The sequence below is a fragment of the Vandammella animalimorsus genome, assembly GCF_002285265.1.
Lineage (GTDB): Bacteria > Pseudomonadota > Gammaproteobacteria > Burkholderiales > Burkholderiaceae_C > Lampropedia.
Map to the genome: position 1 here is coordinate 227,384 of NZ_NSJB01000001.1, position 109,854 is coordinate 337,237.

Here is a 109,854-nt window from a genome sequence, read left to right on the forward strand (position 1 = left end):
GCCGCCAGCCGCCATCCTGGGTCTTTTTCCATACCGTGTTTGCATCGACGCGAATGTGAAGAAGCTCCAGGCCATCAGGGCCCACTTTGTAGACGCGCTCACGCGGGCCGGGCTCGAACTGGGTGTGCCTGTGCACCGCAGGCTCAGACTGCGCGGCCTTTGCGTCCCAGGCCTTCCAAACCAATGTGTGGCGCTGCAAGCCAAGGCGCGCGAAAGGGGCATGCAAGGCTTGGACTGTGGCCTTGCGCGTGGCGGCATCGACCTTGTCCCCAGCTTGGGGCTTGCAGGCCTGGATGTACGCAGCTTGGGTTTGATGCGGGCTGCAAGGGGCCGGCTCTTTGACTGGCACGGCCCGTGCAGGCTGGGGCGTTGGCATGGGCGCTTGCTGGGTGCTGGCCGGCTCTGGCGCAGGGGCGGTGCCGGGGGCTTGGCCTGCAGTGCAGCCCAGCAAAGTCAGCGCGGCGCCCAGTGCCCAATCAGTACGGAGGGGGCGGATCATCGGTGCGGTGCTCCAAGTCGAGCAAGGCCAAGAGGCCGTGGCAAGAATGGCTTTGCCGATGCGGCGGCAGGGGTCCGCTCATGCCAAGCCAGACGGGCTGCCATTATGGGCGCTATGCAGGCTCTAGCGCAGGCGGCGTGCGCCGGTGCAGCGGATGTGGCCGGCCAGGTCGCGGCGGTGGGCCACTTCGCCATAGCCTGCCTGGGCCAACAGTTGGGCGACTTGCTGGTGCTGCTGCCAGCCGTGCTCCAGCAGCAGCCAGCCGCCGGGCGCCAGCGCGGGCAGGGCGTGGGCGATGATGTGGCGGATGTCGTCCAGCCCGTCGGCGCCGCTGGTCAGTGCCTGGCGCGGCTCGTGGCGCAGCGCGGGCAGGTGCGGGTCGTGCTCGGCGATGTAGGGCGGGTTGCTGACGATCATGTCCCAATCGCCCAGGCCGGCCTGGCGGGCCGGCTCCAGCCAGTGGCCGTGCAGCCAGTGCAGCGCCAGGCCCAGGCGCTGGGCATTGCCCTGGGCCACTTGCAGCGCGGCCAGGCTTTGCTCGCAGGCCCAGACCTGGGCGTCGGGGCGCTGGCTTTTGAGCGCCAGCGCAATGGCGCCGCTGCCGGTGCCCAGATCCAGCAGGCGCGGCTGGCCTTGCTGGGGCAGCAGCTGCAGCGCCCATTCGACCAGGGTTTCGGTGTCCGGGCGCGGGTCGAGCACGGCCGGGGTGACGCGCAGCGGCAGGCCAAAGAATTCGCGCTGCCCGGTCAGGTAGGCCAGCGGCACGCCGTCGGCGCGGGCCTGCAGCAGCTGCGCCCAGTGCGCGGCCTGGGCGGCATCCAGCGGCTGCTCGTCGTGGGCCAGCAGCCAGGCGCGCTGGCTGGCCTGGCGCCCCAGCGCGTGCAGCAGCAGCAGCTGGGCGTCCAGCCGCGCCAGGCCTTGCGCGGCGGCCTGTTGCAGGGCCTGGGCGATGGTGGCGGGGGCGCTCATTGGGGTTGCAGCTGGGCCAGCAGCTCGGCCTCGCGCGTGGCCTGCAGCGCGTCCAGCACCTCCTGCAGATCGCCCTCGATGATGCTGGGCAGCTTGTAGAGCGTCAGGCCGATGCGGTGGTCGGTCAGGCGGCCCTGCGGGAAGTTGTAGGTGCGGATGCGGTCGGAGCGGTCGCCGCTGCCGATCAGGCCCTTGCGCAGCGCGGCGTCCTTGGCGGCCTGGGCGCTGCGCTCTTGCTCCTGCAGGCGCGCGGCCAGCACCTGCAAGGCCTTGGCCTTGTTGCGGTGCTGGCTGCGGTCGTCCTGGCATTCGGCCACCATGCCGGTGGGGATGTGGGTGATGCGCACGGCCGAGTCGGTCTTGTTGACGTGCTGGCCGCCGGCGCCGCTGGCGCGGAAGGTGTCGATGCGCAGCTCGGCCGGGTTGAGCTGCACGGCCACGGCCTCGTCCGGCTCGGGCAGCACGGCCACGGTGCAGGCGCTGGTGTGGATGCGGCCCTGGGTTTCGGTGGCGGGGATGCGCTGCACGCGGTGCCCGCCCGATTCGAAGCGCAGCCGCCCGTAAACGCGCTCGCCCTCGATGCGCAGCACGGCCTCTTTGTAGCCGCCCAGCTCGCTGTCGCTGGCGCTGATGAGCTCGCACTTCCAGCCCTGGCTGTCGGCATAGCGCGTGTACATGCGCAGCAGGTCGCCGGCAAACAGCGCCGATTCGTCGCCGCCGGTGCCGGCGCGGATTTCCAGGAAGGCATTGCGCGCCTCGTCCGGGTCGCGCGGCAGCAGCAGGCGCTGCAGTTCGGCCTCCAGCTGCTGCATCTGCTGCGTGGCGTGGGCGATTTCCTCCTGCGCCAGCGCCAGGGTGTCGGCGTCGCTGTGCGCGTCCTGCAGCAGCTCCTGGGCGGTTTGCAGGTCGGCGGCGTGGGCCTGGTAGCGGCTGTAGCGGCTGGCGATCTGCGTGACCTCGGCGTGCTCGCTGGCGATGCGGCGGTATTGCTGCATGTCGGCCAGGATGTCTTGGCGCGAGAGCAGGAAATCGAGCTCTGCAAGGCGTTGCACGTAGCGTTCGAGCTGGGGGCGGAGGTGGGCTTGCATGGGCCGGGCAGGAAGGTGGGGAAAGTGGGCGATCGGGCCGGGCGATGGCGCGGTGGCGTTTGCGGGGCGCGGCATGGCGCCGGTGGCGCGGGCAATGGCTGGCGGGGAAGGGCAGGGCGTGGGCGTTGTGGGGCCGCCGCGCCCCGGCCGTGCCAGGCGTGCTGGCGTGCGGTGTGGCTGGCCGGCGCTAATGCTGGCGCGGCGGCGCCTCGCCGCGCAGGAACAGGCGCGAGACCATGTGCGCGGTCTGCTGGCGTTCGTCCGCGTCGCCGTGGCCGTTGCGCAGCTCGCTGACGGCGCCGTGCAGCATTTTCTTGCTCAGGTTGTGCGCCAGCGCCTGCAGCACGGCGTCCAGGTCCTCGCCGCGCGCCAGCATCTTGCGCGCGCGCGCCACTTCCTGGGCGTTCCAGCTCTGGGCCTGCTGCTGCAGCTGCTGGATCAGCGGCACCACGGCGCTTTGGCTGCTGCGCATCTCCAGCCAGCGGGCAAAGTGCTGCACGCCGCTGTCGATGATGGCCTCGGCCTGGGCCACGGCGGCCTCGCGCTGGGCCCTGCCGCTTTGCACCACGCTGGCCAGGTCGTCCACGGTGTAGAGGTAGACGTTGTCCTGGGCCTGCACTTCGGGCTCGATGTCGCGCGGCACGGCCAGATCGACCATGAACATGGGGCTGTTGCGGCGGCGCTTGAGCGCGCGCTCGACCGCGCCCAGGCCGATGATGGGCACGCTGCTGGCGGTGCAGGAGACGATGATGTCGAACTCGTGCAGGCGCTCGGGCAGCTCGCCGATGCGCAGCGTCTGCGCGCCCAGGCGTGCGGCCAGCTTCTCGCCGCGCTCAAGCGTGCGGTTGGCAATCACGATGCCCTGTGGGCGCTGCGCGGCAAAGTGCGTGCTGGCCAGCTCGATCATCTCGCCCGCGCCGATGAACAGCACCTTCAGGCGGGCAAAGTCCTCGAACAGCTGGCCGGCCAGGCGCACGGCGGCCGCGGCCATGCTGATGGAGTGCGCGCCGATGGCGGTGCTGCTGCGCACCTCCTTGGCCACGGCAAAGCTGCGCTGGAACAGCTGGTGCAGCGTGCTGCCCAGCGCGCCGGCCTGCTCGGCCGCGCGCACGGCGTTTTTCATCTGGCCGAGGATTTGCGCCTCGCCCAGCACCATGGAGTCCAGCCCGCTGGCCACGCGAAAGGCGTGGCGCGCGGCCAGATCCTGATCGTGCGTGTAGGCGTACTGGGCCAGATCCTGCGCCGTCAGGCCGCCGCTGCGCGCCAGCCAGTCCAGCGTGGCCTGCTGCAGCGCCAGCCGCTGGGGCTGGGGCAGGGCGCTGGGCGCGGCGCAGTAAATCTCGGTGCGGTTGCAGGTCGAGAGAATGGCCGATTCCACCGGCTGCGGCCCATGGCCCTGCAGCAGCGACTGGCGCAGCCCATGCAGCGCCGGGCCGATGTGCTCCAGCGCATAGGCAAAGCGGCCCCGCAGATCCAGCGGGGCAGTGTGGTGGTTGATCCCAAGCGTCCAGACGGCCATAACCGCGCATTATAAAAATTGTTACCAAACCCTGCAGGCCCCGCTGCATCTTGCCTGAGCGGGGGCATCGGAAATCTGTGGACTGTTGCCGGGAGATGCCGTTTCGAGAACGCAAGGGCCGAGCGCAGCGATGGCCCGGACAGAATCCCCTTCTGCCAGCGGCACAGGTCGCCCCGGCGCGCAGCGCCGGGGTCGCGGGCAGTGGGGTCGCCTTCTTTTGCCTCCTTTTCTTGGCGAGACAAGAAAAGGAGGTGCGCTGCCGGGCGCACATCCCGGCCTCGGCAGGCAACAGCGGCGCAATCGGCAGCACTGGCTCGAATCCGTCCCCCCGGCCAGTGCGTTGGGCGGCGCTGCCGGCGCGGAGGTTTCATAATGCGGCCCCATGATTTACGGCATTGGCACCGACATTTGCGACATCCGCCGCATTGAGCAGGCGCTGCAACGCCATGGCGAGCGTTTTGCGCAGAAGGTGCTGGCCGATGGCGAGCTGGCCGCCTGGCGGGCCCGCGCGGCGCGTTCGCCGCAGCGCGGCGTGCGCTTTGTGGCCACGCGCTTTGCCGTCAAGGAGGCCTTCAGCAAGGCCATTGGCCTGGGCATGCGCCAGCCCATGGGCTGGCGCGATTGCGAGGTGGCCAATGGCGCATCGGGCCAGCCGCAGATCATCACACACGGCGCGCTGCGCCAATGGTGCGCGCAACGCGGGCTGCAATTTCACGTCTCGCTCTCCGATGAGCAGGACTACGCCGTGGCCTTTTGCATCGCCCAGATGGGCGCGGCGCCGGGCACAGGCGCTATGGGAGCTACAGGAGGAGGCGGCCATGAGTGATCGAGCAGACCATCTGCCAGCCGGGCAGGCTGCGGCCGATGCAGCGCTGGATGCGGACTTGCAGCACATGAGCGCTGCGCAACTGGCCGACGAGGTGCGCCGCCTGCGCGCCGGCATCCGCGCGCACCGCGACTGCTCCGGCCACGATCTGTGCTGGTACCACCCGCAGCTGTGGCAACTGCTGCCCGAGCAGGTGCAGCCCAGCCCCGAAGTGCCCGACTGGCCGCAATTCATGCGCGGCTGCATCCGCTACCGCCAATCTCTCGACGCGCAATGCCCTCAGGCGCCTCGCACAAAGCAGGAGTTCGATGCGCCGCCCGATGCTCCCAGCCGCTGACGCACAGCCGCGCGGCATCTTTTTCTCTTTCTTTGTCTTCCATGTACGCACACGCCCCTTTGTTCATTGACGTGGCCGGCACCAGCTTGCAGGCCATCGACCGCGAGCGCCTGGCCCACCCGCTGGTGGGCGGCCTGACCCTGTTTGCCCGCAATTGGGAGGACCGCCGCCAGCTCGTGCAGCTGTGCGCGCAGATCAAGGCCGTGCGCAGCGATCTGCTCATCTGTGTGGACCAGGAAGGCGGGCGCGTGCAGCGTTTTCGCAGCGATGGCTTCACGCCGCTGCCGCCCATGCGCGCGCTGGGGGCGATGTGGGAGCAGGACGACCGCCGCGGCCCGCACCGCGGCCTGCCCGGCACGGGCGCGCTGCGGGCGCTGGGCGCGGCCACGGCGCTGGGCCAGGTGCTGGCCAGCGAGCTGCGCGCCTGCGGCGTGGACCTGAGCTTCACCCCCGTGGTCGATCTGGACTGGGGCGGCAGCACCGTGATCGGCGACCGCGCGCTGCACGCCGATGCGCGCGTGGTCAGCCTGCTGGCCAAGGCGCTGATGCAGGGGCTGCTGCAAGGCGGCATGGCCCACTGCGCCAAGCACTTCCCTGGGCATGGCTTCGTGCACGCCGATTCGCACACCGAAATCCCTGTGGATCGGCGCAGCCTGCGCGCCATCTTGCAGGACGATGCCGCCCCCTACGGCTGGCTGCGCTCCAGCCTGGCGGCGGTGATGGTGGCGCACGTGGTCTATGCCCGCGTCGATGCCCGGCCGGCCGGCTACTCGGCGCGCTGGCTGCGCGACATCCTGCGCGGGCAGTTGCAGTTCGACGGCGCCATCTTCAGCGACGACCTGAGCATGGAAGGCGGGCGCCGCCTGGACGGGCGCGCCGTGGACGCCACCGAGGCCGGAGTGGCCGCGCTCAACGCCGGCTGCGACCTGCTGCTGCTGTGCAACCAAAGCCTGGACGGCGGCGCGGCCCTGGATGCCTGGATCGACGGCATGGCCGCCGCCCTCAAGGCCGGCGACTGGCAGTGCGACCCGCACAGCGAACGCCGCCGCCAGGCCCTGCTGCCCACCACGCCGCCGCAGCCCTGGGACATGCTGATGCAAGACCCGGCCTACCTGCAGGCGCTGGAGCAACTGCCATGAACCGGAATCGAGCGACCGCCATGAAAGCCAACACCATGTACCCAGTGACCCACAGAACCATTCAAGTCATCCGCGCCTGCCGCGCCGCCGGGCCAAGCGCCATTTGGTGGCACTGGCGGCACTGGCTGGCCGCGCTGCTGCTGGCCGCCGCCGCCGCGCTGGGCCTGCTGGCCGCGCCCGCGGCCCAGGCCGGCGAGCGGCTTGACCGCATCATGGAAAAAAAGCTGCTGCGCGTGGGCACGCCCGGTGACTACCGGCCCTTTGCCATCAAGACCGAGGGCGGTTACTCCGGCCACGACATCGACCTGATCGAGCTCATCGCCAAGGAGCTGGGCGTGCGCATCGAGTACGTGCCCACGACCTGGAAGAGCCTGCTGCCCGATTTGCAGGCCGACCGCTTCGACATCGCCATCGGCGGCATCACGCGCAACGTCGCGCGCCTGAGCCAGGCCGACATGCTGCCGGGCTACGCGCCGTTCGGCAAAGTGGCGCTGGTGCGCGCCGAGCACAAAGATCGCTTCACCACGCTGCAAAGCCTGAACCAGCCCGATGTGCGCGTCATCAAGAACCCGGGCGGCACCAACGAGCTGTTCGTCGACGCCCACCTGGGCCAGGCCCAGGTGCGCACCCATGAGCACAATGCGCAGATTCCGGCCCTGATCGCCGAAGGCCAGGGCGATGTGATGATCACCGAAACCTACGAGGCGCTGCACTACGCCCGCACAGACCCGCGCCTGCATGCGGCCTTCATCGACCAGCCGTTGACGCCGCGCAACTGGCTGGGCTTTTTGCTGCCGCTGGACGACGCCGACTACCGCCGCGTGATGCACTTCGTCTGGCAGCAAATGCACGAGCGCGGCCAGCTGCGCGAGGCCCAGGCCAAGTGGCTGGCGCCTTGAGCGTTGTCTGCCCCGGCTGAGCCGGCGCGCAGCCGCTGAGCTGCCCCCGGCCAACCCACTGCGCGACCGCCGCGCCCAGCGCCTTGGCCAAGGCGCTGGGTGCGGCCGTGGCGTTTCTTGTTTTCAATCCAAGCCCATGACCCAGATCGCTGCCCCCAATGACCCCAACGCCGCCGACGCGGATGCCAACGCCAGCGCCAGCGCCGGCCCGGCCGACTTCGCCACGTTGGCCCAGTGGCTGGCCTATTGCGAGCGCATCCACCCCCAGCAGATCGAGCTGGGGCTGCAGCGCGTGCGTCAGGTGGCGCAGGCGCTGGATCTGCGCTTTGATTGCCCGCTGATCACCGTGGCCGGCACGAATGGCAAGGGCTCGAGCTGCGCCATGCTCGAAGCCATTGCGCTGCAGGCCGGCTACCGCACCGGGGTCTATACCTCGCCGCACCTGGTGCATTTCGAGGAGCGCTGCCGCATCGGCGGCGAGAACGCCACAGCCGAGCAGCTGCTGCCGCACTTTGCCGCGGTCGAGCAGGCGCGCTGGCGCGCCGGGCAGGGCGGCGAGCCGGTGTCGCTGAGCTATTTCGAGTTCACCACGCTGGCCATTGCCCGCCTGCTCAGCCACAGCCGGCTGGACGTGGCCATCCTGGAGGTCGGCCTGGGTGGGCGGCTGGATGCGACCAACCTGTTCGATGCCGACTGCGCGCTGATCACCAGCGTGGACATCGACCACGTGGACTACCTGGGCCCGGACCGCGAATCCATCGGTCGCGAGAAGGCCGGCATCATGCGCCCCGGCGTGCCGGCCATCGTGGCCGACCCGATGCCGCCGCAATCCCTGCAGGCCCATGCCGAGCGCATCGGCGCAGACCTGTGGCTGGCCGGGCGCGATTTCAATTACGCCGGCGACCGCCAGCAATGGAGCTGGGCCGGGCGCGGCAAGCGCCTGCACGGCCTGGCCTACCCGGCGCTGCGCGGCGCCAATCAGCTGGTCAACGCCTCTGGCGTGCTGGCGGCCCTGCAGGCGCTGCGCCAGCGCCTGCCCGTCACCGCCCAGGCCATCCGCCAGGGCCTGGCCCTGGTGCAGGTGCCAGGGCGCTTTCAGATCGTGCCGGGCCAGCCCACGCTGGTGCTGGACGTGGCGCACAACCCGCACTCGGTGGCGGCGCTGGCGGCCAATCTGGACGCCATGGGCTTCTTCCCCACCACGCACGCAGTCTTTGGCGCCATGCACGACAAGGACCTGAACACTGTGCTGCAGCGCATCGGGCCGCTGGTCGATCGCTGGTACTTCACCGATTTGCCGCTGGCGCGCGCCGAGCAGGCCACGGCGCTTGTGCAGCGCTGGCAGGCCTTGCAGATGGCGGCCCAGCGCCCGCGCCAGGTGCCCGCGCAGGCCTTTGCCAGCCCGCAATTGGCCCTGGATGCCGCCGCGGCGGCGGCGGAGCCGGCTGATAGAATCGTCGTTTTTGGCTCGTTTCACACCGTTGGCGGTGTGCTGGCCCAGGGCGTGCCGCAGCTTGGGGCGCGCCACCTGCAGTAAGTTCTATGGCTTTATTCGACACGCGCGCTGCCGACAGCGGCGCAGACAGCACCGGCCAGCGCGCGCGCGCGCCTGTGAATCTGCTGGAAGACATGCGCCGCCGGGCGCGCCACCGGCTCATCGGGGCCTGTCTGCTGGTGCTGGTGGCGATTGTGGTCTTCCCCATGCTGTTCGACACCGAGCCCAGGCCCGCCGTGGTGGATGCGCGCGTGAGCATCCTGGGCGGCGAGACAGCGCCGGCCGCCGGGGACGATCCGGCCCAGGTGGCGGTGCTCACGCCCTCGGGCCCCAACCGCTTCGGCCTGGCCGATGACGAGGAAGTCATGGACCTGGATGCGCTGACGCCGGCGCGCGCCGGCCGTGGCCAGGCCAGCAGTCCGCAGCCCGCTGCCGGCAACCAGCCGGCAGCCACGCGCAGCAAACCCCAGCCCGCGCAGGAGCCGCGCAGCCTGGCCGCGCAGCGCGCCCAGGAGGCCAAGCAACCCGCGCCCAAACCGCCTGCGGCCAAGCCCGAGAGCAAACCGGCCGAGGCCAAGCCCACCGAGAGCAAACCCGAGAGCAAACCCAAGGGCAAGCCTGAGGCCAAACCTGCTGAGAGCAAGCCTGCGCCCAAGCAAGAGACCAAGCCCAGCGCCAAGCCAGAGGCCAAGCCTGAAGCCAAGCCAGAGAGCAAACCCGAGGCCAAGCCAGCCGAGAGCAAGCCGGCGCGCCCCACCCAAGTGGCCGTGGCCACGCCCCCGCCAGCGCCGGCGGCCGAGCCTGCCGCGGCCCGCGATGAATCTGCGCGCGCGCGCGCCTTGCTCGAAGGCAAACCCGTGGCCACGACCACGCCCGCTGGGCGCTCGGACGAAGGGCGCTTCATCGTGCAGATCGGCGCGTTTTCCGACGACGCCAAGGTGCGTGAGATCCGCCAGAAGCTGCAGGGCCTGGGGCTGCGCACCTACACGCAGGTGGTGCAGACCGGCGCCGGGCGGGCCACGCGCGTGCGCGTCGGGCCATTTGCCAGCCGCGCTGAGGCGGATCGCGCGGCCGAGCGCGTGCGCGGCGCCAGCCTGCCTGCGGCCATCGTCTCCATGTGAGCTGCGCCCCATGCCCAAGCGCGTGCAATCCCTCACGGCCGTGCGGCCGCTGCTGGCTGTGGCCGCCGCAACGCCTGAACAGGGCGGCTTGCGATGACGCTCAACGGCTTCGACCTGGTGTTTCTGATGCTGGCCTTCGTGTCCGTGGCCGTGGGCATCTGGCGCGGCTTCGTGTTCGAAAGCCTGGCTGTGCTCGGCTGGGGCCTGGGCGCGTTTGCGGCCATGCGCCTGGGGCCTGCGCTGGGCATGTGGCTGCCGGGCCAGTCGCTGGGCATGCCGGCGCGGCGCGTGCTGGGCATGCTGGCGCTGTTCATTGCCGCAGTCTTTGGCTCCTCCATCCTGGCCACCATGGCGCGGCGCTCGATCAAGGCCCTGGGCATGCGCGCGGCCGATCGTTTCGTCGGGGCGCTGTTTGGCGCCTTGCGCATTGCGCTGGTTGGCGTGGTGCTGGCAGTGGCCGTGCATGCCCTGCGCTGGCAAACGCAGCCGTGGTGGAGCGGCTCTGCCGTGGGGCCGGTGCTCGATGCCGCCCGGCTGGAGCTGGCCAGGCTGCTGCCCGACTGGACCATTTTGCAAACCCCCGAGCCGCTGGAGCTGCCGGCCGTGCCCATGCTGCCCGCCGGCGCCGCGCTCGATGCCCTGGGCCGCCACCAGGGCAGTGCCGCTGGCGGCAAGCCCTGATGCTGATGGCGTGTGGCGCAATGGGCATGGGCCAGGGCAGTGGGGCGCAGCGCTTGCTTTCGTATCCCTTGAATCCGACTACTAGATAGGACTTACAGCCATGTGTGGAATCGTCGGCGTGGTCAGCCGCCATCCGGTCAACCAATTGATTTATGACGCGCTGCTGCTGTTGCAGCACCGTGGCCAGGATGCGGCGGGCATCGTCACGCAGCTCGATCGCAAATTCTTCATGCACAAGGCCAAGGGCATGGTGCGCGACGTATTCCGCACGCGCAACATGCGCGCGCTGCCGGGCAACGCCGGCCTGGGCCAGGTGCGCTACCCCACGGCCGGCGACGCCAACAGCGAGGAGGAGGCCCAGCCGTTCTACGTCAACGCGCCGTTTGGCATCGTCATGGTGCACAACGGCAACATCACCAACGCCAAGGCGCTGCGCCGCGAGCTGTTCGACACCGACCACCGCCACACCAACACCACCAGCGACTCGGAGGTGCTGCTCAACGTGCTGGCGCATGAGCTGGGCCGAGCCACCGGGGGGCGTCGGCTTTGTGCCGATTGTGTGTTCGAGGCCGTGCGCGCCGTGCACCGGCGCGTGCGCGGCTCGTATGCGGTCATTGCCATGATTGCCGGGCACGGCATGCTGGCCTTTCGCGACCCGCACGGCATCCGCCCGCTGTGCCTGAGCCGCCCCAGCGAGGACGGCGCCGTCATGCTGGCCAGCGAATCCGTGGCGCTGGAGGGCACGGGCTATGCGCTGGAGCGCGACATCCAGCCGGGCGAGGCGGTGTTCATCGGCTTCGATGGCAGCGTCCGCAGTGCGCTGTGCGTCGAGCCTGGGCAGGCCGTGCACGCGCCGTGCATTTTTGAATACATCTATCTGGCGCGGCCCGATTCGGTGCTGGACGGCATTTCCGTGTACCGCGCGCGCCTGAACCTGGGCGAGACCCTGGCCAAGCGCGTGCTCTCGGTGGTGCCGCCCAAGGACATCGACGTGGTCATCCCCATCCCCGAGTCCAGCCGCCCCAGCGCCATGCAGTTGGCCGAGCTGATCGGCAAGCCCTACCGCGAGGGCTTCGTGAAGAACCGCTACGTGGGGCGCACCTTCATCATGCCCGGCCAGAGCGTGCGCAAGAAATCCGTGCGGCAAAAGCTCAATGCCATCGCCAGCGAGTTCGAGGGCCGCAACGTGCTGCTGGTGGACGACTCCATCGTGCGCGGCACGACCTCCAAGGAGATCGTGCAAATGGCGCGCGAGGCCGGGGCGCGCAAGGTCTATCTGGCCAGCGCCGCGCCGCCGGTGCGCTTTCCCAACGTGTACGGCATCGACATGCCCACGCGCGAGGAGCTGGTCGCGCATGGCCGCGACATCGAGCAAATCCGCCAGCTCATCGGCTGCGACGCCTTGATCTACCAGGATGTGCAGGGCATGCGCCGCGCGGTTGGCGCGCTCAGCAGCGCGCTGGACGATTTCGACGCCTCGTGCTTTGACGGGCGCTACATCACCGGCGACGTCACGCCCGATTCCATCGACGCCCTCAACCAGGGCCGAAACTCGGCGCAGGCCCAGGACGAGGAAGCGCCAGTCTCGCGCCTGGCGCTGCCCAATGCGCAGGACGAGTAAGTTGCCCCATCGCGCCCAGGCCGCCGGCGCGGCCGGCGTCTGCGCAGCAAAAAACCGCGCCACGGCGCGGTTTTTTGTTGATGGGGCAAAGCCTTTCCCTGGCAAAAAGCTCAAAGCTGCGCCAGATGCAGGATTTCCTGCCCCATCAGCACGCATTGGCCACCCTTGGTGTAGTAGCTCAGGCGCATGCGGTACTCGCCCTTGTAGACGAAGCCCATGACTTCCAGCACCTCAAAACGCTGCTTGCGGTTGGCGGGGTTGGCGCGCGCGGGCAGGGCCTTGACGCTGCTGGCGTCCACCTCGGCGCGGTCGTCACCGTCGCTGTGAAACGCCAGCAGCTTGCGCGCCTGCGCCACGGCTTCGTCCTGGCAGGCCGGGGCCTTGTCGGTCGCCAGCGCCGGGCTGGCCAGCGCGGCCAGCAGCGCGGGCAGGAAAAGGCGGGAAATGGCGTGTTTCATGGGGTTGCTCCTCCCGATAGGCTCATTCGTCCACGGCCAGCATCACGTTCGAGGCCTTGATGACGCCAAAGGCCTGCGCGCCTTCCTTCAGGCCCAACGCCTCGGCCGAGTGCGTGGTGATGGTCGAGACGATTTGCAGGCCGGGGGCCAGCTCCAGCGTCACCTCGGTGGTGACGGGGCCTTTGTGAATGGCCGCGACCTTGCCAGGCAACACATTGCGAGCGCTGATTTTCATGGTGATGTCCTCTGTAGGAAGTGCTGCAAAAGCGGCCATTGTGCCAGGGCCTTGCCCCCGTCTGGGCAGCAGGACTTTGTTGCGCTCAGCAAGGGGGAGAGTGCTGCGTCGCCAGCCACTGCGCATGGCCGCGGGCGCGCAGCTGGCAGGCCGGGCAGTGGCCGCAGCCATAGCCCCAGCTGTGCAATGTCTGGCGCTGGCCCAGGTAGCAGGTGTGGGAATGCCGCCGGATCAGCTCGACCAGCGCATCGCCGCCCAGTGCGTGCGCCAGGGCCCAGGTCTGGGCCTTGTCGCGCCACATCAGCGGCGTGGCCAGGCTCAAAGGCCGGTCAATGCCCAGGCTGAGCGCCACCTGCAGCGCCTTGAGGGTGTTCTCGCGGCAATCTGGGTAGCCGGAGTAGTCGGTCTCGGAGACGCCGCACACCAGCGCCTGCAGGTCGCGCCGGTAGGCCAGGGCGGCGGCCAGCGTCAGGAACAGCAGATTGCGCCCGGGCACGAAGGTGTTGGGCAGACCATCGGCCTGCATGGCGATGGCCACGTCCTCGGTCATGGCGTTGCTGCCCAGCTGCGCCAGCGCATCGACTTGCAGCAGGTGATCGGGGCCGAGCGCGGCGCGCCAGTCCGGGCGCAGTGCGGCCATGCCCTCGCGCAGCCGCTGGCGGCAGTCGAGTTCGACGCGGTGGCGCTGGCCGTAGTCAAAGCCCAGGGTCTCGACGTGGGCAAAGCGCGCCAGCGCCCAGGCCAGCGTGGTGGCCGAATCCTGCCCGCCCGAGAGCAGCACCAGCGCGCGGCGCTGGGCCTTGACCACGCGATTGCAGGAGGCTGCGCTGGAGTCCGCAGGGGCCGGGCACAAGGCACCCATCATGGCGCAGCGCTGCGGCAGGCGGCGCTGGCGCAGGCCGGCGCAGCAGGCGCGGGCGTTTTGATGCGCCGCACGATGGCCGCCAGCATCAGCCCGTAGGCGGGCACGAACAGCGCCAGGCTCACCAGCAGCTTGATGACGTAATCCACCAGCGCGATCTCGCCCCAGTGCGCGGCCATGAAAGGGTCGCTGCTGCGCCAGAACGCGATGGAGAAGAAGGCGGCCGTATCCAGCGCCTGGCCGAGGATGGAGGAGGCCGTGGGCGCCAGCCACCAGGCGTTGTAGCTGCGGCGCATGCGGTCAAACACCTGAATGTCCAGCAACTGACCCAGCACGTAGGCGGCAAAGCTGGCCACGGCGATGCGGAACACGAAGCCGTTGAACTCGCCCAGCGCCGCCAGGCCATTGAAGCGCCCTTCGTGAAACAGCACCGAGACCACGTAGGAGGCCAGCAGCGCCGGCAGCATGACGCGGGCAATGACGCGCCGCGCCGGCTGCTTGCCGATCAGGCGCACGGTCAGGTCGGTGGCCAGGAAGATGAAGGGGAAGCTGAAGGCCCCCCAGGTGCTGTGAAAGCCCAGCAAATCAATGGGCAGCTGCACCAGATAGTTGCTGGCGATGATGATGGCAATGTGCAGCGCCACCAGCAGGGCCAGCGCTTTGGATACCCGTGGCGACGGGTCGGCAAACGCGGTCATGGCAATCCTTTTTGATGAATGGGGTGAGGGAACCCATTGCGGTGAAAAACCAGGCGCGGCACATGGGCATGTGCCGCGCCTGGGCAACCAGTGATTGTAGCCGCTGGCGACAGTCTTTTTCGAGGCTTCAGCCCAGCGAGTCCGGGCTGCGCCACTGCACCGCCTGACCGCTGGTCAGCAGGCCGACGCGGTTGGCCATGATGCGCGCTTCCTGTTTGTTGTGCGTGACCAGGATGGCCGTGTGCTGGCCCTGGCGCAGGATGTCGCGCACTTCGTGCGCCAGGTGTTCGCGCAGCTCGGTGTCGAGGTTGGAGAACGGCTCGTCGAGCAGCAGCAGCGCTGGCGAGGGCGCCAGCGCCCGCGCCAGCGCCACGCGCTGCTGCTGGCCGCCGGAGAGCTCGTGCGGCCAGGCCTTGGCCGCCTGGCGCAGGCCCACCAGTTCGAGCATTTCGGCCACGCGCGCCTGGCGCTGGGCGCGGCCCAGCGCGCGCAGCCCGAAGGCGATGTTGTGAAACACGTTCAGGTGCGGGAACAGCGCGTAGTCCTGGAACATCATGCCCACTTGGCGCTGCTCGGGCGGCACGCTCAGGCTGGGGGAGGACAGTGGCCGACCGTTCAGGTGGATGCTGCCATCGCGCAGCGGCTCGAAGCCGGCGATGGCGCGCAGGATGGTGGACTTGCCGCAGCCGGAGGCGCCGATCAGGCAGGCGATCTGGCCGCGCGGCAGCTGCAGCGAGAAGTCGCGCACGATCTCGCGCAGGCCCTGGGGCGTGTCGTAGCCCAGGCGCAGCCGGTCGATGGCGAGAAAGGCGGCTTCCGGGCTGCTCTGGGGTGTGGCTTGCTGGGCGGGGAGCGTCGTCTGCGACATAGGTGGCATAGGGCAATTCATGCGATGGCCTGGCGCTGCGCGGCAGCGGGCTGGGGCGGCTTGGGCGTTTGCTGGGGGGCTTGTGGCCGTGTCGGCGGGCCATTGCCGCCCACGGCCAGCTGGGTGCGCGCCAGCACGATCACCGGCAACAGGCCGGCCAGCACGATGGCCAGGGCGGCGATGGCGCCTTCTTCATAGGTGCCGCGCGCGGCCTCGGCATACAACTGCGTGGCCAGTGTTTCGAAGTTCAGCGGGCGCAGCAGCAGCGTGGCGGGCAGCTCTTTCATGGTGTCGACGAACACCAGCAGCGCAGCGGCGGCCAGCGCCGGGCGCAGCAGCGGCAGGTGCACGCGCCAGAGCGTGGCGGCGCTGCCGTGGCCCAGCAGGCGCGCGGCCTGCTCCAGCGAGGGCGGTATGCGCGCCAGCCCGGCCTCAATGCCGCCAATGGCAATGGCCATGAAGCGCAGCACATAGGCCATGACCAGCGCCGCGCTGCTGGCCATCAGCCACAGGCCGGGCTCGCGCAGCAGCGCGGAGATGCCCCGATCCATCAGCGCCAGCGGGCTGAGCAGGCCGATGGCCAGGATGGTGCCCGGAATGGCATAGCCCAGGTGGCCGATGCGGGCGCAGGCCATGGCCCAGAGGCTGCGCCGCCCGTCGATGGCCAGGCGCGCCTGCCAGGCCAACAGCAGGCCGCACAGCAGCGCAATGCCGGTGGCCGCCAGCGCCAGCGACACGGTGTTGTGCAGGCTCGTCCACAGCGCGGAGGAGATGCTGTGCGCCTCGTGCAGGCGCTCGGCTGCGGCGCTGGCCAGATAGGCGGCGGGCACGACAAAGCCCAGCAGCACAGGCAGTGCGCCCAGCAGCAACGCCAGCCAGGCGCGACCGCCGCGCAGTTGGCGCGGCTGCGCCGGGCGCAGGCGCTGGGCGGTGGCAAAGCGTTGGCGCTGGCGGCCGCGCCGCTCCAGCAGGATCAGGGCCACGACCAGCAGCAGCATCAGCAGCGCCAGCTGCGCTGCGCCGCCCAGGTCGGAGCGCGTCACCCAGGTGTTGTAGGTGGCCACGGTCATGGTGCGCACGCCGAGGAACTCGGAGGCGCCGATGTCGTTGAGCGTCTCCAGCAGCGCCAGCGCCACGCCGGTGGCGATGCCAGGGCGCGCCATGGGCAGGGCCACGCGCCAGAACGCGCCGGCGGCCGAGCAGCCCAGGGTGCGCGCCGCCTCCAGCAGGCTGGCGCTCTGGCTCATGAACATGAAGCGCGTGCTCAGGTACACGTAGGGGTAGAGCACCAGCGACAGCAGCGCGATGGCGCCAGGCAGCGAGCGCACATCGGGCAGGCGGAACTCGCGCGGGCTGCTGTAGCCCAGCAGCTCGCGCACCCAGCCTTGCAGCGGGCCGATGGGGTGCAGCACGTCCAGGTAGGCGTAGGCGATCACGTAGCTGGGGATGGCCATGGGCAGCAGCAGCGCCCAGACCAGCAGGCCCCGGCCGGGGAAGCGGTAGGCCGTCACCAGCCAGGCCGCGCCCGTGCCGATGGCCGTGACCAGCAGCCCCACGCCCAGCAGCAGCCACAGCGTATTGCGCGCCGCCACGGGCAGCACGTGTTGGGTCAGGTGCGACCAATGGTCCCATTGCGCATGCTGGGCGTGCCACAGCAGCGCGGCGATGGGCGCCAGCGCCAGCAGCGCCAGCAGGGCGCAGGCCAGGGCGGCGGGCCAGCCCAGGCGGCGCGGGGCGCGCGGCAGCGCGGAAAGGGGCAGGGCGGTGTCGGACAAGGCGGGTCAAAGGCTCCAGGGGCCTGAAGAAAAGCAGCCGGCAGTGGGGGCTGCGCGTCAATGGCAAAACGCCGCCCAGTGCAGGGCGGCGAGGAGAGGGAGCTGCGCGGGCCCGCCATTGACGGCGGGGCGCAGCTGGCAGGGAGGATCTGCGATTGCGATCAGTTGTCGAAGCCGACCTTGTCCACCAGCTCGCTGGCGAGCTTGCGGTGCTTGGCCACTTCCGTCAGCGGCAGGGTGTCGGACTTGAGCGGGCCGAATGATTCGGTCACTGGGTCGAGCTTGACGCCTTCGCGGATCGGGTACTCGTAGTTGGCGTTGGCGTAGAGCTCCTGGGCCGGCACGGACACCAGGTACTCCAGCAGCTTGACGGCGTTGTCCTTGTTGGGTGCGTTCTTGGCCACGGCGCCGCCGGAGATGTTCACGTGCGTGCCGCCATCCTTGCCGAAGGTCGGGCGCACCACCTTGATGGCCTGGCCCCACTTGTAGTCGTCGCTGTCGGGCTTGGCATTTTTCATGCGGCCCACGTAGTAGTTGTTGGCGATGCCGATGTCGCAGATGCCGCCCAGGATGTCGCGCGCCACGTTGCGGTCGCCGCCGGTGGCCTTGCGCGCCAGGTTGGCCTTGACGCCCTTGAGCCACTGCTCGGTGGCTTCGGCGCCGTTGTGCGCGATCATGGCCGAGATCAGCGCCGTGTTGTAGGGGTGCTGGCCGGCGCGGATGCAGACCTTGCCCTTCCACTTCGGGTCGGCCAGGTCTTCATAGGTGAAGCTGGACAGATCCAGATCCTTGTCCACATACAGCACGCGGTCGCGCAGCGACAGCGCAAACCACTCGCCATTGGCGCCGCGCAGGTGTGCTGGCAGCGTGCTGGTCAGCGCCTCGGATTGGATGGGTTGCGTCACGCCGGCGTTGACCAGGTCCAGCAGGTTGCCGATGTCCACCACCATGAACACGTCCGCAGGCGATTGCGCGCCCTCGGCCTTGGCGCGCTCGAGCAGGCCGTCCTTGACGAACACGGTGTTGACCTTGGTGCCGCTGTCCTTCTCGAAGGCCTTGAGCAGCGGCTCGATCAGCGCCGGCTCGCGCGTGGTGTAGAGGTTGACCTCGCCAGCGGCCAGGGCGGCGGGCGAGAAAGCGCCTGCGCCCAGGGCGAGCAGGGCTGCGCACAGGGTGTTGCGCTTGAAGTTGCGAGCGGACATGGAAAAGCCTCCGTCTTGGGGTGGATGAAATACAGCGAAGCCGCCATTGTAGGCTGCGTCTGCGCGTGAGAATCAAAATCAATCACTGCGAGCATGGTTAGGGTCTGGCCCAGCGCCGGGTCGGGCCCCGCTGGCGCTGGGCAATAATCGGCGCGATGGACCCCCTACTGGATCACGACGAAGACGGCGGCAGCTTCGAGGCGTATTTCCGCGCCCCGGCGCTGGCTGCCCAAGCGCCCCTGGCCTGGGCGCTGGGGCAGCGGCTGGATCTGTTGGATGCGCTGCGCAGCCTGTTTTCCGGGCCGCGCCACGTGGTGCAGCTGCGCCTGTGGTGCTTTCTGGAGCTGGCCAGCACGCCCAAGGGGCGCGTGGCGCGCGATGATCTGAATCTGTTGTTTCACGCCCTGCAGCCGCAGGCGCTGGAGAACGCGCTCAAGCGCCTGCGCGAGGCCGGCTTGCTGGTGTGGGACGCCACGCAGCAGGACTATGCCCTGTCTGATTTGGCGCGGCAGGTGCACAGCCTGCTGGCGCCGCTGACACAGGCTGCCAGTGAGGACGATGATCTGGCCGGCCTGCTGGCTCAGGTGGCCGGCGCGCAGGCCCTGGGCCTGGCCGACGCCACGCAGCTCAAGCACCTGCACGCCCAGCTGGCGCGCCTGCACGATGAGTTTGCCGATGCCATTGCCAGCGGCTCCGAGGCGCGGCTGCGCCAGGCCCAGCCGCGCTTTGCGCGCGCGCTGACCCTGGTCGAGCGCGCCGGGCAGGCGCTGACGGCGCTGATCCGCAGCGACAGCGGCGATGTGCGGCTCGAGCGCGAGGCGCGCGCGCTGGGCCACGCCCAGGCGCGGCTGCTGTCCATGGCCAGCCAGTTCAACCGCGCCATGCAGCAGGCCGACCGCCAGCGCGTCACGCTGGGCAGCATCGGCGTGACCAGCTCCGACGTGCGCGACTGGCTGCGCGAACACGCGGCCCTGCCCGCGCTGCTGGACGGCGCGCTGGCGCTGGGCGTGCAGCCCTGGCTGCTCAGCCAGCACGATTTGCTGGACGTGGCCGAGGCCGAGTTCGAGCGCGAGCGGCCCGACCCGCAGCGCAGCAACGCCTTGCCGCCGCCGGCCAATGCCGCAGGCGGCACGCTGGACGTGCCCAGCCTGCCCGAGGAATTGCATGGCCTGATCGAGCTGCTGGCGCAGTGGCAGGCATCGGCCCAGCAGGCCGGGCCGGCCGATGCGCAGGACGACGTGCAGGCCGACGTGCAGCCCGATACCCAGGGCGATGGCCCAGCCGCCGCGCCGCCGCGCCCCCTGCACGAGGCCGTGCTGGGCGGGCGCTTTGCGCAGGCCGCCTACCGCATGCAATTGCTGCCGCTGCTGGGCGATGCCCAGGCGCAAACCCTCAAGGGCCAGACCGGCGAGCTGGCGCGTTCGGGCTGGCGCGCCTCGCTCTCGCCGCGCGTGCTGCCGCTGCAACACCACGCCGTGCAGGCCATGAGCGAAGGCTGCCTGCACCCCGAGCAATCCCCGCCGCCCACCTGGCCGGCCGTGGCGCTGCCGACCGCCCAGGTTGCCCAGGCCGCCCAGGTCACAGCCGCCGGCCCGCGCCGTGGCCGCCCCCCGCGAAAAAATTCTTCCAAACCATGAACAGCACAACCGACGAAGCGGCCCTGCTGGCCGCCGAGCTGCTGGCGCGCCGCTGGCTGCCGCGCCAGCACCCGCGCATCCGCCGCGCCCTGGTCGATGCCGACCTCTGGCAGGCGCTGGAGCAGCGCCTGGCCGGCGTGGGCCTGCGCCTGGTGGACAACATCCACGCCGACCACGTCACGGTGGCGCTGGCGCGCAGCGCCGAGAACGCCGTGCTGGGCGAGACCGGGCTGGCCAGCCACAACAACTTTGAGCTGCCGCGCGATGGCGTCTCGCTGCTGGTGGTGCTGTGGGCGCTGATCGTGCTGCCCAAGCGCGAGCGCCAGGCCGCGCGCGACAACGCCGCCGAAGGCCCCGGCCAGGGCGAGATGTTCGCCAGCGAAAAGCCCATGCCCAAGGCCGCCAGCGTCAGCCCGCTGGTCTCCTACAAAGCGTTGTTGGCCGACTTCGGCGCGCAGCTGGGTAAGAAAACCCGGTTGGACATGAACCTCAAGCGGCTGGAGAACCACGGCTTCATCCTGCGCCGTGGCGACGACATCGCCGAAGGCCCGCTGCTGGACTTGCTGCTGGACTACGACGTGATGGCGCCGCGCATCTTGGAAGGCACGCTGGCCCAGGTGCTCGAACGCGCCCGCGCCACCCAGGCCCAGGCTGGGCCAGAAGCGGCATCGGATGAGGCCGCATCGGAAGAGACCTGGGCAGAGGCTGCGGCTGAAGCTGCGCCTGCGCGCCCATCGGATGCGCCCCCCGCTGGCGCCGACCTTGGCCCCGCCGCCCAGCCGCCCGCAGCCTGAACCGAACCTGCCCCATGTTTCACCTCCAATCCATCGAACTGCTGCACTGGGACTACTGCCAGCGCCTGAGCCTGCCGCTGGACGGCGCCATCATCACCGTGGCCGGGCCCAACGGCTCGGGCAAGACCACGCTGCTGGATGCCATGCGCACCCTGCTGGGCCTGGAATGCTCGGGCGGGCGCAGCTTCAAGACCTACGCGCGCCACGCCAATGCCGATGCCTCCTGGCTGCGCGCCGTGGTGGACAACCGCCCGCGCACGCGGCAAAGCTCCAGCCGCCCCTTTGCGCGCAACCTGCTGTATGCCGACCAGGTCACGCTGGCTTGCCGCATCCAGCGCAACAGCGGCGACTGGCAGCGGCGCTACTACATGGCCGATGGCGACGTGGCCATCGAGCAGCTGCTGGAGTTGCCCGACAAGGACTGGCTGGGCATCGAGCACTGGCGCCGCCGGCTGGAGACGGCCGGCCTCTCGCGCGCCATCGCCCGCGTGTTGGCGCTGGAGCAGGGCCAGACCGACCGCCTGTGCGAATACTCGCCCAAGGAGCTGCTGCGCCTGGTGTTCGACGTGTTCGGCGACCAGGAAGTGCTGGACCGCTACGAGGAAGCGCGCCGCCACCAGCGCGACGTGGCCGACGAAGCCGAGGCCGCCGCCAAGGAGCTGGCCCACGGCCAGGCCCAGCTGGCGCTGGTGGAGGCACGCCTGAACCTCTACCGCCAGTACCAGGCCAAGCTGCGCGAGCGCGAGCGCCTGCACACCGAGGTCATCCCCGTGCTGGAATGGCGCGACGCGCGCGAGGCCATGCTCGCTGAGGCCCGGGAGCTGCACCGCCAGCGCCTGGAGCACGGCAAAAGCCTGGCGCGCCAGCGCCAGGACCGCCAGGCGCTGCTGCAACTGGCGCAGCGGCAAGAGCAACTGGCCGCACAGCTGGCCCAGGCCGACGCCCTGCGCAAGGCCGCGCAAGAGGCCCTGAGCGAAGCGCGCGGGCATGAAACCCCGGTCGAGGCCCTGGTGCGCCAGGCCGACGAGCTGCACGCGCTGGCCCAGGTCGAAGGCGATGCCCAGCAACTGGCCCTGCGCGTGCAGCAACTGCAGCAGCAGCGCCAGGCGCACGAGCGCGACTGGCACACCCGCCAGCAAGAGCGCGAGGCCGCGCAGCGCGCCCTCGAACAGCTGCGCAGCGCCCGCACCGCCCCGCGCCCGGAGGACGCCACGCGCTTTGCCCAGCTGCTGCGCCAGCAGGGCATTGCCCACCACTTCGTGGCCGAGGCCATCGAAATCACCGACGAGCACTGGCGCGCCGCCGCCGAAGGCGTGCTGCGCAGCGCGCGCTGGGTGGTGGTGCTGGACGATCCCGCCGACGAAGCCCGCGCCAGCCAGCTGGCCGAGCAGCAGCGCTACCGCCACTACCTCGTGGCCGACGCCGCGCCCGCGCCCCAGCGCGTGCCGCCGCACAGCCTGCTGGCCGCGCTGCACGTGGCCGCGCCGCTGCCCGCGTGGCTGCTCAGGACGCTGGCGGCCATCCGCTGCGTGCCCGACACTGTCGCCGGCTTTGCCGCCGGGGGCGAGTGGATTACCCCGCAGGCCTACTGGCGCGACGGCCGCGGCGGGCGCAGCGTTTGGGTGCCGCCCAGCCAACACCAGTTCGGCGCCGCTGCGCTGGCCGCGCGGCGCGAATCCATCGAGCAGCGCCTGGCCGAGCTGGACGCGCAGCTGCAGGCCATCGCCCAGCGGCAGCGCGAAGCTGAGCGCCAGCTGCAGGCGGCCAAGGCCGCCGCCGCCGGCCACCGCGCCGCCGAGGAGCTGGCGCGCCGCAGCGAGGAATTTGCCACCGCGCGCAGCCAGCTGGCGCAGCTGCGCCAGGCGCGCATCAGCGCCGGCCAGCGCTACGCCGAGCTGGACCAGCAATACCAGCGCCTGGGCGAGCAGCTGCGCCAGGCGCAAAGCCAGTACCAGCAGACCCAGCAGCGCCTGCAGGGCGACGAATCGGCGGCCAGCCGCTTTGCGCGCGAATGGCAGGGCCGCCGCGATGCGCTGCGCACGCGCAGCGCCCCATCGCGCCGCCAGCGCCGCCAGTTCCCGCCGCGCTGGATTGCGCCCGAGGCCATTGCGCCGCTGCGCGAGCAGTTCACCAACGCCACGCAGGCGCGGCTGCGCGGCCAGGCCGTGGCCCGCGAGCTGGAGGAGGGCGAATGGGAAACCGACCCCAGCATCGAGGAGCGCCACACGCTGATGCTCGCCCAAGTGGCCGGCCAGCAGGCCCAGTTGCAGCAGCGCCAGGCCAGCAATGAATCGGCGCGCATCGCCGTGGACAACGCCCGCGAGCGCTACATCGACGTGCTGCGCGCCACCGTGCGCCGCTACCGCAAGAACATCACCGAGCTGGGCGAGCTCGCCGGCGTGGCCGTGCAGGCCGACACCCCGCACCTGGAAAACGACGACGCCGCGCTGCGCCAGGCCGAGCTGAGGGTGCACTTCAACTTCGACGGCAAGGGCCAGATCGGCCTGAACGACGGCGAGGCCTCGGGCGGGCAGCAGGTCATCAAGTCGCTGATCCTGCTGGTGGGCCTGCTCAAGGACGACGAAGCCTCGGGCGGCTTCGTCTTCATCGACGAGCCCTTTGCGCACCTGGACGTGCGCAACATCCAGCTGGTGGGGCACTTTCTCAAGTCCACGCGCGCGCAGTACGTGCTGACCACGCCGATCACGCACAACGTCGAGGTTTTTGAGCCGGCCGATGTCACCCTGGTCACCGCCAAGAAAAAGCCTGGCGAGCGCTGGGCCCCGCCCATCGGCGTGCTGCAGCGCCGCGCTGCGCCCGCCCAGTATTGAAGAAGGATCGGAACGCCATGCCCAGCGACACGCCGCTGCCCAGCGCCGCCGCCCTGGATGAGCTGCCCGGCCAGCCCTGGTGGCCGCAGCTGACCCCGCCCATGCGCGCCATCGTCACCGGCATGGCGCGCGCCCAGCGCGCGCCGCTGCACACGCTCACGCCCCAGCAGGCGCGGCAGGCCTACCGCAGCGGCGCGCAGGTGCTCGAAGAAGACCGGCCGGCGCAGGTGCAGCACCGCGATGCGCACATCCCGGCGCGCGATGGCCATGCGCTGGCGGTGCGGCTCTACACCCCCCAGGCCCAGAGCGGCCCGGCCGCTGCGCCCTGGCCGGTGCTGCTGTACCTGCACGGCGGGGGCTTTGTCGTGGGCGACCTGGACACGCACGACGTGCTGTGCGCGCGCATCGCCCACAACGCGCAGCTGGCCGTGCTGGCGCTCGATTACCGGCTGGCGCCGCAGTGGCGCTTCCCTACGGCGCTGCACGATGGCTGGGACGCGCTGTGCTGGCTGGCGCGCCACGGCGCGCAGTGGGGGCTGGACGGCCAGCGCCTGGCCGTGGGCGGCGACAGCGCCGGCGGCACGCTGGCGGCGGTGCTGGCGCTGATGGCGCGCGATGAGACCCTGCCGCTGCAGGCGCAGTTGCTGATCCACCCGGGCACCTGCGCCTGGCAGGAGACGGCCTCGCACCAGCGCCATGCCCGCGGCCCGGTGTTGAATGCGGCGCTGCTGCAATGGTTTTTTGCCCACTACATCGACCCGGCGCAGCGCCAGGACTGGCGCTTTGCGCCGCTGCTGGCGCCCGAGGTGCAGGCCGTGGCCCCGGCGCTGTTCGTGCTGGCCGAGTGCGATCCGCTGTGCGACGAGGCCCTGGCCTATGCCGACCGGCTGCGCATGCAGGCCGTGCCAGTGGAGTTGGAGCTCTACCGCGGCGTGGCGCACGAGTTCATCAAGATGGGCCGGCTGCTGCCCGAAGCGGCCTGGGCCCATGCGGCCATCGGCCAGTTCCTGCAGGCGCGCCTGCGGGCCTGAATGGCCTGCAAAACCGCTTATGCTTGCAGGATTTTTCGCAGTCCGGGCAGGGCGCTGCGCATGGCCGGCCGCAATGCGCGCAGCGGCGCGCCAGCGCAGGCGCCGCGCACGGGATGCACTTCAGTTGATGGAGAACACATGCAATTCATTCGTTTCAGCGATTTGTGCGCCCAGGGCCAGGCCCAGGGCAAGCGGGTCTTCATTCGCGCAGACCTGAACGTGCCGCTCGATGAGCAGGGGCAGATCAGCGAGGACACGCGCATCCGCGCCTCGGTGCCGGCCATCCGCATGGCCCTGGATGCCGGCGCGGCCGTGATGGTCACCAGCCACCTGGGCCGCCCCAAGGAGGGGCAGCTGCTGCCGGGCGATTCGCTGGCGCCGGTGGCGCAGCGCCTGAGCGAGCTGCTGGGCCAGGAAGTGCCGCTGGCGCGCGACTGGGTCGATGGCGTGGAGGTGGCGCCCGGCCAGGTGTTGCTGCTGGAGAACTGCCGCGGCAACGTGGGCGAGAAGAAGAACGACGCCGAGCTGGCGCGCAAGATGGCGGCGCTGTGCGACATCTTCGTGCACGACGCCTTCGGCACGGCGCATCGGGCCGAGGCCTCAACCTACGGCATTGCGCAGTACGCGCCCGTGGCCTGCGCCGGCCCGCTGCTGGCCGCCGAGATCGATGCGCTGGGCAAAGCGCTGCGCGAGCCCAAGCGGCCGCTGGTGGCCATCGTGGGCGGCGCCAAGGTCTCGACCAAGCTGACCATTCTGCGCAGCCTGGCCGAGAAGGTCGATGCGCTGATCGTGGGCGGCGGCATTGCCAACACCTTCATGCTGGCCGCCGGGCTGCCCATCGGCAAAAGCCTGGCCGAGCCCGATCTGGTGGACGAGGCCAAGGCCATCATCGACATGATGCGCGCGCGCGGCTGCGCCGTGCCCATCCCGCAGGACGTGGTGGTGGCCCAGCGCTTTGCCGCCGATGCGCCGGCGCAGACCAAGCCTGCCAGCGAAGTCCTGGCCGATGAGTTGATCCTGGACATTGGCCCAAAGACGGCCGCCGAGCTGGCCGCGCAGCTGCAGCAGGCCGGCACCATCGTCTGGAACGGGCCGGTGGGCGTGTTCGAGTTCGACGCCTTCGAGCAGGGCACGCGCACGCTCTCGCAGGCCATTGCCGAGTCGCAGGCCTTCAGCATCGCCGGCGGCGGCGACACCCTGGCGGCCATTGCCAAGTACGGCCTGGAGCCGCGCATCGGCTACATCTCCACCGGCGGCGGGGCCTTCCTGGAAGTGCTGGAGGGCAAGCAACTGCCGGCCTTCGAAATCCTGGCGCAACGGGCGCAGTGAGGATGCAGCAAGGCCGCAGCGGCGGCAAAAACGTGGCTTTCCTGCCAATCACTGCCAATTTTTTGCAAACAATCGAAAAAAATTGCAGATCACTGGTGAGGAATCGCGTATCTTGTTTTCCAATATGACATTAGGTGACTAAACGTTACTTTGTGAATAGGGGCCGCCATTTCCAGCGGCCTGTCAATACTAGGAGAGTCATGATGCATCAACGCGTTTTTCATGCCGCCGCGCTGGCAGTGGCCGTCGCTGGTCTGGTGGGCTGCGGCAGCAGCGCAATCCCCCTGTCGCGCAATTTCGATCAGGCCGACCAGTACAAGGTCCGCTCGGCGCAGCATTGGAGCGTGATCAGCGCCGATGCGGCCAACCGCACCGCCGCCGCGCTGGAGGCCGCAGGCGTTACGCAGGGTTCGCCCATTTACGTGGCCATCCCGGAGAACGCCGGCCAGTTCGAGTGGGCCTTCCGCGACATGCTGATGACGCGCCTGGTCGAGCGCGGTGCGGCCGTGCAGCAGCACCCCGTGGCTGGCCAGTACACCGTGGTTTATCACTCTCAAGTGGTGCGTCACCCCTCCAACCTGTGGGTGGGCGGCCATGGCGGGCGCGATTACTACAACCTGGGCGATGGCGTGAGCGTGCGCTATGGCCGCCACAATGTGCAGACCACGCCGCTGGCGCCCCATTACGACCACGATGGTCCGCTGCGCAGCTATTCCGGCCAGTCCGGCACGGAGCTGGTGCTGACGACTGCCGTGCTGCACAATGAGCGCTTCCTCTCGCGCACGACCGACGTCTACTATCTGGAGAATGTGGATGCCGGCCTGTTCCAAAGCAGCTTCAAGAACATCAATATGAAAGTGGTGAACCAATGAAAGTCCAATTTCTTGCATCTGCGCTGGCTGCGGCCGCACTGGTCGCTGGCTGCGCGAATCACACCAACACCGTCCGTGTCGAGCCCAGCTACCAGGACGCGGCCAGCAACAGCTTTCTGAAAACCAACCAGAACGCCGCGCAGCAGTTGATCAGCGGCTACGACACCACGGCCTTTCAGAACAGCCCGCTGCTGGTGGCCACCATTGTGGACGTCAACGACACGCGCGTGTCCGCCCCGCTGGGCCGCACGCTCTCCGAGCAGTACGCCTCGACCCTGGCCAATGCCGGCTTGAACGTGCGCGAAATCAAGCTGCGCGGCAATGTTTTCGTGCAGGAAGGCACGGGCGAGTTGTTGCTCTCGCGCGAGATCCAGGACATCGCCAAGAGCCAGAACTCCGGCGTGGTGCTGGTGGGCACCTACTCTGCCGCCGCGCGCTTTACCTACGTCAGCCTGAAGCTGGTGCGCACGCAGGACAGCCGCATCATCAGCGCCTACGACTACACCCTGCCCAACAACCGCGACGTGCGCCGCCTGCTGCAGTCGAACTGATGGCTTGTGATGCCTGCGTCGGCGCTGATGGCGCAGGCAGGCGCCCATTGAAAAAATGCCAGCACTCCTTCGGGGCTGCTGGCATTGCTCGTTCTGGGGCCTGTGCTTGTGGGGCCAGTTCAGGGCCTGCACTGGCCCTGCACTACGATGCCCCTGCGCTGGAGTGATTGCCTCAAGGGCCGCTACCAGCCCAGGCCCAGGCGCAGGGGCAGATAGACCAGCATGCCGGTGACGATGGTGCCCAGGATGCCGCGGCGCAGCAAGAAATACAGGCAGGCCGCTGGCGTGGCCCAGAGCCGGGCGTCGCGCCAAGTGTCAATCAGCTGGCCATCGCTCATGAGCAGCTCCGGGATGATGACGGCCGCCAGCGCTGCCAACGGGGCGTACTTCAGGCCGCGGCGCAGCCAATCGGGCAGCGGCAGCTCGCGGCGCGGGATGACGAAAAAGGCCCGCGTGATCAGCGTCACCAGGGCCAGGCCCAGGATGGCTGCCAGGGTGTACCAGTCGTTGCTGTTGTCCATGGGGTGCGGCCTTATTGCGTCTTGGTGGGCGTTTTGGTGGGCGTCTTGGCGGATGTCTGGGCGCTCTGGCGCTCGCGCACGATGCGCTGGGTGTGGTCGAACAGCAAGCCCAGCACCACGGCCGCGCCAATGGCCACCAGGATGTTGAGCCTGAGCGGCAGGCCGTAGGCCGCGATGGCCACGCCGCCGGCGACCAGCGCGGCCAGGGCGGTGTAGCGGTCCACCAGCATGGACAGCGTCACCCCCAGCAAGGCCAGGATGCCGGCAAAGCCCAGGCCCCAGTGCATGGGGATGAAGTTGGCCAGCAAGATGCCCGCCATCGAGGGGATCTGCCAGGCCAGCCAGGTCACGCCCACGCTGCCCCAGAGGTAGGGCTCATGCTCCGGGCTGGGGCTGGGGTCCTCAAAGCGCTTGAAGAACAGCACGAACACCATGTCCGTGGCCAGGTAGGTCATCAGCAGTCGCTTGAAGGGAGGCCAGTGGCCCAGCGGCGTGCGCCACATGCTGCTGAAGATGACAAAGCGCAGGTTGACGCACAGGCCCGTCAGCCAGATCACCCACAGCGGCGATTGCAAGGCCAGCAAGGGCAGCACCGCCAGCTGCGAGCTGCCGGCATAGACCAGCAGCGACATCAGCACCGCCATGGGCACCGACAGCCCGCTTTTCACCATGGCCACGCCCGTGACCAGGCCCCAGGCGCCGATGCCCAGCGCCACTTGCAGCTGGGCGCGCACGCCTTCGCGAAAGGCCGGATGGCGCAGCAAGGCCTGCAGCTTCGTCTGGCCAGGCGGCGCGGACTCAGGGGCGGGCGTGGGCGACAAGGGGGCGGACATGGCGTGGGGCGCTTGGGGTTGGGGCGGGGAGCGGATTCAGCCGCGCGCCTGGGGCGTTGTTGGGGAGCCGGTGGCGGCAAAGCCATCCCCGGCGGCGATGGCAAAGCCGTTGAGAAACTGCTGCACCGGCTGGCGCTTGCCGCCGGCGCGCTGCAACTGCAGCAGGCGCAGCACGCTGCCCTGGCCGCAGGCCACGTCCACGCCGTGGCGATCGACCTGCAGCACGGTGCCTGGCGCAGCCGCTGCGCCGGTGCTGGCATCAGCATCGGCGATTGGGGCCGCAGCCGGCAAGGCCTGGGCCTGCCAGATTTTCAGCGTCTGCGGCGCGCCGCCGGCTGCGGCTTGGAACAGCGCCTGTGCACCGGGGAAGGGGTCGAAGGCGCAGACCTGGCGCGCCAGCTCATGGGCCGGGCGCTGCCAGTCGAGCTGGCTTTGCGCGCGCTCGATCTTGTGCGCATAGCTGATGCCCTGTGCCGGCTGGGGCTGGCTGGGCAGCGGCGCCTGGCTCTGCTGCAGCTGCTGCAGCGCCGCGACGATGCATTGGCCGCCCAGCTGCGCCAGGCGATCGTGCAGTTGCGCCGTGCTTTCGCCGGCATGAATCGGGATGGCCTGGCGAGAGACGATGGCGCCGGTGTCCAGGCCCTCGTCCATCTGCATGATGCTGATGCCCGTTTCGGCGTCACCGGCCTCGATGGCGCGATGGATGGGCGCCGCGCCGCGCCAGCGCGGCAACAGGCTGGCGTGGATGTTCAGGCAGCCATAGCGCGGCATCTCAAGCACCCAGGCCGGCAGAATCAGCCCATAGGCGGCCACGAGCATCACATCCAGCTGCAGCGCGGCCAGCGCCTGCTGGGCGGCGGCGGCATCGGCCGCATATTTGCCATCCAGCCGCAGCCCCTGGGGCTGCAGCACGGCAATGCCTTGCGCCTGGGCCAGTTGCTTGACGGGCGAGGGCTGCAGGCGCAGGCCCCGGCCCGCAGGGCGGTCGGGCTGTGTCAGTACCACGGCGGGGCGAAAGCCCGCCGCCAGCATGGCGGCCAGGGCCTGTTGGGCAAATTCCGGCGTGCCGGCAAAAGCAATGCGCATGAAGGCTCCTGGCGTTGGGCGATGCAGGGTGAATGAAGCGCGCCCGCTGTTGCGGGCGCGTGAGGTCGGGGGCTGTGAGCGGGGCTCAGAGATTTTGGGCAGGCCCTCAGGCCTGGGCGGGGGCCTCGCTCTTGCTGCGCTTGAGCATCTTGGTCTTGATGCGGTTGCGCTTGAGCGGCGAGAGGTAATCGATGAACAGCTTGCCTTTGAGGTGGTCCATCTCGTGCTGGATGCACACGGCCTGCAGGCCTTCGGCCTCGATGGTGCGCCACTGGCCGTGCTCGTCCTGGGCCTTGACGTGTACGCGCGCGTGGCGCTGCACCCCATCGTAAATGCCGGGGATGGACAGGCAGCCCTCCTCGCCGCTGTGCATTTCCTCGCTGGCCCAGACCAGCTCCGGGTTGATCAGCACCTGGGGCTGGTTGCGCTCTTCGGAGACATCCATCACGAACAGGCGCTCGTGCACGTCCACCTGCGTGGCGGCCAGGCCCACGCCGTTGGATTCGTACATGGTCTCGAGCATGTCGGCGGCGATTTGCTGGATGCGCGGCCCCACTTCCTTGACGGGGGCGGCCACCTTGTGCAGGCGCGGGTCTGGGTAGTGAAGAATGGGCAGAAGGGCCATGGCGTGTGTGAAACTCTTTTGTAAACTGTCGTTATTTTCGCCATTTTTGCCATCGATGGCCGCTGGCGCATAAAAAATCATTGATTTGTAAGGGCCATCGAATCAGAATCCATGCAATTTGTCACAAATTGGGACGTTTGTTAGTAAAGCCTGCCGCAGCGCCCATGCAAGGGCCCAGTGCCCTGGCCATGCGCACCAGGCCAGCAGAGGGGGCATTCACTTGTTGTACGACACCATGAATCACATCAGAACAAATCAACGCACTGTCCGTCTTGCAAGCCCGGTGGGGAGGCTGCTGTCCGTGGCGCTGGCCTGTGCGGCGCTGCTGGGCCCTGCGGCGCAGGCGCAGAAATACCCCATCACCCAGCAGCAGCGCGCCATCGCCCAGCAGGTGGCCGCGCGCGGCATCCCGGTGCGCGAGCTCAAGGCCGATGCGCCCAGCACCTACACCGTGCGCCGCGGCGATACGCTGTGGGCCATCTCCGGCATGTACCTGCACCGCCCGTGGCGCTGGCCGGCCCTGTGGGGCATGAACATGGACACGGTGCGCAACCCGCACCTGATCTACCCGGGCCAGGTGCTGCACCTGGACGTGCGCGATGGCTATGCCCGCCTGGGCCTGGCGCCCGGTGGCGGCGGCACGATCAAGCTCTCGCCCACCGTGCGCGCCGAGCCGCTGAGCGCCGCGGCGCTGCCCACCGTGCGGCGCGACCTGATCGAGCCTTTCCTGGTGCGCCCGTTCATCAAGAGCCTGGAAGACCTGAGCGAGCTGCCCGACATCGTGGCCTCGGTGGACGAGCGCCTGGTCATGGGCAATGGCGACCTGATCTACGTGCGCGGCACGGACAGCGTGCCCCTGGCGGTCAAGGATGGCGCGCCGCGCAATCTGGCCATCTTCCGCAAGGCCAAGCCGCTGCAGGATCCGCAGACCAAGGAAATCCTGGGCTACGAGGGCGAATACGTGGGCCAGGCGCGCATCGTGCGCGATGAATACTTCGTCGAGCAGACCGACCGGCGCGGCCGCGTCGTCGAGGAATACCGCCCGGCCACGCTGGAAGTGACCTCGGTGGCCACGGACGTGCGCGTGGGCGACCGGCTGGACCTGATCAACGAGGAGGCCGATTACGACAACTTCGTGCCGCGCCTGCCGGCCAAGGACGTCGAAGGCCGCGTGGTGGCGCTGTACGGCGATCAGGCTGTCAAGAACGCCTCCTCGGGCCAGGTCGTGGCCATCAACCTGGGGCGCGAGGACGCCATCGAGAAAGGCCACGTGCTGCAAATCCTGCGCCAGGGCCGGCTGGCGCGCGACCCCGAGCGCGGGCGCAACGCGCGCATCCGCCTGCCCGATGAGCCCAACGGCGTGCTGCTGATCTTCCGCGTCTTCGATCGCGTCTCCTACGGCCTGATCATGGACACGCACGACCCAGTCTCGGTGGGCGACAAGCTCGTTGTGCCCGAGTGATCCTGCGCTGGAGGCGAGCGACAGCCTGGAAAGACAAGCGGCCTGCGGGCCGCTTGTTTTTTGGCGGAGTCTCGCCGAGATCGTCAGCAGGCGCTCAGGCCTGCAGGCAGGTCACCACCAGGCCCAGCAGCATCAGGCCCATGCCGATTTTCTCGGCGCGGCTGAAGTGTTCGCTCAGCAGGCGGCGCGAGACCAGGTAGCTGAACGCCACTTCCACCATGCCCAGGGTGCGCACGGAGGCGGCCCCTTGCATGGCATAGGCCGTGAACCAGGCCAGCGATGCGGCCGCGCCCATGCTGCCGGCCAGCAGCGAGATGCGCCAGGCGCGCAGCACCGGCGCCAGGCCTTGCGGGGTGCGCCACTGGATCCACAGCCCGGCCCCCAGGGTTTGCAGGGTTTGCGCGATCAACACGCCCCAGGCGCCCGACAGCCAGGGGCTGGGGGCGTTCAAGGCCAGTGCGCCGCCGCGAAAGCCCACCGTGGCGATGGCAAAGCAGCAGCCGCAGGCCAGGCCGTAGAGGGCGCAGCGGTTCATCCAGGCGGGCAGGGACAGCAGCTGATCGCGCGGCGGCAGCGACAGCAGCAGCACGCCGGCGCTGGCCACGGCCATGGCCAGCAAGGCCAGCGGCGTGGGCAGCTCATGCAGGAATACGGCGGCAAACAGCGCCAGCTGCAGCACCTCCGTCTTGCTCAGCGTGACGGCCACGGCGAAGTTGCGCTCCTTCATCGCCAGCAGCAAGGCGGCCGTGCCAGCGAGCTGGAAGACGGCGCCCAGCGCAATCCAGCCCAGGTAGACCAGGCTGATGTCGGGCAGTGCAGGGCGCTGCGCGGGCAGCAGATAGAGCAAGGCCAGCCACAGCGCGGCAAAGGGCAGGCCGTAGAGAAAGCGCACCAGCGTGGCCGGCAGAGTGCCCAGCTCCTGAATCAGGCTGCGCTGGGCCGTGTTGCGCACGGTCTGGGCCAGGGCGGCAAACAGCGTGATGGGGATCCACAGCCAGGCCAGGTGTTGCAGGGATTCGGGCATGGCGTGGTGTGGCAGGTGGCGCGGGAATGGGCCGGATTGTCTTGGAGGCGGCGCGGCGTGAATGGGCGCTCGATTTGACGTTTAGTGGGGTGCTTAGTCCGGCGCTCAAGCGGGCGCTTGCTCGCCGCCCAGGGCTTCGAGCAGTTGCGGGATGAGTTGCGACAGCTCGCCGGTGGTCAGCGCCACGTCGGTGTCGAAGTGGTCGTCGCCGCTGCCCTGGCCTTCAAGGACGGCATCGCTCAGGGCCAGTTTTTTGATCTGCAGGGTATCGGTGAGCACGAACTGGCAGCGATCGCCCCAGCCCAGCGACAAGCGGGTGGGGCGCTTGCCGGCCTGCAGATGGCCCTGGATTTCCTCGATCTCCAGCGCGTGGCGGGCGTAGCGCACGCTGGCGCGGGTTTCGTCCGTGGCCTTGAGCTCGCACTCATCGCCCAGGCTGAAGGCGCCGGGCGCGGCCTGCTCCTGCAGCCAGGCGGCCATGGCCGAGGCCGGGGCCTCTTGCGTTTGCAGCATGCGCGGCACAAAGCCCGGCCATTGCTCGACCAGCGCGGTGAGGATGGCATCGGCGCGCTGCGGGCTGGCAGCGTCGATGACCAGCAGCTGCTGGCGCGGGTCGATCCAGACCCAGTGCCCGTGGGTTTTGGTGAAGGCCAGCGGCAGCAGGCTCAGGCGCGCCTCGTCCTTGAGGTCGCGGCGCTCTTTCTTGCCGGGGCGGCGCCCGGTCTGGGCCTCGATGGCGGCGGCCTTTTGCTCGACCTGGGCATCGACGACCGAGGCGGGCAGGATTTTGCTTTCGGTGACGTGGCGCATGATCCAGTGTCCGCCAATGGATTCGATCATGGGCGCGTGCTCCTGGCCGCGCGGGGGCAGCCAGCCGCTCGATTGCTCCTGCGTGGCGCTGCAGGGGCTGAAGCGCTGCGCCTGCAAGGCCTGGGTGGCGGCGCCCAGCTCGGGCTCCCAGCCCTGGGCGATGCGGTAGATCAACAGGTTTTTGAACATGATTGGCAAGAGAAGGCAAGGGGCAGGCGCTGGCCCAGGGCCTGCGCCCGGCAGGGTCAGCGCGCGGGGGCGGGCGGCTGCGCGGCGGGGCTGAAGGCGTCAACGCGGTCGGTGATGATGCCGTCCGTGCCCATGGCTTGCAGGGCCTGGGCCTGGGCCACGTCGTTGACGGTGTAGCTCAGCGCGCGCAGGCCCAGGCAGTGGGCAGAGGCCAGGCGCTGGCGATCCCACAGCGTGTGCTGGCAGACCAAGGCGGCGCAGCCCAGCGCCTGGGCGGCGGACAAGGCTTCTTCCTGCCATTGCGCCAGCAGCAGGGCGCGCATTTGCTGTGCGTTGACCTGCTGCGCAGCGCGCAGCGCCGCTGGCTGGAAGGAGGACAGCAGCGGCGGGGGCAGATCGGCCGGCCAGAGCGTTTGCACCAGCCGCGCCACGGCCGCGCCGGTGGCCTCTTCGGTGCCGGGGATGGGCTTGATCTCGATGTTCAGCGCGAAGTGGTTGGCGATGCACCAGCGCATCAGCGCCGCCAGCGTGGGCAGGGGCTCGCCCGCCCAGCGCCGCCCGTGCCAGCTGCCGGCGTCGAGCTGGGCCAGCTGCGCCCAACTCCAGTGCACGGCGTCGCCCTGGGCGTTGGTGGTGCGATCGAGTTGGGCGTCGTGCATGAGGTAGAGCACGCCATCGGCGCTGAGCTTGGCATCGCATTCGAACATGCGATAGCCGTACGAGGCGCCGTGGCGAAAGGCCGCCAGGGTGTTCTCGGGCGCCAGCAGGCCGGCGCCGCGGTGGGCGATCCAGAACGGGTAGGGCCAAGCGCTGGGCGCGGCGGTGGTGGCGGAAGGCATGGGTCAAGCAGGGAGTGGGGCATGCGCGGCGCGCCGCGGCATGCCGGCCAGCCGGGGCTGGGCGGGGTTATTGCGGCTTGGCTGGCTCGGGCGCGCTCATGTCGGGCGCATGGCCGGAATCGTCGGCATTGCCGCCATCGTCATCGCTATGGCTGTTGCCGTGGTCATCGTGATCGTCATCGTCCTTTTCCGGCGCGAGCTTGGGCACGGCCAGTTGCAGCATGTTGACGCTGCGCGGCACGTCCTCGCCGCTTTGGCGCGAGCGAAACAGCGCGGCGCGCATCAGGAAGATGGTGGTCACCGGCGCGGTGATGGCAATGAACAGGCCCAGCAGCAGCACGTTCAGCGCCGGGCGGCCGCTTTGTACGGAAAAGTAGGTGATGGTGGCCAGCATCAGGCACCAGATGCCGGCGGTGGTGATCAGCGCCGGGGCGTGTACGCGGGCGAAGAAGGTGGGCAGGCGCAGCACGCCCGAAGCGCCCAGCAGGCCCACCAGGCCGCCGCACAGCGCGAAGAAGGCCACGAGGATTTCCGCCCACAGCGGCAGGTTGAAGGTGGCGGCCTCGCTCATTCGATGACCTCGCCGCGCAGCAGGAACTTGGCCATGGCCGTGGTGCTGACAAAGCCCAGCAGCGCAATCAGCAGCGCGGCCTCGAAGTAGGCGCTGCTGTCGTAGTAGATGGACAGCGTGAGCATGACGTACATGCCCAGCATGTACAGGCAGTCCAGCGCCAGGATGCGGTCCTGGGCGCTGGGGCCGATCAGCAGGCGCACCGTCACCATCAGCATGGACAGCGCGAGCATGGTCAGGGTGATGGGCAGGGCCCAGGCCAGCACGGATCCGTTCATTCGAAAATCTCCATCAGGGGGCGCTCGTAGCGCTGTTTGACGGTCTGGATGACTGTTTGCTCGTCGATGCGGCCATCGAACACGTGCAGCAGCAGCGTGCTGCGGTCCATGGACAGCTCGGCCCAGGCATTGCCGGGGGTGATGGTGACGATGGCCGCCAGCACCGCCAGGCCGTTGGGGTTGCGCATCTCCAGCGGGATGCGGATGAAGATCGAGGTGTCCTGCCGCGTCAGGCTGGGCTGCAGCAGGATGCGAATGACCAGCCAGTTCGAGTGCCAGGCATCGACCATGACGTTCAGGCACAGCCGCAGCACGGTCAGCGGGTGGCGCATGCGCTTGGAGCGCGGCCGCAGGTTGGCGCTGAAGACCGGGATGAGCAGCCCCAGCGCCAGCGCCAGCAGCGCGTTGCCCAGGGTGTAGCTTTGCGTCATCACCAGCCACAGCGCCATCAGCAGCAGCGACAGCAGGGGCGAGGGAAACAGCAGTTGCAACAGTCTGGCGATCATGGCTTGGCCTCCAGCCCCGAAGTGCCGCTGGGCGCCGGCTCGCCAGGCGCGGCCGCTGCGCTGGCGGCGGCCTCATCGGCACTGGCCCCGGCAGAGCCTGCGGCGCTGCCAGTGGCTTGCGTGGGATAGGGCTTGACCTGGGTTTGCAGCACCGATTGGATGTAGTCGTCGGGCGCGTACAGCGCATTGGCGGTGGTTTGCATGTAGCGCATCACGTCGTCGGCCTGCACCGTCATGGTCACGCAGCAGCCCAGCAGCAGCGCCAGCGGAATGCCCTCGCCGATCTTGACCAGCGGCGGATTGCGGTCGTGCGAGGCCCAGAAGTGGCGGATGCCCGCGCGCGAGAGGGCGATCAGCGCCAGCAGGCCCGAGCCGATCAGCAGCGCCAGCAGCAGCCAGCCGTCCCTGCCCAGCTGCTGGCCGGAGGAACCGCCCATGCCCAGCGGATTGAGCAGCGCCGTGAGCATGGTGAACTTGCCGATGAAGCCCGACAGCGGCGGCAGCCCGGCAATCAGCAGGGTGCAGGCCATGAAGCCCAGGCCCAGCAGCGCCACGGCCGCAGGCATGGGCCGGCCCACCAGGGCCTGCTCGCGCTCGTCCAGGTTCAGCGATTGCAGCCGGCCCTGCAGATCGGCGGTGAGAAAGGGCGCCTCGTCCTCGGCCTCGTAGGGGGCGTAGTCCGCGCCGTCGTTGCGCCAGCGGTCCATCAAATCGGCCAGCAGGAAGCAGGCGCTGATGGCCAGCGTGGAGCTGACCAGGTAGTACAGCAGCCCGGCCGTCAGCAGGTTCTGGCCAAAGCCCATGGCCGCCAGCAGCGTGCCCGAGGAGACGATGGCGCTGTAGCCGGCCAGGTTGCCCAGCTTCTGCGAGCTGAGCACGCCGATCGAGCCCACGGCGATGGTGGCCATGCCGGCGTAGGTCAGCCACTGGCCGCCGTACTGGGCCGAGGGGCCGGCGTCGTAGCCCAGCAGCAGCGTCCACAGCCGCAGCACCATGTAGATGCCGACCTTGGTCATGATGGCAAACAGCGCGCCGGCCGGGGCGGTGGCGGCGCTGTAGGCGCGCGTGAGCCAGAAGTTCATCGGCCAGACGGCGGCCTTGATCAGCAGGGCCACGCCCAGCACGCCGACGGCCGCGTGCAGCAGCGAGCGGTCCTCGTCGGCCACGTAGGGGATGATGCTGGCCATGTGCGCCAGGTTCAGCGTGCCGGTGATGCCGTAGAGCATGGAGATGCCGATCAGCAGCAGCGAGGAGGCCAGCAGGTTGATGGCGATGTAATGCAGCCCGGCCTGCACGCGAAAACGCCCCGAGCCGTGCAGCAGCAGCCCGTAGGAGGCGGCCAGCAGGATCTCGATGAACACGAACAGGTTGAACAGATCGCCCGTGAGGAACAGCCCATTGAGGCCCATGAGCTGCAGCTGAAACAGCGCATGGAAATGCACGCCGGCGCGGTGCCAGCGCGCCGAGGCGTAGATGGCCGAGGCCAGCGCCAGCAGCGCCGTGAGCGTGAGCATCAGCGCGGCCAGCCGATCCAGCACCAGCGTGATGCCGAACTGCGCCGGCCAGTTGCTCGTCAGGTACACGCCCATGGTTGCGGCCGAGCTTTGCTGGTGGCTCCACTGCAGCAGGAACACGGCCACGCCCAGCAGGCTCAGGCAGGACATCAGGCTGAGCGTGAGCTTGATGCGCTGGCGCTCCTCGCCCAGCAGCAAAATCAGCGCCGCCACCCCCATGGGCAGCAGCACGGGCGCCAGGATGAGGTGGGGCATCAGGGAGTGCAGCCAGTCTTTCATGAGGCTTCGTTCTTCTCGGCCGAGAGGCGGCCGTCCACGTGGTCGGTGCCGGTCATGCCGCGCAGTGCCAGCAGCACCACCAGAAACAGCGCCGTGGTGGCAAAGCCGATGACGATGGCCGTCAGCACCAGGGCCTGCGGCAGCGGGTCGGCGTAGTGCAGCAAATCCTGGGGCACGCCCGGGCGCAGCACCGGCTCCTTGTCGATGGCCAGCCCCAGGCGGCTCATCGAGAAGATGAACAGGTTGACGGCATAGCCCAGCAGCGCCAGGCCGATGATGACCTGGAAGGTGCGCGGGCGCAGCAGCAGCCAGACGCCGGCGCCGGTGAGCACCCCGATGGCGATGGACAGGACGATTTCCATGCGTGGCCTTTTTCTCAGCGGTTGTGCGGGTTCTGGGGATCGACGTTAAAGCGCGCCACGGCCTCATAGGCGGCCTTGGCGCGCATGTAGTTGACGCGGGCGGCCTCGCGCGCCTCGGCCTCCTCTTCGAGCTTGCGCGCGTGGTAGCGGTGGCCGCGCGTGGATTGGTGCGCCAGCGCGGTGAGGATCAGCAGCGTGGCGCCCACCACCACGGCAAACACGCCCAGGTCGAAGAACATGGCGCTGGCAATGTGGATCTCGCCCAGGTAGGGCAGCTGCAGGTGCGCCGTGTGCGTGGTCATGAAGGGGTAGTCCCAATAGAACGCGCCGGCGCCGGTGGCAATGGCGCAGGCCAGGCCGAAGGCGATCCAGCGGCGCGGGTACAGCGTCAGATTGGCCTCGACCCACTGCGTGCCCGAGACGATGTACTGCAGCAGCAGCCCCAGCGAGAACACCAGCCCGGCCACGAAGCCGCCGCCGGGCTCGTTGTGCCCGCGCATGAAGAAGTACACCGACACCAAGGTGGTGATGGGCAGCAGCAGCCGCACCAGCACGGCCGGCACGGTCAGGTAGCCGATGGCCGTGTCCTTGGCCTGGCGCGGGTTGAACAAGTCGGTGATCAAGTCGCCGGGCAGCACGCGCTGCTGCATGGGCAGGTCCATGGTCTCGCGCGCTGGGCGAAAGCGCCGCAGCAGCGCATACACCGTCAGCGCCACGATGGCCAGCACGACGATCTCGCCAAAAGTGTCGAAGGCGCGGAAGTCCACCAGCATCACGTTCACCACGTTGGTGCCGCCGCCCTCGGTGTAGGCGCGCTCCAGGTAGAAGGTCGAGGCGCTGTCGTCAAACGGGCGGCTGAGCATGGCGTAGGTCAGCAGCGCGATGCCGCAGCCGGCAATCAGCGCAATCACCAAGTCGCGCGCGCGCCGCGCCTGGGCCACGCTCTGGTCAATGGCCCAGCTGGCCGGGCGGATGGATTTGTCGCGCTGGGGCAGCCAGCGCAGCCCCAGCAGCAGCAAGATGGTGGTGGCGATTTCCACCGTCAGCTGCGTCAGCCCCAGGTCCGGCGCGGAGAACCACAGAAAGCTCAGCACCACGCACAGCCCGGTGGCGCCGAGCATCACCATCGAGGCCAGGCGGTGGAACTTGGCCTGCCAGGCCGCAGCGATGGCGCAGACAGCGCCCACGAACCACAGCGCGCCAAAGCCCGGCGAGATCGGCTGCACGGCGCGCTCGCCAATGGTCAGCCCGCCATGCCACAGCGGCAGGCCCACGGCCAGGAAGGTCACCATGACGACCCAGAACATCTGCCACTGCAGGCGGTTGGTGGTCAGGCGCAGGCGCAGCGAGCGGCTGGTGCGCGTGAGCGAGGCCAGCGCGTACTCGAAAATGCGCTGGCCCGTCAGCGTCCAGGTGAAGGCGTAATCGACCAGATAGCCCTTGCCGCGCACGTAGCGCGCCACGAAGAAAAACAGGCCCGTGCCCACCACCAGCGCGATCACGCTCATGATCAGCGGCTTGTTGATGCCGTGCCAGATGGCCAGGCTGTACTCGGGCAGCTGGCCGCCGACCACGGGCGTGGCCGCCGCGGCCAGGAAGCTGCCCACCGTCAGGTTCGGCAGCACGCCCACGGCGCAGCAAATCACCACCAGCAGGCCCACGGGCACGTTCATCCACACAGGCGGGTCGTGCGGCTTCTTGGGCAGGTCCTCGGCCTTGGGGCCGAAGAACACGTCGTAGGCAAAGTGCAGCGAATAAATGGCGCTGAAGATGCCGAAGGTCACCGCCAGCACCGGCAGGCTGGCCTGGATGTAGGCGGGCGCGTGCACCAGCACCGTCTCGGCAAAGAACATCTCCTTGGAGAGAAAGCCGTTGAAGAACGGCACGCCGGCCATGGCCGCCGTGGCCACCAGCGCCAGCACCGTGGTCACCGGCATGAGCTTGCGCAGGCCCGAGAGGCGCCGGATGTCGCGCGTGCCCGCCTCATGATCGACGATGCCCACCACCATGAACAGCGAGGCCTTGAAGGTGGCGTGGTTCATGATGTGAAAGACTGCGGCCACGGCCGCCAGCTCGCGGTTGAGGCCAAACAGCAGCGTGATCAGGCCCAGGTGCGAGATCGTCGAATAGGCCAGCAGGCCCTTGAGATCGTTCTGGAACATGGCCATGAAGGCCGCAAACAGCAGCGTCGTGGCGCCGACGATGCTCACAATCCAGAACCACTCCTGCGTGCCGCTGAGCACCGGCCAGAAGCGCCCGAGCAAAAACACCCCGGCCTTGACCATGGTGGCCGAGTGCAAATAGGCCGACACCGGCGTGGGCGCGGCCATGGCATTGGGCAGCCAGAAGTGGAACGGGAACTGCGCGCTCTTGGTGAACACCCCCAGCAGCACCAGCACCAGCACCGTGGTGTAGGCGCTGTGGTTGCGGATCTGCGAGCCGGCGGCCAGCACATTGTCCAGGTCGTAGCTGCCGACGATGTGCCCCAGCAGCAGCGCGCCGGCAAACAGGCACAGCCCGCCCGCGCCGGTGACCGTCAAGGCCATGCGCGCGCCGCGGCGCGCATCCTTGCGGTGGTGCCAGTAGCCGATCAGCAGGAAGGAAAAGATGCTGGTCAGCTCCCAGAAGAAGGCCAGCTGGATGATGTTGCCCGCCAGCACCACGCCGGCCATCGAGCCCATGAAGGCCTGCAGGAAGGAGAAAAAGCGCGGCACCGGATCCTGCGGCGACATGTAATAGCGCGCATACAGCACCACCAGCGCGCCAATGCCATACACCAGCATGGCAAACATCCAGGCAAAACCGTCCATGCGCATGGACAGGTTCAGGCCATAGCTGGCCAGCCAGAGAAAGTCCTGCTCGTACAGCTCGCCCCGGGCGATGCCCGGAAAGTACAAGGCCAGCTGCACGGCGCAAAACAGCGCGATCAGGCCGGCCATCGTGGACTCGATATTGCGCGCGTTGGAAGGCAGCGCGCTGGCAATCAGGCTGCCAATGAACGGCAAGAGAACAATGGTACTGAGTGCGACGGGCTCCATGATGGGGCCGGATTCTACGGGCTTGCGCTTTGGCGGACTTTCAAAAGCGCTTCAAACCCCCATTGCAGTGGCCCCATCGCGCCAGGCAAGGGCTGCGTGAGCCTGGCCGCTGTTGGGCCGCAGGGTTTTGCAGACTTTCTCACCGCTGCAAAGCGCAAAAACGCGGCCAATGGCACAGGCCATTGGCCGCGTTTTTGCAGCGCCGCAGGCCGCCCGATTCAAGTGGGCGAGTGCGGTGCGAGGATTTTGAGGGTGGCTGCTCAGGGGCGGGCCAGGCGCCAGTTGCCCTCGAGCAGGCCCTCGCCCAGCCTGTCGCCGGGCTGCTTGTCCTTGGCGAAGTAATACAGCGGCATGCCCTTGTAGGCCCATTGCTTGCTGCCGTCGGCGCGCACGATGATGCTGTAGTCGCCCAGCGGCTTGGCCTTGCTGTCCACGCCCAGCGGCGGCCAGTTGACGGCGCACTGGTCATTGCACACCGAGGTGCCGCTGTGCGCCTTGTCCTTGGCGAAGGTGTAGAGCGTCATGCCCTTGGGGCCGATGAGCACGCCGTCGGTGGCCTGGGTCGGGCTGACGGGCACGTTGGCAATCTCCTGCTGCGGCTCGGCCGGCTTGCGGGCGCTGCCGCAGGCAGTCAGGGCGGCTGCCAGGGCAGTCAGGGCAATCAATTGAATGGGTTTCATGGCAAGAGCCTCCTGGGCTGATTAAAAGGAACGGGCAGTGTAAATGATGCCTTAGAGCGTGTTCTGCTCGCACGTTGACAAATCCAAGACCTGGCCGCTGACTGGCATCGCCATCCCGCAGGCCGCGCTCGTCATGCCCGCGCAGGCGGGCATCCAGCGCCACCCTTGCGCACGAGCGGGGGATGGGCCAACGGCAGCGCCGCCCGCCCGCGTCGCGACTGGACACCCGCCTTCGCGGGTGTGACGAAGAACAAGCGGCACTTGCAGGAAATGCCTTCATCAGAATCGAAACCGCTCTAGGCGCAGTTTCTCAACTCGTTCTACCCCGCAAAGTCCAGCCGGGTCGCTGGTGGCAAGTGCCCTGTGGCAGCGTGAGGCCGATGGAAGTTGTCATGATGCATCCAGGGCGCCAGCTCACCGGCACGATGCCAAGGCGGCGCTGCGCCAGATGGGCTTGCAGGGCAGCATCCGCAACGGCGGCAAAGGCCTGGAGATTGGCTGAGTGCGCGCTCAGCCCTTGGCCGGTGCGGCGGCAGGGCGGTGGATGGCGCAGAGCTTGTGGCCGTCGGGGTCGCGCACGTAGGCCAGGTACAGCGGGCCCATGGGGGTGTCGCGCAGGCCGGGCGGGTCTTCGACCGATTGGCCGCCATGGGCCACAGCGGCGTCGTGGAAGGCCTGCACCTGCTCGGGCGATTGGCATTTGAAGCCGATGGTGCCGCCGTTGGCGGCTGTGGCGGGCTGGCCGTTGAGCGGCTCGGTCAAGGCGAAGGTGCTGCCATCGTGGCGGTAGAACAAGCGCCATTGGCCACTGGCTGCCTGGTTGCGCGTGGCCGCAGCCGCGCCAAGCACGCCCAGCACGGCGTCGTAAAAGCGCTGCGAGCGATCGATGTCGTTGGAGCCGAGCATGATGTGGTTGAGCATGGATGTCCTTTCAGGATGGGGGTGGACAGGGCGAGGACGTGGCGCGGCGCTATCACTGCATCACAGCACTTCGATGGCGATGTGCAGGCCGAATTTGTCCCAGGCGGCGGCTTCTTCCTGCAGCAGGTAGAAAGAGCGCGGGTATTGCTGCGCCCAGGCTTGCGGCAGACTCAGGCGCAGTGCGCCGCTTTTGCGCAGCGTCCATTGCAGTGCGTCCAGCTGCGGGCGCTGGCGGGCGTGGCACAGCAGGGCGGCCAGGCGCAGGCACAGCAGCTGGCGGGTGAAGACGGGCTGGTCGCTGATGTCCTGGGCGACTTTCTTGAGCTTGCCGCGGTGCCCGACGATGAGCCGCGCCAGGCGTTCGCGCTCGGAGGGCAGAAAGCCCGGGCAATCGCCGTGGCGCAGGATGTAGGCGCCGTGGTGGTGAAAACGCTCGTAGGCGATGCTGATGCCGATCTCGTGCAGCTGCGCGGCCCATTGCAGCACCTGCAGCTCGTCCTCGCTCCAGTGGCCAGGGTCCAGCGCGGCCCAGATGTGTGCGGCCGCTTCGGCCACGCGCTGGCCTTGCTCGCGGTCGTAGCCGAAGCGTTGCAGCAGGCTGGCCACGGAGTTGTGGCGGATGTCGCGCTGCTTGGCGTCGTGGTCGTCGCGCTGGATCAGATCCAGCAGCGCGCCCTGGCGCAGGGCGCCGTCGGAGGTTTGCATGCGCTCGATGCCCAGCATCTGCATCAGCGCCAGCAGCACGGAGACGCCGCCGCCGATGACGGGCTTGCGGTCTTCGCGCAGGCCCTCGAAACACAGCCGGTCCACGTGCTGGGCTTCGATCAGCCGGGCCTTGAGCTGCTCTACTTGGCTGCGGGTGATGGTCTGTGGCGCGCCGCCGAGCTGGTGCAGGATTTGCGCCACTGCGCCCATGGTGCCCGATGCGCCATAGACGCATTCGCGCGGGTAGCGGGCAAAGCGCGCCAGGTGCTCCTCGATGATGGCGCTGGCGGCCACCTCGGCCTTGGCGAAGGCCTTGGCGCCAAGGCGCCCGTCGCCAAAGAAACGCTGCGACCAGGAGACGCTGCCGAAGGGGAAGGAGACGGTCTCCAGCGGCGTCTGGCCGATGCCGGCGATCAGCTCGGTGGAGCGCCCGCCGATGTCGATCACCAGGCGCTGCTCCCGCACGTTGCGCGGCAGCAAATACGTCACGCCCTGGTAGATCAGGCGCGCTTCCTCTTGGCCGGAGATGACTTCGATCGGGTGGCCCAGCAGCTGCTGGCCGCGTTCGAGAAATTGCGCGCGGTTGCGCGCCTCGCGCAGGGTTTGCGTGGCCAGCGCGCGCACCTGGCTGGGGGCGAAGTCGCGCAGCCGCTCGCCAAAGCGCGCCAGGCATTGCCAGCCGCGCTGCATGGCCGCTTCGTCCAGGCAGCTGTCGGCATCAAGCCCGGCGCCCTGGCGCACGGTTTCCTTCAGATAGTCCACGCGCTGCAGGTGGCCGTTGTGCAGGATGCTGATTTCCAGCCGGAAGCTGTTGGAGCCCAGGTCCACAGCGGCCAGGCGTTCACCGTCTTTCATGTCGTTTCGATGGGGCGTTGCAACAGCGCGCGATTGTAGGCAAGGGCCCGCGCCTGCGTCGGGAGCTAGAGCGGTTTCGATTCTGATGAAGACAGCTCCTGCAAGCGCCGCTGGTTCTCGTCACACCCGCGAAGGCAGGTGTCCAGCCGCGACGCTGACGGGGTGGCGCTGCCGTTTTCCGATCCTCTCGTACGCAAGGGGGGCGCTGGATGCCCGCCTTCGCGGGCATGACGAAAGCGAGCTACCTGCAAGATTGCGATGCCAGTCAGCGGCCAGGTCTTGGATTTGCCAACGTTCGAGAAGAACGCGCTCTTGGCGTTCACATGGACTCTTGCAGCAGCTGCCGGTAGTCCTGCGCGCTGGCTTCGATGGGGTTGGTGGCGTGGCAGTGGTCGCGCAGCGCGCGCTCGATGATCAGGTCGAAGTCGGCCTGCCTGACGCCCATGGCGGCCAGCCCGCTGGGCATGCCCAGCTCCTGATTGCGTGCCTGCACGGCCTGGGCCAGTTGCGCTGCGGCCTGCGCGGCGCTGGCCTGCTCGGGCAGGGCCAGGCCCATGGCCTGGGCCATGCGCTGCATGCGCCGCTCCTGCTGCACGCTGGGGGCCTGGGCGTTGAAACGCAGCACCGCCGGCAGGAAGATGGCGTTGAGCGTGCCGTGGTGCAGTTGCGGATTGATGCCGCCCAGGCTGTGGCTGAGCGAGTGCACGCAGCCCAGGCCTTTCTGAAAGGCCATGGCGCCTTGCATGCTGGCGGCCATGAGATTCAGGCGCGCCTGGCGATCCTGGCCGTGCTGCGTGGCCTGGGCGATGTGGGCCCAGCCGCGCGCCAGGCCATCGAGCGCGATGCCGTCGGCCGGCGGGTTGAAGGCGGCGGCCATGAAGGTTTCCATGCAGTGGGCGATGGCGTCCATGCCGGTGGCGGCGGTCAGCCCAGGGGGCAGGCCCAGCGTCAGCTCCGGGTCGCAGATGGCCGCGCGCGGCACCAGGTGCCAGGAGTGAAAGCCGAGCTTGCGGCCATCGTCAACGATGAGGATGGCGCCGCGCGCCACCTCGCTGCCGGTGCCGCTGGTGGTGGGGATGGCGATCAGCGGCGCGACGGCCTCGCTGATGCGCGGCGAGCCGCCTTCGATGGTGGCGTAGCGCGTCAGCGGGCCCTCGTGCGTGGCGGCGATGGCCACGCCCTTGGCGCAGTCGATGGCCGAGCCGCCGCCCACGGCAATCAGGCCGTCGCAGCGCTGCTGGCGGTAGCGCTGCGCGGCCGCGCGCACGGCCGCCTCGGTGGGGTTGGGCGGCGTGGCGTCGAACACGGCGCAGTCCATGCCCTTGAGCTGGGCCAGCACGCGATCGACGATGCCCGCGGCCTTGACGCCGGCATCGCTGACCAGCAGCGGGCGGGTGATGCCGATGCGCTGGCATTCGCCAGCCAGCAGGGCGATGGCGCCAAAGTCGAACTGGACTTGCGTGACGTAATTGATGAAGGCCATGTGGGTGTCTCCTGATGCTTGTTGTTGCGGGCCGCGCAGAGGTCTTGAACAGGCTCTTAGACGATCAGCTCCTGAATCTGCCGCGCGCTGGCCTCGCAGGTCTGGATGTGGCCGGCCAGCCACTGTGGGTTGTAGTAGGTGGGCAGGTAGCGCTCGCCCGCATCGCACAGCAGCGAGAGGATGGAGCCCTGCTCGCCCTGGGCCTGCATGTGCTGGGCCAGGCGCAGCATGGCCACGAAGTTGGTGCCGGTGGACGGGCCCACGCGCCGCCCCAGCAGTTGCGACAGTGCGTGCATGGCGGCAATGGATTGCGCATCGCTGACCACTTCCATGCGGTCCACCAGCGTGCGCACGAAGCTGGGCTCCACGCGCGGGCGGCCAATGCCCTCGATGCGCGAGCCCGGCGCGCTCAGGCCGGCATCGCCGCAGCGGTGGTAATCGGCAAAGACCGAGCCTTCCGGGTCGGCCACGCACAGCTCAGTGGCGTAGCGCTGGTAGCGCACGTAGCGGCCAATGGTGGCGCTGGTGCCGCCGGTGCCCGCGCCCACGACGATCCAGCGCGGGATGGGGTGGCGCTCGCGCTGCATCTGCGTGAACATGCTTTGCGCGATGTTGTTGTTGCCGCGCCAGTCGGTGGCGCGCTCGGCGTAGGTGAACTGGTCCATGTAGTGGCCGCCGGTCTCGGCGGCGATCTGCCGCGCCGCGTCATACACCTGGCCGGCTTGCTGCACGAAATGGCAGCGCCCGCCGTAGAACTCGATCAGGGCGATCTTCTCGGGCGAGGTGCTGCGCGGCATCACGGCCACAAAGGGCAGGCCCAGCAGGCGCGCGAAATACGCTTCGCTGACGGCGGTGGAGCCGCTGGAGGCCTCGACGATGGTCGATTGCGGGCCGATCCAGCCATTGCACAGCGCATACAGAAACAGCGAGCGCGCCAGCCGGTGCTTGAGGCTGCCGGTGGGGTGGGTGGATTCGTCCTTGAGGTACAGATCAATGCCGACCTGGGCAAAGCGCGGCAGCGGCAGCGGGATCAGGTGCGTGTCGGCGCTGCGCTGGTAATCGGCCTCGATGCGGTCGATGGCTTGGTGCAGCCAGGCGCTGTGGCCGGCCGCCGTGGGGGAGGGGGGCGATGTGTGTTGTGGCATGGGGGCCGATTCTATTGACGGCGCCCGGCTTGCGCGGCCATGCAAAGCGCGGCCACAGGTCACTCATGGCGCGCGAAAGCCTGCAGGGCCTGTAAAGTCACTGAAAAACACGGGAATTCTGAAATGCAACTCGCTTTGCATAAAAATGCTTGGGTCACGTCGGTCGCCGTATTTCTCCGATCATGATTAAAGCCCTGAAGGGTTATTTAGCTGACTTTCTCGATTGGTTTTTTTGAATGAGTTTTTGTTATGTTTTTGAGCAACGTATGTAAAGTTGTGCGGCGCAAAGCTATTCCCTATGTGAATATCGTCCGCTTTGGTGTAGTTGATGGTTTTTTATGCGGGTCGGAGATCACTGATGAGTTGTATGTGGATGGGATGTGTTTTATTGCAAGAAAGTATGTCAAGTCGCTGAAGTTTGACTGCTTTTCAATCAAAATGATGCGCGCTTTCTTTGGCTCTCTTGGCGATGATTTTTCTAATGATTTGATGGGTTGTAAAAGAGAGTTTGGTGTCATCGACAATTTGTATGACTATCTTATTGATAGAGGTGCTATTGTGGGGATTCATCTGGAGCGGGAGTCTGTGTATTCTTTTTATGCTGGCATTGTTGTTGGTTGCAGCTCTAAGTGGATTGAGATGAAGGGGATTGATCCTTTGGGTAATTTTTATGATGGCTTGATTGATATAAAAAAGAGTCGTGTGACGAAAGTGGAATATCAAACCAGATATCTCAGGGCGCTGGGTCTCGTTGCATCTGGCTATGCTGAAAGTCCATCCCAGGCCAAAAATATTGGTGGCTGATAAGAAGGGCGAATAAATAAGATTCTGTAATGGGGCTGAATAGATGGGATTTTCTCGCATCGGTACTTTGATATGCCTGTTATTGACGCGCGCCAGGCCCTGGCTTGCCAGGGCCTGCGCTGGGGTGCTGCGCACTTGTGATGACAGGCGATGCAATCAGGCCTGCGCGCTCACTTTGTCGCTGGCTTTGTTGCTGGCTTTGTCGTTGGAGGGCGCGGGGTTTGCGCTGGCCTTGCTCTGGCCGATCAGGCTGTACCAGTCGATGTGGCGTGTGCCCAGCATCAGCGCGGCCAGTGCGACGAACAGCAGCACGCTGCCCATCAGCAGGGCGTTGTCCTCGGAGCGCAGGATGCCGTAGAGGATGCCGTACAGCGCGGTGATGCCGGCGCCAAAGGCCAGGCCGTGCAGGCGATTGCGCAGCACTGCGCCCAGGTACAGCGTGATCAGGCTCACGCAGGCCAGCGCGGCGATGCCGTAGGAAATCCAGAACGGCAGGTGTTCGGACAGCGCCACCAGCAGCAGGAAGAAGATCGACAGCGCCAGCCCCACCAGCAGGTACTGCAGCGGGTGGATGGCGATGCGCCGCGTGGTCTCGATCAGGAAGAAGGCGGCGAAGGTCAGCACGATGAACAGCAGCCCGTATTTGACGGCGCGCTCGGCCTGCACGTAGATGTTGACCGGGTCGATGAAGCTCACGCCCAGCACTTCGGCCTGCGCTGCGCTGTCATGGCCATAGCGGCCCGATGTGCTGGCGACGGCCTTGCCGGCCTTGAGGGTTTGCTCGAAGTCGCGCGCCAGGTGCGAGATTTGCCAGCTGGCGCTGTAGCCGTCGCTGCGCACTTCGCGCGTGTTGGGCAGAAAGCGCCCCTGGAAGCTCGGGTGCGGCCAGCTCGATTGCAGGTGCACGTTGGTCAGCTCGGCCGTGGGGGCGATGGACAGGTGCTGCGAGCCCATGAGCTGCAGCGCCAGCGTGAAGGGCAGGCTGTGCGGCTGGCTCAGGTCCAGCTCGCCCAGATTGGCGTGGATGGCCGGGGTGGCCAGCACCTCGCGGCTGCCGACCTGGAAGGGCAGCTCGCGCCCGTCGATGTGCAGCAGCGGGTTGTTGGTGATGCCGCGCTGGTCGCTCACGCCCAGCACCAGATAGGCCTGGGCCGAGAGGGTGCGGCCCTGCGGTTGCTGGCCCAGCCAGGCCGGCAGCGTGAACTGGCCGCTGAGCTTCCAGCTCGACTGGAACAGGTTGGCGTGGTAGATGCCGCGCTGGCGGGTTTGCACATCGGCCTGGCCTTGCCAGTCCAGCTGCTGCGCGGGCAGCAAGTGGCGCTGCTGCCGCTGGCGCAGCTGGGTGCTGGTCTGGCCGGTCTGGGCATCGTGCACCTGTTCCTCGAATTCTTCCTGGTATTCGATCAGCAGCACCGGGCCGATCAGGGTTTGCGCGCCAGCGGCCGATTGGGCGATGTCGTTTTGCACCTTGCGGTGCAGGCGTTGGCGATCCTGCACCTGGCCATAGATCATCATCAGTGCCATTTGCAGCACGATGACCAGGGCGCCGATGATGAATATCTTGGTTGCGAGCCGGTATTGCATGAGAGGGCCTTTCTTGTTGATGAGCACAGTGGCCGCAAGTGTGCTCAGCGCTTGAGAAATCCAGGTGAAGCGAAGATGAAGTGGCCGCGCCTGTCATCAAAACCCCCGCCGCGCGCATGACCAGGGCGAAAAAAAGCCACCGGCAAGGCGGTGGCTGGGGGCAATGGCGAGCTGGCGCTTGGGGCAGCTTCTTATTGCAGCGCGGCCTTGGCGGCGGCGTAGTCGGGTTCGTTGGCGATCTCGCCCACCAGCTGGCTGTGCAGCACGCGGTCGTTTTCATCGAGCACCACCACGGCGCGCGCGGTCAGCCCGGCCAGCGGGCCGCTGGCGATGGCCACGCCGTAGTCCTCATGGAAGGCGCGGCCGCGCAGGGTGGAGAGCATGACGACCTTGTCCAGGCCTTCTGCGCCGCAGAAACGCGCCTGGGCAAAGGGCAGGTCGGCCGAGATGCATAGCACGACGGTGTTGGGCAGGGCGCTGGCCTCTTCGTTGAAGCTGCGCACCGATTGCGCGCAGGTCGGGGTGTCGATGCTGGGGAAGATGTTGAGCACTTTGCGCTGGCCTTTGAAGTCGGCCAGGCTGCGCTCGGCCAGGTCCTTGCCCACCAGCGAGAAGGCCGGGGCCTGCTGGCCGGGGGCGGGCAGGCTGCCCTTGAGTTCGACGGGGTTGCCTTTGAGGGTGACTTGGGTCATGAGGAGCTCCAAAAAAAGAGGGCTGGGTGAAACCGCCCTGGCAGCGCCAGAGCGTGGGGGTGAGAGGCAAAGCCCGTGCATTGTCGCACCAGGCCGTGCGGGCGCTTGGCGCTGTCAGAGCCTGTTCAAAATCTCGGCGCGAGTGGGCAAGAAGCGGTTTGGGGTGGGCTGCAAGGCGCAAAACGCAGCCATAGCTGGGGCTATGGCGAGGTTTTGCAACGCAGCAGAGCGCCCAAATCCGCTCTCTTGACCGCCGTGCAAAGATTTTGAACAGGCTCTCAGAACCTCTTACCTGAGCAGGCGCTGGCGGCGCGCTTCGTACAGGCACACGGCGCTGGCCACCGAGACGTTCAGGCTTTCCACCGCGCCTTGCATGGGGATGTGCAGCAGCGCATCGCAGGTCTTGCGTGTGAGCTGGCGCATGCCCGGGCCTTCGGCGCCCAGCACCAGGGCCGTGGGGCCGGTGAGCTCTTGCTGGTAGAGCGATTGCGGCGCGTCGTCGCTGGTGCCCAGCACCCAGATGCCGCGCTCCTTGAGCTCGCCCAGGGTGCGCGCCAGGTTGGTGACCATGAAGTAGGGCACGGTCTCGGCCGCGCCGCTGGCGACCTTGGCGACGGTGGCGTTGATGCCGGCGGCGTGGTCCTTGGGGGCGATGACGGCATGGGCGCCGGCGCCGTCGGCCACGCGCAGGCAGGCGCCCAGGTTGTGCGGGTCGGTCACGCCGTCGAGCACCAGCAGCAGCGGCGGCTCGGCCAGCGCGTCGAGCAGCTCATCGAGGCCGCGCGCGGGCGCCAGGGCCTGCACGCGCGCGGCCACGCCCTGGTGGCCGTGGCTGCCGGCCAGGCGGGCGATGCGCAGCGCATCGGCTTCGATCAGGCGCACACCCGCTTCTTTGGCGCGGGCGATGAACTGGCGCATGCGCGCATCGCGGCGGCTGGGGTCGATCAGCACCTCGATGATGGAATCGGGCGCGGTCTTCAGGCGCACGGTGACGGCGTGAAAGCCGAACAGGACTTTTTTGGGCTCGGACATGGCAGGTTCAGTGGGGGGCGCTGGCGGCAGGGCCAAAGCGGGCGATTATCCCGCGCCTGTGCCCAGGTCTGGCGCGGCGCCGTGCCCGCTCTTGCCGGCCGGCTGGGCCTGATCGAGCAATTGCTGCACGCGCGCCTGCAGCAGCTGTGGCGTGGCGCTGGCGCTGTCCATGGCCGGGCCCACGTGCAGGCCCACGCGGTTGAGCCAGCCGCGGCGCAGCGGCCGCACCATGGCCACGTTCTGGCCGCCGCGCACTTCGATGCGCGAGAAGAACGAGCCCCACAGATTGGACAGCGCCATGGGGATGATGGGCACGTCCAGGCCCTGGGCGCGGGCATCGTCCGTGATTTTGTGGATGCCGCGCTTGAAGCGCTGCAGCTGCCCGTCGCGGGTGATGGCCCCTTCGGGGAAGATGCCCAGCAGATCGCCCTCGCGCAGCACCTGGGCGGCGCGCTCGAAGGCGGCCTCGAAGGCCTGTGGGTTGTCGCGCTGCGAGGCAATGGGGATGGCCTTGGCAAAGCGGAAGATCAGCCCCAGCAGGCGGTTGCGGAAGATGCGCTCGTCCATGATGAAGTAGATCGGGCGCGGGCTGGCGGCCAGCAGCAAGATGGCATCGACGAAGCTGACGTGGTTGCAGGCCAGCACGGCCGGGCCTTCGCTGGGGATGTGCTCGCGCCCCTGGATGTGAAAGCGGTAGATCAGGTGCGTGAGCACCCAGGCCATGAAGCGCAGCAGGTACTCGGGCACCAGCAGGAAGATGTAGGCCGCAACGACGGCATTGCCGATGGCCAGCGCCAGGAAGATCTGCGGCATCGTCAGCCCCAGTTGCAGCAGCGCGGCGGTGAGCACGGCGCTGGCGATCATGAACAGCGCGTTGAGGATGTTGTTGGCGGCGATGATGCGCGCGCGGTGCGTGGGCTGCGAGCGCATTTGCACCAGCGCGTACATGGGCACGCTGTACAGCCCGGTGAACAGGCACAGCAGCAGCAGGTCGATGAGCACGCGCCAGTTGGCCGCCGCGCCCAGGAATTGCGGCACATCCAGCAGCTGGGCGGGCGCGGGCAGGCTGCGGGTGGCGAAGTACAGATCGAGCAGGAACAAGCTCATGCCGATGGCGCCCACGGGCACCAGGCCGATCTCGACCTGCTTGCGCGAGAGCGCCTCGCAAAGCAGCGAGCCGATGCCGATGCCCAGCGCAAACACCGTCAGCAGCAGCGAGGCGACCTGGGCGTTGCCGTGCAGCACCTCCTTGGCGATGACGGGAAACTGGCTCATCAGCACCGAGCCGACGAACCACATCCAGCTGATGCCCAGCACGGAGCGAAACACCACGGCCTGGGCGTGGGCCAGGCGCAGGTTCTGCCAGGTCTCGCGCACGGGGTTCCAGTCGATGCGCAGCGCCGGGTCGGTGGGCGCCGTCTGCGGGATGGCGCGGCTGCTGGCCCAGCCCAGCACGGCCAGCGCCAGGCTGGCCAGCGTCACGTACTTGCGCCCGGGCTCGCCCAGGTCGATGAGCATGCCGCCGGCCAGGCTGCCCAGCACGATGGAGACGAAGGTGCCCATCTCCACCATGCCGTTGCCGCCGGTGAGCTCGGCCGCGTTCAGGTGCTGGGGCAGGTAGGCGTACTTGACCGGGCCGAACAGCGTCGATTGCAGGCCCATGGCGAACACACAGGCCAGCAGCACGGCCACGGCATCGAACCAGAAGGCCAGCGCGGCCACCAGCATGATGGCGATCTCCAGCAGCTTCAGGCGGCGGATCAGCAGCGCGTGGGCGTACTTGTCGGCCAGCTGCCCGGCCGTGGCCGAGAACAGCAGATAGGGCAGGATGAACACCGCACCAATCACCAGCCCGGCCATCTGCGGCTCCAGCCAGGCCACCTGCAGCTGGTAGGTCAGCAGCACCGTGAGGGCGAACTTGAACAGGTTGTCGTTGGCCGCGCCGATGAATTGCGTCCAGAAAAACGGCGCAAAGCGCCGCTGGCCCAGCAGCTTGAACTGGTTGACCTCATCGGCCTTGACGGGGTGGGTAGGGCGGTGTTGGCTCATGCGGCGCTCGGCGTGGATGGGAAAGAGGGCGGGGGGCTGACAGGCATCAAGGGCTCAACGGCGCATGGGAGTGGCGTTATACAGCATGCGGGCAATGGGCCAGCCGGCTGCGGCGGCAAGCACATGCTTGAGGCTGTGGCCCGAGATCAGCCCGGCGCTGGCCTCGAACAGCGCGTGGTCGCCCAGCTCGCACGCCTTGCACAGCAAATACCAGCCGATGATGGCCAGCAACCCCAGCGCCGGCATGCCTGCGCTGCGCGGCAGCCCCAGGCGGGTGCCCAGGCCAATGGCCAGCAGCAGCACCATGCCGCCGCCTTGCAGCACGCTCCAGGGCGTGAAATTGCCCGTGGCATGCCACACGGCCAGGCTGGCGCAGCTGGCGGCAAAGGTCAGCGCCGTGGCCAGCAGCGCGCTGGTATCGCAGGCGATCTGGCGCACCGCCAGGCCAACGATGGCGGCAAACACGATGCCCATGGCCAGGCGATCCCACAGCACGCCGGCATCGTCGGGCTGCAAGTGGTAAATGCCCGAGCCCAGCGCGGTGGCGGCAAAGCCCAGCGCCGCCAGGCCGCACAGGTGCCACCACAGCGGCATGCTGCGCACATGGGCGCGCTGCATGGCGCGGCGGTACTGCCGCATGGCCCGGGCGATGACGATGGCGGCAGCCAGAAAGCACAGATTGGTCAGCACGTCCATGGCGTTGGGCAGGCCCAGCAGGCCGCGCTGGTCGGCAAAATCGTGGTAGTGCGCCAGTTGCTGCACCGGCGGCAACAGCGCCGCCAGCAGCGTCAGCAGCGCGGCAAAGGCCAGCAGGGCCCAGCGCGCCAGCTGCTGCGCCGAGCGCGCCTGCGCCGTGTACTGGCTGCCATCGACCATGGCAAACGAGGGGGAAAAGGATGCGGCAAGCACAAAGGATTTCTTGGCGGGCATGGTGTGGCTCCAAAACAATCGGCAGGTGATGGATGGGGGTGCACATGCACCCAGCGCCGCGAAGTATCGAAACCGGCGGGCCAAAAAGTGCCTTGATTTGCTTTGGATTGCGTATTCAATGCCTTAAAGTAGCTTTTATTGATACCTTTTGCCGCTGGCAGTCCCGATCGGTAGGCCGGCTGCGCAGCACACGAGAAGAGGAGCAAGCCCATGAGCACCACCCAGGACCTGGTGAGCGTCATCAAGCAGGAACTCAAGGCCAACCGCATGACCTACGCCGATCTGGCCCAGGCGCTGGAGATGGCCGAGTCCAGCGTCAAGCGCATGCTCTCGCGCGGCGAGATGCCGCTGTCGCGCATCGACGCCATCTGCCGCGCGCTGGGCACGGACTTTGCCGAGCTGGCGCGGCGCGTGGTCGATCAGCAGCCCGAGCTGGCGCAGCTGAGCGTGGAGCAAGAGCGCGCCGTGGTGGCCGACAAGAAGCTGCTGCTGGTGGCCGTCAACGCCATGAGCCTGTGGTCGGTCGAGCAAATGGTGGCCGCCTACCACCTCAGCGAGGCCGAGTGCGTCAAGTACCTGGCGCAGCTCGACCGCCTGGGCATCCTGGAGCTGCGGCCCATGAACCGCTACCGCCTCAAGCTGGCCAAGACCTTCAAATGGCGCCCCAATGGCCCGGTGATGCAGTTCTTTCGCGAGCACGTGGCGCTGGATTACCTGGGCGGGGCCTTTGCGCACGAGGACGAGGGCCTGTTTCTGGTGCACGGCAGCATCAGCCGCGCGGCCGCGCCCGGCCTGCTCGAGCGCATGCAGCGCCTGGGCCAGGATTTCTCCCAGCAGCACCTGAGCGACCAGAAAGTGCCGCCCGGCGAGCGCGAGGGCTACACCATGATCCTGGCGCTGCGCCGCTGGGAGTACTCGGCCTTCAAGGCCTTGCGCCGCTGAGCGGTTGCGGCCTGTGCGCCGAGCTGTGCGCCGAGTTTTGCGCGGGCCTTTGCGCTGAGCTTTGCGCCGATTACGGCGCTGACTTTGACGCTGACGCCGCGCGCCCCGGCAGCGGGATGGCCGTGCCGCGCTTGGCCTGCGCGGTGGCGAAATAGGCCTTGACGTTGCGCACATTGGCCTGCTGCGTGAACAGCGCGTGCGCCAGCGCCTGGTAGTGCTGCATGTCCAGGGTGTGCACCACCAGAATGAAATCGGGCCCGGCGCTCACGCGCCAGCACTGCTGCACCTCGGGGTGCTGCTGCAGCAGCTGCTCGAAGGCCGCCAGCGCCTGGGCGTCCTGCCGATCCAGGCTGAGCTCGACGATGCAGCACAGCCCCGGCGGCTGGCCGCTGGCGCGCGCCAGCGCCCACGGATCGACCAGCGCCACCTGGGCCGCCAGAATGCCCGCCTCGCGCAGGCGCTGCACGCGCCGCAGGCAGGTGGCAGGCGAGATGCCCACGCGCTCGGCCAGGGCCTGCTGGCTGAGCGAGGCATCGCGCTGCAGCAGTTCCAACAATTGCAGGTCGGTGTCGTCGATGCTTTTCTTCATTTTTGATTGCTGAATGAAATCAAATTTCGTGAAATCCAATCAGTGAAATTTTACTTGAAAAATAGACCAAAAACAAAAGCAAATTTCTTTCGTCCCTGGCTAGCATGCCGCCCATGTGTGGCCCAGGCCGCCCGCCGTTGCGGGGTGGGCCGGGGCGCGTTGCGCAGATTCTTGAGCAAGGTCTGCATCCAAATCACAGGGAGAGTTGCGTATGTGTGGAATCGTCGGCGGGGTCTCGCAGCAGGATGTGGTGCCCGTGTTGCTGCAGGGCCTGCAGCGTCTGGAATACCGGGGCTATGACTCCTGCGGCCTGGCCGTGCATCGCGCCAGCTTTGCGCCCGACTCGGCGCTGGGCATCGAGCGCAGCCGCAGCACGGCGCGGGTGGCGCAGTTGCAGGCCCAGGCGGCCGAGCAGGGCCTGCGGGCCGGCACCGGCATTGCCCACACGCGCTGGGCCACGCACGGCGCGCCGTCGATGGACAACGCCCACCCGCACTTCAGTTTCGGCCCGCAGATCGACCCGGCCGTCGTGCCGCAGGCGGCCGCGCGCGTGGCGCTGGTGCACAACGGCATCATCGAAAACTACGAGGCGCTGCGCCGCGCGCTGGAGGCCAAGGGCTACCGCTTCGGCAGCGACACCGACACCGAGGTCGTGGCGCACCTGATCGACAGCCTCTACGAGGGCGATTTGTTCGAGGCGCTGCGCCAGGCCGTGGCGCAGCTGCAGGGCGCCTATGCGCTGGCGGTGATGCACCGCGACGAACCGCAGCGCCTGGTGGGCGCGCGCGCGGGCTCGCCGCTGGTGCTGGGCATCGTGCCCGGCCAGCCGGCCGCGCACTTTCTGGCCAGCGATGCCATGGCGCTCTCGGGCGTGAGCGACCAGATCGTGTACCTGGAAGAAGGCGATCTGGTGGACCTGCAGGCCGGGCGCTACTGGATCACCGACGCCCAGGGCCGCCCGCTGGATGCGGCGCAGCGCCCGGTGCAGACCGTGCAGGCCTTCGCCGCCGCCGCCGAGCTGGGGCCCTACCAGCACTACATGCAAAAGGAAATCTTCGAGCAGCCGCGCGCGCTGGCCGACACCCTCACGGACGTGCTCTCCATCGGCCCGGAGCTGTTTGGCGATGGCGCCGCAAGCGTCTTCAAGGAGATCGACTCGCTGCTCATCCTGGCCTGCGGCACCAGCTACTACAGCGCGCTGGTGGCCAAATACTGGATCGAGGCCATGGCGCGCATCCCCGTGCAGGTGGAAATCGCCAGCGAATACCGCTACCGCAGCTCGGTGCCCAACCCGCGCGCGCTGGTGGTGGTCATCAGCCAGTCGGGCGAGACCGCCGACACCCTGGCCGCGCTGCGCCACGCCAAGTCGCTGGGCCAGCCGCACACGCTGACCATTTGCAACGTGGGCACCAGCACCATGGTGCGCGAATGCAGCCTGGCCTACATCACCCGCGCCGGGGTGGAGATCGGCGTGGCCTCCACCAAGGCCTTCACCACTCAGCTGGCCGGCCTGTACCTGCTGGCGCTGACGCTGGCGCAGGTCAAGGGCGTGATGGACGAGGCCGAGCTGGCCGCCGAGCTGCAGCAGCTGCGCCACATCCCGGCCGCCGTGCGGGCCGTGCTGGCGCTGGAGCCGCAGATCATCAGCTGGGCGCACGCCTTCACGCGCATGGACAACGCCCTGTTCCTCGGGCGCGGCAAGCACTACCCGATCGCGCTGGAAGGCGCGCTCAAGCTCAAGGAGATCAGCTACATCCACGCCGAGGGCTACCCGGCCGGCGAGCTCAAGCACGGCCCGCTGGCGCTGGTGACCAGCGCCATGCCCGTGGTGGTGGTGGCCCCCAATGATGAGCTGCTGGAAAAGCTCAAGAGCAACATGCAGGAAGTGCGCGCCCGCGGCGGCGTGCTGTACGTGCTGGCCGACGCCAGCACCCACATCGACAGCAGCGAAGGCATCCACGTCATCCGCATGCCCGGCCACTACGGCCGGCTCAGCCCCATCGTGCACGTCATCCCGCTGCAGCTGCTGGCCTACCACACCGCCCTGGGCCGCGGCACCGACGTGGACAAACCGCGCAACCTGGCCAAGAGCGTGACGGTGGAGTAAGCACATTGGCGATTGCACGCCAGTGCAAGGAACACAAGAGCCTGCAAAAACAAGGCGCTGCTGCCACCCGGGAGGATGGCAAGCAGCGCCTTGTGGCGGCTGGTTGGCTGGCGGCTTATCGCAGTTGCAGGCTGCTGTAGTGGTCCAGGCCCAGCGGGCCGACGCCCAGGCGGCTTTCGATGGTGTGCAGGTTGCGCAGGAACTCGGCCATGCTGTTGAAGATGGGCGTGGCCCATTGCTGGCTTGCGGCGATTTCGGGTGCGCGCTCGGGCAGTTGCTCCTGGGCTTTATTCAGATACTCCTCGTATCCCTGCTGCGAGATGCGCAGCAGGCCATCGCCCAGCAGGCTGCCGTAGTAGCGCAGTTGGAACAGCGTGCCCTGTGACTGGGCGGGCTGCTGCATCAGTTGCTTGAGCGCGGGCAGCGCGCTGGGGCCCACGGCCAGGCCGACGCCGCCCTGGCCCAGGCCCAGCCAGGCGGGCAGATGGGGCGCAGCGCTGAACGTGCCCGGCGGCAGTGGGCGCGGCTCGGCGCCCGCTTGCAGGGGCTGGCGGGCCAGCTCTTTGTCGATCAGGCTGGCGTAGGAGTGCAGGGCCTGCGGGTTGTCGCTGAGAAACAGCATGGCCACTTCGATCTCTGGCTGAGGCTGTGATGGGCCCTGGCGCAGCATGCTTTCAAAGTCCATGCCTGTGAGCATGGCGTAAAAGCCATGGATATTGGGGCCGATGGCGTACAGCGGGGCCAGGGCGCGGGGCAGATCGGGCTGGCGCGCCAGTTGCTGCAGCGGCTGCAGCGCCAGGCAGTCGCTGCGGTGGGCGGCCAGGGCGCTGGACTGCTGTTGCAGCCAGCTGGCGAGCTTGTCCAGCCGCAGGCTCAGGCCGATTTCGAGCAGCGGCTTGACGGCGCTTTGGCCGCTTGGGGCTTGTGGCAGTTGGCCGGGCAGGGCGGCCAGGCCCTGGCGCAGGGCCTGCTCCAGCACCACGGTGCTGCGTCGCTCCTTGCGCTTGGCGTCCCAGTGGGTGATGCCGCTGGCCAGCTCGGGCAGTTGGGCGGCCAGCGCGGCGGCGTCGGCGGCGCAGCTGGGCGGCAGCGTGGTGATGCGGCGCTGCTGCGCCAGTTGGGCATCGCTGCCCAGGCCGAACAGGGGCAGCAGGCGCTCGCTGGCCATCCAGGCGGTGACGCCGTAGGGCAGGAAGCCGTGGCGCTGGTTGACTTCGTGCAGGGTCTTGGCCTGGTAGAGGTTTTGCGCGGGCTTTTCCAGCCCGAGCAGCTGGGCCACAGGCAGGGCTGGCGTGTTGCCCGGCTCGATGGCCAGCACCAGGTGCTGGCCGATCAGCCCCAGCAGCAGCTGGGGCTGCAGTTCTTGCAGGGCTTGCTGCACAGCCTGGGCTTGCTCCTGCCCGGCGGGCAGCGGCAGGGGCGGCAGTGGCCGCTCGGACTGCGACTGGCCGGACAGCGGGATGGCCCAGTAGCTGGCGTGCTGACCGAGTTGATGTTCTTGCGGGGTGAGCTCCAGCGCGGCCAGCAGTTGTTCGATCTGCGCGCGGGCGCGCGGTACGTCATGCAAGCTGAGGCGCAGCACTGGGCGCAGCTGCACTTCGTACAGGGCGAACAAGGCATCGGGGGCCAGGCCAAAGCCTTTGAGGCCTTGCTCCTTGGCGGTGCGGTCCACCTCGCGCAGCCATTGCAGCATGCGCTGGGCGCGGGGCGATTCGGTGGTTTTCGGGTCTTCGGACAGCAGTTGCAGCAGGCTGTCCCACATGGGTTGCAGCGGGCGCAGCAGTTGCGCATCGAAGGCTTGCGCGGCCTCGGGCGGGGGTTCGAGGTTGGCCACGGCGTACAGGCTGTGCTGCGGCGCGTATTGCAGCGGGTGCTCGGTGCGCACGCTGCTGCAGGCGCTCAACAGCGCCAGCGCACTGGCGGCCAGGGCGCTGGCCAGCAGGCGCGGGCGGCGCAGGCTGGGGCGGGGGAGAAGGCGGTGGGCTACTGGCATGGGAAGTCCTCCGGGTGGTGGAATAGTTTTTGGGCGTTTCAGAAGTCCAACAGGCTCAGGCTGATCGAGAGCGTGGTGCGCTTGAGGTTGTAGTCGATCAGGCTGTCGCCATAGCCGTGAAACAGGCTGGTGCGCAGGCGCAGGTTGCTTTTGCCGCCCATGAAGCCTTGGCCCAGCGTGCGGTACCACTCCAGCCGCGCCGAGCCGCCGTTTTGTCCGCGCAGCGGGTGGCGCAGCGTCAGCGCCAGGGTGTTGCGCTGGCTGAGCTCCCAGGTTGAGAGCAACTCGGCGCGACCGATGCGGGCGCTGATGCCGGGGTTGTCGTCCTGGCCGGGCTTTTCCTTCAGGCGCTGCCAGAGCCGGGCCTGCAGCGTCCAGTGGGGGCCCAGCTCCATGCCGAGCATGGCGTAGTAGCGGTTCCAGCTGCGCGAGAGCGGGTCGCTCTGGCCGTTGGACTGGTGGTTCAGGCCCAGGCCGGCGTGGCTGAGCTGCGCGCCGCCGGGCAGTTGCCACAGCAGCGGGTAGATGTAGATCAGCTCGGGCTCGTGGTCGGTGTTGCGAAACGGGCGCGAGATCTGGCCGTTGAAGGCCTGCCACTGGGCATTGAGCGTGTAGCCGAACCACAGCGAATCGCGCTTGGTGGGGTGGCCGCGCGTGAGCAGGTGGCTGGCGAGCTTGGTGCGCACCGACAGTTGCAGCTGCGCCTCGTGGTGCTGGTAGGGCTGGCGCGCTGGCGGCGTGTCGGCATGGGCGGGCGAGTGCGGCTGGCGGTTGACGGCGTCGCCGATGGCGATGCCAATGGTCAGCGGCCGATAGCCACGGAAGCGGAAGTTGCCGCAATCGGTGTCGGCGTCCAGCTCCCACATGCGCGCCGTGCGCCCAAAGGCGGGATTGCGGCAGCCGTCGTTGGCGCTGACGACGACGGTGGCTGGCGGCTGCAGCGCCAGCGCATCGGCGCCAGCTGGCGCGCGCAGGCCGTTGCCGCTGGCCTGGGGCTGGGCATCGGCATGGCCGCCGCCGTGGGCCGCTGTCGTCGTTACTGCCGTGGCCGTTGCCGTGGCGGCGCTGGGGGCGGATGTTTCGGGCGCGGCAGGCGCTGTTGCCAGGCCAGGCTGGCGCTGCTGCGCGGCCCATTGGTCGTAGCAGGCCAGGCGCGCGGCATCGCTGTGGCGCAGCTGGTCGCACTGCTGCCAGTGGTGCACGGTGAGGGTGGCCGCGGGCGGCGCGGCCTGCGCCGGCTGTGCCGTGGCCGGGGCGCTGAGCGACAGGCCCAGGCCGGCGGCCAGGGCCCAGGGCAGGGGGCGGGGTGGGCGATGCGGAAGCATGGGGTTGGCAGATGAAAACGCACTTGCCCAGGCAGGGCCTGGGCAAGTGCGGGGCGGATGCAGGGCGGTGGAGGGCTTACCTTTTCACGTCCTGGCCGCCGAGCAGGTCGAGCTGGTAGGTGAACTCCATGCCGCGCTCGGTCATCAGCCATTGCGATTCGAGGTAGTCCACTTCCGCATAGATGCTGCGCAGCGCGCTCATCAGCGGCCAGGTGATGTGGTAGTAGGCCGCCTCCCAGTCCCAGGCGGCCAAGTCCTGCAAGTCCTCCTCGGAGAAGGCTTGCAGCAGCTGGCTGTAGAACGCGCCCGATGCGCCGATGGCCATGAAGGGTGGCACGGCGGGCGTCGGGGCCTGCATCAGGGTTTCGAGCGTGGCCTTGTTCTCATCGCCCAGGGCCAGACCGATGGCGCGCTGGCCCACCATGGCCCACAGGGAATTGCCCAGGCCCAGGTCTTCGATGAGCTCGTCGGGCAACTGCTTGGCCGGGCCGCCGGGCTGCAGGCCGACCTGGCCCAGCTCGGGCATGAAGCCTTGCAGCATGCCCAGCATGGCGCTGGGGTTGGCGCTGGCCAGCAGCAAGGTGCCGCCCAGCTTGGCCAGGTCCGTCTCCTGCGACACGTCGGCATTTTGCAGCAGCAGGCTCAGGTCGCTGAAATCGACCCGGAAGCCATGCCCCCAGCTGGAGCCCGCGTGCAGCATGGCGATGATGGCGCCGGCGTTTGCCGCCAGCTCATTCAATGGCGCCAGGTATTGGCATCGGTAGGGCGAGGCCTGGATGGACTGGGCCTGTTTTTGCAGCAGATTGGCCACGGCGCTGGGGTTGGCGCTGATGCCGAGCGTGTAATTGCCGCGCACCGTGCCCAGGCCGGGCACTGGGGCGGGCAGGGCGCTGAAGTCCTTGGCCAGCTCTGCGTCCATCTCCAGCAGCATGTGGTAGTGCGCTTGCTTGTCGCTGAGCCTCTTGGCGCCGCCGACCAAGCGCGGGGTCTTGCTGACGGCGGCCTGCAGCTCGCTTTGGCAGCTGGCATCCAGGCGCACGCCGAAGTAGTTCAGCAGGCTGTCGCTCAGCCAGGTGGGCTGCGCTGCGGCGCTGGTCGTGCCGTTGCCTGTGCCGGCGGCGTTGGCCCCGCTCAGCAGCGCCACCAGGCGCTGCGCATCGACAAAGCCGGTGACGCCGCCGGGCAGGTATTCGTACTGCTTGTTGATGGCCTGCATGGTGCCCGCGCCGATGAGCGATTGCGCCGGCTTTTGCACGCCCAGCAGCTGCGCCAGCGGCGCCTCGGGGCGCTGCAGGTCGATGGTCAGCACCAGGTGCTTGCCCTGCACCGCAGCCACCAGGCGGGGCTTGAGGTAGGCGTCGGCCTCGGTCTCGGGCTGCAGATACCAGTAGGGCTGGCCATCGACCTCGGCGCTGGAGAGCTTTTCGCCCGCGCGGGCCTCGGCCTCGGCGATGAAGGCCTTGAACTTGTCGGCGTCGGCCAGCTCGATGCGCAGCACGGGCAGGGCCTGCACTTCGTACAGCGCCAGCAGTGCATTGACGTCGATGCCCAGGCTGTCAAAGCCGCCGGGGGCGTGGAGCTTTTCCTGCATCAGGCCCAGCAGCGCCTTGGCGGTCTTCAGTTTGGCCGGGTCGGCGTCCGATTCGGCCAGCACCTGCAGGGCGCGCTCCAGGCTGGGGGCGATGTGCGCGCGCAGCACTTCGAACCAGTGCTGGTTGAGCTGCTCGTAGCCCTTGGGCGCGCGCTCGAGCGAGCCAAAGGCAAAGGCGGTGTCGGCCGGCGCGTAGGCCAGCGGGATGTTCTTGCTGCCGGGGCCGCCGATGCTGGCGCAAGCGGCCAGCGCCAGGGCCAGGGCGGCGCTGAGGGCGAGTCGTTTCATGGGGGAGGTCTCCAAAAAAGGGGGAATGGCCCTGCGGCTGGGGGCAGCCGCAGGGCCGTGGCCGCGTGCTTATTTGAAGGTGATGATCTGATCCAGCTCCAGGCCGCGCTCGGAGAAGTGGTAGCGCACCGAGGCGTAGTCGATGGCTTGATAGATCTGCGCGACGCTTTGCATCAGCGGCACCATGATGTCGTTGGCCTGCTGTGCCCCGGCGGAGTTGGCCTCCAGGCTGTTGAGCATTTGCTCGTTGAACTTGCCCAGGCTCTTGGCATAGGTTTCGCCATCGACGCGGTAGTACAGCAGCGGCTCGGGCGAGAGCGCGCTGGCCTTGAGGGCGCCTTCCAGATCGCCCTTGGCATCGGCGCCGATGCCCAGGCCCAGGCTCTTGTCGGTCATGGCGACCCAGATCGGATCCTGGCCGCCATTGACCATGGCCGTCATCGGCGATTGCAGCTGCTTGGCCGCGCCGTTGGGCTCCAGGCCCAGCTGGGCCAGCTCAGGCATCATGCCCTGGGCCATGCCCAGCAGCGACATGGGGTTGGGCGAGGCCACGACCAGCATGCCACGCACGAGCTGCTGTTCGATGTTGATGTCGTTGAGCACCAGGCGCGCGCCTGTGAGCCAGCCCGAGGCCGCATACAGGCCGGCCAAGCTCTGGTTGAGGCTGGCCATGCCTTCGTTGAGCGGCTGCAGGTGCTCGCACTGGTAGGGGGCGGTCTGCACGGCATTGGCCTGGGCCTGCAGGAAGCCGGCGAGCTGATCGATCTTCAGCCCGAAGCCGAACTCCAGGCCCTTCTTGGCGCTGCCCAGGCCCGGCACGGGGGCGCTGAGCTTTTGCAGCTCGCCAGCCAGGGGCTTGTCCAGCTCCAGCGTGCCGGCCACGCCCACTTTCTTGCCATCGACCTCGGTGGCGCCAACTACCAGACGCGGCGCCTTGGCCGCCAGGGCGGCAAATTCGCTGCGGCAGGCCTCGCTCCAGTTCGCCGGCGGCGGGTAAATGGACTGGCCCTCGGTGAACAGCGCCAGCACGCGGCGCGTGTCCACCAGCATGTTGCCGCCATAGGGCTTGTAGCCATAGGCTTTCTGCAGCTCGGTCAAGGTGCCGGCCTGCAATATGGACTGGGCCGGGCGCTCCAGGCCCAGCAGTTGGGCCAGCGGCGCGGCGCTGTGCTGCGGATCGAGCGCCAGCACCAAGTGCTGGCCGACGATGGCCGTCACCAGGCGCGCGCGCTCCAGCGGCTGGGCGCTGGCCGCATCGGCGCCAGCGGCTTGGGCGGGCTGGGCCGCTTGCTCGCCCAGCGGCATGAACCAGTAGGCCTGGCCGTTGAGCTCGCCAGTCTCCAGCTTCTGGCCGGCGCGGGTTTCCACCTCGGCGATGAAGGCCCTGAACTTGTCCGCATCCTGCAGCTCCATGCGCAGCACCGGCGCGCCGCCGATTTCGTAGACGGCCCCCAGGCTCTTGAGGCTCATGCCCAGGCTGGCCAGGGTGTCGGGCTGCTGCAGGCGCTCCTTGAGCAAGTCCATCACGGCATTGGCGCGCGCGGTCTGCTCGTTTTGCTCCTCCTGGGCCAGCGCCTGGCGGGCGCGCTCCAGGCTTTGCAGCATGCCGACCTTGAATTGCTGCGCCATGCCATTGATGGTGTCGATGTAAGCCTGCGGCGCGGGCTCCATGGCCCCGGCCACGAAGGCGGTGGCGCTGGGGGCGAAGGCCAGCGGGATGTCGGCCTTGGCAGGAGCGGCGGGCTGGGCCTGCTGCTTGCCGACCTCTGGGCTGTCCTCATTCTTGGAGCAGGCGCTCAGGGCAACGGCCAGGGCGATGGCCAGGGTGGTTTTTTTCATGGTTCCTCCAGTGGAAAGTGGCATGTATGTGTTGGCTGATCGGGCAGCGGCCGTGATCCAGGTGTGCGTCTACAGGGTAATTGCTTACATGTGATGGTAGGCGCTGCTGCGTGACGTGTGAGGTCTCGGGCCGTTGGAGATGGGGCGCAGCGCCTGGGGCATGGGTGGGCCAGGAACGCAAGTGGCGCGGCGTCCGAAGCCCTTGGCAATGGCCTTTGGCTTGGCTTGGTGGTGGTTGCAGGTTGTTGTCGGGGCGCAATGATAGCGGAGCGCCATTGCGCCGCTGGGGCTGAGGATGAGCGCATGGCGAAAAGGAGTGCAAGCTGAGGCAATCATGCGTAACAAGAGTTGTCAATGCTTGCGCAAAGCTTGCATGACTGGGGTTTGCCCGCAGTGGGCCCGGACTCGCCGGCAGGCTGGCGCGATGCTCTTACAATGCCACGGCCCCAACACGATCTCCTTGCATAGTGTGAACAGGCCCTAGGCATGACTTCCTCCGCTCTCGTCCCCACGCAAACCAGCGATCCTGGCGATCGCATTGCCGAAGTCAATCGCAATACGGCGGAGACCCGCATCCACGTGCGCATCAACCTCGATGGCCGGGGCGTGTCCAATCTGCGCACTGGCATTGGCTTTTTCGATCACATGCTCGACCAGGTGGCCCGCCACGGCATGCTGGATCTGGACGTGCACTGCGAGGGCGATCTGCACATCGACGGCCACCACACGGTCGAGGACGTGGGCATTGCGCTGGGCCAGGCGCTGGCGCTGGCCGTGGGCGACAAAAAAGGCCTGCGCCGCTATGGCCATGCCTACGTGCCGCTGGACGAGGCGCTCAGCCGCGTGGTGATCGATCTCTCCGGCCGCCCGGGGCTGTTCTTCCACATCCCCTTCACCAGCGCGATGATCGGCCAGTTCGACACCCAGCTGGCCTGCGAATTCTTCCAGGGCTTTGCCAACCACGCCCAGGCCACGCTGCACGTGGACAACCTCAAGGGCATCAACGCCCACCACCAGGCCGAAACGGCCTTCAAGGCCTTTGGCCGGGCGCTGCGCCAGGCTGTTGAGCGCGATGCGCGCATGGCCGGCATCATGCCCTCGACCAAGGGGGTGCTGTGATGGCCGCCTGCGGCCTGGCCCAGCTGGCGTGAAGGCGCAGCCGATCAGTCTGTGGCCCCAGCCATGAACAAACGCTTGCTTCTTCTTGCCTGGCTGGCCGGCTGCGCCTGCCCCGGCCTGGCGGCATGGGATTTGCCCGCCGGCTGGAGCCGCCAGTCGCAGCAGCCGGGCATCGTCAGCTACAGCCCGGCCGGGCTGGGCGGGCGCATCTTCATGGTCGTGGCGCTCGATCCGCTGCCCATGCAGGGGCAGACGCCCCAGCAGTGGACGCAGAGCATGGCCGAGCAGCTCTCGCAAGGCTACGGCAAGATCGCCGCGCGCGAGGCGCTGCAGCACAAGGCGCCGCTGTGGAGCGCCACGCACCGCATCGACGCCCAGGGCCGGACGCTGGTGGCCACGTACACGGCCCTGCCGCTGGACGACGGGCGCGCCAGGCTGGTCTTTTTGGTCAGCGAGCAGTCCGAGGCCTTGCTGGCCCAGCACGGCCAGCAAGGCGCGCAGGTGCTGGCTGCCGCATTGGCCGAGAGCCAGCCCAGCCAGGGCGAGGCAGCCAGCCCGCTCGCGCCGCCCGCATCCCCGGCCGAACCCGTCAGCTCGGGCAAGCCCGAGCGCACGCCAGAGCACACACGGGATCGCAGCTATGCCGGCCTGGCCGCCGACGGCGCCACCATTGGCGGCGCGTTCACCTTTGGCCAATACCTCTGCCAGGTCGAAAACGGCCGCCACCCCTACGAAGTGACGTTGGAGCTGTACCCGAACAAAGAGCTGCGCAGCAGCATGAGCCGCCTGAAGACGGGCCGCTTCAGCTACCACCCGGACAAGGGCACGGTGAACATCGACGAGAAAATCCACCTGCTGAATTTCGAATACCGCGGCCAGGTGCAAATGGTGTCGGTGTACTTCAAGGACCGCCAGGGGCGGGCCTACATCCGGGGCGAGGATCTGGACGAGGGCCAGGGCACGACCTGCCGCCACGTCGGCCCCAGCGCCTCGCCTTCGCCCAGCGAGGAGGAGGCCGCCCAGGCTGAGGCGCGGCGCTTCAAATGGGTCACGCCGCCCGGGCAAGGCGTGCAGCTCGGCCAGATCGAGGCCATCCTGCACAGCGCCGAGTTCGTCAACGACAGCCTGGGCATGCGCCTGGAGGAGGAGCACCTGCTGCTGCTCAAGGACGGCTGGGCCTATACCGGACTGCGCGTGCCGCCGGCCGATCTGGACGTGCGCGCCTCGCGCGCCAACGAGCCGGGGAAGTGGCGGCGCTGGCGCAAGCAACGCGGGCAGTATCAGCTGGAGAAGGTGGACGCCTGGGAAGATGCGCCGGGCACCCCGGCGCGCCCGGCCCGCGCCGATCAACGGCTGCACGGGGCCTACACCGCTTCCAGCTATCACGGCAACATCTACACCAGCGGCTACGCCTTCAAGGACACGCTGTATTTCAAGCGCGACGGCACGCTGGGCAGCAGCTCCAGCATGCGCGGCGGTACCACGGCGATGAACAGCGGCACCTTCAGCGCCAACGTCGCCTCCGACCGCAGCGACGAGCGCCCGGTGCGCTACCGCCTGGACGGCTACACCCTGGAGCGCCGCTACCCCGACGGCCAGAGCACGCGCAGCCTGTTCTTCTTCTGGGGCGAGGGCGAGCAGCACATCACCATCAATGGCACGACCTACAGTCAGTAATCCCTCTCACAGCCCGCTTGCGTCGGCCATGGGCCGGCGTCTGCCAGGCATCACAACAGCGTTTCGAGCACCATGAAACCCAGCCACACCCTGGCCGTCGTCGATTACGGCAGCGGCAACCTGCGCTCGGTCTGGCAGGCGGCCTGCCATGCCGCGGCCGACACCGATTGGCGCGTCGTGCTCACGCGCGATCCGGCCGTGGTCGCGCAGGCCGCTCGCATCGTTCTGCCGGGGCAGGGCGCCATGGCCGACTGCATGCGCCAGCTGCACGAATCGGGCCTGCATGAGGCCGTGTTGCAGGCCGCGCGCAGCAAGCCGCTGTTTGGCGTCTGCGTGGGCATGCAAATGCTGCTGGAGCACAGCGAGGAGGGCGGCGGCACGCCGGCGCTGGGCCTGCTGCCCGGGTGCGTGCGGCGCTTTGCCCTGGATGGCCAGCGCCAGCCCGACGGCAGCCGCTTCAAGATCCCGCAAATGGGCTGGAACCGCGTGTACCGCCCACAAGAGCACGCCGAGCACCCGATGTGGGCCGGCATTGCCGATGGCAGCTGGTACTACTTCGTGCACAGCTACTACGCCCAGCTGCAGCAGCCCGAGCACTGCGCCGGCCAGGCCGACTACGGCGGCTGGTTCACCGCCGCCGTTGCGCACGAGAACCTGTTTGCCACCCAGTTCCACCCGGAGAAAAGCGCGGATCAGGGCATTGCCCTGTACCGCAACTTTCTGCACTGGCAGCCGTGAGCAGCCCTTTGCCTTTTCCCCTTTCTTTTCCCCCTTCCCTCAACCCCGTGCGCCAGGCGCACACATCGCTTTTTTTCTGATCTGCCATGCTGTTGATCCCAGCCATTGACCTCAAAGACGGGCATTGCGTGCGCCTTGTGCAGGGCGACATGGACCAATCGACCACCTTTGGCGAGCAGCCCCAGCTCGTGGCCCAGCGCTGGCTGGACGCGGGCGCGCGCCGCCTGCATCTGGTGGACCTCAACGGCGCCTTTGCCGGCAAGCCCAAGAACCTGGCGGCCATCAAGGCCATCCTCCAGGAAGTGGACGGCCAGGTGCCGGTGCAGCTGGGCGGCGGCATCCGCGATCTGGACACCATTGAGCAGTACATCGACGCGGGCATCCAATACGTCATCATCGGCACGGCGGCGGTGAAGAACCCCGGCTTTTTGCGCGATGCCTGCAGCGCCTTTGGCGGCCACATCATCGTCGGCCTGGACGCCAAGGACGGCAAAGTCGCCACCGATGGCTGGAGCAAGGTCACCGGCGTGGACGTGATTGAGCTGGCCCGCAAGTTCGAGGACTACGGCGTGGAGTCCATCATCTACACCGACATTGGCCGCGACGGCATGCTCACCGGCATCAACATCGACGCCACCGTGCGCCTGGCCCAGGCCGTGGACATCCCCATCATCGCCAGCGGCGGCCTCAAGGGCATGGACGACATCGAGCGGCTGCTGCAGGTGCAGGACGAAGGCATCGAAGGCGTGATCTGCGGCCGCGCCATCTACACCGGGGATCTGGACTTCGCCAGCGCCCAGGCGCGCGTGGACGAATTCGAGGACGGCGAGGGCGATCCGGCCGAGTAAGGCCGATTCAGGCCGAGCACATTGAACCGACAGGAACCCAGCCATGCTGGCCAAACGCATCATCCCCTGCCTGGACGTGACCGGCGGGCGCGTCGTCAAAGGCGTGAACTTCGTCGAGCTGCGCGACGCGGGCGATCCCGTGGAGATCGCCGCGCGCTACAACGAGCAAGGCGCCGACGAACTGACCTTTCTGGACATCACCGCCACCAGCGATGGGCGCGATTTGATCTTGCCCATCATCGAGGCCGTGGCCTCGCAGGTCTTCATCCCGCTGACCGTGGGCGGCGGCGTGCGCAGCGTGGCCGACGTGCGCCGCCTGCTGGGTGCCGGGGCCGACAAGGTCAGCTTCAACTCTGCGGCCATCGCCACGCCCGAAGTCATCGATCAGGCCTCGGACAAATACGGCGCGCAATGCATCGTCGTGGCCATCGACGCCAAGCGCCGCAGCGCCGAGGCTGAACAGGCCCTGGGCGCAGACGGCCAGCCGCTGGGGCCGGGCTGGAACGTCTACAGCCACGGCGGCCGCAAGGACACCGGCCTGGACGCGCTGGCCTGGGCGCGCGAGATGGCCCGGCGCGGCGCGGGCGAAATCCTGCTCACCAGCATGGACCGCGACGGCACGCAAAGCGGCTTCGACCTCGAACTCACCCGCGCCGTGGCCGACGCCGTGCCCGTGCCCGTCATCGCCAGCGGCGGCGTGGGCACGCTCGAACACCTGGCCGAGGGCATCACCGCCGGCGGCGCCGACGCCGTGCTGGCCGCCAGCATCTTCCACTTCGGCACCTACACCATCGAGCAGGCCAAGCGCCACATGGCCGCGCGCGGCATCCCTGTGCGGCTGTGAGGGCGGCGGCCGCCAATCCATGATCGAGAAAGTCAACGAATGAGCGCCAGCAACGCCCCGGATGAAGCCACAACCGCCCCTGCCAGCGACGACGCCTGGCTGGACGCCATCGCCTGGGACGCCAACGGCCTGGTGCCGGCCATCGCGCAGGAGAAAGACACGGGCGACATCCTCATGCTCGCCTGGATGAACCGCGAAGCCCTGCGCCAGACGGCGCAAAAAGGCCAGGCCGTTTACTACAGCCGCTCGCGCGGCAAGCTCTGGCACAAGGGCGAGGAATCGGGCCACTTCCAGACCGTGCACGCCATCCGCACCGACTGCGACAACGACGTCATCTTGCTGACCATCACCCAGCACGGCCACCAGCCCTCCATCGCCTGCCACACCGGGCGCCACAGCTGCTTTTACCAGCGGCTGGAAAACTCCGCCTCGCCCGCCCCGCAGTGGCAGGCCGCCGAGCCTGTGCTGAAAGACCCGCAGCGCATTTACAAGCCATAGGCCACACCATGACCGACACCCCATCCGCAGACGCTTTGTTTGCCCATCTGGCCGAAGTGTTCCAATCGCGCAAACCCCAGCGCGGCGGCGACCCCGAGCGCAGCTACGTCGCGCGCCTGCTGGCCGAAGGCAAGGCGCCCGACGCCTTTCTGAAAAAAATCGGTGAGGAGGCCGCCGAGGTCGTCATGGCCGCCAAGGATGTGGCCAGCGGCGCCAAGCCGCAGCAGGCGCTGGTCTACGAAGTGGCCGACCTGTGGTTCCACACCCTGGTGGCGCTGGCGCACTTCGATCTGGACGCCAGCGACGTATTGCGCGAGCTGGCGCGGCGCGAAGGCCTCAGCGGCCTGGCCGAGAAGGCCGCCCGCGCGCAGGGCTGAAACAGCGCTGAAACAGGGCCGAAGCAGTGCGCCTGCGCCCCATTGACTTTTTCCAAGGAAGCAACTCACATGGCATCCATCTTGCTCTTCAACGCCAGCAACAGCTCCCAATCCATTCACGACAAGGTGCTCGATGCCGTGCAGCAATTGCTGCAGGCCCAGGGCCAGCAGCCCATCGAGCGCCAAAGCATGCGCGACTACGAGCTGCCCCTGCTGAGCCTGGACCGCGAGCGCGAACAAGGCTACCCCGAGCCGGCCCAGGCCTTCTACGCGCTGTTGGCAGCGCACGAGGCGCTGGCCATTGCCTGCCCGGAGCACAACGGCTCCGTGCCGGCGGCGTTCAAGAACCTGCTGGACTGGACTTCGCGCTACGCCCGCCACCAGCCCAACAAGATGTTCGAGGGCAGGCAGGTGCTGCTGCTGAGCACCTCGGGCGGCGCAAACGGCGGCGCCAGCAACCTGGCCCATCTGGCCAAGCTGCTGCCCTGGCAGGGCGCTGCCAAGGTCGTTACCTGCAGCCTGGGCGGCTTTTACGAGCGCTTCCCCGATGGCCAGCCCAATGAGGCCACGCGCGAGGAGCTGCAGCAGGCCGTGCAGCAATGGCTGGCATGACGTCACTGGCGCGGCTTTGCCGCTGCCAATAAGAAGGGCCCGGGGCAAGGCCGGCACGCATTGCGGCGCCGCCGCGTGCATCTGCGGATTCGGGCGTTCTGCGCCGCCCCTCGCAAATCCCGCCCCGATCCGCAGCGCACACCGGATTTCTGGGCCATGCAAGCCTTCCCCAGCCCAGCACTCGGCATCTGCCCTTCGCAGCCTGTGCCCGCCCATAATGGCCCTGGGAAAGTCTGCACAAGACGGCAGCGCCTACAGGGCCGCTGGCTTCTGTGCAAACCTTTGCCCCCTGGCGGGCCGCGCTGCCGTGGCGCGGCCCGTGTTGCTGTGTTTTTTTGACAGAAAGGTCATGCCATGCCAGCCATGATGAAAGCCGCCGTGTTCGTCGAGCCCGGGCGCATCGAAGTGGTCGATAAACCCATCCCGGACGTGGGCCCCAACGATGCCCTGATCCGCATCACGACCACCACCATCTGCGGCACCGATGTGCACATCCTCAAGGGCGAATACCCGGTCGAGAAGGGCCTGACCGTCGGCCACGAGCCGGTGGGCGTGATCGAAAAGCTCGGCAGCGCCGTCAAGGGCTACCGCGAAGGCCAGCGCGTCATCGCCGGCGCCATCTGCCCGAACTTCAACTCCTACGCCGCGCAGGATGGCGTGCCCTCGCAGGATGGCAGCTACCTCGCAGCTAGCGGCCGCTGCGGCTGCCACGGCTACAAGCTCACCGCCGGTTGGCGTTTTGGCAATTTGATCGACGGCACCCAAGCCGAATACGTGCTGGTGCCCGATGCCGAGGGCAACCTCGCGCCCGTGCCCGACGGCCTGAGCGACGAGCAGGTGCTGATGTGCCCGGACATCATGTCCACCGGCTTTGTCGGCGCCGAGAACGCCAACATCCGCATTGGCGACACCGTGGCCGTGATCGCCCAGGGCCCCATCGGCCTGTGCGCCACGGCTGGCGCGCGCCTGAAGGGCGCCACGACCATCATCGCCATCGACGGCAACGACGAGCGCCTGGCCGTGGCCAAGCGCATGGGCGCGGACGTGACGCTGAACTTCCGCAAACTGGACGTGGTGGAAGAGGTGCTCAAGCTCACTGGCGGGCGCGGCGTGGATTCGGCCATCGAGGCGCTAGGCCTGCAAACCACCTTCGAGCAGGCGCTGCGCATGCTCAAGCCCGGCGGCACGCTCTCCAGCCTGGGCGTGTACTCCGAAGACCTGCGCATTCCATTGGGGCCATTCGGCGCCGGCTTGGGCGACCACAAGATCAACACCGCCCTGTGCCCTGGCGGCAAGGAGCGCATGCGCCGCCTGATGGCGGTGATCGAATCGGGCCGCGTGGATCTCAGCCCGCTGGTGACGCACACGCGCAAGCTCGAAGACATCGCCGAGGCTTACGATCTGTTCATGCACCAGCGCGATGGTGTGCTGAAGATCGCCATCAAGCCCTGACGTCAGCCAGTCAGCAAGTTTGGACGCGCGCTTTGCGGCGCGCGGCGCACAACCAGCAAAGGGCCCGATTCGGGCCCTTTTGGCATGGCAGGCGTGGTGTGAACCTGTGCTTTTGCGCGGGCTTTCAGAGCCTGTTCAAAATCTCGGCGCGAGTGGGCAAGAAGCGGTTTGGGGTGGGCTGCAAGGCGCAAAACGCAGCCATAGCTGGGGCTATGGCGAGGCTTTGCGGGCGCAGCAGAGCGCCCAAATCCGCGCTCTTGACTGCCGTGCAAAGATTTTGAACAGGCTCTCAGAACTCCAGCAGCCGCGCCAGGGCGTGGCGCATGGCGGCCTGGCGGATGGCAGGGCGGTCGCCTTCGAACTGGCAGCGCTGGGCCTGCAAGGTCTGGCCGTTGCCCCAGGCGAACCAGACCGTGCCCACGGGCTTGCCGGGGCTGCCGCCATCGGGGCCGGCGATGCCGGTGATGGCCACGCTCAGCTGGGCCGGGGCATGGGTCAGCGCGCCGTGCGCCATGGCCAGGGCGACGGCCTGGCTGACTGCGCCTTCGCGCTCGATCAAGGCCGCAGGCACGCCCAGCAGTTGCTGCTTGGCGGCGTTGGAGTAGGTCACCAAGCCGCGCTCGAACCAGCGGCTGGAGCCGGGCAGCTCGGTACAGGCCGCGGCCAGCAGGCCGCCGGTGCAGCTCTCGGCCGTGACCAGCATGCGGCCGCTGCGCAGCAGGTGCTCGGCCAGGGCCTGCAGTTGCTCGTGCAAGGTGGGGGCGGTGGCGTCCATGGCGTCGGGCTCGGCTCAGAAGTCAAAACATCAGGGGGCAAAGCCAGCGTCAAACCAGCGTCAAAACCAGTGCACGCCCAGCGCCAGCACCAGCAGGGTGCAGAAGGCGGCGACCAGATCGTCCCACAGGATGCCCCAGGCGCCGCGCCAGCCCTGGCCCTTGAAAGCCCGGTCGGCCCAGCGCACGGGATGGGGCTTGACGATGTCGAAGAAGCGAAACAGCCCGAAGGCCAGCAGTTGCAGCCAGAAGCTGCTGGGGCCCAGCACCCAGAGCACCAGCCAGAAGGCCAGGACTTCGTCCCAGACGATGCAGCCCGGGTCCTCGCTGCCGAGCATGCGGGCGGTGCGCTCGCAGGCCCACCAGCCGATGAGCAGGGCCGCCACGAAGAACCAGGCCAGCAGGGCATCGGGCGCACGCGAGAGCAGCAGCGCATAACTCAGCCAGGCCGCCAACGTGCCCATGGTGCCTGGTGAGATGGGGATGCGCCCGCAGCCCAGGCCCAGCGCAATGGCGCGCGCCAGGCGCGAGTTCAGCTTGTCGCCAAGGGGAAACGAGGAGGCGGTGCGGGACGTGGAAGGCATGACAATAGGCGCCGGAATGTACAGGCCACCGATGGTAGCGGCAAATGCTGCCCGGACTATGTTGCCCGGGCTGCTGGTGCACCATGCGGGCATGGCCCTCTGGCTATGATTTACCGTGTCTCCCCGCCTTGCGGCGCAGGGTGCAGGGAGCGCAGCCACAACAATGATGAAAGGAGTCACAGCAATGAACCAGCACCAGCGCCCTTGGTTGGATGCCTACCCCCCTGGCGTGCCCGCCGAGATTGACCCGGATCAGTACCAGTCGCTCAATCAGCTCATCGACGAGAGCATGCAGAACTTCCGCGACAAGGCCTGCTACAGCTACATGGGCAAGGAGTTCAGCTTTGCCCAGATTGATGCCCAAAGCGCGGCCTTTGCCGCCTACTTGCAGGGCCTGGGGCTGAAAAAGGGCGACCGCGTGGCGGTGATGATGCCCAATGTGGTGCAGTACCCGGTGGCGGTGATCGGCGTGCTGCGCGCCGGGCTGGTGCTGGTCAACGTCAACCCGTTGTACACGGCGCGCGAGCTGGAGCACCAGCTCAATGACTCGGGTGCGACGGCCATCGTCATCATCGAAAACTTCGCGCAAACCCTGCAGCAGTGTCTGACCAAGACGCCCGTCAAGCACATCGTGCTCACCAGCATGGGCGACAGCCTGGGCCTGCTCAAGGGTGCGCTGGTCAATTACGTGGTGCGCAACGTCAAAAAGCTGGTGCCGGCTTTCGATCTGCCCGGTGCGGTGCGCTTCAACGAGGCGTTGCGCATCGGTCAGGGCCGCACGCTGGCGCCGGTGGCCGTGCAGTCCAGCGACATCGCCGTGCTGCAGTACACCGGCGGCACCACTGGCGTGAGCAAAGGCGCCGTGCTCACGCACCGCAACATCATTGCCAACATCCTGCAATCGGCCGTTTGGAACGAGCCGGTCATGGGGCTGATCCCCAAGGAGCAGCAACCCACCCTGGTGTGCGCGCTGCCGCTCTACCACATCTTCGCCTTCACGGTGAACATGATGCTGGGCCTGCGCAACGGTTCGAAGAACATCCTGCTGCCCAACCCGCGCGATCTGGACAGCGTGCTCAAGGAGCTGGCCAAGCACACCTTCCACTCCTTCCCGGCCGTCAACACCTTGTTCAACGGCCTGCTGCACCACCCGGGCTTCAACACCGTGGACTGGAGCAATCTGAAGATGTCCCTGGGCGGCGGCATGGCTGTGCAGGGTGCGGTGGCCAAACTCTGGCTGGAGAAGACCGGCAGCCCGATCTGCGAGGGCTATGGCCTCTCGGAGACCAGCCCCTGCGCGACCTGCAATCCGGTGACCAACCGCGAGTTCAACGGCACCATCGGCCTGCCGCTGCCCAGCACCGAGATCAAGTGCCTGGACGATGAGGGCAATGAAGTGCCGCTGGGCACGCCCGGCGAGATCGCCATCAAGGGCCCGCAGGTCATGCAAGGCTATTGGCAGCGCCCGGACGAGACTGCCAAGGTCATGACCGCCGATGGGTTCTTTCGCTCCGGCGACATCGGCGTCATGAACGAGCAAGGCTATGTGCGCATCGTCGATCGCAAGAAGGACATGGTGTTGGTCAGCGGCTTCAACGTCTTCCCCAACGAGGTCGAGGACGTGATCGCCATGATGCCTGGCGTGCTCGAATGCGCCGTGGTCGGCGTGCCCGACGAGAAAACCGGCGAGGCCATCAAGCTGGTCATCGTCAAGCGCGAGCCCGGCCTGAGCGAGGAGGCTGTGCGCGACTACGCCAAGCACAACCTCACCAACTACAAGCGCCCCAAGCACGTGGAGTTTCGCGATTCTTTGCCCAAGACCCCGGTGGGCAAGATCCTGCGCCGCGAGCTGCGCGACTGACAGCTGCCGCCCGGCGCGGCGATTGCGCAGCCGCCGGGCGTGGCGCGCGGGGGCGGAAAGTGCATAACACGTTCTATGATCGCGCTTTCTTTGTGTCTTTGTGACTTGCACGCGTGACCATGCCCAACCGCACTGCTTATTTCGTCTCCGATGGCACAGGCATTACTGCCGAGGCCTTTGGCAATGCCATCCTGGCGCAGTTCGACCTGAATGTGCGCAAGCAGCGCCTGCCATTCGTCGATACGGTGGACAAGGCCCACCAGGCCATCCGGCAGATCAACCACAGCCTGGAGTTGGAGAACAAAAAGCCCATCGTCTTCACGACGCTGGTCAACCCCGATGTGCAGGCGGTGTTCGCGCAGCACTGCAAGGGCATGGTGATGGACATGTTCGGCAGCTTCGTGCAGCCGCTCGAAGATGAGCTGGGCGCCAAGTCGCACCACCGCGTAGGGCGCTTTACCGACATCAGCAAGAGCAAGGAATACTCCGACCGCATGGAGGCCATCAACTACACGCTGGCGCACGACGATGGCCAGTCCAACATGGACTTGCAAAGCGCTGACGTGATCCTGGTGGGCGTCAGCCGCAGCGGCAAAACGCCTACCAGCCTGTACCTGGCCATGCAGTATGGGCTGAAGGTGGCCAACTACCCGCTGATCCCGGAGGACTTCGAGCGCCAGCAACTGCCGCCGGCGCTGGTGCCGCTGAAGAAGAAGCTCTTTGGCCTGACCATCCAGCCCGAGCGCCTGAGCGAGATCCGCAACGAGCGCCGCCCAGGCTCGCGCTATGCCAGCCTGGCCAATTGCCGCATGGAAGTCAGCGAGGCCGAGAGCATGATGCGCCGCGCCGGCGTGGCCTGGCTTTCGACCACGACCAAATCCATCGAGGAAATCTCCACGACCATCTTGCAGGAGCTGATGCCCGAGCGCCTGGCCGGGCGCTGATGCCCACGGCGCTGCGCTGGCAAGAAAGCCTCAATGCACGGGCGCTTGGGCCTGGCGCCACACAGTCTTGCCGTCGCTGTCCTTGTCGATGCCTTGCAGCACGGCCTCGTGCTCGGCCAGCTCGCGCTCGCTGGCGTTGAGCACCAGCAGCTGCAACTGGCTGAAATCCACGCGCACCTGGCTGTCTTGCTCCGGGCTGTCCTGCTCTTGCACGGTATCTTCGGTCAGCAGCGCGTTCTGCCCGCGCGTGAGATGCAGATAAACCTGGGCCAGCAGCTCCGAATCCAGCAGCGCGCCGTGCAGCGTGCGGTTGGATTTGTCGATCTCGAAGCGGTCGCACAGCGCATCAAGCGAATTGCGCTTGCCGGGGAAGGCTTCGCGCGCCAGCAGCAGGCTGTCGGTGATGGCGCTGACGTAAGTGCTCAGCGCGGGCTTGCCCAGCAGCTTGAGCTCGTTGTCCAGAAAGCCCACGTCGAACGCAGCGTTGTGGATGATGATCTCCGCATCGCGCACGAAGTCCAGGAACTGCTCGACGCATTCGTCAAAGCGCGGTTTGTCGCTGAGGAATTCGCGCGTGATGCCGTGCACGCGCAGCGCATCGGGGTGGCTGTCGCGATCGACCTTGAAGTAATAGTGCAAATGCCGCCCGGTGAGCTGGCGGTTTTGCAGTTCCACGCAGGCCAGTTCGATGACCCGGTCGCCCTCGGCCACCGACAGGCCGGTGGTTTCGGTGTCCATGATGATTTGACGCATAGGCACAATCGCGGCAAAAACCGCCAGCGTAGCACCATCTGCCGCCCCATCGGCGGCAAAATGCGGCGCTTGTGCCATTTCTCTCATCTGCCTTGCCATGACCACAGCTGCCCCTGCCTTGACCGATCCCGCCGCTTTGGCGCACGAATCATCGCTGCACGGCAAACACCTGCTGCTGGGCCTGACGGGCGGGGTGGCCTGCTACAAGGCCGCCGAGCTGTGCCGCTTGCTCATCAAGGCCGGGGCCAGCGTGCAGGTGGTGATGACCGAGGCCGCCTGCGAGTTCATCACCCCCGTGACCATGCAGGCGCTGTCGGGCCGGGCGGTGTATTGCTCGCAGTGGGATGCGCGCCAGCCCAACAACATGGCGCACATCAACCTCAGCCGCGAGGCCGATGCCATGCTGCTGGCGCCGTGCAGCGCCGATTTCATCGCCCGCCTGGCGCAGGGCCGCGCCGATGAATTGCTCAGCCTGATGTGCCTGGCGCGCCCGATCGAGCGGGTGCCGCTGCTGGTGGCCCCGGCGATGAACCGCGAGATGTGGCTGCACCCCAGCACCCAGCGCAATCTGGCGCAGATCGCCCAGGACGGCGCGCTGCTGCTGGGCGTGGGCCACGGCGAGCAGGCCTGCGGTGAGTACGGTGAGGGCCGGATGCTCGAGCCCTGGCAGCTGCTGCAGGAGCTCGCAGCCCACTTCACCCCCAAGGCGCTGGCCGGGCGGCGCGTGCTGGTCACGGCTGGGCCAACGTTTGAGGCCATCGACCCGGTGCGCGGCCTGACCAACCGCTCCAGTGGCAAGATGGGCTACGCCATCGCCCAGGCCGCCTGGGAGGCCGGCGCGCAGGTGACGTTGGTCAGCGGCCCGGTGGCGCTTCAGACGCCCCATGGCGTCTCGCGCATCGACGTGCAATCGGCGCGGCAAATGCTCGATGCCGCCGCCGCCCAGGCGCAAACGGCCGATGTGTTCATCGCCACGGCGGCCGTGGCCGATTGGCGGCCTGCCGAGGTGGCCGAGCAGAAGATCAAAAAGCGCGCCGATGGCGCCATGCCGGCGCTGCAGTTCACCGAGAACCCGGACATCCTCGCCACCATCGCGCGCAGCGACCGCGCGCGCCAGGGCCTGCTGTATTGCGTGGGCTTTGCCGCCGAGAGCGAAGACCTGTTGGCCTACGCCAGCGCCAAGCGCCAGCGCAAGGGCGTGCCCCTGCTGGTGGGCAACATTGGCCCCAATACTTTTGGTCAGGACGACAACACCATCACCCTGTTCGACGAACACGGCCACCAGCGCTTGCCGACGGCCAGTAAGCGCGTGCTGGCGCGGCAGTTGGTGCAGGAAATTGCTCGTCGCCTGCCGCGGGCCATCCAGTGAATTGAATGGCGTGGCGCCTGCCCATGCCCAATGGTGGTCTGCCATGGCCGCTATTGGGCATGGGCAGGCGCTCGGCCACGGCCAGCACACCACGATGAATGCAACGTCCCAGCTCGTAAAGACAGATGTTTTTGAAGCACGTGGACTTTCCCGGACGCACAGGCTTTTCGCTGGCAAAGCCTTGCGCCTTTTTTGCGATGAATGGTTTTTGATATGGAGATTTTGACGACGCGGGCGCAAGTTGTGCCAGGCCTGGAGCCCGGTAGCCCGGCGACCCGCTGGTGGATCGTGGCGCTGTGCTGCGCCATCATGATGGTGGAGGGCTTTGACCTGCTGATCTACAGCAATGCCATCCCGGCGCTGCTGGCCGACGCAGCCATGGGCATGGACAAGGCCCTGGCAGGGCAAGTCGGCAGCATGGTGTTCGTGGGCATGCTGCTGGGCGGCGTGTGCGCCGGCCGCCTGAATCAGGCGCTGGGCCAGAGGCGCGTCATCGCGCTGGGTTTCATCGGCTTTACGCTGACCACGGCCCTGGCGGCCTGGGCCGGCAATGCCTGGCAACTGGGGGCGTTGCGCTTGCTGGCCGGCCTGGGCCTGGGCGTGGTGCTGCCCGCAGCGCTGGCGCTGGCGCGCGCACACAGCCTGCCGCAGCACAGCGCCTTGACGATCAGCATCGTCATGTCGGGCATTGCCCTGGGCGGCATGGCCGCCTCGCTGGCGGCCATGCCCATCGTCGCCCATTGGGGCTGGCGGCCGCTGTTCCTGGCTGGCGGCGCACTGGGCCTGCTGGTGCTGCTGGCGCTCGTGCCCTTGCTGGCGCGGGCCGAGCGCCTGCAACCCACGCCGCAGGCCGGGGCCGCGCCGCAGTCGGCACAACAGCCGGCACAACCATCTGCACCACAGCCGGCGCAGGCGCAGGCCCAGTCCTGGCGCCGCATTCTGGGCGGGGCCAGCCTGGCGGTGCTGGCGCTGGGGACTTTGGCCACGCTGGCCGATTTGCTCACCTGGTACGGCATCACCGTCTGGCTGACGCAGCTGATGCGTGAGTTCGACATGCCATTCAATGGCGCGCTGCAGATGATGTTCACGCTCAACATCGGGGCCATCCTGGGCTCGCTGGGCACGGCCAGCCTGGCCATGCGCCTGGGCACGCGCCCGGTGGCCATGGCGGCAGGCGCACTGGCGGCGCTGTGCCTGCTGGCCATTGCCTCGCGCCAGTTCTCCGGCCAGGCGCTGCTGATCATCGTCGCGCTGCTGGGCATGAGTGCCATCAGCGCCCAGAACCTGGTCAATGCCCTGGTCAGCGATGCCTTTCCTGTGGCCTACCGGGCCGCCGCCATCGGCATGACGCTGGGCCTGGGCCGCCTGGGGGCGGTGATCGCGCCATCGCTGGGCGGCCACATCCTGGCCGCCGGCCATGGGCCCGAGCGCGTGCTGCAGGCGTTTGCGCTGGCCGCTGGCCTGGGCGTGCTGGTGCTGGTGTTTTTCACCCCGGCGCTGTCGCAGCGCAGCGTGGCGCGGCTGCAGTCGCCTGAAGGGCATTGACGTGTGCCCCCGGGCCTGCGGCCGGCCCGAGCAGGCGGCCAGCGCCGATAGAATCCTGTGCATTGCACAATCAATGGAGCCCAGCGCGCATGGCGACCCGCAAGAAATCATCCACCGAGACCGCAGGGCATGGCGACGTGCAGGGGCGCATCGTCAAGAAATACCCCAACCGCCGCCTGTACGACTTGGCGACCTCCACCTACATCACGCTGGCGGACGTCAAGCAACTGGTGATGCAGCGCGAGCCGCTGGTCGTGGTGGACGCCAAGACGGGTGAGAACCTCACGCGCAGCATCCTGCTGCAGATCATCCTGGAGGAAGAAATCGGCGGCAGCCCGATCTTCAGCGAGACCGTGCTGGCGCAGCTGATCCGCTTCTACGGCCATGCCATGCAGGGCTTCATGGGCGCCTACATCGAGAAAACCATTCTGAGCATGGCCGAGATGCAGGCCCAGTGGATGGAGCAAAGCCGCCAGCTCCCGCCCGAGTTCTGGCGGCAATGGCAGGCCTGGGGCCAGCCCGTCATGCCCGGCGTGGTGGAAAACTACACCGAGCAATCGCGCCAGGCCTTTGCGCGCGCGCAGGAGCAAATGCAGGAAAACGTGCGCCAGCAGACGGCGCAGTTCTGGCAGCTCTTTGGCCTCAAGAGCGGTTGAGCGCGGCCCGGCCTGGGTGCGGATGGCTGTCAGCAAAAAGCCAGCGCCCCGGCAGCAGCGCCCAAGACAAAGCGCCCTGGTGGGCGCTTTGTTGGTTTGGGGCGCAAGGGCTGCCGTGCTGTCAGCGCGCGCTGGCCACCTGGGTGCTGGTCAGTGCAATGCGCCGCGCGCCATTGAAGCGCGACTGCCAATAGGCCTTTTCCATGCTCTCCACCCGGATGCGCGAGCCGGCGCGCGGCGAGTGGATGAAGCGCCCCTCGCCAATGTAAATGCCCACGTGGCTGAACTGGCGGCGCATGGTGTTGAAGAACACCAGATCGCCCGGGCGCAGCTCCTTCTTGGCAATGGCCTGGGTGGCGCGGGCCTGCTCGGCAGCCGTGCGCGGCAGGGTATGGCCCAGGGTGCGCTGGAACAGCGACAGCACAAAGCCGCTGCAGTCAAAGCCGCCTTGCAGCGAGCTTTGCCCATACGAATAGGGCTTGCCCAGATAACCCATGGCGGTGACGACCACGTCCGACATCATCAGCGTGTGCGTGTCGATGCGCGGCGCGGCGCTGGCCTGTGGCGCAGGCTGGCCCGGCCACGGAGCGGCAGGGCTGGGGCTGCGGGCCAGCTGGGCCTGGCGCTTGGTGGCGGCCTTGTGGCGCGCAGCGGCCACGCGCTCGCCAAAGCCGCGCGCCAATGGCTTGCTGCGGGCCTGCTGGCCCAGCAGGAACTGGCCCAGAACATCTTGTCTGGGGGCCAAATCGGCGTGGGCAGCCAAGGGGCTGAACAAGGCAGCCAGCAACAAGGCGGCAGGCAGTGGGCGATGGCGGAAAATCATGGTCGTAAGCCTAGCATCAGTTCACAGAAAATCATGAGAAAATTCTTGTAACTTCATGATTTCATGCAAGATTGCAATATTTGACATTGGCGTATCAGAAACAGGGCTTGCATTTGAACACAAATTGTTCCATTTTCAAATAGTGCCCTGGCTTTGCCCCAGCAACCGGCCTTGGCATCTGCGACACCTCTTGCGCAGCGTTGTTTGCCCCGGCGCTGCAGACCCGCGATTGAGCAAAACCGCGCAAGCACGCACAATCGCCGCCCAGGTCGCCAAGCCCTGGCCTGCGCGCCGCTGCATGGCACTGGCTGGCAGGGCCGAGCGAGCGCAACTCACCGACCGCAATACAGATAGGAAAACCACATGCTGATGGACGCACAACAAGCGCAGCTGGTGCTGGTGGACTACCAGACCAAACTCATGCCCGTCATCTTCGAGGCCGAGCAGGTGCTGCAACGGGCCATTCTGCTGGGGCGCCTGGCGGCCTTGTTCGACGTGCCTTGCTGGGGCACGGAGCAAAACCCCCGGCGCCTGGGCCCCAACGATGCGGCCATCCAGAGCCTGTGCCAGAAGACCATCTCGAAGATGCACTTTGGCGCCTGTGCCGAGCCCGATCTGCTGCAACTGCTGCGCCCGCCAGCGCCTGCGGGCAATGCGCGCAGCCTGCCCAAGCACCTGCAAAAAGCGCGCCCCAGCGCGCCGAATCCGCGCGAGCAAATCGTCATTGCCGGCTGCGAAGCCCACGTTTGCCTGCTGCAAACGGCGCTGGGCCTGCTGGAGCAGGACTTCGAGGTCTGGGTCGTCACCGATGCCTGCAGCTCACGCACGGAGCGCAACCGCGATGCAGCCTTCGACCGCCTGGCCGCCGCCGGCGCCGAGCTGGTAAGCGCCGAGATGGTGGCCTTCGAGTGGTGCGGCTCGGCCGAGCATCCCAAGTTCAAGGAGATGCTGGCCCTGGTCAAGTGATGGCCATGGGCCATTGGGGCAGATTTGCGGCAGCCGCTGCAGCGCGGGGCGCAACACTTCTCAAGCCACGTAGCTGGCCAGGCCCTGGTCTGCCGGCCAGGGCTGCCACAGGCCCTCGGGGCTGACTTCGCCGTAGCAGCGCGCCTGCAGGTCGTAGCCCAGGCAGTGGCCCTGGAAGTCGTCGCCCAGCAGCAGCTTGCCGCTGAGGGCGGCCTCGGGGCCGTAGATCTCGTGCGCGGGCACCGGGGCGCTGTAGATCATGCAGCCGCTGGCGCTTTCGCCCCAGCCGGTATCGCGCAGATAGGCCAGGTAATCGGCCGCCAGCCCGGGGTAGGCGCTGGCAATGACGCGCAGCGCGGCTTCGTCCAGACGCACGGTGGGGCTGCTGGGCTGTTCCATGGTGTCAGTACTTGTTCGCGGTTTTTGGCGATCCCCTTAGAGCGTGTTCTGCTCGAACGTTGACAAATCCAAGACCTGGGCGCTGACTGGCATCTCAATCTCGCAGGCGGCTCTCGTCATGCCCGCGAAGGCGGGCATCCAGCGCCGCCCTTGCGCACGAGAGGAGGGGATTGGCCAACGGCAGCGCCGCCCCGTCAGCGTCGCCCCTGTCAGCGTCGCAACTGGACACCCGCCTTCGCGGGTGTGACGAGAACCAGCGGCGCTTGCAGGAAATGTCTTCATCAGAATCGAAAGCGCTTTAGGGTTTGAAAAAAGCGCGGCTTGGGCCTGCCTGCAAGGCGCAGATGGCCCAAGCCGCGCTTTGGGGCTCTCGCAGAGGCTCAGGCCTGCTTTTGCAGCATCTTGATGATGCTGGAGAAATCCTCGCCGCCGTGGCCGCCGATGCTGTGGGCGGCGTAGATGCTGCGGGCCATGGCGCCCAGCGGGGTGCTGGCCTTGGCGGTGACGGCGTTCTCCAGCGCCAGGCCCAGGTCCTTGAGCATCAAGTCGGTGCCGAAGCCGCCGGTGTAGCCGCGTGTGGCGGCCGATGCCTCTTGCACGCCGGGCACGGGGTTGTAGACCTCCAGCGTCCAGTTGCCGCCGGAGCTGCGGCGCATGATTTCAGAGAGCACTTTCGGATCCAGCCCGTTGGCCATGCCCAGCGCCAGCGCCTCGCTGGTGCCGATCATCAAGATGCCCAGCAGCATGTTGTTGCAGATCTTGGCGGTCTGGCCTGCGCCCACGTCGCCGGCGTGGAAGATGTTTTTGCCCATTTTCTCCAGCAGCGGGCGGGCGCGCTCCAGCGCGGCATCGCTGCCGCCGACCATGAAGGTCAGCGTGCCCGCGGCCGCGCCTGCGGTACCGCCGGAGACGGGCGCATCGATGAAATCCACGCCCTTGGCCGCAGCGGCCTTGCCCACTTTGCGGGCGGTGTCGGCGGCGATGGTGCTGCTGTCGATGATGAGCGTGCCCGCAGGCATGTCGGCCAGCAGGCCGGGCTGCTCGGCGGTGCCGATGAACATGCCTTCGACGTGCTGGCTGGCCGGCAGCATGGTGATGACGACCTCGGCGCCTGCGGCGGCTTCTTTCGCGCTGCCTGCGACGCGGATGCCTTGCTCGGCGTGGAACTTCTTGGCCGCTTCGGACAGGTCAAAGCCGCTGACTTCGTGGCCTGCCTTGTGCAGGTTCAAAGCCATGCCGCTGCCCATGTTGCCCAGGCCGATGAATGCGATTTTCATGAGAGTCTCCTTGGAAAGGGTTGTTGAGGGTTGAAGGGAAAAAAAGTGAAATAGCGTCAATGCCGCAATGCGGCTGCGCCGCCGCCAGCCCACAGCCCGGCGGCCACGGCCAGCAGGCCCAGGCCCACGCTGGCCAGCACATAGCCCAAGGCCAGCGCCCACTGACGCTGGAGCAGCAGCGTCAGCGCCTCCAGCCCGAAAGCGGAAAAGGTGGTGAAGCCGCCCAGCACGCCGGTGAACAGAAACAGCCGCAGCGCGGGGCCCAGCCAATCGCCGCGCAGCGCCAGGCCCGCCAGCAGGCCGATGGCCAAACAGCCCAGCAGATTGACTGCCAGCGTGCCCCAGGGCAGCGGCGCCAGCCCTGCCGAGGGCGCGGTGGCGGCGCTCAGGCGCAGGCTCAGGGCGTAGCGGGCGATAGCGCCCAGCAGGCCGCCCAGGCCGACCCACATCCAATAGGGCAGGGCGGCACTGGAGGCGGTGTGCAGCGGCGTGCTCATGCGCGCAGTCCTTTTGTCCGCTGACCCGCCTGTTGCCGTGCTCGCCGACGGGGCGCTGCCTTGGCCAGCGGGTTGTAAGCCAGGGCCTGCTCGATCCAGGTCTGAAACTGTGCCTTGGTTTGCAAGCTGGTCCACTCCACGAACACATAGCCGCGCATGACGCGCTGGCCGTGGCGCATTTCGCGCGTGCCGGGGCGCTCCAGCGCGGCGTCGTGTTGCTCGGGGTGGATGCGGCACAGCAGCTCGTCCTCGCCCACGCCCAGGCACAGCTTGCCGTTGACCATGAAGGCGTAGCCGCCGAACAGGGGTTTTTCTTCCACTTCGGCGCTGGGCGCGCAGGCCAGCAAGGCATCGCGCACGGCGTCGATGCGTTGCAGGGTGTGCGGGTCGATGGGGCGGGCGGCCATGCGGCGGGGCAGCGGCTGCGTTGGCTCAGCGGATCACATCCGGCGCGTCGCCGTCGAGCATGCGGCGGGCGATGATGACGCGCATGATTTCGTTCGTGCCTTCCAGAATCTGGTGCACGCGCGCGTCGCGCAGCAGGCGCTCGAGCGGGTATTCGCGGATGTAGCCGTAGCCACCGTGCAGTTGCAGCGCCTCGTTGATGACTTTGAAGCCAAAGTCCGTGGCAAAGCGCTTGGCCATGGCGCAGTAGGTGGTGGCGTTGGGGTCCTGGCGGTCGAGCTTGCTGGCGGCCAGGCGCACCATTTGGCGTGCGGCCACCAGTTCGGTGGCCATGTCGGCCAGCTTGAATTGCAGCGCCTGGAAGGTGGAGATGGCCTTGCCGAACTGCTGGCGCTCCTGGATGTAGCGCTGCGCCTGGGCCAGCGCGCCCTGCGCGCCGCCGACGGAGCAGGTGGCGATGTTGATGCGCCCACCATCCAGCCCCTTCATGGCGATCTTGAAGCCTTCGCCCTCGTTGCCCAGCAGGTTGTGCGCGGGGATGCGCACGTTGTCGAAGCTGATGGTGCGCGTGGGCTGGCTGTTCCAGCCCATTTTTTGCTCTTTTTTGCCGTAGCTGATGCCCTCGGCGTTGGCAGGCACGGCAAAGGCCGAAACGCCCGATGCCCCGGGGCCGCCGCTGCGCGCCATGAGCACCAGCACGTCGGTGCTGCCCGCGCCGGAGATGAAGGCCTTGCTGCCGTTGATGACGTATTCGTTGCCCACCAGCTCGGCGCGGGTCTTGAGCGAGGCGGCGTCAGAGCCTGCGCCCGGCTCGGTCAGGCAGTAGCTGGCGAGCTTTTGCCCGCTGGTGAGCTGCTCGCCCCATTCCTTGCGCACTTCGTCGCCGCCCCAGGTGCCCAGCATCCAGGTGGCCATGTTGTGGATGGTGATGAAGGCGGTGGTGGAGGGATCGACCGCGGCCATTTCTTCAAACACGAAGGTGGCATCCAGCCGCGGCAGGGCCAGGCCGCCGATGGATTCGGGCGCGTACAGGCCGCAAAAGCCCAGCTCGCCGGACTTGGCAATGGTTTCCTTTGGGAAGTGGCTTTCCTCGTCCCATTGCGCGGCGTAGGGGGCCAGCTCGGCCTGGGCGAAGGCGCGCGCGGTTTCGGCAAAGGCCATTTGGTCTTCGGTGGGTTCAAAGTGCATGGAGTGTCTCCTTGGGTTGTTGTGGTTTGAGGGATGCGTTGGTTTTTCAGTCGCTGCGGCTGGCCCGGTCTCTCCAGCCTACCGGCTTACCATTTGCCTATGACAACGGCCAGCATGCCCGCCGCAATCAGCGGGCCGACGGGCACGCCTTTGAAAAAGGCTACGCCGATGACGGTGCCCACCATCAGGCCAGGCACCAGGCCGGGGTGCTCCATCATCAGCGGCAGGCCGCGCCCGCCCAGCCAGGCCACCAGCACGCCCACCGCCACGGCCAGCAGCGATTGCCAGTGGGTGAAGCTGCGCAGCACATCGGCCAGAGCGATTTTGCCGCTGGCAATGGGCGCCATGACGCCGATGAACAAAATGGTGATGCCCAGATTCAGGCCGTGCTTTTGGATCCAGGGAAAGTACTGCTGCAAGGGCGTCATGCGCACCAGCAGCAGGGCCAGCATGGCGTAGGTGATGCTGTGGTTCTGGCTGACGATGCCCAGGGCGGCGATGGCCAGCAACAACAGCAAAACGGGGTCGAAGGCGGGCATGGGCGCAAAAAATCTTCATCGCAACGGGCATCGCGTGCGCTCATTCCACGCTGTAGCCGTGCATCAGCCAGTGGCGCAGGGCCTGGCGGCGCAGGGCGTGCTGCTCGATCATGCAGGCGTGGTGTGCGCTGGCTGCGGGCGCGTGCAGGTCTGGCCCGGCAGGGGCTGCTTGCTGGCAATGCTGGCGCGCGGTGCGCCGCCATTCGTTCTGGTTGCCGCGCAGGGCGGGGCGCTCATGGGCCGAGAGCACCAGCAGCACGTCGCCATACAGGGTTTCCGTGGCATCGCGCACGGCCTCGAAGTCTTGCAGCGTGCAGGTGGCGGCGGTGCAAGCGGGCGTGGCCGGGGCCAGCGCTTGCGCCTGGGCTTGTGGCGCAGCGGCGCTCAAGGCCAGGGCGGCGATGGCGACAAAAAACAGGGGCGGGCGCAGGCGCATGGCGGTTGGGCGATTGGGCTCAGTCGGTGCGGATCTCGCCGCGCTCGTTGTCCACCATCACAGGGCTGTCGAACCAGGCAATTTGTGGCTCGCTGCCGTATTTGCTGCGCACAAAGGCCTTCCATTCGTCGGTGTACAGTGCCTGGGCGTGGGCTTTGCTCTGCCAGGTGTAGATGCCGCCAGCGGTGCGTCCATCCTCACTGACGATGTAGCGCTTGTGCACCAACCCGGCCACGCTTTGGTATTTGGGCGCGGTGCTCTCGAAAATGCGCTGGGCCTCCTGCCGCGTGACGGGCTGGGGCAGGGCGAAAGTGGTGACGGTGACGAACATCGGCAAATCCTGCGGGCATGGCAATGCGGGGCATGCATGGATGGCAAATGCGGTGGATGCGGGCGCCAGGGCGCGCCGCGCATCCACCGCAAATGGCCAGCAACTTTTGGGTTGCTGGCCGCTGCAGCCCGTGCTTACTTCAGGCTGATGGTGGTGTTCAGGCCGCCGGTGGACTGGTCGTCAAACCAGCGCGCCGTCACCGTCTTGGTCTGGGTGTAGAACAGGATGACCTGCTTGCCGTATGGGCCCAGATCGCCCAGCTTGGATGCGCGCGAGCCGCTGAACGAGAACAGGGGCACGGGCACGGGGATGGGCACGTTGATGCCGACCTGGCCGACGTCGATGTCCTCCTGGAACTTGTGCGCCGCCGCGCCCGATTGCGTGAAGATGGCCGTGCCGTTGCCGTTGGGGTTGGCGTTGATGAACTCGATGGCCTCTTCCAGCGTGGCGGCTTCGACCACGCACAGCACGGGGCCGAAGATTTCCTGGTCGTAAATGGCCATGCCGGGCTTGACGCCGCTGAAGATGGTGGGGCCAACGAAGTTGCCTTTCTCAAAGCCGGGCACGTTGGGCTTGCGGCCGTCGAGCTCCAGCTTGGCGCCATCGGCCACGCCGCGCTCGATCAGCCCTTCGATGCGCGAGAGCGCCGAGCAGGAGATCACGGGGCCCAGATCGGCGCCTTGCTCGGTGCCGGCGCTGACCTTGAGCGTCTTGGCCTTTTCCACCAGCTCGGGCAGCCACTTTTGCGCCTCGCCCACCAGCACGACCACCGGCAGGGCCATGCAGCGCTGGCCTGCGGCGCCGAACGATGCGCCGGCGATGGCGTTGAGGGTTTGCTCCTTGTTCGCATCGGGCAGCACGATGGCGTGGTTCTTCGCGCCCATCATGCACTGCACGCGCTTGCCGGCCAGGCTGGCGCGGTTGTATACGTGCGTGCCGACCTTGGTGGAGCCCACGAAAGACACGGCCTTGATGTCGGGGTGATCGCAAATGGCGTTGACGGCCATCTCACCGCCGTGGATGACGTTGAGCACGCCAGCGGGGATGCCCGCTTCCAGCGCCAGCTCGCACAGGCGCATGGTCACCATCGGGTCTTGCTCGGAGGGCTTGAGCACGAAGGTGTTGCCCGTGGCAATGGCCATGGGGAACATCCACAGCGGGATCATGGCCGGGAAGTTGAACGGCGTGATGCCCGCGCACACGCCCAGCGGTTGCAGCAGGGTGTAGGTGTCCACACCGTTGGCCACGTTGTTGGCCAGCTCGCCCAGTTGCAGGTTGCCCACGGAGGCGGCGTGCTCCACCACTTCCAGGCCGCGGAACACATCGCCCTCGGCGTCGGGCAGGGTCTTGCCTTGCTCGGCGGTGAGCAGGGCGGCCAGCTCCTTCATGTTGGCGCGGATCAGCTCCTGGTATTTCAGGAAGATGCGTGCGCGTGCGCCGATGGGGGTTTTGCGCCAGGTCTTGAAGGCCTCCTTGGCGGCGGCCACGGCCTGGTTGATTTCATCCTGCGTGGCGAAGGGCACGCGGGCCAGCACCTCTTGCGTGGCGGGGTTGATGACTTCGCGCCATTCGGTGGTCTTGGATTCGACAAACTGGCCGTTGATGAGCAGTTTGACGGCGGGGGCCTTCAGGCCTTGTTCGCTGATAGCGTTCATGCGTTGTCTCCTGGATCGAAAGAGGGGGGATGGAAGCGGGGCACATGCGGCCATCGGCCATGGCCTGCGGGGCAGGCGCTTGGGCAAGCGATGGCGCGGCACACGCCGTGCAGCACGCATCTTACTGTGCAAATTTGTTGTATCAATAGCAGAGGCTGCAGTTTATCTCTGCAAATTTGCAAATAGGGGCGATGCGACGGGCAAAGAAAAAGCGCGATGCCCATGCGGGCATCGCGCTGCGTGGCGTGGCATTGGCCGGCCGGAGCCTCAGGGCACGTCGCGGCGGGGCGAGCCGGTGTAGAGCTGGCGCGGGCGGCCGATCTTGTACTCGGGATCGGCAATCATCTCGTTGAGCTGGGCGATCCAGCCCACGGTGCGCGCCAGCGCGAAGATGCCGGTGAACAGGTTGACCGGGATGCCGATGGCGCGCTGCACGATGCCCGAGTAGAAGTCCACGTTGGGATAGAGCTTGCGCTGCACGAAGTAGTCGTCTTCCAGCGCGATTTGCTCCAGCTTCTTGGCCAGCGCGAACAGCGGGTCGTTTTCCAGGCCCAGCTCGGCAAGCACCTCGTTGCAGGTTTCCTGCATGAGCTTGGCGCGCGGGTCGTAGTTCTTGTAGACGCGGTGGCCAAAGCCCATCAGGCGCACGCCGGAGTTCTTGTCCTTGACCTTTTCCATGAACTCGCCGACCTTGGCCACGCCGCCCATCTTCTGGATGTCTTCGAGCATGTTCAGGCAGGCCTCGTTGGCGCCGCCGTGGGCCGGGCCCCACAGGCAGGCCACGCCCGCGGCGATGGCGGCAAACGGGTTGGTGCCCGAGGAGCCGCACAGGCGCACGGTGGAGGTGGAGGCGTTTTGCTCGTGGTCGGCGTGCAGGATGAAGATGCGGTCCAGCGCCTTTTCAATGACGGGGTTGACCTTGTACTCCTCGCACGGGGTGCCGAACATCATGCGCATGAAGTTGCCGGCGTAGCTGAGGTTGTTCTGCGGGTACATGTACGGCTCGCCCTTGCCGTACTTGTAGGCCATGGCCACCAGCGTGGGCATCTTGGCGATGAGCTGGATGGCGGCGCGGTCGCGGTGCTCGGGGTTATGGATGTCGGTGTTCTCGTGATAGAAGGCCGACATGCCGCCCACCAGGCCGGTGAGCACGGCCATGGGGTGCGCGTCGCGGCGGAAGCCCCGCAGGAAGAACTGCATCTGCTCGTTGACCATGGTGTGCTTGAGCACGAGCTGGTGGAAGTCTTCGCGCTGCTGGGCGTTGGGCAGCTCGCCCTTGAGCAGCAGGTAGCAGGTGTCGAGGTAGTCGCATTTTTCGGCCAGCTGCTCGATGGGGTAGCCGCGATAGAGCAGCTCGCCCTTGTCGCCGTCGATGTAGGTGATGGCCGACTGGCAGGCCGCGGTGGACAGAAAACCGGGGTCGTAGGTGAACATGCCGGTCTGGCCGTAGAGCTTGCGGATGTCGATCACGTCCGGGCCGATGGTGCCTTCGTAAACGGGCAGCTCGACCGATGCCTTGCCATTGCTGAATGAGAGGGTGGCTTTGTTGTCGGACAACTTCATGGTTCTCTTCCTTTGGTGGGGCCAGGGCGGCAGTGCGGCTTGCGCGGTGCAGCGCATGGGGCCATGCCTGGCGGGAGGGTTTCGAAAAGGCGGTTGCAGGGGAGGGTGTGCCGGGCGGCTGCGCGTTGGCTGCGGCAGGCCTGGGGCGAGGGGGCCTCAGGCCATCGAGGGGGGCTTGGCGGGGCGCATCAGCTCCAGCACGGCTCGGATCGCGGGGGTATCAGTCTCTCCTTCAGGCTCCTTGCGACGCAGCAGCAGATCCAGCAGGTCGTTGTCGGCCAGGTTCATCAGCGCCGTGACAGCCATGCCTTGCTCGACCGTCAGGGCGTTGCCGTGGGCCTTGAAGAAGCGCTCGATCAGCAAATCGTTTTCCAGCAGGCCGCGGCGGCTGCGCCAGTGCAGCTGGCGCAGCTCCAGCTCGCTGAGCAGCCGCTGGGCGGGCTGCCCGGCAGCGGCACTGCAAGTGGCGGTGGGGGCGGTGGGCTCGGTCATAAACGCTGGCGGGGCCAAGGGGCTCAGATGGCGCGGCGCACCATCAATTCCTTGATCTTGCCGATGGCGCGCGTGGGGTTCAGACCTTTGGGGCAGACGTCCACGCAGTTCATGATGGTGTGGCAGCGGAACAGGCGGTAGGGGTCTTCCAGATTGTCCAGGCGCGCGCCGGTGGCGGTGTCGCGACTGTCGGCGATGAAGCGGTAGGCCTGCAGCAGGCCGGCGGGGCCGACGAACTTGTCCGGATTCCACCAGAAGCTCGGGCAGCTGGTGGAGCAGCTGGCGCACAGAATGCACTCGTACAGGCCGTTGAGCTCTTCGCGCTCCTCGGGCGATTGCAGGCGCTCCTTCTCGGCCGAGGCGTAGATGTCGCTTTGCAGATAGGGCTTGATGCTGTGGTACTGCTTGAAGAACTGCGTCATGTCCACGATCAGGTCGCGGATCACCGGCAGGCCCGGCAGCGGCTTGAGCACGATGGTGCCCTGCAGCGTGTTCATGTTGGTCAGGCAGGCCAGGCCGTTCTTGCCGTTGATGTTCATGGCGTCCGAGCCGCACACGCCCTCGCGGCAGGAGCGGCGAAAGGCGATGGACGGGTCCTTGGCCTTGAGCTTGACCAGCGCGTCGAGCAGCATGCGCTCATGCCCGTCGAGCTCGACCTCGACTTCCTGCATGTAGGGCTTGGCGTCCTTGTCGGGGTCGTAGCGGTAGATCTGGAATTTGCGGATTGTCATGGTGTCTAGGCTCTCGTGAGGCTCTGCGGTGGCCGGTGGATGATTAGAAGGTGCGCACTTTGGGCGGAACGCTCTCGACCGTCAGCGGCTTGAGGTTCACGGGCTTGTAGTCCAGGCGGTTGCCATCGCTGTACCACAGCGTGTGCTTCATCCATTCCTTGTCGTTGCGGCCCAGCGGCGCCTCCGGGTCATCGGCAGGGCGCTCGTAATCGTAGACGGTGTGCGCGCCGCGGCATTCCTTGCGCGCTGCGGCCGAGGTCATGGTGGCCTGGGCGACTTCGATCAGGTTGTCCACCTCCAGCGCTTCCATGCGGGCGGTGTTCCAGACCTTGGACTTGTCCTGCAGCGTGACGCTGCCGACCTTGTCGCGGATGGCGTTGATTTTGACCACGCCCTCGTCCATGCCCTTTTGGGTGCGGAACACGCCGGCGTGCTGTTGCATGGTCTGGCGGATTTCGTTGGCGATGTCCTGCGAGTAGATGCCCGAGCTCGAAGCCTGCAGGCGGTTCAGGCGCGCCAGCGTGCGATCGGCCGCATCGGCTGGCAGCGGCTTGTGCGCGGCCTGGGCCTTGACGGTTTGCACGATGTGCCGGCCGGCGGACTTGCCGAACACCAGCAGGTCCAGCAGGGAGTTCGTGCCCAGGCGGTTGGCGCCATGCACCGAGACGCAGGAGCACTCGCCCACGGCATACAGGCCGCCGACGACTTCGGCATTGTTGGTCTGCGTCTTGATGACCACCTGGCCATTGATGTTGGTGGGGATGCCGCCCATCTGGTAGTGGATGGTGGGCACCACGGGAATGGGCACCTTGGTGATGTCCACGTTGGCGAAGTTGTGGCCGATCTCCTCCACCGAGGGCAGGCGCTTGCGGATGGTCTCCGCGCCCAGGTGGGTCATGTCCATCAGGATGTAGTCCTTGTTCGGGCCACAGCCGCGGCCTTCCTTGATCTCCTGGTCCATGGAGCGCGAGACGAAGTCGCGCGGCGCCAAGTCCTTGAGCGTGGGGGCGTAGCGCTCCATGAAGCGCTCGCCCTCGCTGTTTCGCAGGATGGCGCCCTCACCGCGGCAGCCTTCGGTCAGCAGCACGCCCGCGCCGGCCACGCCGGTGGGGTGGAACTGCCAGAACTCCATGTCCTGCAGCGGGATGCCCGCGCGTGCGGCCATGCCCAGGCCATCGCCGGTGTTGATGAAGGCGTTGGTCGAGGCGGCAAAGATGCGGCCTGCGCCGCCGGTGGCCAGCAGCACGACCTTGGACTGCAGGATGTAGAGATCGCCGGTCTCCAGCTCCAGCGCGGTCACGCCGACCACGTCGCCGTCCTGATCGCGGATCAAATCCAGCGCCATCCACTCGACGAAGAAGTTGGTCTTTTCCTTGACGTTTTGCTGGTAGAGCGTGTGCAGCATGGCGTGGCCGGTGCGGTCGGCGGCGGCGCAGGCGCGCTGCACGGGCTTTTCGCCGTAGTTGGCGGTGTGGCCGCCAAAGGGGCGCTGGTAGATGGTGCCGTCGGGGTTGCGGTCAAACGGCATGCCGAAGTGTTCCAGCTCGATGACGACGTTGGGCGCCTCACGGCACATGAACTCGATGGCGTCCTGGTCGCCCAGCCAGTCGCTGCCCTTGATGGTGTCGTAGAAGTGGTAGTGCCAGTTGTCCTCGCTCATGTTGCCCAGCGAGGCGGACACGCCACCCTGGGCCGCCACGGTGTGCGAGCGGGTCGGGAAGACCTTGGACAGCGAGGCCACGGACAGGCCCGCGCGCGAGAGCTCCAGCGCGGCGCGCAGACCGGAGCCGCCCGCGCCGACGATGACGGCGTCGAACTTGCGGGTGATGATGTTTTCTTTGGAGTAGCTCATGGTGTTGGGAAATCGTGGTGTCTCAAAGCGGGGCGGGGATCGTTGTCTTTGCGGGGCCGGCGCTGGCCGCTTGTTGCGACTTCAGGCGCCTGGCCCGGCAAGCGCGGCTGCGGCCAGGGTGGTCAGGGCGGTCAGAGGCGCCACAGGATCTGGAAGACCCAGCCGGCGCAGCCCACCAGCCAGACGATGGTCAGCACATCCATGAACAGGCGCAGGCCCGCTGCGGGGACATAGTCCATCCAGATGTCGCGCACGCCGACCCAGGCGTGCCAGAGCACGGCCACGGCGGTGACGAAGGCGAACAGGCGCATCCACTGCGCATCGAAGATGGCGCGCCAGGCGGCGTAGTCGATCGGGCCCTTGGTAAAGCACACCTGGGCCATGAGCACCAGGGCAAACAGGGCGATCAGGATGGCGGTGATGCGCTGGCTGAGCCAGTCGCGCAGGCCGTAGTGGGCGCCGACCACAAGGCGCTTGGAACCGTAGTTGATGGACATGGGAAAGAACTCCTAGGATGGGATGCGGGCGGGCGCGGTGCCGTGGGCTTGGGGGCTCAGTACAGGCCGAAGACCTTGGCGCCAAACACCACGGTCAGGCCCAGGCTGATGGCAAACGAGGCCAGCGCCGACTTGCGGCCGAACTCCTTGGTGACGCTGTGGTGGTCCACGTCCATCCACAGGTGGCGGATGCCGGCGCAGAGGTGGTGCAGGAAGGCCCAGACCAGCACCAGCACGCCCAGGCGCACCAGAAAGCCGGGGAAGATCCACAGGCCCGTGCGGAAGATGCTGGTGGCCTTTGCGAAGGTTTCTGGCGAGCGCAGCGACATGTCCAGCAGCCACAGCAGCACGGGCAGCAGCAGGAACATGATCGCGCCGCTGACCCGGTGCAGGATCGACAGCACCCCTGCTGGCGGCAGGCGGTAGGTGCGCACATCGTGAAACAGGTTGATGTTGCGAAATTCAGGCCTTTTCTTTGCGACTTCATTCATGGGCGTATGTCTTTCTGTGCAGGGGGGCGGGGCGATGCGTTGAAACAGCGGTCGACTCAAGCAGGCTGCAGCGCAGCAGGCAGCGATGGGCCTGTTTCAGGCAAAACGGCAGGATTTTAGACCCAACCATTCCGGCTGGCCGACAACTGCGGCCATTTGTGACAACAATGTAAAACGCATGGGCGCGCCGGAGCGGGGCGCCGTGTTCAGTTCAGCTCATTCAAATAGTGGTGGGTATCGGTGCGGTACAGACCGTGGCGCACCTCCATCGGCACATCGTTGTAGGTGTAGGCCAGGCGCTCGACGGCTAGCAGCGGCGAGCCCGGCGGCACCTGCAGCAGCGCGGCGGTCTGGGCATCGGGCGCGGCAATGGCCTTGAGCTTCTCGACCGCGCGCACCATGCGCACGCCGAACTCCTTTTCCAGCAGCGCATAGGTCGGGCCAGGGTAGCTGGCGATTTGTTCGGTGCTGATGCCCTTGAAGGTGTTGCCAGGCAGCCAGATGTCCTCCAGCACCGAGGGCACGCCCTGCATCGACAGCGTGCGGCGGATGTGCACCACGGCATCACTGCTGCGCAGGCCCAGCTGCGCGGCCAGCTCGGCACTGGCGCGGCTGCGCTTGCACTGCAGGATGTGGCGCTGCGCGGCGCCTTCCTCGTCCAGATCGCCGGCGTCGGGGCGCAGGCGCAGAAAGCGGTATTGCACCTGCTGCTCGGAGTGCGTGGCCACGAACGTGCCCTTGCCCTGGCGGCGCACCAGCAGGTTCTCGGCGGCCAGCTCGTCGATGGCCTTGCGCACCGTGCCCTGGCTGACGCGCAACTGCTGCGACAGCTCCATCTCGCTGGGGATGGCCTGCCCGGGCTGCCATTGCCCGGCCTGCAGCTTTTGCAGCAGCAAATCCTTGATCTGGCGATACAGCGGGCTGAATGAAGGGGGGGGCAGGGTGCCAGCTGCGCCATGACTGGCCTTGGCTGCCCCGTGAAGCTCGGTCATGTGTGGGGGCGACGCGGCGCTTGCGGCGCGTCGGAAACGAAAGCACAGCTGTGCAGAACAACAAAACGCCGCCTTGCGGCAGCGTGCGCGATTCTACCGCCGGCCGGCCCGGCGCATCAATATCTTATATAAGACATAGGATTGCCTGGATGCGCCTCTGACGCGCTTGGGCCTGGCTCGGGGCGGCTGACCATGTACTGCTGTACGAACTGGGCAAAACCGGCCGAGACCTCGACGTGGCCGTAACGCAGTTGCCGGGCATAGGTTGGCCATTCGGCATGCCGGCGGGCGATGGTGATGGGGCATTCGCGGCGGATGGCGAGGTAATCCACATCACGGCGCCAGGGGATGGAAGTCTTCAGCCATTGGGAAGCGGTAAGCGTGCGCGCCGGTGATTTGGCCCACGGCAGTGAAGGCCTGGTATTTCTGCGCCTCGCCCAAGCGCCGGGTGGGGCTGTAGTACAGCAGCCAGTCGCCCGGCTGCATGCGTTGAAGCGGCGCGGCCTTGCCATGGCAGAGCTGGCAAAAGCCACCAGCCACGCCGCGCAGCACATGCGCGCGGCTGACGACGCCGAGCCAATACCTCATGGCTTCTCCTTGCGGCGGCGGGGCTATCAGTTGGGGATTGATTGACATCGGAGGCACCTGTGTTTGCCAATCCATCGCCTCATTTCTGTTGCCGTGGGTGGATGGTTGCTTGTTTTATGCGATGTCTGCATAGACGTACATGTCCACATCGATTTGCGTGCCGGTCAGGTAACAGAACTCAATGACCTCGCTATCCAAATAAAGCGCCGGTGTGCTTGCTTCGGGATACATGGTGGGCACGACGGTGATCCAAAACTGCACTGCATATTGCTGCCGCAGCGCATTGAGCGCATGGATTTTGTCGTGCAGTTGCAAGGCAATGCGTTGGCATTGCAGGCCTGCATCGAAGACAGGTTCCTGTTGCAGGCAAGCACTCCAATTGGAGGTGCGATAGGGCTTGCCCAGAGGATTTCTATCCCCTTGCCGCCACGCCCGGTGCGGCTGAATGCCCAGCAGGGCGGTGATCGCTGCAGGATCAAAATTTCCGTTTTCGACCGCGACATGCGACAGCGGGTCTGTGCCAGTACGAAGCGTCTGGGTTTGTGAGGAGATGCTGAAGTAGCTGTAGCACTGGACTTGAGGCATGGGGCTATGGCATTCAGGAGTGGGCGTTTCAGTCTGTCAAAACTATGGCAGTTTGGCGGCAGGCTTCATCAAGGCTCTATCCAGAGCCTGGCCCAGGCCGACCCTGCAGGTGCCTGCGCTGGGTTCGTGCGGAGTACCCCTGAGTGGCGCGGCCTTGCCATGGCAGAGCTGGCAAAAGCCACCAGCCACGCCGCGCAGCACACGCTCACGGTTGACGATGCAGAGCCAATACCTTATGGCTTTTGCTTGCGGCGGCGCGGCGGCGCGGCGGGGCGGCGCTCAGCTCCTGGTTGTGGCGCAGCGCCAGCGCCAGCAGGTCTTCCAGCATGGGAAAGGCGGTTTCGTCCAGGTCGATATAGCCGCGGTATTCGCGGCCTTTCATTACCGTGGTGCGCACGCCTTCGTGCGCCAGCGCGGCGTCGTGCTGGGCCTTGCCGATGCGCAGCATCACCTCGCAGTCGCGGCCACTGATGCCGACGCACAGCTTGCCGCGCACCATGAAGGCCAAGCCGCCGAACATCTTTTTCTCGGTGATGTCGCTCAGCGCCACGCCATCGGGCAGGCGCTTGACCAGCAGACGGCGGACTTGGGCGGCGAGGTCGGAGTCGAAGGCCATGGCTTGTTCTGGCTTAAATCTGGCCTGCCCAAGGGTTGAACAGGCGCGCGCCGGTTCGTTCGAAATCCTGGGTATTGCGGGTGACCAGCGTCATGCCATGCGCCAGCGCGGTGGCCGCGATCATGGAATCACGCCGCGCTTTGGGATCGGGCACATGCATGGGGGCGCACAGCAGGGCCTCGCGCTCGCCAAAGGGCAGGATGCGCCCGGCAAAGGCCTGGTGCACTGCGGTGGCCCAGCGCCGCAGGGCTTGTCCTGCGGCAGGGTCGCGCCGCTCCACGCGCAGCACGCCTTCTTCCTGCTCCAAGATGGTGATGGCCGAGAGATAAAACAGGCTTTGCGTCACGGTGGCCGCCCATTGCCGCACCTGCGGCGAGGGTTGGGGTTTGCCGGGGCGCAGCTCGGCCAATACGTTGCTGTCGAGCAGATACATGGCCTTACTCGCTGTGCAGCTCAAGCCCGATGGGGGTGATCTCGAAATCGCCCGCCTCGGAGGAGTCGGGCAGGCTGTCCATCAGATCCAGCAGCGATTGCGCTGGCTGTGCGCCGGTGATGGCGCGGTATTGCTCGATGTTCATCAGCACAAAAGCAGGCTCGCCCCGATCGGTGATGAACACCGGCCCTTGCTTGGCCAGGCTTTTGGCGCTGCTGACGTTGTGGCCGAACTCGCGGCTGCTGAGGGTATGGATCATGGCGCGTTTCCTTTGGACGGCTGTCAGATACAGTCAGATTGTGGCTACGTAGCTACAACTGTCAAGCCGGGGACGCCGAACCCTTTTGCTCGGCGATGCCGCTCACCGCCACGCCATCGGGCAGGCGCTTGAGCAGCAGGCGGCGGACGTGGGCGGCGAGGTCGGGGTTGATCGGCATGGGCTGCTCCTGTCTGGGCGGTTTGGAGATGGCGGCCTGTATGCGCAGCAGGCGGGCGTTGCGCCTTGGGCTGGGCGCGGGCTATAGCCTCGCTATGACTTCCATGGCGCTTTTTTCCTTGCCGGATAACGCCTTCAAGGTTTGCGAGGCTTGAGCGATGTATTGGAAGTCCTGGCTTTCGCCTGCCTTTTCAAACAACTCGGCCACCTGCTGCCAGAGGCTGGCAATTTCCACAAAGGCTTCATGCCCGGTCTTCAGTGGCTCAAGCGGCAGCAGCCGGTGGCTTTCGAGCAAAAAATCCCGATAGATGTTTCTGAACAAGGCGCCGCCGGTTCCGGCGCGCTCCATCAGCATGGCCGCCGTTTTGAATTCATGCTCGATGTTGTGGCTGGTCTTGAACCATTTTTGGATTTCTGCGCTGGCTTTTGAAATTCCTTTGTAGCCAATATTGGTAATGGGCGGGTTCAGGTATTCGCGGGCGTTGTTGCGGATGGCCGCCGGGATGGCTTTTTCAAGCTCGAAATGCTTGCCGGAAGGCCGGAGCGTGTAATACAGGTGTTTGGATGCCATGAAGCCTTTTTCAGCTCTGGCCCGCGCCAGGCTGTCCAGGCTGGTTTTGACCTGCACGCCTTGTGGCTCGGTATCAATCAGGAAGGCATTTTCAGTGTCATAGCCATAGATGGCGACATAATGCCCTGCAAAATGCGCAGCGTTTTTGAAGTATTCAAGATGAAAGCAATCGAGCTTCAGTCCCACGACATGCCCATCGTCCAGAAGCTGTTTGACATGGCTCCAGGCTTTTTGCGGGGATGAAGTCTCTTTTTCAATCAGTTCAAGCTGGAGGTTTCTGGCAATGTTTTGCGTCAGGATGCCGGGTTTGACCCGGCCGCCGATGAAGGGGGCGGGCATGGACTTCATCTGCCAGAAAATAAAACCCAGCCCTTCGCCCAGCCCAAAAAGCATGGGCTCGGACAGCTCAATCCCCAGTTGCCGCAGCAGGGTGCCGGTGGCGGTGGTTTCGCAGTGTTGGCCAATAAAGGGCTGGACGTTTTCTATCTTCATGGTCTTTCCTCCATCGATCTCAATCAGGCGCTCATCTGCTCGGCGCGGGCGAAGGCGGGGCGGGCCAGGTGGCGCTGCATGTAGGCCAGCAGCAGCGGGTCGGCGGGGATGGCCTGGGCGCGGTGGATCAAGAAGGCCAAAAGGCCGCTGTAATACACGTCCAGCGCGCTGAACTGCTGGCCGACGATGTAGTCACGGCCTTGCAGATGGTTTTTCAGCGTGGCGAGCAGGGTGTCGAAATCGCCATAGCCGATGGCGATGCGCTGCTCGGGCGTGTTGTGCACGCCGCGCCAGCGGTCGAAGGCGGCGTATTCCAGATGCAGGGCCAGGCACAGCCAGCGGTAATAGGCGCCGCGCTCGGGCGTGCCAGCGGCGGGAATCAGCTGCTTGTGCGGGTGCAGCTCGGCCAGGTAGCTGAGGATGGCGACGGTTTCGGTAATCACCGCCTCGCCGTGCTTGAGCGCGGGCACCTTGCCCATCGGGTTGATGGCAAGAAATTCGGGCGTTTTCAGCGCCGCGCCGAGGGCGAGCGGCACCACTTCATAGCGGGCCTCGCATTCTTCCAGCATCCACAGCACGTTGTTGCCGCGGGAAGGAAAGGCGGTGTAGAGGGTGAGTTGGGCGGACATGCGCGATCTCCAAAAGGTGGATGGGGGTTGGGCAAGTCAGGCGGCTTGCCCAGCCTGCACCACTGTAGAGCGGGCGGCTGTCAGTTTCTGTCAGCAGTGTGCGGGCGCGACCGGAGGTAACGCAGCAGCGGTCTGCAAGCCCCGCTGCCGGGCTACCCAAACGGGCATGGCGCTTGCGCCGCAGTCAAGGCTCGGCCAGCAAGGCGTTGTCGATGTCGTCGGCGCGCAAGCCGGCGGGGCGCTGGCTGTGCGCCTCGACAAAGGCGGTGAAGGCCGGGCGCGGCTCCAGCAGTTTGAATTGCAGATACCAGCCCACATAGGCGGCCACCATCAGGTCGGCGGCGGTGAAAGTCTCGCCCGCAAGATGGGTGCGGCCTTGCAGTGCGGCCTCCAGGGTGTCGAGCAGGTCTTGCTCAGTGCCGAAACCGGCCGATTCCGGCCTGGGCAGGTTGCCGCCGCTGGCTTTGGCCATCATCAACTGCTCCAGCGGCGCCATAAAGCTGATCCAGCGGTAATAGCTGCCACGCTCAAAGCTGCCCACCGGCGGGGCAAGTTTTTTCTCGGGCACAAGATCGGCCAGATACAGGCAAATCGCCGCCACTTCGGTGACCACGGTGTCGCCGTGCTTAAGCGCGGGCACCTTGCCCATGGGGTTGATGGCGCGGTATTCGGGCGCTTTCATGCTGCCGCCGTATTCCAGCAGCACGGTGTCGTAGGGCAGGCCGGTTTCCTCCAGCATCCAGCGCACGGTGCGCCCGCGCGACATGGGGTGGGTGTAGAAGGTGAGCTGGGCAGACATGGGCGATCTCCAGAAAGTGAACAGGATGGGGCTGGGCAAGTCAGGCGGCTTGCCCGGCCTGCGCCACTGTAGAGCGGGCGGCTGTCAGTTTCTGTCAGCAGTGTGAGGGGGGCGAGCAACATGCCTGCCGTGGGCCGCTTGCGGCCAAAAATGCAGCCAATCCGCAGGTTTTTCATTGTCCGTGGGCACATCGCTGTACAACGCGCCCAACAACGCCCACCTGGCCGGGCAATGCCTGGCACGCGCCGGCCAAACAGAAGACAGGCAGGAGGCCACAATGGATGTGCTGAGCGCCTTGGTGCATGGGGCCGAAGGGTTTGCCGGCATGGGCGGTGTGCTGGCGCCGGCCAGTGCTGCGCGCAGCGGGCCAAAAACTGCCATCCCAACCCCAAGTGGTTGATACATCTACCTTTCGTCAAGTTGGTGGAGCCACAGGCGTCAATGCTGGGCAAGCAGCGGATGCGGCATATGAGGCGATTCGCGCGAGTAAGATTGATGTAATTCAAATTTCTCGCAACACCGGCCTTAAAATAGAAAACATTCAAAAATAAAGAGCCGCCTGTTTTGTGAAAAGCACTTGCTTGATCGTTATGAAAAACTGGGTATTAGGGCGGAAATGAGGAGATTTGATTCCAGTGAAGAAATAGCAAATGCATGGGGCAGATTGGTTAAGGGTGATTGTGCTCATAAAGATATTCAACTTTTGAAGCATGAGATTGCAGAGGCATGGCATATGAGGCATCACGGTCCAATTTATAATAATGCGCATAATGCGGCCTCCAAAAATTTTCCTTCCCCGTTGGAGTGAATTATGAATTTCGTCAATGATGAAGGTATTTATAAGGTCTCTCGAATCAGTGGTCCATTGCATAACTACCTTGGATTGTTTTTTTCTGACGTGCCTGTAGCAGATGTGGATGTGGTGGCTATCAAACTGGATGCAAAAGAACCTGCGCGGCTGCGGAGCAAGGAAGTGCTCAAACAGGTGCTGGCCGCTGCGGAACACAGCAGTCGCGTACTGTCCAGGCCCTATAACATCAAGAAGGTGGAGTTTGTCAGCGGCGACTCATTGCCTGAGGAAATATATTTCCATTTGACCCAAGCCATTATCGAGCGTCTGCACACAGAAGGGGAAAATTTTTAGCCGCAGAAGCGCAACCGCCCCGGCCAACAGCCTGGGGCAGAAAATGGTCAATGGCCGGCTGGGCTGGATTTTTAACCGGATGGGAATCATGGCAAACAAACAACGTTCATCTGATAAAAAGAAGCGCCTTCACTCCAGAGACATGGAAGAGATCGCGCGCCTGGCGACGCGGGAGGCGCTTAAAGATTACGTGTGGCCGCTGACGCCGGAAGACGAAAAAAATCTGACATTAGGCGTTTTTGGATCTCCTGATGACCGAGATCACCAAACATTCATGCTGTATATATCAGCCGATCCGCCTGAGAATGCCATCGTCCTGACGCAAGCCAAGGTCAACGCCCTCACGGGCGAAGTGCAGGTCAAGGTTTTTCTGCCGCGCCGCCCCGATGCGCCGCCGCTTTCGGATCCCTCCGTCCAGCAGCTGGCGCCGGGGGATACGTGGAAGACTTGGCTCAGCGAAAGAGGCGACAAAGCATAAGGTGCTGAAGGCGGCGGGTGGCCCGGTAGGGCTGTTCACAGACGGGGGCGTGGCTGACCCAAAAACAGAACCATCATCTTGGATGAATGCTCTGCGTGTCGTGAAAATGCGCTGGGTGATGTCTGCTTTCATGCGCCCCTTTACCTGCCAACAACCGCCATGCTGTTTGACGAAGATTGCCCGCCCACGCCCGCCTCGCAAGCCCTGCGAGCTTGGCACGCCACGCTGATTGAGGCCGCACGCAACGGCGTGCGGCCCGACCAGGGCGTGTTCACCCAAGCCATGCCCCCGCTGGCGGCCAGCGCACGCGTGCATGACTTCCGCGCGGCAGAGTGGAAGATTTTCGACACTGCCGGAGAGATTCACGCCCGGGAACAGGACCACTGGAGCGCCTGGGCGTTCTTCTCGCCTGAGCAGGCCCATTGCGCGCTGCTGTTTGCGGGCCCCGATGCGTGGGAAGGTGGCGCAGTGGTGTGGGTGGATGGCGAATCGGTGCCCGTGCCGCGCGCGGTGGATGGCAGTAGCCGCCTGGATGACTGGGGCTGGTGGCTGAGCGAACGCTATTTTGCGGCGTGGCTGGGGGGCTTTCACCAGCACCCGCATGCCCGCATCTGTATTGATGCCTTTGGCTTGGGCAATATCCGTGGCCACTGGGTCTATGACGTGCAGACCCGCACGGCGCAGTGCATCATTCCAGATGATGCGCAGGCTTGGGAGACGCCCAGGTTACAAATCGTGGGCAACGATTTGGTGATCTATGCCGACTTGGAAGACATGCGTGCAGGCCGCGAGGCCCGCCGGGTGCGGCTTTGAGCCGCGGCGCACTTGGGTGGCTGCGGCGCCGGGCGGCTGCCCCGCTTGCGGTGGCTGAAGATGCCCTGGGGGCGATGCCTTTTCAGTTGGTCAAGCCTCACGCCAGCGCGCCCTCCAGCCGCAGCAAAAAGGTCTTGACCGGCAGGCCGCCGCCGAAGCCGACCAGCGAGCCGTTAGCGCCGATCACGCGGTGGCAGGGCACGACGATGGACAGCGGGTTGCGGCCATTGGCGGCGCCGACGGCGCGCATCGCCTTGGGTTGGCCGATGGCGGTGGCCAGTTGCGCATAGCTGCGGGTTTGCCCATAGGGGATGGCGCGCAGCGCCTGCCAGACGCGCTGCTGGAAATCCGTGCCCTGCGGCGCCAGCGGCAAATCGAACACGCGGCGCTGGCCGGCGAAGTATTCGCCGAGCTGCCGGGCGGCTTCGCTCAGCAACGGGTGCGGGCTTTCCTGCCAATGGGTATCGCGTTTGACCGGGTGGCGGCCTTGCGGGAACTCGATGGCGTGCAGGCCCTCGTCACTGGCGGCGATCAGCAGGCGGCCAACCGGGCTGTCGATGGTTTGGTGAAAGATGGTCATGGCAGGTCGCGCTTAGGGCTGCTGGAATGGGGCGTGGCTATCGTGTCATCCTTGTTATCACACCGTTTTGCCGTTTTCCAGCTATCCAAAGAGAACGTGATGCCACTTGTCATGCGCAAATTCAGCGCGGCCGACTTTGCCGATTACTTCCGCCTGGTGGGCAATGCCCAGGTGATGGCGATGATTACCGAGCGTGCCTTGCCCGAGGATGAGGCGCGCGCCGAATACGCCAAACTGCTGGAAAACAATGGCTGGCACCCGGCGTTTGGTCATTTCAAGCTGTTTGATGAAAACGGGGCGTTTCTGGGGCTGGGCAAATTGGCGCTGGAACGCCCCGATGGCCGTGCGGCGGAGCTGGGCTACATGCTGCTGCCCGAATACTGGGGGCAAGGTATTGGCAACCGCGTGGCTGCGCAGTTGCTGGCCGTGGCGAACGCACAGGCGCCCCGGCTTGAACGCCTGTTCGCCATCATCGACCCGGCCAACATCGCCTCGCGCAAGATTCTCCTCAGGCATGGCTTTGTCCATCAGGCGTTTCAAGACTTCGACGGTCTGCCGGGCGAGGTGCTGCAACGGACGCTGGGCTAGCCGGTGGCTGCCCTGGCCGCGAGCCGTTCCGATGTCCGCGGCAGATTCAATCCAGTGCAATGCCCTGCTCAATGCTCCAGCGGCGCAGCAGGCTGGGGCGGCGTTCGGGGTAGCGCTGGCCGGTGTCGGCAAGATGCTGCACGCGGTCGGCGCGGAAGTGGCGAAAGTCCTGTCGCAGCTCGCACCAGGCGGCAATCAGCCGGGTTTCATTGAAAAAGGCCATGGCGAACGGCCAGATGCGGCGCTGGCTGGGGGCATCTTCGGCATCGCGGTAGTCCAGTTGCAGGATGTGCTCGTGGCGAATCGCCTGGCGCAGCGTCGGCAGCCACGGTTCAGTCAATGGTGCGTCGCAGCGGCCGGGGACGAACAGGCCGCTGGTTTCCACTTGCAGCCGCAGCTCGCTGGGCAGCACGCCGGTGATGCGCCGCAGCGCCTGGTCGGCGGCCTCGGCCAGCGCCGGATCGGCGGATTGGCTGGCCACCCAGCGCGCGCCCAGCACCAGGGCTTCCAGCTCGTCGGCGCTGAACATCAGCGGCGGCAGGGTGAAGCCCGGGCGCAGCAGGTAGCCGATGCCGGGCTCGCCCTCAATGGCTGCGCCTTCGCCGCGCAGGCTGGCGATGTCGCGGTACAGCGTGCGCAGGCTGATGCCGAGCGCCTCGGCCAGCTGCTGGCCGGGCATCGGCGTGCGGCGGGCGCGCAGCAGTTCCAGCAATTGCAGCAGGCGGTGGGCGCGGGTGGTCATGGTGTGTGTCTTGTCTCGGGATGGTGGGCCCGCACCGCTGCGGCACAATGGCCGGTTTTTGGCGTTGGCGCGCTGTGTGCTGCTGGCGCGGTCTGGATGCGGGTGGCTTTGAATGAATGACGACCAGTTGCTGCGCTATGCGCGGCACATTCTGCTCGATGAGATCGACATCGCGGGCCAGCAGCGCCTGCTGCAGGCCACGGCGCTGGTGGTGGGCTGCGGTGGCCTGGGCCATGCAGCGGCGGCGTATCTGGCAGCGGCGGGGGTTGGGCGGCTGTGGCTGGCCGATGACGATGTGGTGGAGGCCTCGAACCTGCAGCGCCAAGTGTTTTTCACGCCGGGCGACTTGGGCCAGCCCAAGGCGCAGGTGCTGGCGCAGCGCCTGGCGGCGCAGAACCCGGACATTGCCGTGCGCGCGCTGGTGCAGCGGCTCGATGGGCCGCAGTTGCAGCAGCTGCTGGGCGATTGCGATGTGGTGCTCGATTGCAGCGACAACTTTGCCACGCGCCATGCCATCAACCAGGCCAGCGTGGCCACGCGCACGCCGCTGGTGCTGGGGGCGGCCACGCGCTTTGAAGGGCAGCTCAGTGTGTTCGACCCGCGCCGCGCAGATTCGCCGTGCTATGCCTGCCTGTTCCCGCCGGGGCAGGCGGGCGACGGGGCCTGTGCGGTGTTTGGCGTGTTTGCGCCGCTGGTGGGCATGGTGGGCACGGCGCAGGCCAGCGAGGCGCTGAAGCTGTTGCTGGGCCTGGGCGGCGCGCCGTGCGGGCAGCTGCTGCTGTTCAATGCGCTGGCGCCAGCGCCGCAAGCCTGGGCCTTGGCGCGCGACCCGCATTGCGCCGTGTGTGGCGCGGCACAGGGCAATGACAGGCCCTGAATGACAGGCGCTCAGTCTTTGGCCGGGCGCTGCCAGGGCCCGCTTTTGCCGCCCTCCTTGCTGAGCAGGCCGATGTGCTCGATTTCCATGCCCTTGTCCAGGGCCTTGAGCATGTCGTAGATGGTCAGCAGGCCGATGGCTGCGCCGGTCAGCGCTTCCATTTCCACGCCGGTTGGGCCCCGCGTCTGTGCGCAGACTTCGATGTGCACGCGCAGCGCGGCGGCATCGAGGCGGAAGTCCACGCGCAGGTGGCTCAGCGGCAGTGGGTGGCACAGCGGGATCAGGCCGCTGGTTTGCTTGGCGCCCTGGATGGCGGCGATGCGGGCCACGCCCAGCACGTCGCCCTTGGGGCTGCGCCCGGCGGCGGGGTCTTGCAATGCGGCAAAGCCAGCGGCCGAGAGGCGGATGCTGCCGCAGGCCACGGCCTTGCGCTGCGTGGCGGGCTTGGCGCCCACGTCCACCATCCAGGCCTGGCCCTGGGCGTCGAAGTGGCTGAGGGCGGCGGCGCTGGCCGGGCTGTCGTTGTGGGGCTGTTCGGGGCGATGGGGCATGGGGCCGCATGGTAGCGGCAAATGAGAGGGAAATGAGCGGCAAATGGGCTGCGGCGTGGGCGGCGTTTGCCCTGCAGTCGCTATATCTTTGTGTATATTTCGCGGCTTGCGCCAGCCGCCGCAGTCCGCAGGGCAGATGCGGCGGGCAGGGGCGCGCAGTTTCACTTCACGATGGGAGCATTGCCATGCACAAGCGGTTTTCTGTTTTTCTGCGGCCCCTGGCCGCTGCGGTTTTGGCGCTGGGCGCACACGCGGCCTGGGCCGAGACGATCACGGTCTCGGCCGCGGCCAGCCTGGCCGATGCCTTCAAGGTCATCGCCCAGCAGTACGAGCAGCGCCATCCGGGCGACAAGGTGGAGCTGAACTTCGCCGGCTCGGGCGCGCTGCTGCAGCAAATCGACAAGGGCGCGCCGGTGGACGTGTTCGCCAGCGCCGATCAGAAGACCATGCAGATGGCCGAGGAAAAGGGCCTGGTCGAGCAGGGCAAGAGCCAGGCGTTTGCGCGCAACAGCCTGGTGCTGCTCCAACCCAAGGACAGCAGCGTGGCGCTGGCCGATGTGGATGGCCTGCGCGCCCAGGGCATTGCGCGCATCGCCATCGGCAACCCCGAGAGCGTGCCCGTGGGCCGCTACACCAAGGCCACGCTGGAGGCCGGCGGCCAGTGGCAGGCGCTGCAGCCCAAGCTGATTCTGGCGCAGAACGTGCGCCAGGCGCTGGACTACGTGGCGCGCGCCGAGGTCGATGCCGGCTTCGTCTATGGCACGGATGCGGCGCTGATGGCCGACAAAGTCAAGGTGGCCTATACGGTGCCTACGCAAAAGCCGGTGGTCTATCCCATTGCCGTGCTGAAGAAGGCGCCGCAGCCCGAGGCGGCGCAGCGCTTCATGGCCCTGGTGCTCTCGCCCGATGGGCAAAAGGTGCTGGCGCAGTTTGGCTTCCTGCCGCCGGCCGAGTAAGCGCAACGCCATGGATGGCAAGGGCTGCCGCTCGCCCGGGCCGGGGAGGGCGCGATGACGCAGGGGCTGGACGCCGCAGCGGTCATCGTGCCGCTGCTGCTGTCGCTGAAGGTGGCGTTCTGGGCCACCTGCGTCAGCGGCCTGCTGGGCATCGTCGTCGGCCTGTACCTGGCGCGCAGCCGCTGCTGGCTGCGCAATGTGCTGGACACCGTGTTCACGCTGCCCATGGTGTTGCCGCCCACGGTGATGGGCTATTACCTGCTGGTGTTGTTTGGCAGCAAGGGCTGGCTGGGCGCCTGGCTCAAGGACAGCCTGGGCATCAGCCTGATTTTCAGCTGGCAGGGCGCAGTCGTGGCTGCGGCCGTGGTCAGCTTTCCGCTGGTGTTCAAGCCTGCGCGCGCGGCATTCGAATCCGTTGATCCGCAACTGGAGCAGGCCGGGCGCGTGCTGGGCGTGAGCGAATGGGGCATCGTGCTGCGCATCAGCCTGCCGCTGGCCTGGCGCGGCATCATGGCCGGCATGATGCTGGGCTTTGCGCGCGCGCTGGGCGAGTTTGGCGCCACGCTGATGATTGCCGGCAGCATCCCGGGCAAGACTCAAACTCTGTCGATCGCCATTTACGAGGCCGTGCAGGCCGGGCGCGATGGCACGGCCACGCTGCTGGCGTTGGTGATCTCCAGCGTGTGCGTGGGCATGCTGCTGCTGGCCACCTGGATCACCCCCAAGCGGCAGGAGGCCCGCGGAGCATGAACAGCCTGAGCTTTCCACAGGCCGTCAGCGGTGCCAGCGCCGCCGGTGCCGCCGCGTCGCAGGCTGCAGCAGGGCAGGGCGCCCAGCCCTGGTGCGACATCGACGTGCGCAAGCGCCTGCAATCGGCCGAGCGTGTTTTCGAGCTGGACGTGCAATTGCGCGCCAGCCACCCGCGCATCGTGCTGATGGGCCCCTCGGGCATCGGCAAAACCTTGGTGCTGCAGGCCATGGCCGGCCTGCTGCACCCCGATGCCGGGCACGTGCGCATCGGCGGCCAGACCTTCTACGACGGCGAAAGCGGTCTGCACGTGGCGCCGCAGCAGCGCCGCATGGGTTTCCTGTTCCAGAACTACGCGCTGCTGCCGCATCTGACGGCGCTGGGCAACGTCGGCTTTGGCCTGCGCCGCGGCGCCTGGGGGTTTTTGTCGCGCGCGCACAGGGACGAGGCCATGCACTGGCTGGAGCGCTTCCAGGTCGCGCACCTGGCCGGGCAGTATCCGCACACGCTCTCGGGCGGCCAGCAGCAGCGCGTGGCGTTGGCGCGGCTGGCCATTCTCAAGCCGCGGGCGCTGCTGCTCGATGAGCCGTTCTCGGCGCTCGACCCGCAGCTGCGC

The 109,854-nt window shown here is 67.2% G+C and carries 112 protein-coding genes and 1 pseudogene (2 of these 113 only partly in view); 42 read left to right on the plus strand and 71 right to left on the minus strand.

What is annotated here, in order from left to right; all coding sequences use genetic code 11:
• The 4 genes from CK625_RS13840 to hemA all read right to left on the minus strand — a co-directional run.
• A protein-coding gene (locus tag CK625_RS13840; RefSeq protein ID WP_095538392.1) for a hypothetical protein crosses the window boundary here: on the minus strand, positions 1-499 show its 5' portion. 281 nt of this gene lie to the left of the window's left edge; 499 of the gene's 780 nt are visible here — the first part of the coding sequence; its start codon is at positions 497-499; the stop codon falls past the left edge of the window.
• A 123-nt stretch (positions 500-622) separates the two neighbouring features.
• Entirely contained in the window at positions 623-1,468 is an 846-nt protein-coding gene (gene prmC / locus CK625_RS00920) for a peptide chain release factor N(5)-glutamine methyltransferase (RefSeq protein WP_095538393.1), read from the minus strand.
• Complete coding sequence (prfA, locus tag CK625_RS00925; RefSeq protein ID WP_095538394.1) at positions 1,465-2,556, minus strand: peptide chain release factor 1; 1,092 nt, start codon at positions 2,554-2,556, stop codon at positions 1,465-1,467. Before prfA ends, prmC begins: the two co-directional genes overlap by 4 nt.
• 187 nt (positions 2,557-2,743) lie before the next feature.
• Complete coding sequence (gene hemA / locus CK625_RS00930) at positions 2,744-4,075, minus strand: glutamyl-tRNA reductase (RefSeq protein ID WP_095538395.1); 1,332 nt, start codon at positions 4,073-4,075, stop codon at positions 2,744-2,746.
• Positions 4,076-4,457: 382 nt separating this feature from the next.
• Here hemA and acpS point away from each other — a divergent pair, with 382 nt between their 5' ends.
• The 8 genes from acpS (at position 4,458) to purF (ending at position 12,194) form a co-directional block, all read left to right on the plus strand.
• A complete protein-coding gene (acpS, locus tag CK625_RS00935; protein WP_095538396.1) occupies positions 4,458-4,901 on the plus strand; it encodes a holo-ACP synthase in 444 nt (147 codons plus the stop codon).
• A complete protein-coding gene (locus tag CK625_RS00940; RefSeq protein WP_238945440.1) occupies positions 4,894-5,238 on the plus strand; it encodes a hypothetical protein in 345 nt (114 codons plus the stop codon). Before acpS ends, CK625_RS00940 begins: the two co-directional genes overlap by 8 nt.
• A gap of 41 nt (positions 5,239-5,279) precedes the next feature.
• A complete protein-coding gene (gene nagZ, locus CK625_RS00945) occupies positions 5,280-6,377 on the plus strand; it encodes a beta-N-acetylhexosaminidase (protein WP_095538397.1) in 1,098 nt (365 codons plus the stop codon).
• The gene (locus CK625_RS00950; RefSeq protein ID WP_238945441.1) at positions 6,374-7,276 is read left to right on the plus strand and encodes a transporter substrate-binding domain-containing protein; all 903 of its coding nucleotides are present in this window, start codon (positions 6,374-6,376) and stop codon (positions 7,274-7,276) included. Before nagZ ends, CK625_RS00950 begins: the two co-directional genes overlap by 4 nt.
• Before the next feature lie 136 nt (positions 7,277-7,412).
• Positions 7,413-8,813, plus strand: a complete 1,401-nt coding sequence (folC, locus tag CK625_RS00955; protein WP_095538398.1) for a bifunctional tetrahydrofolate synthase/dihydrofolate synthase — start codon at positions 7,413-7,415, stop codon at positions 8,811-8,813.
• A gap of 5 nt (positions 8,814-8,818) precedes the next feature.
• Positions 8,819-9,892: an SPOR domain-containing protein gene (locus CK625_RS14205; RefSeq protein ID WP_275250193.1), complete on the plus strand. Its 1,074-nt coding sequence runs from the start codon at positions 8,819-8,821 to the stop codon at positions 9,890-9,892.
• A gap of 93 nt (positions 9,893-9,985) precedes the next feature.
• On the plus strand, positions 9,986-10,573 hold the full coding sequence (locus CK625_RS00965; RefSeq protein WP_095538399.1) for a CvpA family protein: 588 nt from the start codon (positions 9,986-9,988) through the stop codon (positions 10,571-10,573).
• Between the two features lie 100 nt (positions 10,574-10,673).
• Entirely contained in the window at positions 10,674-12,194 is a 1,521-nt protein-coding gene (gene purF, locus CK625_RS00970; protein ID WP_095538400.1) for an amidophosphoribosyltransferase, read from the plus strand.
• Between the two features lie 110 nt (positions 12,195-12,304).
• On the opposite strand, the gene CK625_RS00975 is transcribed toward purF, so the two are convergent.
• From CK625_RS00975 to CK625_RS01005, 7 genes and pseudogenes are all read right to left on the minus strand, one after another.
• On the minus strand, positions 12,305-12,652 hold the full coding sequence (locus CK625_RS00975) for a hypothetical protein (protein ID WP_095538401.1): 348 nt from the start codon (positions 12,650-12,652) through the stop codon (positions 12,305-12,307).
• Between the two features lie 22 nt (positions 12,653-12,674).
• Positions 12,675-12,887: a TOBE domain-containing protein gene (locus CK625_RS00980; RefSeq protein WP_095538402.1), complete on the minus strand. Its 213-nt coding sequence runs from the start codon at positions 12,885-12,887 to the stop codon at positions 12,675-12,677.
• Positions 12,888-12,972: 85 nt separating this feature from the next.
• Positions 12,973-13,695, minus strand: coding sequence for a 7-cyano-7-deazaguanine synthase QueC (gene queC / locus CK625_RS00985; protein WP_429001292.1), 723 nt, complete (start codon positions 13,693-13,695; stop codon positions 12,973-12,975).
• Between the two features lie 53 nt (positions 13,696-13,748).
• Complete coding sequence (locus tag CK625_RS00990) at positions 13,749-14,447, minus strand: 7-cyano-7-deazaguanine/7-aminomethyl-7-deazaguanine transporter (protein WP_095538404.1); 699 nt, start codon at positions 14,445-14,447, stop codon at positions 13,749-13,751.
• A gap of 133 nt (positions 14,448-14,580) precedes the next feature.
• Positions 14,581-15,315, minus strand: a pseudogene (locus CK625_RS00995) (ABC transporter ATP-binding protein); the annotation flags it as partial.
• 17 nt (positions 15,316-15,332) lie between these two features.
• On the minus strand, positions 15,333-17,090 hold the full coding sequence (locus CK625_RS01000) for an ABC transporter permease (protein WP_429001284.1): 1,758 nt from the start codon (positions 17,088-17,090) through the stop codon (positions 15,333-15,335).
• Between the two features lie 161 nt (positions 17,091-17,251).
• Positions 17,252-18,292: a Fe(3+) ABC transporter substrate-binding protein gene (locus CK625_RS01005; RefSeq protein ID WP_095538406.1), complete on the minus strand. Its 1,041-nt coding sequence runs from the start codon at positions 18,290-18,292 to the stop codon at positions 17,252-17,254.
• A 155-nt stretch (positions 18,293-18,447) separates the two neighbouring features.
• On the opposite strand from CK625_RS01005, the gene CK625_RS01010 reads away from it, so the two are divergent.
• From CK625_RS01010 to CK625_RS01040, 7 genes are all read left to right on the plus strand, one after another.
• Positions 18,448-19,929, plus strand: coding sequence for a hypothetical protein (locus CK625_RS01010; RefSeq protein ID WP_143326131.1), 1,482 nt, complete (start codon positions 18,448-18,450; stop codon positions 19,927-19,929).
• Positions 19,926-20,723, plus strand: a complete 798-nt coding sequence (locus CK625_RS01015; RefSeq protein WP_095538407.1) for a hypothetical protein — start codon at positions 19,926-19,928, stop codon at positions 20,721-20,723. The genes CK625_RS01010 and CK625_RS01015 overlap by 4 nt, the downstream gene beginning before the upstream one ends.
• Before the next feature lie 14 nt (positions 20,724-20,737).
• Entirely contained in the window at positions 20,738-23,554 is a 2,817-nt protein-coding gene (locus CK625_RS01020; protein WP_095538408.1) for an ATP-binding protein, read from the plus strand.
• A gap of 17 nt (positions 23,555-23,571) precedes the next feature.
• Positions 23,572-24,585 (plus strand): alpha/beta hydrolase fold domain-containing protein, encoded by a 1,014-nt coding sequence (locus CK625_RS01025; RefSeq protein WP_429001285.1) that lies wholly within the window; start codon positions 23,572-23,574, stop codon positions 24,583-24,585.
• A 138-nt stretch (positions 24,586-24,723) separates the two neighbouring features.
• Positions 24,724-25,914, plus strand: a complete 1,191-nt coding sequence (locus CK625_RS01030) for a phosphoglycerate kinase (protein ID WP_095539007.1) — start codon at positions 24,724-24,726, stop codon at positions 25,912-25,914.
• Positions 25,915-26,117: 203 nt separating this feature from the next.
• The gene (locus tag CK625_RS01035) at positions 26,118-26,786 is read left to right on the plus strand and encodes a hypothetical protein (RefSeq protein ID WP_238944807.1); all 669 of its coding nucleotides are present in this window, start codon (positions 26,118-26,120) and stop codon (positions 26,784-26,786) included.
• On the plus strand, positions 26,783-27,337 hold the full coding sequence (locus CK625_RS01040) for a FlgO family outer membrane protein (protein ID WP_095538410.1): 555 nt from the start codon (positions 26,783-26,785) through the stop codon (positions 27,335-27,337). Before CK625_RS01035 ends, CK625_RS01040 begins: the two co-directional genes overlap by 4 nt.
• Before the next feature lie 182 nt (positions 27,338-27,519).
• Here the strand turns inward: CK625_RS01040 and CK625_RS01045 are convergent, their stop codons facing one another.
• The 4 genes from CK625_RS01045 to def all read right to left on the minus strand — a co-directional run bounded on the left by CK625_RS01045 (position 27,520) and on the right by def (position 30,402).
• Entirely contained in the window at positions 27,520-27,858 is a 339-nt protein-coding gene (locus tag CK625_RS01045) for an AzlD domain-containing protein (protein WP_095538411.1), read from the minus strand.
• An 11-nt stretch (positions 27,859-27,869) separates the two neighbouring features.
• Positions 27,870-28,691 (minus strand): AzlC family ABC transporter permease, encoded by an 822-nt coding sequence (locus CK625_RS01050; protein WP_095538412.1) that lies wholly within the window; start codon positions 28,689-28,691, stop codon positions 27,870-27,872.
• A gap of 36 nt (positions 28,692-28,727) precedes the next feature.
• Positions 28,728-29,777 carry a methionyl-tRNA formyltransferase gene (gene fmt / locus CK625_RS01055; RefSeq protein WP_095538413.1) on the minus strand — a complete coding sequence of 350 codons (1,050 nt, stop codon included), beginning with the start codon at positions 29,775-29,777 and terminating at the stop codon, positions 28,728-28,730.
• 106 nt (positions 29,778-29,883) lie between these two features.
• Positions 29,884-30,402, minus strand: a complete 519-nt coding sequence (def, locus tag CK625_RS01060; RefSeq protein WP_095539009.1) for a peptide deformylase — start codon at positions 30,400-30,402, stop codon at positions 29,884-29,886.
• 235 nt (positions 30,403-30,637) lie between these two features.
• On the opposite strand from def, the gene CK625_RS01065 reads away from it, so the two are divergent.
• The gene (locus tag CK625_RS01065; RefSeq protein ID WP_095539010.1) at positions 30,638-31,864 is read left to right on the plus strand and encodes a LysM peptidoglycan-binding domain-containing protein; all 1,227 of its coding nucleotides are present in this window, start codon (positions 30,638-30,640) and stop codon (positions 31,862-31,864) included.
• Positions 31,865-31,958: 94 nt separating this feature from the next.
• Here CK625_RS01065 and CK625_RS01070 read toward each other — a convergent pair whose 3' ends face one another.
• The 14 genes from CK625_RS01070 to CK625_RS01140 form a co-directional block, all read right to left on the minus strand.
• Complete coding sequence (locus tag CK625_RS01070) at positions 31,959-32,888, minus strand: hypothetical protein (protein ID WP_095538414.1); 930 nt, start codon at positions 32,886-32,888, stop codon at positions 31,959-31,961.
• Between the two features lie 105 nt (positions 32,889-32,993).
• The gene (locus CK625_RS01075; protein WP_095538415.1) at positions 32,994-33,887 is read right to left on the minus strand and encodes a recombination-associated protein RdgC; all 894 of its coding nucleotides are present in this window, start codon (positions 33,885-33,887) and stop codon (positions 32,994-32,996) included.
• A gap of 56 nt (positions 33,888-33,943) precedes the next feature.
• Positions 33,944-34,726, minus strand: coding sequence for a glycerophosphodiester phosphodiesterase (gene ugpQ, locus CK625_RS01080; protein WP_095538416.1), 783 nt, complete (start codon positions 34,724-34,726; stop codon positions 33,944-33,946).
• Positions 34,727-34,793: 67 nt separating this feature from the next.
• Entirely contained in the window at positions 34,794-35,297 is a 504-nt protein-coding gene (locus tag CK625_RS01085) for a monovalent cation/H(+) antiporter subunit G (RefSeq protein ID WP_095538417.1), read from the minus strand.
• Positions 35,294-35,575 (minus strand): K+/H+ antiporter subunit F, encoded by a 282-nt coding sequence (locus tag CK625_RS01090; protein WP_095538418.1) that lies wholly within the window; start codon positions 35,573-35,575, stop codon positions 35,294-35,296. Before CK625_RS01090 ends, CK625_RS01085 begins: the two co-directional genes overlap by 4 nt.
• The gene (locus CK625_RS01095; protein WP_238945442.1) at positions 35,572-36,081 is read right to left on the minus strand and encodes a Na+/H+ antiporter subunit E; all 510 of its coding nucleotides are present in this window, start codon (positions 36,079-36,081) and stop codon (positions 35,572-35,574) included. Before CK625_RS01095 ends, CK625_RS01090 begins: the two co-directional genes overlap by 4 nt.
• Entirely contained in the window at positions 36,078-37,874 is a 1,797-nt protein-coding gene (locus tag CK625_RS01100) for a monovalent cation/H+ antiporter subunit D (RefSeq protein WP_095538419.1), read from the minus strand. Before CK625_RS01100 ends, CK625_RS01095 begins: the two co-directional genes overlap by 4 nt.
• A complete protein-coding gene (locus CK625_RS01105; RefSeq protein ID WP_095538420.1) occupies positions 37,871-38,236 on the minus strand; it encodes a Na+/H+ antiporter subunit C in 366 nt (121 codons plus the stop codon). Before CK625_RS01105 ends, CK625_RS01100 begins: the two co-directional genes overlap by 4 nt.
• Positions 38,237-38,250: 14 nt before the next feature.
• Positions 38,251-41,274, minus strand: coding sequence for a monovalent cation/H+ antiporter subunit A (locus CK625_RS01110; RefSeq protein WP_095538421.1), 3,024 nt, complete (start codon positions 41,272-41,274; stop codon positions 38,251-38,253).
• A gap of 260 nt (positions 41,275-41,534) precedes the next feature.
• Positions 41,535-41,954, minus strand: coding sequence for a COG4315 family predicted lipoprotein (locus CK625_RS01115; RefSeq protein ID WP_172424885.1), 420 nt, complete (start codon positions 41,952-41,954; stop codon positions 41,535-41,537).
• A 510-nt stretch (positions 41,955-42,464) separates the two neighbouring features.
• Positions 42,465-42,875 (minus strand): VOC family protein, encoded by a 411-nt coding sequence (locus tag CK625_RS01125; protein WP_095538422.1) that lies wholly within the window; start codon positions 42,873-42,875, stop codon positions 42,465-42,467.
• Between the two features lie 60 nt (positions 42,876-42,935).
• Positions 42,936-44,435 (minus strand): Ppx/GppA phosphatase family protein, encoded by a 1,500-nt coding sequence (locus CK625_RS01130; RefSeq protein ID WP_095538423.1) that lies wholly within the window; start codon positions 44,433-44,435, stop codon positions 42,936-42,938.
• 319 nt (positions 44,436-44,754) lie between these two features.
• A complete protein-coding gene (locus tag CK625_RS01135; RefSeq protein ID WP_095538424.1) occupies positions 44,755-45,918 on the minus strand; it encodes an iron-containing alcohol dehydrogenase in 1,164 nt (387 codons plus the stop codon).
• A 56-nt stretch (positions 45,919-45,974) separates the two neighbouring features.
• Positions 45,975-47,063 (minus strand): PLP-dependent cysteine synthase family protein, encoded by a 1,089-nt coding sequence (locus CK625_RS01140; RefSeq protein ID WP_095538425.1) that lies wholly within the window; start codon positions 47,061-47,063, stop codon positions 45,975-45,977.
• A 249-nt stretch (positions 47,064-47,312) separates the two neighbouring features.
• Here CK625_RS01140 and CK625_RS13490 point away from each other — a divergent pair, with 249 nt between their 5' ends.
• Positions 47,313-47,867, plus strand: a complete 555-nt coding sequence (locus CK625_RS13490) for a hypothetical protein (protein ID WP_143326132.1) — start codon at positions 47,313-47,315, stop codon at positions 47,865-47,867.
• A gap of 156 nt (positions 47,868-48,023) precedes the next feature.
• Here the strand turns inward: CK625_RS13490 and creD are convergent, their stop codons facing one another.
• From creD to CK625_RS01165, 5 genes are all read right to left on the minus strand, one after another.
• Positions 48,024-49,451 (minus strand): cell envelope integrity protein CreD, encoded by a 1,428-nt coding sequence (gene creD, locus CK625_RS01145; protein WP_095539013.1) that lies wholly within the window; start codon positions 49,449-49,451, stop codon positions 48,024-48,026.
• Between the two features lie 191 nt (positions 49,452-49,642).
• Positions 49,643-50,143, minus strand: coding sequence for a thiol peroxidase (gene tpx / locus CK625_RS01150; RefSeq protein ID WP_095538426.1), 501 nt, complete (start codon positions 50,141-50,143; stop codon positions 49,643-49,645).
• 288 nt (positions 50,144-50,431) lie between these two features.
• Positions 50,432-51,175 (minus strand): 23S rRNA (guanosine(2251)-2'-O)-methyltransferase RlmB, encoded by a 744-nt coding sequence (rlmB, locus tag CK625_RS01155; RefSeq protein WP_095538427.1) that lies wholly within the window; start codon positions 51,173-51,175, stop codon positions 50,432-50,434.
• Positions 51,176-51,220: 45 nt separating this feature from the next.
• The gene (locus tag CK625_RS01160) at positions 51,221-53,224 is read right to left on the minus strand and encodes an MFS transporter (RefSeq protein ID WP_095538428.1); all 2,004 of its coding nucleotides are present in this window, start codon (positions 53,222-53,224) and stop codon (positions 51,221-51,223) included.
• 54 nt (positions 53,225-53,278) lie between these two features.
• The gene (locus CK625_RS01165) at positions 53,279-54,154 is read right to left on the minus strand and encodes a hypothetical protein (RefSeq protein WP_095538429.1); all 876 of its coding nucleotides are present in this window, start codon (positions 54,152-54,154) and stop codon (positions 53,279-53,281) included.
• Between the two features lie 210 nt (positions 54,155-54,364).
• Between CK625_RS01165 and CK625_RS01170 the strand changes: the two genes are divergently transcribed.
• Positions 54,365-55,096 carry a helix-turn-helix domain-containing protein gene (locus tag CK625_RS01170; RefSeq protein ID WP_095538430.1) on the plus strand — a complete coding sequence of 244 codons (732 nt, stop codon included), beginning with the start codon at positions 54,365-54,367 and terminating at the stop codon, positions 55,094-55,096.
• A 70-nt stretch (positions 55,097-55,166) separates the two neighbouring features.
• On the opposite strand, the gene CK625_RS01175 is transcribed toward CK625_RS01170, so the two are convergent.
• Entirely contained in the window at positions 55,167-55,685 is a 519-nt protein-coding gene (locus tag CK625_RS01175) for an Lrp/AsnC family transcriptional regulator (protein ID WP_095539014.1), read from the minus strand.
• A gap of 211 nt (positions 55,686-55,896) precedes the next feature.
• Here CK625_RS01175 and glmS point away from each other — a divergent pair, with 211 nt between their 5' ends.
• Positions 55,897-57,792, plus strand: coding sequence for a glutamine--fructose-6-phosphate transaminase (isomerizing) (gene glmS / locus CK625_RS01180; RefSeq protein ID WP_095538431.1), 1,896 nt, complete (start codon positions 55,897-55,899; stop codon positions 57,790-57,792).
• A 115-nt stretch (positions 57,793-57,907) separates the two neighbouring features.
• Here glmS and CK625_RS01185 read toward each other — a convergent pair whose 3' ends face one another.
• The 4 genes from CK625_RS01185 to CK625_RS01200 form a co-directional block, all read right to left on the minus strand.
• Positions 57,908-59,785, minus strand: a complete 1,878-nt coding sequence (locus tag CK625_RS01185) for a hypothetical protein (protein ID WP_095538432.1) — start codon at positions 59,783-59,785, stop codon at positions 57,908-57,910.
• Between the two features lie 38 nt (positions 59,786-59,823).
• Complete coding sequence (locus tag CK625_RS01190) at positions 59,824-61,110, minus strand: phospholipase A (RefSeq protein WP_095538433.1); 1,287 nt, start codon at positions 61,108-61,110, stop codon at positions 59,824-59,826.
• Positions 61,111-61,186: 76 nt separating this feature from the next.
• Entirely contained in the window at positions 61,187-62,989 is a 1,803-nt protein-coding gene (locus CK625_RS01195) for a hypothetical protein (protein WP_095538434.1), read from the minus strand.
• Between the two features lie 69 nt (positions 62,990-63,058).
• On the minus strand, positions 63,059-64,828 hold the full coding sequence (locus tag CK625_RS01200) for a hypothetical protein (protein WP_095538435.1): 1,770 nt from the start codon (positions 64,826-64,828) through the stop codon (positions 63,059-63,061).
• A 486-nt stretch (positions 64,829-65,314) separates the two neighbouring features.
• Between CK625_RS01200 and hisB the strand changes: the two genes are divergently transcribed.
• The 9 genes from hisB (at position 65,315) to CK625_RS01245 (ending at position 72,993) form a co-directional block, all read left to right on the plus strand.
• Positions 65,315-65,947, plus strand: a complete 633-nt coding sequence (hisB, locus tag CK625_RS01205) for an imidazoleglycerol-phosphate dehydratase HisB (protein WP_095538436.1) — start codon at positions 65,315-65,317, stop codon at positions 65,945-65,947.
• Between the two features lie 63 nt (positions 65,948-66,010).
• Positions 66,011-67,624: a hypothetical protein gene (locus CK625_RS01210; protein WP_095538437.1), complete on the plus strand. Its 1,614-nt coding sequence runs from the start codon at positions 66,011-66,013 to the stop codon at positions 67,622-67,624.
• Positions 67,625-67,696: 72 nt separating this feature from the next.
• Positions 67,697-68,362 (plus strand): imidazole glycerol phosphate synthase subunit HisH, encoded by a 666-nt coding sequence (hisH, locus tag CK625_RS01215; protein WP_095538438.1) that lies wholly within the window; start codon positions 67,697-67,699, stop codon positions 68,360-68,362.
• Between the two features lie 86 nt (positions 68,363-68,448).
• Positions 68,449-69,210, plus strand: coding sequence for a 1-(5-phosphoribosyl)-5-[(5-phosphoribosylamino)methylideneamino]imidazole-4-carboxamide isomerase (gene hisA, locus CK625_RS01220; RefSeq protein WP_095538439.1), 762 nt, complete (start codon positions 68,449-68,451; stop codon positions 69,208-69,210).
• Between the two features lie 43 nt (positions 69,211-69,253).
• On the plus strand, positions 69,254-70,054 hold the full coding sequence (hisF, locus tag CK625_RS01225) for an imidazole glycerol phosphate synthase subunit HisF (protein WP_095538440.1): 801 nt from the start codon (positions 69,254-69,256) through the stop codon (positions 70,052-70,054).
• Positions 70,055-70,093: 39 nt separating this feature from the next.
• Positions 70,094-70,552, plus strand: coding sequence for a phosphoribosyl-AMP cyclohydrolase (gene hisI, locus CK625_RS01230; RefSeq protein ID WP_095538441.1), 459 nt, complete (start codon positions 70,094-70,096; stop codon positions 70,550-70,552).
• 8 nt (positions 70,553-70,560) lie between these two features.
• A complete protein-coding gene (locus tag CK625_RS01235; protein ID WP_095538442.1) occupies positions 70,561-70,929 on the plus strand; it encodes a phosphoribosyl-ATP diphosphatase in 369 nt (122 codons plus the stop codon).
• A gap of 69 nt (positions 70,930-70,998) precedes the next feature.
• Positions 70,999-71,541 (plus strand): NAD(P)H-dependent oxidoreductase, encoded by a 543-nt coding sequence (locus CK625_RS01240; RefSeq protein WP_095538443.1) that lies wholly within the window; start codon positions 70,999-71,001, stop codon positions 71,539-71,541.
• A 354-nt stretch (positions 71,542-71,895) separates the two neighbouring features.
• Positions 71,896-72,993 (plus strand): NAD(P)-dependent alcohol dehydrogenase, encoded by a 1,098-nt coding sequence (locus CK625_RS01245; RefSeq protein WP_095538444.1) that lies wholly within the window; start codon positions 71,896-71,898, stop codon positions 72,991-72,993.
• Positions 72,994-73,282: 289 nt separating this feature from the next.
• Here the strand turns inward: CK625_RS01245 and CK625_RS01250 are convergent, their stop codons facing one another.
• Positions 73,283-73,768 (minus strand): CinA family protein, encoded by a 486-nt coding sequence (locus CK625_RS01250; protein ID WP_095538445.1) that lies wholly within the window; start codon positions 73,766-73,768, stop codon positions 73,283-73,285.
• Positions 73,769-73,828: 60 nt separating this feature from the next.
• A complete protein-coding gene (locus tag CK625_RS01255; protein WP_095538446.1) occupies positions 73,829-74,350 on the minus strand; it encodes a phosphatidylglycerophosphatase A family protein in 522 nt (173 codons plus the stop codon).
• 184 nt (positions 74,351-74,534) lie between these two features.
• Between CK625_RS01255 and CK625_RS01260 the strand changes: the two genes are divergently transcribed.
• Together CK625_RS01260 and ppsR are read left to right on the plus strand one after the other, a co-directional pair.
• On the plus strand, positions 74,535-76,211 hold the full coding sequence (locus tag CK625_RS01260) for a long-chain-fatty-acid--CoA ligase (protein WP_095538447.1): 1,677 nt from the start codon (positions 74,535-74,537) through the stop codon (positions 76,209-76,211).
• Between the two features lie 119 nt (positions 76,212-76,330).
• Complete coding sequence (ppsR, locus tag CK625_RS01265) at positions 76,331-77,155, plus strand: posphoenolpyruvate synthetase regulatory kinase/phosphorylase PpsR (RefSeq protein ID WP_095538448.1); 825 nt, start codon at positions 76,331-76,333, stop codon at positions 77,153-77,155.
• Between the two features lie 30 nt (positions 77,156-77,185).
• On the opposite strand, the gene dnaQ is transcribed toward ppsR, so the two are convergent.
• The gene (gene dnaQ / locus CK625_RS01270; protein ID WP_095538449.1) at positions 77,186-77,908 is read right to left on the minus strand and encodes a DNA polymerase III subunit epsilon; all 723 of its coding nucleotides are present in this window, start codon (positions 77,906-77,908) and stop codon (positions 77,186-77,188) included.
• A 97-nt stretch (positions 77,909-78,005) separates the two neighbouring features.
• Here dnaQ and coaBC point away from each other — a divergent pair, with 97 nt between their 5' ends.
• The 3 genes from coaBC to phaR all read left to right on the plus strand — a co-directional run bounded on the left by coaBC (position 78,006) and on the right by phaR (position 81,478).
• Entirely contained in the window at positions 78,006-79,277 is a 1,272-nt protein-coding gene (gene coaBC / locus CK625_RS01275; protein WP_095538450.1) for a bifunctional phosphopantothenoylcysteine decarboxylase/phosphopantothenate--cysteine ligase CoaBC, read from the plus strand.
• Between the two features lie 213 nt (positions 79,278-79,490).
• Positions 79,491-80,822, plus strand: a complete 1,332-nt coding sequence (locus tag CK625_RS01280; RefSeq protein ID WP_172425049.1) for an MFS transporter — start codon at positions 79,491-79,493, stop codon at positions 80,820-80,822.
• 89 nt (positions 80,823-80,911) lie between these two features.
• Positions 80,912-81,478, plus strand: a complete 567-nt coding sequence (gene phaR, locus CK625_RS01285; RefSeq protein WP_095538452.1) for a polyhydroxyalkanoate synthesis repressor PhaR — start codon at positions 80,912-80,914, stop codon at positions 81,476-81,478.
• A gap of 121 nt (positions 81,479-81,599) precedes the next feature.
• Here the strand turns inward: phaR and CK625_RS14255 are convergent, their stop codons facing one another.
• Positions 81,600-82,019 carry a C40 family peptidase gene (locus CK625_RS14255; protein WP_429001293.1) on the minus strand — a complete coding sequence of 140 codons (420 nt, stop codon included), beginning with the start codon at positions 82,017-82,019 and terminating at the stop codon, positions 81,600-81,602.
• Positions 82,020-82,664: 645 nt separating this feature from the next.
• Here CK625_RS14255 and CK625_RS01295 point away from each other — a divergent pair.
• Positions 82,665-83,267, plus strand: a complete 603-nt coding sequence (locus CK625_RS01295) for an isochorismatase family protein (RefSeq protein ID WP_095538453.1) — start codon at positions 82,665-82,667, stop codon at positions 83,265-83,267.
• Between the two features lie 60 nt (positions 83,268-83,327).
• Here CK625_RS01295 and CK625_RS01300 read toward each other — a convergent pair whose 3' ends face one another.
• From CK625_RS01300 to CK625_RS01420, 25 genes are all read right to left on the minus strand, one after another.
• Positions 83,328-83,666, minus strand: coding sequence for a hypothetical protein (locus CK625_RS01300; RefSeq protein WP_095538454.1), 339 nt, complete (start codon positions 83,664-83,666; stop codon positions 83,328-83,330).
• Positions 83,667-84,046: 380 nt separating this feature from the next.
• Positions 84,047-84,943: a 3-hydroxyisobutyrate dehydrogenase gene (mmsB, locus tag CK625_RS01305; RefSeq protein ID WP_095538455.1), complete on the minus strand. Its 897-nt coding sequence runs from the start codon at positions 84,941-84,943 to the stop codon at positions 84,047-84,049.
• Positions 84,944-84,999: 56 nt separating this feature from the next.
• The gene (crcB, locus tag CK625_RS01310) at positions 85,000-85,440 is read right to left on the minus strand and encodes a fluoride efflux transporter CrcB (RefSeq protein ID WP_095538456.1); all 441 of its coding nucleotides are present in this window, start codon (positions 85,438-85,440) and stop codon (positions 85,000-85,002) included.
• A complete protein-coding gene (locus CK625_RS01315; RefSeq protein WP_095538457.1) occupies positions 85,437-85,847 on the minus strand; it encodes a TfoX/Sxy family protein in 411 nt (136 codons plus the stop codon). The genes crcB and CK625_RS01315 overlap by 4 nt, the downstream gene beginning before the upstream one ends.
• 25 nt (positions 85,848-85,872) lie before the next feature.
• Complete coding sequence (locus tag CK625_RS01320; protein ID WP_095538458.1) at positions 85,873-87,033, minus strand: acyl-CoA dehydrogenase family protein; 1,161 nt, start codon at positions 87,031-87,033, stop codon at positions 85,873-85,875.
• 86 nt (positions 87,034-87,119) lie between these two features.
• The gene (locus tag CK625_RS01325; RefSeq protein ID WP_095538459.1) at positions 87,120-87,572 is read right to left on the minus strand and encodes a DUF441 domain-containing protein; all 453 of its coding nucleotides are present in this window, start codon (positions 87,570-87,572) and stop codon (positions 87,120-87,122) included.
• Between the two features lie 40 nt (positions 87,573-87,612).
• The gene (locus CK625_RS01330; RefSeq protein ID WP_095538460.1) at positions 87,613-88,008 is read right to left on the minus strand and encodes a lysozyme inhibitor LprI family protein; all 396 of its coding nucleotides are present in this window, start codon (positions 88,006-88,008) and stop codon (positions 87,613-87,615) included.
• 19 nt (positions 88,009-88,027) lie between these two features.
• Complete coding sequence (locus CK625_RS01335) at positions 88,028-88,339, minus strand: monooxygenase (protein ID WP_095538461.1); 312 nt, start codon at positions 88,337-88,339, stop codon at positions 88,028-88,030.
• A 134-nt stretch (positions 88,340-88,473) separates the two neighbouring features.
• Positions 88,474-89,994, minus strand: coding sequence for a CoA-acylating methylmalonate-semialdehyde dehydrogenase (locus CK625_RS01340; protein ID WP_095538462.1), 1,521 nt, complete (start codon positions 89,992-89,994; stop codon positions 88,474-88,476).
• 267 nt (positions 89,995-90,261) lie between these two features.
• Entirely contained in the window at positions 90,262-91,557 is a 1,296-nt protein-coding gene (locus tag CK625_RS01345; protein WP_095538463.1) for a citrate synthase, read from the minus strand.
• Positions 91,558-91,713: 156 nt separating this feature from the next.
• Positions 91,714-92,049, minus strand: coding sequence for a succinate dehydrogenase assembly factor 2 (locus CK625_RS01350; RefSeq protein WP_095538464.1), 336 nt, complete (start codon positions 92,047-92,049; stop codon positions 91,714-91,716).
• 23 nt (positions 92,050-92,072) lie between these two features.
• Positions 92,073-92,780, minus strand: coding sequence for a succinate dehydrogenase iron-sulfur subunit (locus CK625_RS01355; protein ID WP_095538465.1), 708 nt, complete (start codon positions 92,778-92,780; stop codon positions 92,073-92,075).
• A 43-nt stretch (positions 92,781-92,823) separates the two neighbouring features.
• Complete coding sequence (gene sdhA, locus CK625_RS01360) at positions 92,824-94,632, minus strand: succinate dehydrogenase flavoprotein subunit (protein WP_095538466.1); 1,809 nt, start codon at positions 94,630-94,632, stop codon at positions 92,824-92,826.
• Between the two features lie 131 nt (positions 94,633-94,763).
• Complete coding sequence (sdhD, locus tag CK625_RS01365) at positions 94,764-95,129, minus strand: succinate dehydrogenase, hydrophobic membrane anchor protein (protein WP_095538467.1); 366 nt, start codon at positions 95,127-95,129, stop codon at positions 94,764-94,766.
• Positions 95,130-95,185: 56 nt separating this feature from the next.
• Positions 95,186-95,620: a succinate dehydrogenase, cytochrome b556 subunit gene (sdhC, locus tag CK625_RS01370; protein WP_095538468.1), complete on the minus strand. Its 435-nt coding sequence runs from the start codon at positions 95,618-95,620 to the stop codon at positions 95,186-95,188.
• 206 nt (positions 95,621-95,826) lie between these two features.
• Positions 95,827-96,612 carry a GntR family transcriptional regulator gene (locus tag CK625_RS01375; RefSeq protein ID WP_095538469.1) on the minus strand — a complete coding sequence of 262 codons (786 nt, stop codon included), beginning with the start codon at positions 96,610-96,612 and terminating at the stop codon, positions 95,827-95,829.
• Between the two features lie 116 nt (positions 96,613-96,728).
• Positions 96,729-96,944 carry a hypothetical protein gene (locus CK625_RS14015; protein ID WP_238945444.1) on the minus strand — a complete coding sequence of 72 codons (216 nt, stop codon included), beginning with the start codon at positions 96,942-96,944 and terminating at the stop codon, positions 96,729-96,731.
• 1 nt (position 96,945) lies between these two features.
• Complete coding sequence (locus tag CK625_RS14020) at positions 96,946-97,200, minus strand: EVE domain-containing protein (RefSeq protein WP_238945445.1); 255 nt, start codon at positions 97,198-97,200, stop codon at positions 96,946-96,948.
• Between the two features lie 114 nt (positions 97,201-97,314).
• Positions 97,315-97,785: a DUF4279 domain-containing protein gene (locus CK625_RS01385; RefSeq protein WP_095538470.1), complete on the minus strand. Its 471-nt coding sequence runs from the start codon at positions 97,783-97,785 to the stop codon at positions 97,315-97,317.
• A 205-nt stretch (positions 97,786-97,990) separates the two neighbouring features.
• A complete protein-coding gene (locus CK625_RS01395) occupies positions 97,991-98,401 on the minus strand; it encodes a TfoX/Sxy family protein (protein WP_095538471.1) in 411 nt (136 codons plus the stop codon).
• Between the two features lie 13 nt (positions 98,402-98,414).
• Positions 98,415-98,834: a type II toxin-antitoxin system VapC family toxin gene (locus CK625_RS01400; protein ID WP_095538472.1), complete on the minus strand. Its 420-nt coding sequence runs from the start codon at positions 98,832-98,834 to the stop codon at positions 98,415-98,417.
• Positions 98,835-98,838: 4 nt separating this feature from the next.
• Positions 98,839-99,093, minus strand: coding sequence for a type II toxin-antitoxin system prevent-host-death family antitoxin (locus tag CK625_RS01405; protein ID WP_095538473.1), 255 nt, complete (start codon positions 99,091-99,093; stop codon positions 98,839-98,841).
• Between the two features lie 259 nt (positions 99,094-99,352).
• Positions 99,353-100,333: a BtrH N-terminal domain-containing protein gene (locus CK625_RS01410; RefSeq protein WP_095538474.1), complete on the minus strand. Its 981-nt coding sequence runs from the start codon at positions 100,331-100,333 to the stop codon at positions 99,353-99,355.
• A gap of 23 nt (positions 100,334-100,356) precedes the next feature.
• Positions 100,357-100,962, minus strand: coding sequence for a glutathione S-transferase family protein (locus CK625_RS01415; RefSeq protein ID WP_095538475.1), 606 nt, complete (start codon positions 100,960-100,962; stop codon positions 100,357-100,359).
• Between the two features lie 184 nt (positions 100,963-101,146).
• Positions 101,147-101,761, minus strand: coding sequence for a glutathione S-transferase family protein (locus CK625_RS01420; RefSeq protein WP_095538476.1), 615 nt, complete (start codon positions 101,759-101,761; stop codon positions 101,147-101,149).
• A gap of 811 nt (positions 101,762-102,572) precedes the next feature.
• Between CK625_RS01420 and CK625_RS01430 the strand changes: the two genes are divergently transcribed.
• From CK625_RS01430 to CK625_RS01440, 3 genes are all read left to right on the plus strand, one after another.
• Positions 102,573-102,905 (plus strand): hypothetical protein, encoded by a 333-nt coding sequence (locus tag CK625_RS01430; protein ID WP_143326133.1) that lies wholly within the window; start codon positions 102,573-102,575, stop codon positions 102,903-102,905.
• A 43-nt stretch (positions 102,906-102,948) separates the two neighbouring features.
• A complete protein-coding gene (locus tag CK625_RS14025) occupies positions 102,949-103,383 on the plus strand; it encodes a hypothetical protein (protein WP_238945446.1) in 435 nt (144 codons plus the stop codon).
• Between the two features lie 159 nt (positions 103,384-103,542).
• On the plus strand, positions 103,543-104,196 hold the full coding sequence (locus CK625_RS01440) for a hypothetical protein (RefSeq protein ID WP_095538479.1): 654 nt from the start codon (positions 103,543-103,545) through the stop codon (positions 104,194-104,196).
• Positions 104,197-104,293: 97 nt separating this feature from the next.
• Here the strand turns inward: CK625_RS01440 and CK625_RS01445 are convergent, their stop codons facing one another.
• A complete protein-coding gene (locus CK625_RS01445; RefSeq protein ID WP_095538480.1) occupies positions 104,294-104,776 on the minus strand; it encodes a methylated-DNA--[protein]-cysteine S-methyltransferase in 483 nt (160 codons plus the stop codon).
• A gap of 33 nt (positions 104,777-104,809) precedes the next feature.
• Between CK625_RS01445 and CK625_RS01450 the strand changes: the two genes are divergently transcribed.
• Positions 104,810-105,364, plus strand: coding sequence for a GNAT family N-acetyltransferase (locus CK625_RS01450; protein ID WP_238945447.1), 555 nt, complete (start codon positions 104,810-104,812; stop codon positions 105,362-105,364).
• 46 nt (positions 105,365-105,410) lie between these two features.
• Here CK625_RS01450 and CK625_RS01455 read toward each other — a convergent pair whose 3' ends face one another.
• Positions 105,411-106,106: a helix-turn-helix transcriptional regulator gene (locus tag CK625_RS01455; RefSeq protein WP_095538482.1), complete on the minus strand. Its 696-nt coding sequence runs from the start codon at positions 106,104-106,106 to the stop codon at positions 105,411-105,413.
• Between the two features lie 112 nt (positions 106,107-106,218).
• Between CK625_RS01455 and CK625_RS01460 the strand changes: the two genes are divergently transcribed.
• Positions 106,219-106,983, plus strand: coding sequence for a HesA/MoeB/ThiF family protein (locus CK625_RS01460; protein WP_095538483.1), 765 nt, complete (start codon positions 106,219-106,221; stop codon positions 106,981-106,983).
• 11 nt (positions 106,984-106,994) lie between these two features.
• On the opposite strand, the gene moaC is transcribed toward CK625_RS01460, so the two are convergent.
• Positions 106,995-107,534: a cyclic pyranopterin monophosphate synthase MoaC gene (gene moaC / locus CK625_RS01465; protein ID WP_095538484.1), complete on the minus strand. Its 540-nt coding sequence runs from the start codon at positions 107,532-107,534 to the stop codon at positions 106,995-106,997.
• Between the two features lie 185 nt (positions 107,535-107,719).
• Here moaC and modA point away from each other — a divergent pair, with 185 nt between their 5' ends.
• The 3 genes in view from modA to CK625_RS01480 are tightly spaced (at most 54 nt apart) and all read left to right on the plus strand, a layout consistent with a single transcriptional unit that may run on beyond the window.
• A complete protein-coding gene (gene modA, locus CK625_RS01470) occupies positions 107,720-108,490 on the plus strand; it encodes a molybdate ABC transporter substrate-binding protein (RefSeq protein WP_095538485.1) in 771 nt (256 codons plus the stop codon).
• 54 nt (positions 108,491-108,544) lie between these two features.
• Positions 108,545-109,240: a molybdate ABC transporter permease subunit gene (modB, locus tag CK625_RS01475; protein WP_095538486.1), complete on the plus strand. Its 696-nt coding sequence runs from the start codon at positions 108,545-108,547 to the stop codon at positions 109,238-109,240.
• A protein-coding gene (locus tag CK625_RS01480; RefSeq protein ID WP_095538487.1) for an ABC transporter ATP-binding protein crosses the window boundary here: on the plus strand, positions 109,237-109,854 show its 5' portion. 165 nt of this gene lie beyond the right edge of the window; the window shows 618 of its 783 coding nt (coding positions 1-618); the start codon lies at positions 109,237-109,239; the stop codon falls past the right edge of the window. Before modB ends, CK625_RS01480 begins: the two co-directional genes overlap by 4 nt.

Coding starts and splice junctions, on each gene's coding strand:
- prmC (WP_095538393.1), bottom strand. CDS start 1,468: ATGAGCGCCCCCGCCACCATCGCCCAGGCCCTGCAACAGGCCGCCGCG.
- prfA (WP_095538394.1), bottom strand. CDS start 2,556: ATGCAAGCCCACCTCCGCCCCCAGCTCGAACGCTACGTGCAACGCCTT.
- hemA (WP_095538395.1), bottom strand. CDS start 4,075: ATGGCCGTCTGGACGCTTGGGATCAACCACCACACTGCCCCGCTGGAT.
- acpS (WP_095538396.1), top strand. CDS start 4,458: ATGATTTACGGCATTGGCACCGACATTTGCGACATCCGCCGCATTGAG.
- CK625_RS00940 (WP_238945440.1), top strand. CDS start 4,894: ATGAGTGATCGAGCAGACCATCTGCCAGCCGGGCAGGCTGCGGCCGAT.
- nagZ (WP_095538397.1), top strand. CDS start 5,280: ATGTACGCACACGCCCCTTTGTTCATTGACGTGGCCGGCACCAGCTTG.
- CK625_RS00950 (WP_238945441.1), top strand. CDS start 6,374: ATGAACCGGAATCGAGCGACCGCCATGAAAGCCAACACCATGTACCCA.
- folC (WP_095538398.1), top strand. CDS start 7,413: ATGACCCAGATCGCTGCCCCCAATGACCCCAACGCCGCCGACGCGGAT.
- CK625_RS14205 (WP_275250193.1), top strand. CDS start 8,819: ATGGCTTTATTCGACACGCGCGCTGCCGACAGCGGCGCAGACAGCACC.
- CK625_RS00965 (WP_095538399.1), top strand. CDS start 9,986: ATGACGCTCAACGGCTTCGACCTGGTGTTTCTGATGCTGGCCTTCGTG.
- purF (WP_095538400.1), top strand. CDS start 10,674: ATGTGTGGAATCGTCGGCGTGGTCAGCCGCCATCCGGTCAACCAATTG.
- CK625_RS00975 (WP_095538401.1), bottom strand. CDS start 12,652: ATGAAACACGCCATTTCCCGCCTTTTCCTGCCCGCGCTGCTGGCCGCG.
- CK625_RS00980 (WP_095538402.1), bottom strand. CDS start 12,887: ATGAAAATCAGCGCTCGCAATGTGTTGCCTGGCAAGGTCGCGGCCATT.
- CK625_RS00990 (WP_095538404.1), bottom strand. CDS start 14,447: ATGACCGCGTTTGCCGACCCGTCGCCACGGGTATCCAAAGCGCTGGCC.
- CK625_RS01005 (WP_095538406.1), bottom strand. CDS start 18,292: ATGTCCGCTCGCAACTTCAAGCGCAACACCCTGTGCGCAGCCCTGCTC.
- CK625_RS01010 (WP_143326131.1), top strand. CDS start 18,448: ATGGACCCCCTACTGGATCACGACGAAGACGGCGGCAGCTTCGAGGCG.
- CK625_RS01015 (WP_095538407.1), top strand. CDS start 19,926: ATGAACAGCACAACCGACGAAGCGGCCCTGCTGGCCGCCGAGCTGCTG.
- CK625_RS01020 (WP_095538408.1), top strand. CDS start 20,738: ATGTTTCACCTCCAATCCATCGAACTGCTGCACTGGGACTACTGCCAG.
- CK625_RS01025 (WP_429001285.1), top strand. CDS start 23,572: ATGCCCAGCGACACGCCGCTGCCCAGCGCCGCCGCCCTGGATGAGCTG.
- CK625_RS01030 (WP_095539007.1), top strand. CDS start 24,724: ATGCAATTCATTCGTTTCAGCGATTTGTGCGCCCAGGGCCAGGCCCAG.
- CK625_RS01035 (WP_238944807.1), top strand. CDS start 26,118: ATGCATCAACGCGTTTTTCATGCCGCCGCGCTGGCAGTGGCCGTCGCT.
- CK625_RS01040 (WP_095538410.1), top strand. CDS start 26,783: ATGAAAGTCCAATTTCTTGCATCTGCGCTGGCTGCGGCCGCACTGGTC.
- CK625_RS01045 (WP_095538411.1), bottom strand. CDS start 27,858: ATGGACAACAGCAACGACTGGTACACCCTGGCAGCCATCCTGGGCCTG.
- CK625_RS01050 (WP_095538412.1), bottom strand. CDS start 28,691: ATGTCCGCCCCCTTGTCGCCCACGCCCGCCCCTGAGTCCGCGCCGCCT.
- fmt (WP_095538413.1), bottom strand. CDS start 29,777: ATGCGCATTGCTTTTGCCGGCACGCCGGAATTTGCCCAACAGGCCCTG.
- def (WP_095539009.1), bottom strand. CDS start 30,402: ATGGCCCTTCTGCCCATTCTTCACTACCCAGACCCGCGCCTGCACAAG.
- CK625_RS01065 (WP_095539010.1), top strand. CDS start 30,638: ATGAATCACATCAGAACAAATCAACGCACTGTCCGTCTTGCAAGCCCG.
- CK625_RS01070 (WP_095538414.1), bottom strand. CDS start 32,888: ATGCCCGAATCCCTGCAACACCTGGCCTGGCTGTGGATCCCCATCACG.
- CK625_RS01075 (WP_095538415.1), bottom strand. CDS start 33,887: ATGTTCAAAAACCTGTTGATCTACCGCATCGCCCAGGGCTGGGAGCCC.
- ugpQ (WP_095538416.1), bottom strand. CDS start 34,726: ATGCCTTCCGCCACCACCGCCGCGCCCAGCGCTTGGCCCTACCCGTTC.
- CK625_RS01085 (WP_095538417.1), bottom strand. CDS start 35,297: ATGAGCGAGGCCGCCACCTTCAACCTGCCGCTGTGGGCGGAAATCCTC.
- CK625_RS01090 (WP_095538418.1), bottom strand. CDS start 35,575: ATGAACGGATCCGTGCTGGCCTGGGCCCTGCCCATCACCCTGACCATG.
- CK625_RS01095 (WP_238945442.1), bottom strand. CDS start 36,081: ATGATCGCCAGACTGTTGCAACTGCTGTTTCCCTCGCCCCTGCTGTCG.
- CK625_RS01100 (WP_095538419.1), bottom strand. CDS start 37,874: ATGAAAGACTGGCTGCACTCCCTGATGCCCCACCTCATCCTGGCGCCC.
- CK625_RS01105 (WP_095538420.1), bottom strand. CDS start 38,236: ATGGAAATCGTCCTGTCCATCGCCATCGGGGTGCTCACCGGCGCCGGC.
- CK625_RS01110 (WP_095538421.1), bottom strand. CDS start 41,274: ATGGAGCCCGTCGCACTCAGTACCATTGTTCTCTTGCCGTTCATTGGC.
- CK625_RS01115 (WP_172424885.1), bottom strand. CDS start 41,954: ATGAAACCCATTCAATTGATTGCCCTGACTGCCCTGGCAGCCGCCCTG.
- CK625_RS01125 (WP_095538422.1), bottom strand. CDS start 42,875: ATGCTCAACCACATCATGCTCGGCTCCAACGACATCGATCGCTCGCAG.
- CK625_RS01130 (WP_095538423.1), bottom strand. CDS start 44,435: ATGAAAGACGGTGAACGCCTGGCCGCTGTGGACCTGGGCTCCAACAGC.
- CK625_RS01135 (WP_095538424.1), bottom strand. CDS start 45,918: ATGGCCTTCATCAATTACGTCACGCAAGTCCAGTTCGACTTTGGCGCC.
- CK625_RS01140 (WP_095538425.1), bottom strand. CDS start 47,063: ATGCCACAACACACATCGCCCCCCTCCCCCACGGCGGCCGGCCACAGC.
- CK625_RS13490 (WP_143326132.1), top strand. CDS start 47,313: ATGTTTTTGAGCAACGTATGTAAAGTTGTGCGGCGCAAAGCTATTCCC.
- creD (WP_095539013.1), bottom strand. CDS start 49,451: ATGCAATACCGGCTCGCAACCAAGATATTCATCATCGGCGCCCTGGTC.
- tpx (WP_095538426.1), bottom strand. CDS start 50,143: ATGACCCAAGTCACCCTCAAAGGCAACCCCGTCGAACTCAAGGGCAGC.
- rlmB (WP_095538427.1), bottom strand. CDS start 51,175: ATGTCCGAGCCCAAAAAAGTCCTGTTCGGCTTTCACGCCGTCACCGTG.
- CK625_RS01160 (WP_095538428.1), bottom strand. CDS start 53,224: ATGAGCCAACACCGCCCTACCCACCCCGTCAAGGCCGATGAGGTCAAC.
- CK625_RS01165 (WP_095538429.1), bottom strand. CDS start 54,154: ATGCCCGCCAAGAAATCCTTTGTGCTTGCCGCATCCTTTTCCCCCTCG.
- CK625_RS01170 (WP_095538430.1), top strand. CDS start 54,365: ATGAGCACCACCCAGGACCTGGTGAGCGTCATCAAGCAGGAACTCAAG.
- CK625_RS01175 (WP_095539014.1), bottom strand. CDS start 55,685: ATGAAGAAAAGCATCGACGACACCGACCTGCAATTGTTGGAACTGCTG.
- glmS (WP_095538431.1), top strand. CDS start 55,897: ATGTGTGGAATCGTCGGCGGGGTCTCGCAGCAGGATGTGGTGCCCGTG.
- CK625_RS01185 (WP_095538432.1), bottom strand. CDS start 59,785: ATGCCAGTAGCCCACCGCCTTCTCCCCCGCCCCAGCCTGCGCCGCCCG.
- CK625_RS01190 (WP_095538433.1), bottom strand. CDS start 61,110: ATGCTTCCGCATCGCCCACCCCGCCCCCTGCCCTGGGCCCTGGCCGCC.
- CK625_RS01195 (WP_095538434.1), bottom strand. CDS start 62,989: ATGAAACGACTCGCCCTCAGCGCCGCCCTGGCCCTGGCGCTGGCCGCT.
- CK625_RS01200 (WP_095538435.1), bottom strand. CDS start 64,828: ATGAAAAAAACCACCCTGGCCATCGCCCTGGCCGTTGCCCTGAGCGCC.
- hisB (WP_095538436.1), top strand. CDS start 65,315: ATGACTTCCTCCGCTCTCGTCCCCACGCAAACCAGCGATCCTGGCGAT.
- CK625_RS01210 (WP_095538437.1), top strand. CDS start 66,011: ATGAACAAACGCTTGCTTCTTCTTGCCTGGCTGGCCGGCTGCGCCTGC.
- hisH (WP_095538438.1), top strand. CDS start 67,697: ATGAAACCCAGCCACACCCTGGCCGTCGTCGATTACGGCAGCGGCAAC.
- hisA (WP_095538439.1), top strand. CDS start 68,449: ATGCTGTTGATCCCAGCCATTGACCTCAAAGACGGGCATTGCGTGCGC.
- hisF (WP_095538440.1), top strand. CDS start 69,254: ATGCTGGCCAAACGCATCATCCCCTGCCTGGACGTGACCGGCGGGCGC.
- hisI (WP_095538441.1), top strand. CDS start 70,094: ATGAGCGCCAGCAACGCCCCGGATGAAGCCACAACCGCCCCTGCCAGC.
- CK625_RS01235 (WP_095538442.1), top strand. CDS start 70,561: ATGACCGACACCCCATCCGCAGACGCTTTGTTTGCCCATCTGGCCGAA.
- CK625_RS01240 (WP_095538443.1), top strand. CDS start 70,999: ATGGCATCCATCTTGCTCTTCAACGCCAGCAACAGCTCCCAATCCATT.
- CK625_RS01245 (WP_095538444.1), top strand. CDS start 71,896: ATGCCAGCCATGATGAAAGCCGCCGTGTTCGTCGAGCCCGGGCGCATC.
- CK625_RS01250 (WP_095538445.1), bottom strand. CDS start 73,768: ATGGACGCCACCGCCCCCACCTTGCACGAGCAACTGCAGGCCCTGGCC.
- CK625_RS01255 (WP_095538446.1), bottom strand. CDS start 74,350: ATGCCTTCCACGTCCCGCACCGCCTCCTCGTTTCCCCTTGGCGACAAG.
- CK625_RS01260 (WP_095538447.1), top strand. CDS start 74,535: ATGAACCAGCACCAGCGCCCTTGGTTGGATGCCTACCCCCCTGGCGTG.
- ppsR (WP_095538448.1), top strand. CDS start 76,331: ATGCCCAACCGCACTGCTTATTTCGTCTCCGATGGCACAGGCATTACT.
- dnaQ (WP_095538449.1), bottom strand. CDS start 77,908: ATGCGTCAAATCATCATGGACACCGAAACCACCGGCCTGTCGGTGGCC.
- coaBC (WP_095538450.1), top strand. CDS start 78,006: ATGACCACAGCTGCCCCTGCCTTGACCGATCCCGCCGCTTTGGCGCAC.
- CK625_RS01280 (WP_172425049.1), top strand. CDS start 79,491: ATGGAGATTTTGACGACGCGGGCGCAAGTTGTGCCAGGCCTGGAGCCC.
- phaR (WP_095538452.1), top strand. CDS start 80,912: ATGGCGACCCGCAAGAAATCATCCACCGAGACCGCAGGGCATGGCGAC.
- CK625_RS01295 (WP_095538453.1), top strand. CDS start 82,665: ATGCTGATGGACGCACAACAAGCGCAGCTGGTGCTGGTGGACTACCAG.
- CK625_RS01300 (WP_095538454.1), bottom strand. CDS start 83,666: ATGGAACAGCCCAGCAGCCCCACCGTGCGTCTGGACGAAGCCGCGCTG.
- mmsB (WP_095538455.1), bottom strand. CDS start 84,943: ATGAAAATCGCATTCATCGGCCTGGGCAACATGGGCAGCGGCATGGCT.
- crcB (WP_095538456.1), bottom strand. CDS start 85,440: ATGAGCACGCCGCTGCACACCGCCTCCAGTGCCGCCCTGCCCTATTGG.
- CK625_RS01315 (WP_095538457.1), bottom strand. CDS start 85,847: ATGGCCGCCCGCCCCATCGACCCGCACACCCTGCAACGCATCGACGCC.
- CK625_RS01320 (WP_095538458.1), bottom strand. CDS start 87,033: ATGCACTTTGAACCCACCGAAGACCAAATGGCCTTTGCCGAAACCGCG.
- CK625_RS01325 (WP_095538459.1), bottom strand. CDS start 87,572: ATGCCCGCCTTCGACCCCGTTTTGCTGTTGTTGCTGGCCATCGCCGCC.
- CK625_RS01330 (WP_095538460.1), bottom strand. CDS start 88,008: ATGCGCCTGCGCCCGCCCCTGTTTTTTGTCGCCATCGCCGCCCTGGCC.
- CK625_RS01335 (WP_095538461.1), bottom strand. CDS start 88,339: ATGTTCGTCACCGTCACCACTTTCGCCCTGCCCCAGCCCGTCACGCGG.
- CK625_RS01340 (WP_095538462.1), bottom strand. CDS start 89,994: ATGAACGCTATCAGCGAACAAGGCCTGAAGGCCCCCGCCGTCAAACTG.
- CK625_RS01345 (WP_095538463.1), bottom strand. CDS start 91,557: ATGAAGTTGTCCGACAACAAAGCCACCCTCTCATTCAGCAATGGCAAG.
- CK625_RS01350 (WP_095538464.1), bottom strand. CDS start 92,049: ATGACCGAGCCCACCGCCCCCACCGCCACTTGCAGTGCCGCTGCCGGG.
- CK625_RS01355 (WP_095538465.1), bottom strand. CDS start 92,780: ATGACAATCCGCAAATTCCAGATCTACCGCTACGACCCCGACAAGGAC.
- sdhA (WP_095538466.1), bottom strand. CDS start 94,632: ATGAGCTACTCCAAAGAAAACATCATCACCCGCAAGTTCGACGCCGTC.
- sdhD (WP_095538467.1), bottom strand. CDS start 95,129: ATGTCCATCAACTACGGTTCCAAGCGCCTTGTGGTCGGCGCCCACTAC.
- sdhC (WP_095538468.1), bottom strand. CDS start 95,620: ATGAATGAAGTCGCAAAGAAAAGGCCTGAATTTCGCAACATCAACCTG.
- CK625_RS01375 (WP_095538469.1), bottom strand. CDS start 96,612: ATGACCGAGCTTCACGGGGCAGCCAAGGCCAGTCATGGCGCAGCTGGC.
- CK625_RS14020 (WP_238945445.1), bottom strand. CDS start 97,200: ATGAGGTATTGGCTCGGCGTCGTCAGCCGCGCGCATGTGCTGCGCGGC.
- CK625_RS01385 (WP_095538470.1), bottom strand. CDS start 97,785: ATGCCTCAAGTCCAGTGCTACAGCTACTTCAGCATCTCCTCACAAACC.
- CK625_RS01395 (WP_095538471.1), bottom strand. CDS start 98,401: ATGGCCTTCGACTCCGACCTCGCCGCCCAAGTCCGCCGTCTGCTGGTC.
- CK625_RS01400 (WP_095538472.1), bottom strand. CDS start 98,834: ATGTATCTGCTCGACAGCAACGTATTGGCCGAGCTGCGCCCCGGCAAA.
- CK625_RS01405 (WP_095538473.1), bottom strand. CDS start 99,093: ATGATCCATACCCTCAGCAGCCGCGAGTTCGGCCACAACGTCAGCAGC.
- CK625_RS01410 (WP_095538474.1), bottom strand. CDS start 100,333: ATGAAGATAGAAAACGTCCAGCCCTTTATTGGCCAACACTGCGAAACC.
- CK625_RS01415 (WP_095538475.1), bottom strand. CDS start 100,962: ATGTCCGCCCAACTCACCCTCTACACCGCCTTTCCTTCCCGCGGCAAC.
- CK625_RS01420 (WP_095538476.1), bottom strand. CDS start 101,761: ATGTCTGCCCAGCTCACCTTCTACACCCACCCCATGTCGCGCGGGCGC.
- CK625_RS01430 (WP_143326133.1), top strand. CDS start 102,573: ATGAATTTCGTCAATGATGAAGGTATTTATAAGGTCTCTCGAATCAGT.
- CK625_RS14025 (WP_238945446.1), top strand. CDS start 102,949: ATGGTCAATGGCCGGCTGGGCTGGATTTTTAACCGGATGGGAATCATG.
- CK625_RS01440 (WP_095538479.1), top strand. CDS start 103,543: ATGCTGTTTGACGAAGATTGCCCGCCCACGCCCGCCTCGCAAGCCCTG.
- CK625_RS01445 (WP_095538480.1), bottom strand. CDS start 104,776: ATGACCATCTTTCACCAAACCATCGACAGCCCGGTTGGCCGCCTGCTG.
- CK625_RS01455 (WP_095538482.1), bottom strand. CDS start 106,106: ATGACCACCCGCGCCCACCGCCTGCTGCAATTGCTGGAACTGCTGCGC.
- CK625_RS01460 (WP_095538483.1), top strand. CDS start 106,219: ATGAATGACGACCAGTTGCTGCGCTATGCGCGGCACATTCTGCTCGAT.
- moaC (WP_095538484.1), bottom strand. CDS start 107,534: ATGCCCCATCGCCCCGAACAGCCCCACAACGACAGCCCGGCCAGCGCC.
- modA (WP_095538485.1), top strand. CDS start 107,720: ATGCACAAGCGGTTTTCTGTTTTTCTGCGGCCCCTGGCCGCTGCGGTT.
- modB (WP_095538486.1), top strand. CDS start 108,545: ATGACGCAGGGGCTGGACGCCGCAGCGGTCATCGTGCCGCTGCTGCTG.